Here is a 112,086-nt window from a genome sequence, read left to right as displayed (position 1 = left end):
TCTGGCCTTGCGATTTGGCGAACCTCGCTCATCCAGTCTGATTGCGCGAAAGCTTCTGGACACCGCTGTTGTCACCGTCGCAGCACCCTCGTACCTCGCGCGCCGGGGGCGGCCAGCAGAGCCTCAAGATCTGGGTCGCGGGACGCACCGGTGCCTCGAATTCCGTAACCCGGAAACCGGAAAGCCGTATCCGTGGGAGTTTCATCGCAAGCGCAAAAAGCTGGTTGTCGAAACGAATGGACGGCTTACGGTGAACGATCCGAGCGCACTCTTCAACGCTTGTCTGGCCGGCTCCGGCGTCGCGCAGATGCTTCTGCTCGGAGCGGAACCCCTGATTCGGGAGGGACGGCTCGTCAACCTGTTCCCAGACTGGCCGGATGAGCGCTTCCCTCTCTATGCGTACCATCCATCGCGGCACCACACGCCGGCCAAGACAAGGGTGTTCCTTGACTTCATCGTCGCTTTGACGAGTACGAGTTAGCCGATGGCCGCAGAGGGCCCCGCGCGTGCCGCGTCAAACCCGCCAGGCCGGCCCCTCGGGAAAGTCATACTCATCAAGCGACGCTGCATGCATTTCGATGCTGTAGCCGGCACGCTGCGGCGGCATATAACGGCCGTTTCGAATCACGACAGGATCGACAAAATGCTCATGCAAATGATCCACGTATTCGAGCACCCGGTTGTCCAGCGACGCCGACACGCAGATATAGTCGAACAGCGAAATATGCTGGACGTACTCGCACAAGCCGACGCCACCCGCATGCGGACACACGGGCACACCGAATTTCGCCGCCATCAACAGGACGATGATCACCTCGTTCAGACCGCCAAGGCGGCAGCTATCGACCTGACAGAAGTCGATTGCTTGTGCCTGCAGCAACTGCTTGAACATCACCCGGTTTTGGCAGTGCTCGCCCGTCGCGACACCGATGGGCCGAATCCGCTCGCGGATAGCCGCGTGGCCGAGAATGTCGTCGGGACTCGTGGGTTCCTCGATCCACCAGGGATCGAATTCCGCCAGGCGCCGCATGTTCGCGACCGCTTCGTCGACATCCCACACCTGGTTCGCATCCATCATCAGCTTCAGGTTTTCGCCGATTTCTTCGCGCAGGATGCGGGCCCGGCGCATATCTTCTTCAATATTACCGCCCACCTTCTGCTTGAAGTGCGTCCAGCCCTGCGCGACACCTTCACGTGCGAGCCGGCGAATCTTGTCGTCGTCGTAACCGAGCCAGCCGGCCGACGTCGTGTAGGCCGGATAGCCGTGCGCCAGCATGTCCTTTTCGCGCTTGCCTCGCGTCTTTGCATGACGGTGCAGCATGGCGATGGCTTCCTGCGGCGTGATCGCATCGGTCACATAGCGGAAATCGAGGCATCGCACGAGTTCTTCGGGACTCATGTCGACGAGCAGTTTCCACACCGGCTTGCCTTCCGCTTTGGCCCACAGGTCCCAGGCCGCGTTCACGACAGCCGCCGTCGCCAGATGAATGGCGCCCTTGTCCGGACCGATCCAGCGCAACTGGCTGTCCGACGTCAACGCGCGCCAGAAGGCGCCCATGTTCGCTGCGATATCCTCGAGCGTTTTGCCGACGACCAGCGGGGCAAGCGCCTTCACCGCACTCACGCAGATCTCGTTGCCGCGGCCGATGGTGAAGGTAAGACCGTGACCTGTGAGCCCCGTCGGCGAATCGGTTTCGAGCGTCACGTAGGCAGCGGAGTAATCCGGCGCGGCGTTCATCGCATCGGAGCCGTCGAGTGAACGCGAGGTCGGGAACCGAATGTCCCGGACGGACAGCTTGGTGATCGTGGGCATCTGAACCCCTCCTCTGCGACAGCTATCGTCTTCTGCTTATAGGCAAAGAGGCCGTGCGTGTTCGCCTGGCCTCTTTGCAGCCATCTGCACTCCAGGCGGACGGGAGGCAAGAAAAGAAAAGGGAGCGCAGCGCCCCCTCCTCTCTCTTCGCGTCAGGCGGCCCCGGTCAATCGTAGAGCACAGCGGCGATCTTGGGATCGCTCATATTGCTCTTGTCGTACCAGTAGAAGCCCGTGTCGACTTTCTTGGGCAGCTTCTCGCCCTTCAACGCCTTCACCGCAGAGTCGACGACGCATTTGCCGATGCCGACCGGGTTCTGCGTAATGGCGCCGGCCATCAAGCCCGAATTGATGTCGTCCTTCTGCTCCTTGCCGGAGTCATAGCCGATCAGCACGAGCTTTTTGCCCGATTCCTTGACGCCGATCGCAGCACCTTCCGCCGACCCTTCATTCGCCCCGAAAATGCCCTTGAGATTGGGGTTGGCCTGGATCATCGTCTTGGCGATTTCCGCCGACTTCAGGTGGTCGCCGCCGCCGTACTGGACTGAGACGATCTTGATGTTCGGGTGCTTCGCTTTCATCTCATTCAGGAAGCCATCGCGGCGATCGATGCCGGTGCGGCTGGTCTGGTCATGCACCACCAGACCCACCTCTCCGGCATTGCCGATCGCCTCGGCCATCTTGTCGGCGGCGAGTGCGGCCGCGGCAAGATTGTCGGTCGCGCACGTGGTCAACGGAATGTCGCTGTCGACGCCCGAGTCGAAGGCGATCACGGGTATTTTGGCGGCCTGCGCCCGCTTCAACAGCGGAATGGCTGCCTTGCTATCGAGCGCGGCGATGCCGAGCGCCTGGGGCTTCTTGGCGAGCGCCGCCGAGAGCATGTCGATCTGCTTATCGACCATGGCCTCGGTTTCCGGACCCTCGAAAGTGATCCTGACGTTGTGCTCCTTGGCCGACTGTTCCGCGCCGGATTTAACCGCCTGCCAGAACTGATGCTGGAAGCCCTTCGAGATCAACGGGATGTAGGTGTCTTGCGCGTACGTCACACTCGCCCCGCCAATGAGCGCGCCAACGCCGACCACGACACCGATTAGTCTTCTTTTCAACATGGGGTTTCTCCTCCTAAGTTGGCCATCCACTTTCAGCCGTTCGGGGAGCCTTGGGCGCTCCCTTTTCTTGATCTTGTTTCGCGTAGCGTCAACCTTCGTCAGCTTTTCTTGCGCCGCAAAATATCGGCATAAACCGCGAGAATGATGATGAGGCCGGTCACCACGATCTGCCATTCCTGAGCAACGGACATGATGCGCAGGCCGTTGGTCAGCACGCTCATGATGAACGCACCGATGATCGTGCCCAGAATCGTGCCCGCACCGCCGCTGAGCGAGGTCCCGCCGATGACCACGGCGGCGATCGCTTCGAGTTCGTAACCTTGGCCTAGCGCCGGCTGCGCCGAATTCAGGCGCGAGGCAATCAGCAGCCCGGCGATGCCGCAAATTGCCCCGGCCAGGCCGTAAATGGCGATCTTCCACCGGTCGACATTCACGCCGGAAAGGCGCACCGCTTCTTCGTTGCTGCCAAGCGCAAACGTGTACCGGCCGAGCGCCGTGCGATTGAGCGTGATCGAACTTACCACCGCAAGGAAAAACAGGATCAGGACCGCGTTCGGAACCGGCAGGCTCGGCAGGAAAGAGCCGATCAGCGAATCCTGAGAAATCATGTAGAAGTTTTCGGTGTCGGTGAAATAGATCGGCTTGTCGGCCGAGACGACGAGCGAAAGACCTTTCAGCAGCAGCATCATGCCTAAGGTGGCAATGAACGGCGGTATTTTCATTTTCGCCGTGAGCGTGCCCGAAATGGTCCCGCAGATTGCGCCCGTCCCGATCGCAGCCACGACGCCGGTCCACATCGGCAAATGCCAATAGGTCAGAAACACGCCGCAAATGACCGCCGTGAAAGTCATCAAGGTACCGACGGACAAATCGATACCGCCCGTGATGATGACGAACGTGCAGGCAATCGCCAGCACGCCGTTGACGGCCGTCGCCTGCAGAATCCCGAGCATGTTGTCCATCTGCATGAACGCAGGGGACGCGAAGCTGAAAAAGACCAGCAACAGGATCAGGCTCCCGAAGGCGAGCAGCTTTTGCAGAGCGGTCGGCGTGAAGACGCGGGCTCTGAGGCCGGACAACCGCCCCTCGTTAGCGAGCGTCGAAGTATCCGATGGCTGTGTCATAAACTGGATCTCTCCTCTTCGGGCTCACGCCGCTTTTAAGGTTTCGCGCTGCGTCGCCAGTTGCATGATGCGCTCCTGCGTCGCCTCCGTGGCTGAAAGTTCGCCGGTAATGCGGCCCTCGCACATCACGACGATGCGGTCGCTCATGCGCAAGATCTCCGGCAGTTCCGACGAGATCATGACGATCGCCTTGCCTTGCCCGGCGAGCGAGCGCAGGAGTTTGTAAATTTCGCTCTTGGCGCCGACGTCGATGCCGCGCGTCGGCTCGTCGAAGAAAAGCACGTCGCAGTCGCGCTCGAGCCATTTCGCAACGACGATTTTCTGCTGATTGCCGCCCGAGAGAAGCCGCACCTCCTGCGTCGCGGAGGGCGTACGAATGGCGAGCAGATTGATGAAATGGGTGGCTGTCCGGCGGATCTCAGTGCGGCGCAAGAAAAAGTTGAGCGACAGGAATTTGCGCAGGTTGGACATCACGATGTTCGATTCGACGTTCATGCCGGTCGCAAGACCGAAGCGCTTCCGGTCTTCCGAGAGATAGCCGATGCCGCGCGCCACCGCATCGCTCGGATTCCTGATCGTCGCCTTCACGCCTTTCACGATGATTTCACCCGATTCGATCGGATCGGCGCCGAACACCGCGCGGGCGACCTCGGTGCGACCGGCGCCCATCAAGCCGGCAAAGCCCAATATCTCGCCTTTGCGCAGCGCAAAGCTGACGTCTCTGACAAGCGGGCCGGCATTCAGATTGTTGACTTCGAGCGCGATCTCGCCCGTGCCGGCGACGCTCTCAGAAGGCGCGGCGTCGGTCAAGATTCGACCGACCATCATGCCGATGATCGCGTCGACGCTGGTGTCTTTCGCGGTGACGGTGGCCACATATTCCCCGTCACGCAACACGGTGACGCGGTCAGCAATCTGCTTCAGCTCGTCCATCTTGTGGGAGATATAGACGATGCCCACGCCCCGGCTCTTCAGCTCGCGGATGATGCGGAACAGCTCGGCGATCTCGGCGTCGTTGAGCGCCGAGGTCGGCTCGTCCATGATCAGCACGCGCGAATCGAAGGACAATGCCTTGGCGATCTCGATCATCTGCTGCTTTGCGACGGTGAGCGTGCTGACCACCGCGCGCGGGTCGATATTCACATGCATGCGGGCAAGAATGTCGCGCGCCTGCTCATTGAGCTTGTCTTCGTCGAGGAACAGACCGAGGCGCCCACGCGGCTCGCGGCCGATGAACATATTCTGGGCGACGGTCAGGTGATTCATCAACTGGAGTTCCTGATGAATAATGCCGATACCCATGGCCTGCGCCTCGCGCGGGCTCGAGAACTCGACCGGCTGACCGTCATAGAGAATATCGCCCGTGTCCCGGGTGTAGACGCCGGCGAGGATTTTCATCAACGTCGACTTGCCGGCACCGTTCTCGCCCATCAACGCGTGGACTTCACCGGCCATGAGCTCGAACTGGACTTCGTGAAGCGCCCTCACGCCGGGAAAGCGCTTGTTGAGCCTTTTAACGGAAATGAGCGGGGTCATGGCGCGGATTGAACGACAATTCCGCGATCGCCGCTGGCCTCAATGCGGGGAGCGGGTCGAAAAAGCGCGGGAAGCCGCTGCGCCGGGCGTTGCCGGGTATTGCGGCTGAAATCGTAACGAGAAGCCAGACACATTGCTGGGCCACCCAAACTGATGTGCCACGATTTTACGACGCTGGATGGCAGCGGCTCAAGCGTAGGCATTCCCTAGTGTCGTGCGCACAGGTATCTCGCGCCTGCTTCCCATTATTTGGTTTGTCGCTCATTTCAGGCCGGTTCGGCGGCCGCCACGCCACGCAGACTCCGGTGCACGGGTGACGGCTCATGGCTTACGTGCCGCGCCGTTTCGAACAGTTCCGCGAGCCAGTTGACGAAGGCAAGCACGCGAGGCGGAGCGCGCCGATGACGCAGATACGCGACCGATACCGGCAGCGCCGCGGGCCTGCAATGCGGCAGCACTTCACGCAGCCGCCCGGAGTCGAGATAGGGCTGGGCGAGCGCCCGCGGCGGCTGGATCAGTCCAAGTCCGCGCAGTCCGCATTCGAGATAGGCATGCTCGTCGCTCACCTGCACGAAGCCCTCAATCGCCACGTTGACCGTGTCGCCTTCGACCTGAAAATCGAAATCCGCTGCACGCCCCGTTTGCGCACACATGTAATTCACCGCGATATGACCGCTTAGCTCATCGAACCGTTGCGGCGTGCCGTACCGTGCGAGATAAAGCGGGCTCGCACAGGTCACACGCTCGAGCGCGCCCAGTCGGCGAGCGGCGAGGCCCGCATCCGGCGACTTTCCAGTCAGAATGCAGCAATCGATCGCTTCGCCGGCCCGTTCGACCTGGCGGTTGCTGACGCCGAAGGTGAGCAGGATGTGCTCGTAGCGCGCGTGAAAATCGTCGAGCGCCGGAAACACGATCGCGTTCGCGACGACCGCCGGCATCTCAACGCGCAGCCGCCCGCGCGGCCGGTCGTCGGGATGCCGCAGGCTCGCCTCGATGTCGTCGAGGTCGGCGAGAATCTGCACGCAGCGCTCGTAATAGGCGGCCCCCTCGGCAGTCAGACTGAGCCGGCGCGTGGTGCGCACGAGCAACTGGATGCCGAGCATGGCCTCGAGGTTCTGCACGAGTGTTGTCGCGCTTGCGCGTGGAATCCCAAGCGACTGCGCGGCGCGGGTAAAGCTGTTGGCGTCGACGATGCGTACGAAGGTCTGCATCGCCATGATGCGATCCATCACGGGCGTCTCTCCTATCGATGTCGAGGCGCTATGGAACACAACACCAGCCTCGTCCTTGTAGAGCACACTAATGCCGTGCATCGAACGGTGTGAGTGACAAGTGTGGCGGGATTCAGTGTGCGGGCAATGAACCCGTCTTTCGTCTGCCGGTGAGAAAGCGGACGCGGACCGAAGTGAGTCTTCGGTTGCGGCCCGTTGAATGCAACGGGCCGCCGGCGCGATTGCCGATTGCCGCCCTACGCTTCGGCGAGAATCTGCTGGATGACTTGCTCGAAGGTTTCCACGGGTTGTCCGCCGCTCACCAGATAGCGTCCGTTGAAGATGATCGCCGGCACGGACTGGATGCCCTTCGACTGGAATTCCCGTTCTTCCGCACGGACGTCGTCGGCATAGATTCCGCTGCGCAGTACCTCACTTGCTTGCGCGGCGTCGAGCCCTACAGATTGAGCCGCTTCAACCAGGACTTCGTGATTGCTCGGGTCTTTGCCCTCGGCATGATAGGCCCGCAGCAGCGCCAGTTTGAGCGGCAACTGCTTGCCTTCGATACCGGCCCAATGCAGCAGGCGGTGCGCATCGAAGGTGTTATAGACGTGCGTACGCGGGCCGAAGGCAAAACCGACGCTCGCCCCGCGCTCGCGGATCATGGCCTGGGTTTCCGCGATCTGCTCCGGAGTACGTCCGTATTTCTTGCCGAGATAATCGACAATGGCTTCGCCGTCCGGCCCCATCTCCGGATTCAGCTCAAAGGGATGCACGATGACTTGAGCGTCGACCGTATCGCTCAAGCGCGATAGTGCGAGCTGGAGTGACGACAGGCCAATCGCACACCACGGGCATGCGATATCGGAGACAAAATCGATTGTTAGCTGTTGTTTCATTGCTTTCCTGACTGGAATAACCGTGTGGCACGGCCGCTGCGGTGCGACGCAAAACGGCCCACGCGGTAGCCTAGCCTGAATCGCTAGTTCTTGCAGGACCGCGCTCCGGATATGCGCCGAGGCCGTCATCCGCGGCGTACCCTTCAGTCCGGCATCCCGTTGTGGTCCCCGATTGGCCTGGTAGGCCAGTCCACCCAGCGGTCCGCGCGGGTCCGTTCGTGCGCTTCGTTGAGCGGATAACGAATGCGGTTGTCGTCGCGCGGACGTTCGCCGATCACCATCAGCCTGACTTCGTCCTTCGTATTGTTGATGAAGGTGTGGCAGATGCCGGTGCCTGACGGAAACGCGACGGAATCGCCTTCAGCAATGGGATGAAGCACGCCGTCGATCCAGACATCGGGCTTGCCTTCGAGCACATACACAAACTCCTGCTCGGTACTTTCGGCGTGCGGATATGACGTGCGCCGGCCGGGCAAAAGCCTCACGTGATGAATGCCAATGCGCGTGATGCCGAGTGCGGCGGATAGCGGCGCGTCGAGCGCCATTTTCTCGGTATCGCCGCGATAGGAATGCGCATCCGGTTCTTCCAGCTCGGTCCAGTGTTTGATGAAATCGGGTCGGCTCATCGATTGTTCTCCTTTGGGGACTACGGTCGATGATAGCGGCTAACTCACTCATAATTCGTCGTTAGCCGGCGACGTGAAAATCCGCTGAAACTACCGCCGACCGCTGGCCCGCCCTGCCCGTGCGTCAACGATCAGTACGATCCCATGTAGTCGCGCTTGCCGATTTCAACGCCGTTGTGGCGCAGAATCGCGTAGGCCGTCGTGACGTGGAAGAAAAACTGGGGCAGACCGTAGTTCTGCAAATAGGCGCTGCCGACCAGCTTCTTCTCTTTCGGCGTGCCCGGACGCAGGACGATTTCCTTGTTCTCGCTACCCTCGAACTGGGCGGCGTCGAGCGTGCCGAGGTGAGCCAACGCTTTGGCGATCAGCGCTTGCAGGTCGGCAAACGTCACCTCAGTGTCGGGCCACGACGGCACTTCTACGCCGGCCAGGCGCGAACTGACGCCCTTGCTGAAATCCGCGGCGATCTGCACCTGGCGCACCAGGGGAAACATATCCGGAAACAGGCGTGCCTGCAGCAGCGCGTTCGGCTCGATGTTCCTTTCGGTGGCATGCGCTTCGGCTTTCTTCAGCACGTCGGACAATGCAGTCAGCATTTGCTTGAAGACGGGAACGGATGCGCTGTAGATGGAACTGGTCATGATCACTCTTTCGGTCGATGTTGGATGCCGGCGCGGAAGATGCCACGCCGGCCGGATGAATAAGCGGGGGAAGGTTACCACCGTCCTGCCGGAAGTGCGGATCCACACGCCTTAGGAGCGGAACAGCAATAGCTGTCTCGCGTTGGCCGAGCACAGCCCGATACGCGTTTCTCCTCCAGTGATTCGATGAAAAGAACGTCGGCATTTTGAGGCGCGCTTGCGCTTGTGAAAAATGAATGGTATTTTTTCATGAAATTTACCGCGATTTTTTCACGAGAGCCAACATGTTCGACCAGTCAGCCGAGCACGTCGCGAGCTACTACGCACGCACCTATCCTGCCCCGATCCCCCTGCGGCCGACGCTGGAAGAGCGCCTCGACACGGAAGTGCTCATCGTCGGCGCGGGGTTCAGCGGCCTGCACACGGCGCTGCGTCTGGCCCTCGCGGGCAAGCGTGTCACGGTGCTCGAAGCCAGCCGGGTCGCCTGGGCAGCGTCCGGGCGCAACGGCGGCCAGGCCCTGCTCGGCTGGTCCTGCGACATGCCTCCGCTAGAGGCAGCGCTAGGTCTGGAACGTGCCCGTCAACTGTGGGACAGCATGCGCTGGGCCGCCGGTGAGATACGTGAGCTGCCGGCGCGGCATGGTTTCGATGCGGACTACCGTGCAGGAAGTCTGTGGGCGGCAGTGCTGCCGCGTCGCACCGCGCTCCTCGAGCAGGCTCAACGGGAAGCCGAGGAAAAGTGGGGTTACGACAAGATGCGCTTCATCCCTCGCGAGGAAATGCCTCAATGGATTGCAAGCGACCGCTACCAGGCGGCGCTCTACGATCCCGAGGCAGGCCATCTGAATCCGCTAAAACTCGCCCAAGGCCTGGCGGCGGCAATCGAACGGGCCGGTGGACGCATCTTCGAGCAAAGCCAGGTGTTGGACTACCGCGAGACGCCCGGCGGTTATGTCGCGCGCACCGAGAAAGGCGAGGTGCGTGCGGACGTGCTGGTACTTGCCTGCAACGCCTATATCGACCGCCTCGACCGCAAACTGTCCAGACGCATGTTGCCTGTTGGCACCTACCAGGTGGCCACGTCGCCGCTGCGGCCGGAGGTGGCCCGTTCGCTGCTGCCGCGCAATAGCTGCGTGATCGACAACCAGTTCGTTCCCGACTACTTCCGCTTAAGTCCTGACAACCGCCTGCTGTTCGGCGGCGGCTGCACCTACGCGGGCGGCATTCCAAAGGATATTGCGGCGGCTACCCGGCCTTACCTGGAGCGCGCATTCCCGCAGCTGCGCGGAGTGGAACTCGAGTTTGCGTGGGGCGGGCATATCGACATCAGCATGAAGCGCACGCCGGATATCGGTCGACAAGGTGAGCGCTACTGGTTGCAAGGCTATTCGGGGCACGGCGTGCTGCCTACGCTCGCCGCCGGCCGGGCGGTCGCCGACGCCATCCTCGGCGACGACGAATTGCTGGACCTGTATCAGGCCATCGACAATCCGCCTTTTCCGGGCGGTGCGCTACTGGCCGCGCCGCTGGAGGTCATTGGCAAGACCTGGTATCGTCTGCGCGACAGAGTCTGAGAGAAGAGGCAGAAGATGAACAAGCAGGAAGAAATTGAAGGTCTCGCGATACTGATTCGGGACCTGCGCAAGCATAAGAAGGTGACGTTGGGCGCGTTGGCCGAAAAGATCGGTCGCTCGGTGGGTTTCCTTTCCCAGATCGAGCGCGGCCTCTCGCGTCCGACCGTAGGCGACCTGACCGCCATCGGCGAGGCGCTCGGTGTGCCCACCACCTATTTTTATAGCCTGAGCAAGCCCCGCGCGCTGCCTTGGGTGACCCGGCCGGATGAACGCCGCACGCTTTATTACGCCGAAGGTGTGACCGACGTGCTGGTGTCGCCGAACATGTCAGCGGGTTTTTCGATGCTGGAAAGCCACCTGGCGCCGGGCGCCAGCAGCGGCGACAAACCGTTGAATGACAGCGACGAGCAAGGTGGCTTCGTCCTGGAAGGCGAGTTGACCATCTGGCTGGACGACGAAGCGCAACCGGCGACGCTCGGCCCCAACGACGGCTTCCAGGTGCCGGCGCACGCGCGGTTCCGCTACGCCAATCTCTCCGACGAACCCACGCGGGTACTTTGGGTGTTCACCTAGGATTCAGGCAGTACGGGACGCAGCAGCGAACGCTGCTCTGAATTTCAATTCGGATGACTAATGGACGGCGTTGTGACTATCGCGTTCCGTTATGTCATCGACTTGCCTACCTTTTTCGACGGTAGCTTTTAACTGAACCTCAATCATCGCGTCTTTTGCGTGAGAAGGACAACAACATGACTTCCCCCAGCGTCGACCTGCTCAGCGAAGTACGCGCCTTCCGCGCGGCGTATCCCGAGGTGCGTTACGTCGACCTCATTTGCCTGGATATCCCCGGGCACTTCTACGGCAAGCGTTATCCCGTGGACATGCTCGAGAAAGTCGCTGCCGGCAGTCTCCTGAAACTACCGCAGAACTGCATTTTGCTCGGTGCGCAGGGTGGCGTGTTCCCGATCGGCGACTATTGCTTCAACGACGGCGACCCGGATGCGCAGCGCCGCCTGATCGCCGGCACCCTCAAGCCCGTGCGATGGGAAAGCCAGCCATTGGGACAGATGCTGATCAGCTCGGACGGCACCGAGGCGCCCATTGAGTTCGAGCCCCGCGAGGTATTGGCGCGCGTGCTGAAACGTTTCGAGCGGCGCGGCATCCGCCCGGTTGTCGCCTTCGAACTGGAGTTTTACCTATTCGACGCCAGGCTGGCGGACGGTCTTCCGCAATTCCCCCGCGACCCGTTCTGCGACGATCCGGACGACCAGTCCAATATGCACATCGAGAGATTGTCGCGCTTCTCCAGTGTGCTCAATGAGATGGTCGACGCGACGCGTGAGCAGGGCGTGGACGCTACCGTGATCACCGCCGAGCTCGGGCCCGGACAGTTCGAGATCAACTTTGGCCACAACGACGACAGTCTGCGCGCCGCCGACTGGGCTGCCCTGTTCTGCCGCAGCACGCGCGGTGTGGCGCTGAAACACGGCTACCGCGCGAGCTTCATGAGCAAGCCATACCTGCACGCGCCGGGCAGCGGCATGCACGTGCATGTAAGTCTCTACGACGAAGCGGGTAACAATCTGCTGGCCACCGACGGCCAGCGCCCACTGCGCCATGCGGTGGCCGGGTGCCTCGCCTTGCTGCCGCATTGCATGCCTGTCTTCGCCGCCAATCACAACGCGTTTCGCCGCTATGGCTGGAAGACGAATGCAGCCAGTCGTGCCAGTTGGGGTTTCGAAGACCGCGACGCCTGCATTCGCATTCCCGAATCGGATGACCGCAACCTGCGTATCGAACACCGCCTGGCGGGCGCCGATGCGAACCCTTATCTGGTACTCGCCGCTATTCTTACCGGCATGGAACACGGGCTGGATGCAGGCCGCGAACCCATCGCGCCGCTCAACGAAGACCGCCAAAGCGGCGTCGACTTTCCGCAAGACATGCTCACGGCCGTCGCCGCGATGCAGAGCCATCCGGTCGTAGGCAAAGGCTTGGGCGAAGAGTTCGTGATGGTCTACTGCGAGAACAAACGGCAGGACCATCTGGATTTCATGAACGAAGTGAATGCGCGGGAATACCGCTGGTTCCTTTAAGCGAGCAGCTAGGTATTCGCTACCAGCAGTTCCTCAGCATTCTTTGGCGGCCGCAGACCATCGGTCCTGCCCATGAAGTAGCGCTCGGTAAGATCGGCCGCCGAGACGTGCCGTGCTTCTCTAAAGCCTGCTTCGCGGGCTAGCGCCAGAATCTCCGGCGGGGTGAAGAAGCTGAGGAATGGAGTCCCGCTCGCGCGTGCGCCCTTCTCCGCCATCTCAAGCCCGGGGCGCACCTCGGGGTCCGCCATCTCCAGCGGCAGCAGGAACGTCATGGCGAGCGTCGATCCCGGGGCGAGGGACGCGACTTCGCGCAGCGTGGCGGCGTTCGCATCTTTGGTGAGATACATGCTGACGCCTGTTGAGACCACGATTGCCGGTTTGCTGTCATCGAAGCCGGCTGTCACGAGCCCGTCTCGCCAGCTTCCCCCCGCCTCGAAATCGACCGGCACGAAACGCAACCAGTCCGGAACGCCGAAGCCGAGTTCGATCAGGCGCTGACGCTTCCATGCCTGAGGACCTGCCTGGTCGACCTCGAACACCTTGAGATGGGATGCGATCTCCGGCCGCCGCTGGGCGAAGCTGTCGAGGCCGGCGCCGAGGATGACGTACTGATCAAGCCCGCGCCCGGCCTGTTCCACGACCAGGTCTTCAATGAAGCGAGCACGCGCCACGATTGAAGCGCGAAAGGGTCGCGTGAATTGAGGATCCATATCCCCGCGGCTGCGCCAGCCCTCCTCCGGGGCCAGCAGCTTAAGGCCGATTACGTCTTCCAGCACGTGCGGCGGCGGGTCGGACTGGACATGGAGAGCACGCCACAGGGCGACTCGCGCTGCTGTGCTGTCTGGCGCTGCATCTTGCTTGTCGGTCATGACTTTCGATCCTCCTGTGGGCGAATGTTGTTGACGTTAACCCATTTCATGCCGACGAGGGCAAGAGGACTTTTTTCATCGACGGTGCGGGATGGACCACGTAATTCTGTCGTTTATAGAGACATGCCGCCCGAGACTTCGATGCGCTGGCCATTGACCCAGCGGTTCTCCTCGGACAGCAGCGACGCGATCATCGGGCCGATGTCGTCGGGCAAGCCCGCACGGCCGAGCGCCGTCCCGTCCGCCACCAGCTTGTTGATCTCGGGATTGTCGCGGACCATGCCGCCGCTGAAGTCCGTGGCGACTGCGCCTGGCGCGACGGTGTTGACTGCAATTCGACGCGGACCGAGCTCCTTCGCGAGATAACGAGTCAGAACCTCGACCGCGCCTTTCATGGACGCATAGGACCCACTGCCTGGAAAGGCGACACGAGTCAGTCCCGAGGAGATATTCACGATGCGGCCACCGTCCTTGATCAACGGCAGAAGCTTTTGCGTCAGGAAAAATACGCCCTTGAAATGGACATGGTAAAGACTGTCCAGCTCTTCCTCGGTTGTCTTGTCGAACGGAGTGTGATTCGAAGTGCCGGCGTTGTTGACGAGGTAGTCGAAACGCTCGGCACCCAACTGCGCAAGCGACGCCCGAACCTGCTCCACGAACGCGTCGAACGTACTCACTTTTCCGGTATCGAGTGGCAGTGCAATGGCTCTTTGCCCCTCCTCTGCCACGAGGCGGACAACCTTGTCGGCTTCCGCCTGATTGGCTCGATAGGTGAATAGTGAACTGACGCCGCGCTTCGCAAGGTTAAGGACCGTATTGCGCCCCAGGCCGCGACTCCCGCCTGTCACGATGGCGATCTTCGAGATGATGTCTGCCGATTGTCCTGCTGTCATTTTTGCGCTCCACGTTAGATGTGTAGACGCAGCTTATTCCGGCCGCTAGCGAGGCTGAATGCCCTAACTGTCCTTCTTCTTGCCTAATCCTGCCCGGGCTCTGCAGCTCGACACGCGAGGCAGTAATATGAGCAAAAGCGGGCTCGGAGGAAGTTCATATGTCAAATGCCTTGGTCGAAGGTGTCAAACGCTACACCGACAATCAAGCCGGGAGCGAGGGCCCGTTCATGACCGCCATCGAGGGCTTGATCATCATCCGGTCGGATCATGAAAAACACCCCTCTCATCTGATCATGAAGCCGGCTCTCTGTGTCGTCGTTCAAGGTGCCAAGTGGACGACATTCGGTGACAGGCGGTACGACTACAGGGCAGGACAAGCCCTGATCGTCAACGTCGAGATGCCGGCGTTCAGCAGGATTGTGAAAGCCAGCCCAACAGAGCCATACCTCGCTATTGCCATGGAGTTCGACCTTGCCATCATGCGCGATGTCATGGCATGTCTCGATACGCCGCCTGCGCCGGAAGACGAACTCGGGCACGGCGTCTTTGTCACCGACATTGACGGCCCGCTCGCTGACTGCATGCTGCGCATGGTGCGTCTCCTCGATACGCCTCACGCTATTCCCATTCTCGCACCCATGATCAAGCGAGAAATCTGCTACTGGTTGCTAACGGGACGTCATGGCAACGAGGTCGCGCGGGTCGTGCTGGCCACCAGCCATGTGCATAAAGTTGTCGCTGCCATCCATGCGTTAAGAGGCCAATTCACCGAGACCGTACGCATCGAGGAGCTGGCCGCCGTGGCACAAATGAGTCCGTCCGCATTCCACAGGCAGTTCAAGGCGCTGACATCGATGACGCCGTTGCAATACCAGAAGCAGCTTCGCCTGCTTGAAGCACGTCACCTGATGGTGGCAGGCAATGCCAATGCCGAAGCGGCGGCCTATCAGGTGGGCTACGAAAGCGCATCGCAATTCAGTCGCGAATACTCGCGCATGTTTGGCGCGCCGCCCCGACGTGACATAGAGGCTTTGAAAACGGCAACGACCTAGTGTTTCATGCTGCCGTCTCAATTCGCATCGCGCACCCAGTTGCCTCCATGCGCCGCGGCCTGCGCAGCGGGCGAGGTGGCAAGATAAGCGAGCGCCTGCTCGGTCGAGCCTTCGTGATGCGGCGTATAACGCGGATTGAAATAGCGTAACGCTGCCGCGATCATCTTCCAGAACGACGGCAGGCAACCGCGCCGCGCCCCGGCGCGCCAGGCGAGGATAAAACCCCGGTACGCGCCGGCGTCGGGATCGCGCCGGTGCATGAAGCGCGCGCCGTGCGTGAGAAAGTACAGTAGGAGCATGACCGTCGACAGCATGTGGAAACAGCGTTCGAAGTAGGTCCCGCCCATATGCCGGAAGATGTCGAATGCTACGGTGCGATGCTCCACTTCCTCCGCACCGTGCCAGCGCAGCAGGTCGAGCATGGTTGGGTCGGCATGAGCGGCATCGAGGCCGTTGGCATTGAGCACCCAATTGCCGAGATAACCGAAAAAGTGTTCCAGCGCGGCGATGACGCCCAGTTGCTGGCGCAGCCAGAAGCGCGTTTTGCCGATCTTCAGTCCGAGCGGTTGCTCGCCGAGCAGCTTGCCGAACAGCCAGTCGAGTTTCTTTGTGAAAGGCTGCGTATCGATGCCGTGAGCCTTGTAGTAGTGCGTGAGCACACCGCCGTGCGAGCGCGAATGCACCGCTTCCTGCCTGAGAAACCCCTCGGCGTCGTCGCGCAGCGCCGGGTCGGCGATCAGCGGCAGCGCCTTGTTGTACACGCGGCAGAACCATAGTTCGCCGGCGGGGAACAGCAGGTTCAGCACATTAATGATGTGCGTGCTCGACGGGTCACCGGGAATCCACTGGATCGGTGTTTGACTCCAGTCGAATTTCACATGGCGTGCCCTGATTTTGTATTGAGTGTGCTCTTGGGTCATGACGGTCTCCGGCATCCGGTGGGTGAGATCAACGCGGCACCATGCTGATGCGAGCGATCATGCGGCTGAGCCCAGGCATGTAGCGCGAGATGAAACGCATTGAATGCGCCTCGATGCCGATGGCGACCACTGGCTTGTTGCGCAATACCGCGCGGAGCGCGGCTTTCGCGACCGTCTCGGGTTGCAGGCCGCGCAACTGGTAAAGCTTGGTGGCTTTCTGGCGCATGCGGTCCTGCTCCTGAGCGTTGGCGCCGACATACTGGGTCGAGGCCATGATTCCGGTTTCGGCGAACCCCGGGCAGATTGCGCTGACGCCGATACCGTGCGCGCCGAGTTCTCCGCGCATGCACTCGCTAAGCATCAACACGGCAGCTTTGGTGGTCGCGTAGGCCGGCAGGTCGCGCGAAGGGGCGAACGCCGCGGCTGATGCGGTGTTGATGATGTGACCGCCGTTGCCGCGCTTCACCATCTGTCGGGCGAACAGGCGAGAGCCGTGAATCACGCCCCACAGGTTGACGTGAAGAATGCGTTCCCAGTCTTGTGCCGAAGTGTCGAGCACGCCGCCTGCCATGCCAATGCCGGCATTGCTGACCACAATGTCGGCGCCGCCGAGGTCACTCCCGACCCAATCCGCCAGCGCTTCCATCTGTTCGACGCTGCCGACGTCGGCCTTGCGTGCGTACGCCTGGCAGCCTGACAACCTGGCCAGGGTAGCCGTGCGCTCCGCGCTTGCAGTGTCGATATCGACCGCAACCACTGCGGCGCCCTGCTTCGCGAATTCCAGTGCAATGCATCGCCCGATGCCGCTGCCCGCGCCCGTCACGACCGCGAGCTTGCCGCTGAGCGGTTTGCGTGCGGCGTCCATACGGACGCGTTGCAGCGTGTCCGGTTCGGCGCCGCCTTCAGTGTGATCGACGAGCTCACGCACCATCCGGGCCATCTGTTCAGGGTGCGTGACCGGTAGCCAGTGCCGCGCAGTCAGCTCACGGCGCCAATACTGCGGCACCCATCGCGAAAGATCTTCGGACAAGGCCGGGCTGACGTATTTGTCCAGCGTCGGCACGATCACCTGGACCGGCGCGTGGGCGTAGCGCTTGCGCGGCGTGAACAGGCAGCGGATGAAGTTGGCTCGATACAGCGAGACGCCGCGCACGCCGTCCTGCGTTTGCGTCGGGCGCGGCGCGATCTGCGTCTTTTCCACACGACGCAATACACGCGGCCACGCGCGGCCGAGCCACACGCGCCAGGTCAAGCCTGGCAGCACCGGCAAATGGAACAGCAGCACATACCAGGAGCGCACCAGTTGACCCAATAGCTTGCCGATCGAACGCGGCGTGGGACGCAGCAAGCGTGCTCGGATCCAGTAAGCGACGTGGTCGAGGCAAGGGCCCGAGCACGACGTGTACGACGCAATGCGCCCGCGCAAGCGCTCTTCGGTGACGAACTCCCAGCCCTGGATCGAACCCCAGTCGTGCGCGACCAGATGGACGGCGCGATCGGGGCTCACGGCGTCGATGACGGCGATGAAGTCGTCGGTGAGTTTTCCCAGACGGTAAGCGGCCGTCCCTTTAGGCGCGGTGGACTGCCCTGCACCGCGAACATCGTAGGCAATCACATGGAAATCGTGTGCCAGCAATCCGGCCACAGTGTCCCAGACTTCGCTGTTGTCGGGGTAGCCATGTACTAACACCACGGTCGGCCGGGCGGGGTCACCCCATGCCCTGGCGGCAAGCGTCACGTCGCCCGAGCTCACCGTGAATTCGGTGCGGCGCGTGGCGGGTGGCGCCTCGTACAGCGTAGGCGATATCGGTTCGGTTAGAAGTTGCATGTGCGCCTCCGTCATGCCGCGGCCAACGCCCGCCCGCGCTGCGCCCAACGGCGCACATGCGGCAGGTCGTCGTCGAGCCAGTAGGCGTCGTCATCGGTGATGACCAGCAACTCTTCGAATTTGGCGCCCACACCCTGAAAGCCGAGATGCGGCTCGACGGCCCATAGACCAGGCGTCGGCGCATGATCGGAGCGGCGATCGATCGACCATAACGGCGACCAGCCCTCCTTCCTGCCCGCGCTGACCTGGTCGAGGACGAGGTTGCGCGTGGCGTTCAGGCCGAAACGCGCCACGAAACGCGGCTTGGCGGGCTGGTTCAGCTTCGCGACACGATGCGCGAGCACCTTGAACGGATAGGCCTTGTGGCGCGGCTCGACGCCCTGTTTTCTGCACAACAGGTCGACCGCGCGCGCCACATCGGCAAGCGTCTGCCGTTGCTTCACCATGCTGACGATCAACTCGCGGTGTTCGGCCAGGTCGTCTTTCAGCTGTTCGAGCGTGGGATTCGTGCCGACGCAGGTGGCGTAGCCGACATCGGCGATCACACCGTTCAACACTGGCGCCACGTCGAGAATGACCGGCATGTTTTCTTCCAGCCGACGCGAACTCGGGAAGAATGCCAGGTTAAAACCGGCCATGTGCGACAGCCCGGAAAAACCTTCAAAGGCGGTACGGTCGCCAAACCAGGCGAAGGGTTTGTGCAGCCAGTCGCGCACGCCGTGATCCTGCAGCCATTCGGTCAACAGCCGGGCGGCGTCTTTTTCCGTCATGCCAGGCTGGAGCAATTCGCCGACGCTCTCGACGCAGCGATAGGCCAACTGCTGGACTTCGCGGAACTGCGCCAGTTCTTCCACGTCGACGTGTGGAATGGACTTGTCACCCATACATGCCTCCCGAATATGCTGTCGACGGGGGTGCGGCCGCCCGTCACGATGACATTTATTATTGTTACATTGAATGATGTAACGATTGGATCGTACACCACCCTGGGCGCTCGTCCACTGGTTGTTTTCCCTGGGGGCTGGTTGGGGAATGCGGGATGGGAGGCGTGGAGGCCGTCCGATTAGCCAAAGGTGCGGATGCCTGAACTCAGTCAGGCACCGACTCCGGCATCAGCCGTGTGGCGCGGGGATGCGGTGGCAGACAAGCCGGAGCGCTGTTTGCTCTTTGGCAAACGGCGCATCTGTTCCGGTTGTTGAGCGGCTGCTGATCGGCCGTTGACTTAAGGAACCGGCGGGAAGTGCCGCTTGCCGGCGTGAATTGGCAAACGCCGGAAGCGTTCTTTCTTATGCTCTTCGTCGAAGTGGGCAAGAGACGGCTTGACCAGATCGCTGCGCGACACAATGCCGACCAGTTGCAACGTTTCGGAGTCCGTGACTACAGGCAAGCGTTCGAGACCGTGTACCGCGAGCCGCGTTGCGACGAGCCGGCAGGTTTCGCTCGGCAATGCAAATGCGGGGGAACGGTGGGGCAATACGTCAGCGAGGCGCGACTCGAGCGCATCCACTGGCTCGTCATCGCGAATTTTTTCCAGTAGCGCGCGATCGACGACGCCCACCAGCACGCCATGCCGCACGACCGGATAAGCACGATGTGTCTGCGTCGTGCCGAAGAACATTGCTAGCGCTTCGCCCACGGACATATCGCCATCGATTGTCTCGACAGTACGCGACATCACCTCGTCGACGTGGTGACGCTCAAGCGGATCGACGCCGTATTCCCGGTAAATGTGATAACCGCGCCGGGCAATCTTCTCGGTCATGATGGAGCGCTTCATGACGACCGTTGCAAACCCGTGCGCGATCAGCGTCGCGGCGAGCAGCGGCAGCAATGCGTTGCTGTCGTGCGTGAGGCCGAACGCGAACACGATTGCGGTCAACGGCGCGCCCAGCGTGGCGCCGAGCGTGGCCGCCATGCAGACGAGCGGCCACAGGGCAGGTTCGCCGCCCGGCAACACGTGACCGAGCACGACACCGAGCCCCGCACCCAGCATGAGCAACGGCGCCAGGACGCCGCCTGAGGTGCCCGAGCCCAACGCCACGACCCAGATGATCGCCTTCACGATCAGGATCGCCAGCGCGAGCTGGATTGCAATGTGCTGACGCAACAGGTCGCCGATCACGTCGTAGCCGACGCCCAGCGCGCGAGGTTCGAGAAAGCCGCCGATGCCGACGACGAGACCGCCGAGCGCGGGCCACCACATCCAATGGATGGGCAGCTTGCCGAACAGGTCTTCGGTCTTGTACAACGCGGCTGACAGACCCGACGCGAGCGCACCGGACAGCAGGCCTGCAATGACGCACGAAACCAACGACAGCGCGCCGGGAGGCGCAGTCTCAAGCGGAAACAGCGGCCCCGTGCCGAAGAACACCGCGCGCGCAAAACCCGCGACTGCACACGCAAGGGCGACCGGCAGAAAACTGCGCGGACGCCATTCGAACAGCAGCAGTTCGACCGCCAGCAGCACGGCCGCCACCGGTGTGCCGAAGACCGCCGTCATGCCCGCCGCTGCGCCGGCAACCAGCAGCGTCTTGCGTTCCGCGGACGTGACCTTCACGCACTGCGCGATCAGCGACCCCAACGCGCCGCCTGTCATGATGATTGGGCCTTCCGCACCGAACGGCCCGCCACTGCCGATCACAATGCCGGACGACAGCGGTTTGAGAATCGCCACTTTCGGCGACATGCGGCTCTTGCCGAACAGGATGGCTTCGATCGCTTCGGGAATGCCATGCCCACGGATCTTTTCCGAACCGTAACGGGCCATGAAACCGACGATGAGACCGCCGATCACCGGGATGATCACCACCCAGATACCCAGCGTGTTGAGGGCCGGGGGGCGGTCCGCAAACGAAAATTCCTGAAAGAAAAACAGATTGGTGAACAGATGAATCAGGCTCAGCAGCACGAACGCTGCAAGCGTGCTGAGCGCACCAATTCCCGCGGCGAGCGCGGAAACGCCGGGAAGCCGCGCGTTGGTGGAAAAGTCACGCTTATGGGTATCGAGGCTCATGCTGACTCAAACATCGATCTGGGGAACATTGAACGTGCCTTTGAGCGACTTCAGTTCGGCACGGTGCATCTCGGCGAGACGGGCCAGCACCTGCTCGCCCGCTTTCAACAAATGAACCTCGACCTGGCGACGGTCCGTCTCACTGACCTTTCTGCGAACCAGTTCGAGCGCCTCACAGCGCGACACGAGCGCGACCACGCCGTGATGCTGCGCCTGAAGCCGTTCCGCAAGCTCGCCGACGGTCGCCCAGTCACGCTCCGGATAACCCTTGATATGCAGGAGCAACAGATATTGCAACGGTGTGATGCCTTCACCCTGGGCGGCCTGCTCAGAAAAACGCTCGAAGCGGCGCATCTGGTAGCGAAACTCGGACAGTTGCTCGAAGTTCGCCTTGGTCAAGCCGCGAGTGAGTGTTTTCATCGGAGTGCCGTCGAGAAATAGGTGAAGCGCGAATTATATCATGTCGTGATATTTATGCATGTACTCATGCGCAAGTGCCTGCGATAGTGCTATTGCTATGCCGCGTGCCGCTGCCTGGCGTAAGCCTGGCGATAGAGTCCCGCGATGAGGCCGGCCTGCGTGATCATTCCCGCAAGCCGCTGATTCGAGTCCAGAACCGGGATGTGGTGGTGCCCATAGTTCGCGAACACCGGCACCAGTTCGACGATCGGTGTCGCCGCGTCGACTGTGTGAACGTCAACGTTCATCAACGCACCGACGAGCGGCGCCGGGGTGATGCTGCGCCGGAACCAGCGTTGCATGGGGGACGACAAACCGATCCCTTTGCTGACCGCCCGTTTGTCGACAAGGTCGGCACGGGTCACGATGCCGATTACGTGCTGCCTCTCGTCAGTGACCGGAAGTGCTTTGATATGGCGCTGTTTCAGCAGACTCCATGCGGCCGACGCTCTCGTGTTCGCCGACACGGCGACCAGCGAACGCGACATGATGTCCTCGCAGGTCAGCTCATTGAACGTGCGGGCGTAGGCCTGCAACTGAACGTCGCGCAGGAGGGATTCCAGATCGTCCGTATCGATGTCGAGCAATTCCCCGCGGCGGTTCAGCACCGCCTCGAGGTCCGCGCGCGTGAAACCTTCGTTCGCAGCCGCAGCCGATGCGGCCGCACCTTTGCCGGAACTCTGCGCGACGTGCGGGTATCGATGCCCGGTTGCAGCGTGGTAGACGATAGCCGCGCACAGCAGCATCACCGTCTGGATCGCAATCGGTTCTGCCACAAAGCGGTAGCCCAGCGCATGCACGGCCGGACCACCGAGGACCGCGGTCAAGGCGACCGCGCCCGACGGGGGATGAACACACCGCAACGCAAACATCGCACAGATCGCCAGCGAGACGGCCAAGGCGGCGGCGCCGACCGGATCGGTGATCCAGCTTGCGCAGGCAACGCCGACCGTCGCGGAGACGATATTGCCGCCGATGATGGACCACGGTTGCGCAAGCGGACTGGCGGGCACCGCGAACAGCAGCACGGCCGAAGCGCCCATTGGCGCAACCAGGAGTGGAATGTTTGCTGCCGGTCCGAGAAGAACGTGCATTGTCCCGCCGGTGAACGCAATCCCCAGCAATGCGCCGAGACACGATCTCAGGCGTTCCGGCCACCGGACGGCGATGGGATGGGGAGCGAAGCTGGAAAGCCAGCGGATGAGAGCGTAGCGGGACAAGGTTTAGATGGGAAAGTTGGCGAGTATCACGTGGGACGGAACTGCACCTCAAGGTGCAAATCCTCACGAAATGAAAGAACGTATCGCCAGCATTATATCTTGTTGTGATATAAAAATCCGTTGCGAGTCGCCGCGACCCGATGGAACCGGCCTGGCCACGCGGATGCCGCGCCCCGCTCCGATGCGCGGGATCCGGATTTACCGCGCGGAGCAGGCTTCGCCGCCCGGGGCGCAGAGCGCGTCTGCCTCTGCGGTCGCGTCTGTTACGTCGGCAAGCACCACCTTCGCTCCCTCGGCCACGAACCTTTCCGCTATTGCATATCCGATGCCCCGTTGGGCACCCGTAATCAAGGCGACGCGGTCTTTCAGTCTCATGTCGTTCTCTCGCTTGAACAGGGCGAGCGTCATGGTATCAGCCGAGGTCGCCCTGATTCTCCGAGGCAGTTGAGGCCGTCCCCCACGTAAGCCGAGACGCCCTTCTCGCGCGCGATGCCGATGTGAAACTCCCCCAAATCCGATTGATTGCGAGCAACGTACGAGGCAAAATCATCCTGTTAAATTGGTGACACTATCCGGGTATACGTCTTAACAGATTAAGCATGGCCCAAGTGAACGACGACGAAAGCAGCAACCGGCTCGGCAACTATCTGAAGAACCGGCGGACCAAGCTCGATCCCGCGTCCTTCGGCATTTCCGGTGGCCGGCGGCGCACGGCCGGACTACGCCGCGAAGAGGTGGCGCAGCGCGCCAATATCAGCGCGGCCTGGTACACGTGGCTGGAACAGGGGCGCGGCGGCAATCCGTCAGCGGATGTGCTGGACCGCATTGCGAAGGCACTCATGCTGACCGAAGTCGAGCGCGAACACGTGTTCCTGCTCGGCCTCGGCCATCCGCCCGAAGTCCGTTATCGCGGCGGTGACGCGATAACGCCACGACTGCAGCGCCTGCTCGATGCACTGCCCTACAGTCCGGCAATCGTCAGGACTGCGACGTGGGATGTGGTTGCCTGGAACCGCGCCGCCGCGACCGTGCTCACCGACTACGGCTCCCTGCCCCCCGAACAACGCAACGTCCTGCGCATGATCTTCTGCGATCCCCGCGTCCGTGCCGCTCAGTTCGATTGGACAAGCGTGGCCCGCTTCGTGGTGGGCGCCTTCCGGATCGATGCCGCGCGCGCAGGCGCCGACGCCGAGGTGGCGCCGCTCGTCGACGAACTGTGCCGCTCGAGTCCCGAGTTCGCCGCCATGTGGCGGGACAATGAAGTGCGGACCCACGGCGAGGGGGTCAAGCGCCTGCGCCACCCCGTGCTGGGGCCGATCTCGCTGGAGTACTCATCCTTCGCAGTCGACGGGCGGCCGGATCTTCAGATGATCGTCTATAACCCGGCGACACCGGTCGATCAGGAGCGGATCAGATCCCTGATCGAAGACAAGCAGGCAGTCGCAGCGAAGTGAGCCCGAGGCACCCTCGAAGCACGCGGCATGGAAGTCTTTGCGCCGGCACGGATCTAAACGCGCGTTTCCAACGCGCGCCTCAATATATCGGACTCCATATGATGACAACGCCGCCTTTTGTCTGAACTATTTGCGCAGCACGACGTGTAACGGCGAGGTTACGTTCGATGTGATGGGAACACGTAACACCTGGGACGTAACACGCGCCACACGATGCCGTCACTGCACTCTCCATCTCACCCGATCTGCCCCGTCCAGCAAGACCTTCGTCGCCGCACGCCACTCAATTTCAGCACCGCCCGTGCGCGGAACGTGCCGCGCTCCGTAACCGCAGCATTGGCTCAGAACTTGCGGCGACCAATTGCCCGAGGAAGCCAAATCCGAGCATGGCGCTACCGCACCGGCTCCAGAATTAAACGAAGGCGACGCGCACAAACGCGGTCTCGGGCTAGAAAAGCAACCGTTTCTGCAAGACCGATCAGCGGTTTTCCGGGGGCACTGATTACACCTTCCAATCAGGACGCGATTTCATCGCGAAAGGACTAATCATGGCTCCCTTCAAACACACTCTTGTTGCATCGGCGAGCGCACTCCTATGGTGGTCGCTAGCCACTTCGTGTCAGGCCGGAGACGTCACGACCACACCGCCTCCCTCGTTTGCGCAAGGCAGCGGATGGACGACAACCGGGCAACCAGGATCGGGATTCGCGTGGGCAGGAGGCGGTAACACATCTGGCGCATGGGCCGGCAGCGGTGCGGGTAGTGGCTCGGTTTGGGCCGGCGGCTCGGCCTGGGGCGGCGGTCCGGTTTCCGGCTCGGGCGGCGGGTACGGCGGTGGCTCTGGAGACGGCGGTTATGGCGGCTCGGGAGGCTCCGGCGATTCGGGTGACGGGAACGGCGGTGGCTCTGGAGACGGTGGCCACGGCGGTTCGGGTGGTGGCTACGGTGGAGGTTCCGGCGACGGTGGCCAAGGTGGCTCGGGTGGTGGGAACGGCGGCGGCTCTGGAGACGGTGGCCACGGCGGCTCAGGTGGCGGGTACGGCGGCGGTTCCGGAGACGGCGGCCATGGTGGCTCAGGTGGCGGGTACGGTGGCGGTTCCGGAGACGGCGGCCATGGTGGCTCGGGTGGCGGTTACGGCGGTGGCTCCGGTGGCTCCGGTGGCTCCGGTGGCTCCGGCGGTGGGAACGGCGGCGGCTCTGGAGACGGTGGCCACGGCGGCTCGGGCGGCGGATACGGCGGCGGCTCCGGAAACGGTGGTCACGGCGGCTCCAACACTGGCGTTGGCTCCAGCAGCGGCAGCCAGACCACCGGCGGCCTGCTTGATCCGATCGTGAACCTGGTCGTCAGCGTCGGCGCGATCAGCGTGCCTATCGTGCCGATCACCGTGGGCAACAACAGCGGTAGCGGCAACGGCAACGGCGTGGCCAACGGCACAACCGGCGGTTCACATGGCGTTACAGGCGGATCGAGCGGACATGGCACCGGTGGCCTGCTGGCACCTGTGACGGCGTTGCTCGGCGGACTGTCGGTGGCCTCGGTGAACGGCGGCTCGCAAGGCAGCAGCGGCCCCCTCGCACCGGTTACCACCTTGCTCGGCGGACTAACCGGAGGCCAGGGCGGCGGCACCTCGCACGGATCGTCGACGAACTCGGCGTCCAATCCGGTCGCACCGTTGACCAACCTGGTCGGCACACTGACCGGCGTACTCGGCGGCGCAAGCGGCGGCTCGTCTCCGCTCGCCCCGTTGACGAACCTGCTCGGCGGCCTCACAGGTGGACTCGGCGGCGGCGGCACGCCGTCCACACCCAAGCATTAGCCCGCAATGCGAGGTGCCCCGGGGGCACCTCCCGCGCGACCTCGCGGGTGCAACAGAAAGGACGGCCGGACCTGACTGGCATCACGGCTTCACAACGTCAGGCCCGGCACACGCACACGAGCCTACACGCACGATACGTCACACGCTGCATCTGCCGGCAGCCGGCAGCCGGCAGCCGGCAGCCGGCGGCCGGCTACGCGAGACAATCTCCATGAAGTCGGGCCCGGTCAGCCCCGCACAGCTTCGCGAACGCCACAGCACGTGACCGGCTCGCGCCGAAGCGGTCCCGTGGAATCGTTACAATGCCCGCATGAATCCCCCCTCAACTGAATCGAATGCGAGACATGCTGACCTCCTATTACTGGAGTGACGACGCCATCCGCAGCCGAAGCGTGAGCGACATCGTGTTATCAGGCACGGTCGACGTCCCTATGCCTCCTGCACGTCTGCTTGCGGATTGGGAAAGAGAGATATCGTCGCATATGGTTCTGGAACCTGGAGACGTCGAGCCAATGCCTTTGCCGAGAGCGCGGGCGCGCTGGCCGGATTACACGCGCTGCGTGCAGGCCGTGTCCGATTGGACGCGTACGCTTGGACTGCCTGAGGTGCTTGCCGCCAGTGACGTAGCCCTCATGGCCTGCCGCGGCGCGAGGTACCACCACGACGGTGCGCAATATGGCGATGCGGCTTTTTGCAATCTGTTCATGAGCGAGGACCGAGGTCTGGACTTGCATTTCCCCGCTTTGGGCCGGCGTATTCCGCTGAGCCGGGGAACGGTTGTGATATTCGATACTGGCCAGCCTCATGGCGTCATCCAGCGCGGCAGCAGTGGTTTTGATGCGGCCGATTTCGCGCCGGATCAGGATTGCATCCAGATCTTCCTGACCTGGGAGCTTTCCATCGAAAATGCCCACGTTGGACACGCGCTGAAGGTGGTCTTCGACGTTACGCCTTCGACCTCGTCGCAACCGGATACCGAGCAAGTCCAGCTAAACGGCGAACAGGTGATTGTGTGCCCGGATTCGGGTCGTTGGTCACGGGCTGACTAGCCGTCAGGATCACACCGCGGCGTTGCCCTGACAGGCACGAGGGTTACCGGCTGGCGCCGCCGCCCGCCTGTATGATGGCGGGCTTGCGTCCGACGAAAGCCCGCGCTAGCGGTCCGCGCAGATCGCGCACCGCCCGCTGCCGCCACGTGGCGCTAATGCATCCATTCACGATGACCCAAAGGAAGACCGCCATGACGGCCACAACGCAATTCGATCAGGTTTCCGTTATCAAACGCGCCAACGTCTACTTCGACGGCAAGTGTGTCTCGCACACCGTTCTCTTCGCCGACGGCACGCGCAAGACGCTCGGCGTGATCCTGCCCGGCGCGCTCAACTTCGGCACCGACGCGCCGGAACTCATGGAAGTGCAGGCCGGCCAATGCCGCATCCGCCTCGAAGGGAGCGCGGAGTGGAAGACGTATGGCGCGGGCGAGTCGTTCTCGGTGCCTGGCAAGAGTCGCTTCGATATCGATGTGATCGAAACGCTCGACTACATCTGCAGCTACCTGTAGAGACGGACGGGCGCCGGGTCATTGCCCCGGCACCCTCCCCCCTTTCTTCACCGCCCGCGCACTCCGGCTCACGCGCCGAGCGCTCGCTCGATCGCAACCGGAGGAGACCGACGAATGGCGAATGACGATCGCACCAAGATAATTCCCAGGAGAACGCCGGAATCAGCGGCCATGTCAGAGAACATCAAACGCGCGATGGCGATCACTGCCACGCTCAACCGGTTGACGTTCAACGATGCGGACGAAGTCCGGGCCTTGTTCAGCGATCTTATCAGCAAGAAGGTGGACGACAGCTTTCTATTGATACCACCGTTCTACACAACCGGCGGGGTCGATATCAGTGTCGGGCGCAATGTCTTCATCAATCAGAATTGCACTTTCTACGACCTTGGCGGACTCGACATTGCCGACGATGTGATGATCGGGCCGAACGTCAGCATCATCACGTCTGGCCATCCCATTGAACCTTCTCAGCGGCGCGCCTTCGTAATCGCAAAGCCCATCGTGATTAAGAGAAACGTCTGGATTGCGGCTGGTGCGACCATCATCGGTGGCGTCACGGTAGGCGAGAATTCGGTTGTCGCGGCAGGGTCGGTCGTCACCAGGGACGTTCCCCCGAATACGCTCGTCGGTGGAAATCCGGCGAGGATCATTCGTTCGATTGCTGACTAAGAGAACGTCCGCAAGGATGATTCCGGTGCTAAAAAAGGTTCAGACTGCCACCGGTGGCTACTTGTGGCCACGTGTGACAACATCGCGGTGATCTCTAAATCACGTTGGGCCTCGCGCAGGCCCACACACTTCAGGAGAGTTCATGTTCGACCACGTCAAATTCGGAGTCAGCAACTATGCAGCGAGCAAAGCGTTCTTCCTCGAGGCACTCGCACCGCTCGGCGTAGCTGTTGTCTCGGAGGGGCCGCCGGCGTACGGTGTCGAGCTTAGCCCACAGGGTAAGGCTTCATTGTGCCTGTACCAAACCGAGGAGAAGCCGGCGCATCTTCACCTGGCGTTCACGGCCGAGAATCGCCAGCAAGTCGAAGCTTTCTATCGCGCGGCGCTGGAGGCGGGTGGCAAAGACAATGGTGCGCCTGGTCTGCGCCCGCACTACCACGCGAACTACTATGCAGCTTTTGTCATTGGTCCGGACGGGCACAACATCGAAGTGGTTTGCCACCAACCCGAGGCCTAACCCTTCCATCGAGCGGACTCGCGAGGCCAGGCCGCCTCTCATGTCAAACGTTGAGCGTCCGTTATTCGGCGGTCTGCTGGGCGTGTCGAGCGCCCGCCAGGAGTCGGGACAGACGCTTCGAAGCGGGACGGTCGACTGACATCGAATTTTTCGTTGCGTCATATCTGCCATGACCGGCGTATGCGCTCGCGAATGTCATGCAGACGCGAAACGGATTCGTTGGAGAAAACGAAACGCAGATAGCGGTCGGCGCCGGGTCCCCAGTTCGTCATCGGCGTAGCCGCGACCTTGCCGCGTTCGAGCAGCAGCTTCGACGCCTCGGGTGGCTCCAGACCCAGCTCACGGGTATCGATGAGCATCGACCAGCCGCCATGCGGACGGATCACCGGCAGGTCAGCAAGCGCGCTTATCAGGAAGTCGCGACGGCGCTCCCATTCGGCGACCGCAGCAGCCACGCCGTCGTCGGTTGCCGTCAGCGCGGCAGTGGCGCCGGGCATCGCGATTCCAACCTGACACACCACGTTCGACAGGCTCACGAGACGTACGTCGTTCATGATCGATGCGGGCCCGACGATCCAGCCGACGCGCCATCCGATCATCCGATACTCCTTCGAAACCGCGCCGATGGTGATGGTGCGTTCGCGCATGTCCGGCAAACCGGCGGGATGAATGACGTCGCGCCCGTCGAACAGGATGCGCTCCATCGCCGCGTCATAGACCAGCCAGATGCCATGGCGCGGGCAATGTCCCGCAATCGCAAGCCATTCGTCCCGCGATGCGACGTAGCCGCTTGGCATCGAAGGCGACATGATCAGCAGCGCTTTCGTTCGCGGCCCGATCGCCGCGGCAAGACTGTCGAGATCGAGCCGCCAGCCGTCGGCACCCGGCTGCAGCCGCGCGAACCTCGGCACGCCTGCGGCCAGATGCACGCGGTTGATCAGCCCAGCGTAGGTGGGATCCGTCAGCACGACTTCGTCGCCCGGCTCAAGGATCGACAACAGCACGTTGAGAATCCCCGCAAGACCGCCGGCCGACACGATGCATTCGCTCGCGGCGTCGTAAGCGACGCCCGCGGCGCGGCCGACCCGCTCGGCAGCCGCCTCGCGCAACGCACGCTGGCCGGTAAAAGGCAGGTAGCTATTTGCCGCGTCGTCGTCGATGGCCTCGTGCGTGCGAGCCAGCGCCTGCGCCGGCGGTCGCAGGTCAGTATCGAGATTTTCAAGCCTTAGAATGTCCGCGTCGCGCAGAGAATCCGCGGCGTCGCCGATTCGGTCGACTCCAATGCCAGGAATATTTCTTAGGCGAGATACTGTCACATGGGCCTCCGCTATCGTTTTAATATAGTTGAATTGATGGCGACCGGACCACCGCCGTCGTTGTTTTAAGCACGGTTTCGGGGCCGCCGTCGCTGGTCATCGTCGTGCGTTGGCGTCCGGTTCTGAACACGTAAAACGACCCCCATTGCCCGCTTTGAAGCGGTGCATAAGAAGGGCCAAAAGCAATGGGCATTCGTCGCCGCTGCTCCAGTTGTAGCTTGCTGATTCGCTAGCCCGTCCAAACGGCAAGCGTTCTGGCGACATCAATGTTTAAAAGGAGGACGGCGATGAAGTACATGATTAGCTGGTTCGAACGCACACAAGGTTCGCCTGTCGAGTACGAGAATGCCCAGAAGCGAATCCTTGAAGTGTTTAGTCAGTGGAAGGCGCCAGACAACTTCAAGATCGAGTTTTTCGTGGTGCGTGTGGGAGATTGGGGTGGGCACATGTTGGTTGACTGCGATGATCCGTTGGCGGTTCACAAAGTCTGCTCGACATTCCCTGCATTTGAATTTCGGGCGCACCCCGTAGTTGCCGTCGAGGACGCGGTCCGGGTCGAACTCGAAGCGATCGCCTGGCGAGACGGACTGAAAAGTACGTGACATCCGGGAGGATCATGTCGCCTTCACGGCGAGTGAACCCGCGACACGGTCCTCCTTTTTGAGGTGAACGGTCGCTTTTTGTACTGAGCATCGCAATCTGTACATGTTCGCCAGCTTAGCGGGCTGATATCGTTGTCTGCGAATAACACTGCAAATCGCTGACTAACTTCCCGCTTTGAACAGGCACATCTCATGAAACTGCCGATCTATCAGATTGACGCATTTACGGATAAGGTATTTAAGGGCAACTACGCTGCGGTAGTGCCACTCGAACGCTGGTTACCCGATAGTTTGATGCAGGCAATCGCCGCTGAGAACAACCTGTCCGAAACAGCATTCTTCGTGAAAAATGCCGACGGCGCGTTCGACATCCGCTGGTTCTCTCCACTTACAGAAATCGCTTTTTGTGGGCATGCCACACTGGCAAGCGCATATGTGATCTTCAAGCGATGTGATGATTTGGAAGTCATCGAATTTGTTGCGAAAGCGGTCGGTCGGCTTGCCGTTTGCCATACGCATGACGGTCTGATCGAAATGAGCTTCCCGCAGCGCCGGCCTGAGAAACTGAACGAAATACCCGCAAACCTGATCCAGGGGCTTTCGATACGGCCTCAAGAAGTGCTGATAAACCAGCAAGCCTATGTTGCCATCTACGGAACAGAACACGAGGTACGATCCGTCGTACCCGAACTCGATCTGCTGTCGGCACTTGGTCCGCTCGATGTCGTCGTGACAGCGCGCGGAGATAAGCATGATTTTGTGTCCCGCTACTTTTGGCCTGCCAATGGCGGAGATGAAGATCCGGTGACCGGATCTATTCACGCGGCGCTTGCGCCATTATGGTCTGACCGTTTGGGCAAGGCAGAACTCGTGGCCATGCAGGTGTCACGCCGGAGCGGCCTACTTCATTGTCGCGTACAAGACGACAGGGTGTATATCTCTGGTCAGGCTGTTCAATATCTTGAAGGGACAATCGAAATCCCGGAAGCGTAGGTGCGAGCGTTGTACCTTCGAAGCGGCCGTTGAAGCCCAGATGTCGCGGAAACCATAGGGGCAACAACCAAGTCGTGCGTGATTATTTTGTGGGGGCTGCGTGATCTTCGAACGCGGAGACGATGCCGTCAATCATGGCTGCGATGCGCGCGGTATGCCGAAGGTCTTGATGCGTGACGAGCCAGATTTCGTAGACCGCCCCACGTGCGGGTTCCGGCCATATCTGCACGAGGCCGTCATGTTCAGCCAGATGTATCGGAAGCTCACCGATGCCGATACCGGCCTTTACCGCGGTACGCAGCATGAGGCTGGAATTGAAGGTCGATACGATGCGCCCCGCGTGTACCGGTTCGCCAGAGAGAGTGAGTGATCGACTCCCGGTCCAGCTTCCCTGATAGACGACTAGATCGTGGCCCGCGAACGCGGAGCCAGCGGCGAGCTTGCCGTGCTGCTCGAGATAAGCATTCGATGCAAAGAGCGCCATGGGCCAGCGAGCCAGGCGCCGCGCGACAAGATCGGGATTATCCGGCCTGACTGAGCGGACCGCGATATCCGCTTCACGCTTTGCCAGATTCAGCATGCGCGTCGACGTGTCCAGCAGGACGCGCACTTCGGGATGCGCAGCATGCAGGCGTTCGATGGCGGGAAGCAGGAAGTCGAGCGCGATCGAGTCGGTGCTGGTGACTCTTACGTCCCCCGCAAGCCGTGTATCCGTGCCTTGAGTTCGTCTGACGAGTTCGTGCGCGGAGTGTTCCATTTTCTCCGCCGATCTCAGCGCGGCCTCCCCTGCCGCCGTCAACGCGTAACCCTCCGAGGTGCGCAGGAAGAGCGTTGCCCGCAGGGCGTGCTCCAGCGCCGCAATCCGCCTGCCGACCGTCGCCTGATCGAGATTGAGCGTCCTCGCCGCCCCACGGAGCGTTTTTTCGCGCTCCACCGCGAGAAACACACGCGCGTCGTCCCAGTTCATCGTGCCACCCTCCTGATGCAAATTTGCATCCCACCGCATGAATAATGCTGCGTTTATTCATCAATGTCGATGCCTATACTGAACGCAAGAGTTCCTCGCCAAGTGATCCGACCGGATCAATCGAGCCTCATCAATCGAAGGAGTGGTATCCATGTCTGCTTCAACTTATCGCGTGCCGCCGTCCATGACGGCCATTGAGATCAAACAGCCCGGCGGTCCTGAGGTTCTGGTGCCGACTACGCGCCCTGTACCGACGCCGGCCGCCGATCAGGTTCTGATCCGCATCCACGCGGCCGCGGTGAACGGCCCAGACGTTTTCCAGCGCAAAGGGCTGTATGATCCGCCCCCCGGCGCTTCGGACATTCCGGGGCTGGAAGTGGCAGGTCAAGTGGTTGCCGTCGGTGCGGACGTGTCCCAATTCCGGATCGGCGAACTGGTGTGCGCATTGATTCCCGGCGGTGGCTACGCGGAATATGCCGTCGCGCACGCCTGCAACACGATGCATATCCCCAAAGGCCTGACGTTGGTCGAAGCTGGGGCTATGCCCGAAACGTTTATGACGGTATGGCTGAACCTGTTCCAGCGCGGCAAGCTGGTTGCCGGCGAATCGGTGTTGATCCACGGCGGCGCGTCAGGTATCGGTACCACGGCGACCATGCTGGCGAAGGCATTCGGCGCTGCGAAAATCATCACGACAGTGGGCTCGCAGGCGCATCGGGAGGCCAGCCTGGCGCTAGGCGCAGACCTCGCGATCGATTACCGCGAGGAAGATTTCGTGGCCGAAACGAAGCGGTCTACCGATGGAAAAGGCGTCGACGTGATCCTCGACATCATTGCCGGCGACTACGTGGCTAGAAACTATGAGGCCGCAGCCATGGACGGACGGATCCTCCAGGTGGGCGTGATCAAGGGGCCGGCGAAGGATCTTAACCTCGTGCCGATGCTGACGAAACGTCTGACGCATATGGGTTCAACATTGCGATCGCGCACATCCGCGGACAAGGCGACCATCGTCAATGAACTCGAGCAGCATGTCTGGCCGCACATCGAGAGCGGCAAGATCAAACCGGTTGTCTACAAGACCTTTGCGCTTGCCGACGCTCGCGGCGCTCACGAGCTGATCGATTCCGGCACACACTTTGGGAAGATTGTCCTTACGACCGGTGCCGGTCTCATTGGCTGAAGCCTGGCTTGCCGGCTTCGCGCCGGACGAATGTCGGCTTCCGGCGATCTCAACTGTTCGCAGTGGGCCACATGCTGCCGAAGCAATTTACGAAGTTCAGATTGCGTATGCCGTTTGTGTGGGACGGCGCGCGGCCATTTTGAAACATTCGACGGCATCGTTTAAACCTTCGACAATCATTGCTCTCTGACAGGTATCGATTCAAATGAGCAAAATTGAACTGCTGAAGCCAACGACCGCGTTGCTGCCGAGCTACGTTGCGGCCCTGAAGGCCGGATGGTCGCCTGACAACGTTCGCAAGGAGGTAGCTGCGCGCGAACAATTACACGCTATCGAAATGAACGCGGATGCGTTTGTCGACGGCCTGGATGATCCGACCGCGTCGGGTGGACCGATTCCTTTACCCGATGGCTCGACCGTCGCCCGCCTACCTGGCATCGTTCGATGGATTTGGGACGGCGACATTAGTGGCGCGATCGGATTTCGCTGGCAAGCTGGAACGGCCGAATTGCCGCCATATGTGCTCGGCCATATCGGCTTCTCAATCGTGCCGTGGAAGAGAGGCAACGGCTACGCCAGACAGGCGCTCGATTTAATGCTGGGCGAAGCGAGACGACAAGGCTTGGCCTACGTCGAGCCAACCGTTGATCCTGACAACATAGCCTCGCAGAAGGTCGTCGCAGCTTGCAACGGTGTCCTGGTCGAGCGTTTCAGAAAGACGGCGGCGTATGGATCCGCTGAGACCCTGCGATATCGTATTGAGCTGGAAGGCTGAGGTGCGCGTTGGACCCTGTCCGACCAGTTTCGGTCGTTCGACATCGCATCCCAAATCGTCATCGGCCAGAGTGTCAAAGCCACGTTGCTGGAGTTCACGCCATCATGAGACCCTTTTGCTTCGCAGCGGCCCTCGTCGTGCTGACCGCCGGCTGCGCCTCGACATGGTCGCCCGCGAATAATCAGACCGCCCGGCCAAGTCCGGCCGACACGGATACCTACATTCTGCATACTACCGACGGTGCGACGCCTGGCGGCTCCACGTCAAAGCCACCGAGGCTCAGCGTCGGTGTCAGCTATCCCGATACGCAACTGATTCTGCCTTGGTTCCTCAATGACATCATCAACTTTATTAACTATCGCTAGTCTGACAGCGACTTGCTGCGGTGTGACCGGGAGCGGCTTCTGACGATCTTGTCTGGGGCCGGCAACGCGGATCGGAGAATGTGTCAGTGCGGCTATACGAAGACACGATACCGGGGATTGATGAAGAATACTGTGCAGATCACGACGCTGTTCGCGCTGGGTAACCTGTGGATGGCGCGTAAGGCACTGCGTAAGGCGTGAAACATGCGGGCGTAGTTGCCCTGAGGCGGGACGAACGTCAGTCGCCACGATTCGAATAAAACTGCGATCGAGGTCATGAAAGCGTCCAGCGAATTTCCGCTGCCAAAGTGCGCAAAGGTCCCTTCCCGGCCGAACTGAGCCTGTCAGTGTTCGGCCTAGAACGGTCAACCAGAAAGGCGAAGCGAATTGGCGACAATTTTGATTCGAAGTACTCTTGCGGATTGTCTCTATATCGCCCTGATCCCTGTTATGTTGCCGTCCATCGACGAACTCTTCGCGCTTGACGCGCTGACCTTACGCGAACACACAGAGCAGGCTGGTGATGCCTTCGATGTTGACGAGCACCGAGTACAGTTGCGAAAGTCCCTGGAGGTCAGCGAGGTGTGCTCAGTGCGACGGGAAGGCAAACTCGTTGCGTATGCAATGCTTCGACCGCATTCAGGAGCTTGCTGGTTCGTCGGCGCATTTGGTACGCATCCTTTGTATCGAACGTATGCCGTTATAACTGAGCTACTCGCAAAGATGGCGACGCTGGCGAGCGAACAAGGGATCGGTGAGCTAAGAAGTCATGTCTACAAGACCAACCGATTGTCTATCGCTTTCCATCGCAAGCTTGGATTCCAAGTAACGCGTGAGAACGACAAAGGCTTCGAGTTCTTCATTGCAATATGTGAACTAACCACGAAGCCTGCGGTTCAACGCGCCACTGCCAGAGCAACATGCCGCCCCGAGTCCGGCGCACCAGACGCACCGGCAACCCTCCGAAAAGTGTGACGCCGGTACGTTGATTGTTCGTCGAGTCACAGCGGGAACATTAGGGGTTGATCGGGACTGTTTGCGGATTGACCGCGATGCACTCCGTCATCTTTTGAGCCCCTTGATAATGAAGCGGTGTCCGAGTCAACGCTCAGCGCCATCTCATCCAGGGAGGGCATGAGCGCCTGCATCTGCAGGCTGGGGCGCCGCGCTCAGCGCTCGAGCAGATCCTGCGGCTCGATGCCCGCCTCGCTGCAATACCGCTGATAGTCGGCAAGGCGATCGGCGGTTGTGATGCGGCGTTTGACCTCACCATCGTGACCAAGATACTCGACCGTGCCCATCACCACCACCATCACGACCAGCGGTTCGTCACCGACCGCCTCCCACCAGTCGACGTTGCCGGTAGACTCGTGCACGTAGTCACCGGGTTCGACAGTTTCGCCAGTACAGAGGCGGCGCTGCCCTTCAAGGTTGAAGGCGTGCACTTCGCCGGTATGACGGTGCAGGCCAAGCTTGATACCTGGCGCCAGACGCATCAGTTCCACCCAGCCGCGATCATCTTTCAGGAAACGCAGCGGCCGCGACCACTTACCCGGCCCCTCTGGAATCCACAGCCCGTCTGCGGACAAGGGGTTGGCGCGGGTGACCGTATGTCGTTCATTGATCATGCGATGGCTCCGGATAGATAGCGACGTTGTTGTTCGGTTAGCAACGCACCGAGGTGCGCAACCGAGTCTATCACCCGTGACAGGCACGCATCTCCGCGAATCTCCGTAGATTGTTCCTGGGAAATGACTCACGTTAGGATGCGCGAGTTAGAGCGGTTGTCGCACTGCCATGCCGGTGACGGCTCAGGGTCGACTACCGCCGATTACCTGCTTCAAGAGCAACCCTTCAGATTCAAATAACACCCGGGGTGTGCCCGCAGTATTCCAGGTAACTGGCTGATGAGCTGAGATAGTTCCATGCTCCCGCCAGGCCTCAACCCTTTTTGATACCCTTGATCTCGCCGGCCAGATGCTCCAGCTTCACTACCGCGTCGCGATCTTCATCGTTGAGCGCCTTGCGCTTTTCCTGGTCAGGCATGACAACCATCAAGGCATCGATAACCGTTCCCAACTGGCTGCCGTAGCTTGCAACCTTGGTCAGGATTTCAACCTCGGTTTGCGGGTTGCCCCGCGTCCCGCTGATTACCTGAAAAAGCGAAATATTCCATGGGTTGATGTTCTGGCTCAAACTTGCCGGTGCGAACTGGGAATGAAAGGGAAAGAAGCCCGGCCAACCAAGCATGGCCTGCCAGTGTCCACCCGCCTTTTGCTGCAATCTGGCCAGCTCTGCGAGGTGCTTCCACAGTGCCACGTACTCCTCGGTCCGCTGGATGACCGACTGGATTTCGCCGGTAACCATGCATGCACTCCTAAAAAGGGCTTACGGCGGCAAAAGCGCTACGAGAGTCTATCCGGTTCAAATTAATTTGAGGTGGTGTTGAGCGGCCGAACCTGGCGGCTATGAGAGTCTGTACGGTGTAGACATGCCGAATGCGGTTCGCTGCTGCGGGCCCAGTTTTTTTGGTTCCGGTTCGGAGCGTGTTCGGCCAAAAGCGAACCTCGGTCATGCGCGTCCAGATTGTCGACGACTTAAATAATGGGCGTGGGCTAAAGGCACCCGAGAGTCAAAACTTGCGCGGCGTTGTTGATTTCGATTACGGTAAGCATTCTTTGGTCATCCCCTTAGTTCGCATGGTCACTGTCCGCCTCCTGGATCCCCACGACGCCGAGCGATTCAAAGCATTGCGTCTTCTCGCCGTCGACAATTCCCCCACATCCATATGGCCCACCCGGCAGGAGGAAATGGCGCGCTCGATAGAGGAGATCGCGGCCCGCATTCGTCCAACACCAACACAGGCTGTCTTCGGTGCATTTGACGGCGGGACGCTGGTCGCCATCACGGGCGTCCGTCGAGAACCGCTGTGCCAGGTGAACCACAAGGCCACGATTTGGGGCGTGTTCGTCAGCCCTTCATACCGTGGACGAGGAATCGCACAAACGCTTTTGTCGGCAGCGACAGTTCACGCGTCCAACGAGTGGGAGACAATCCAGTTGTTGCTTTGCGTCAATGCGGAAAACCTGCCAGCAAAGAGGCTTTACGCGTCGCATGGCTTTCAGACGTTCGGCTTGGAGCCACGCGCGATGAAGGTTGGAGATCGTTTTTATGACGAGGAGCATATGTGCAAACAGCTAGTCTAGCGCGGCGCAGCGCGCTAGACCGGGTTCGGCCACGAACGGTCATTCGACATGGTCACCCAGATCGCCGACAATCCCGTTCATCGCCTTCACCGATACCGACAGACTACCCCGCTAAACGTAGCAAAATCCCGACGGAGCCTTCTTCTGTGGCATGTGATCGATGTGCGGACCTTTGCGTTCGCTACGCAATCAGACATCCTCGCGAGCTACGCAAAGCGATACAAATCGCCGCGGAGAACATCGCCGATAAAACACTTGTAGAGGTGCTGCCCGACAGCCCTTGGGTCTCCGTCTCATTTATCGAACTCGCGAAAGGCGCAGCATGGGACGACTACGTCGAGTACCATTTTCGCTGCCTGCATTGCGAGGAGAAGTTCTGGTTACACGCAGAAACGTATCACGGCAGTGGCGGATACTGGGAACCGACAGACCCAAAATCGATACGCGAAAACGTCACCAACTAGCCACATGCTGCCGATCGCGGCCATGCGACGTTCGGCCAATTTGGGACGCTCGACTTCGCGGTCTAAATCGCTAACCACCAGTTGAAATTGCGCGACATTTGCACGCTTTTTTTGATCGCGCGCTTCACCCCCGACGATTGAACTACTAGTCGTGCATCGGCCGGAAGCGTCGCGTGCAGCGTGCGGATCACTCAAGAATTTCCACTGTTTGCCGATATGGAAGTCGAGCCTCCTTTCATTGAAGCCGAAACTCATGACCCTGCGATTCAAATCATGGCTGCTGGCGTTCGCCTTGAGCGCAGCGTGTGCCGGTATCGTGGCGTGCCTGAACCTGGCACTCGACAGTCCGGAATATCCGCAGCCACCTTGGTTGATCTCTTTACATGTGGCTTGCGCATTCGTCGGCTCGCTCGCCATCACTCGTTTCATTCAGGGCATTCCCGCCGCACTGCAGGGGCCGAGTTCACGATCCACCGTCGCACAAGGCGTTGTCGCCCACAACAGGGTGGCCGTCGTGAACATCGTCGTGCCAGGGAAAAGTGCATTCTTCTCGACGGTCCGGTGCGTCATGATTCTCTGCTTTGTGCTGTGCCTCATGGCACAGTTTGTTCAAGTCGGCAAGCTTGCGGATGACACGAGCGGTTCAGCTTTCAGTCGCGGCCCGCAGTTGCGGAAGCTAAGTATATGAGGCCGGGTTGTAAGCGGCGTCACGAGCCATCTGCGACAGCAAAGCCTCCAGAAGAAGTAAATGATGTGCGTCGTCGGTCGGCGCCAGAGATGCTCGTCGTCTCCCTTCTCGCGCTCGGCATCGTGTCGATCTGCTTCGGACTTTACAGCCTGATTCAAGCATTCGACGTTTTCGATCTTCCGACCCCGTTCAAGATCTGGTTCTCGCGCGCCCTCGTCGCGATGGCGGTCGGCGTGATCGCCTTGCATATCGGCGGAAAGCGCGCAGAGGCGCTCTAGGGCGAATGGCACTTACTTAAGCCCGTGGAGCGTGTCCATATTTTCGGACGCACTCGCGTGCGATGTGACGAGGCTCTTTCAGCCATGGGTAAGACTTCGGTCTTCGTTTCCGCATTCGTGGTTCGATGCGACTGGGGCGATTCCCAACGCAAGACTGTGCGATCAGGCTGAACAGGAGACTCTGGTCGTGGGTTGCTGTCAGACCTCGGGCCAGCCATTCAGTCCATAACTGCACGGTGTGTTTGAAACTCAGTGTTCTCGGATCGGTGGCATAGTGGCTCGCGGCCTGCGCCATCAGCAACCGAATCACGTTATAGGCCAGCAGATGGACCCAGATCTCCTTCTCGTTCATGTGGGCTGTCTGGCAATGCAGTACGTCCATACCCATCGTCGTCTTGATGTTACGTAGATCCAGTTCCACGTTCCAGCGCCTGGCGTACAACTGCGAGAGGTCCTGTTTGCTGGTCTTGCGTGCATCAAGCATTGTGGTGACCAGCACCCGGTGATGCAGCCTGGACTCGCGCACCATCAGTTCATCGGGGAAGGCCTGGTACTGCTCACGCGTCATCCAGTCGGGACGCTGCCGGGGTTTGGGCCACGTCACAATGTGATCGCGCATGCCCAGCGACTTGCCTCGCCGGAAGTCCGTGCGGCGCGCCCCATGCTGTTCCATCACGACATCCACTCCGGCGGCGATCATTGAGGCCATCAGAAAGTAGTGGCAGTACAAGGCATCGGCGACGATCACATCACCTTTACAAAACGTATCTTGCAGCATGCGAAACGCCGTCAGCTCCCCGCTGCCTTTGCCCGCGTACGTTCCGACACCTGCCTCCAGCACTGCGCCGCTTGCCAGACAGATCACCGCAACCAGATAGGCTAACGGAAATCCCACTCCTTCGGCCTGAGAACTGGACTGCGGGAAGCGGGCCTGGTTCGACGGCGTATCGGGCATCGAGATTCCTGTGCCGTCAACCAGCTTGACCGGCCGCCCGCGCCACTTCCAGGCCGGCCTGGCCTGCTCATGCAGTTGACGCCCCGTCTCGCGCGCCAACTCCCGCACCATCGTCAGCGGCAGTCTCTGGCGAGCGCGACAGTAGCCTCCCGTACGCACACTCATGGGTCGCAGCCCGTCGGCAGCTCGCTGCGCGGCCCACCCGTTGACCGCCTTCTGACAGGAGGCGTCCTCTTCCAGCGCCTGGCGCATGAACATCGACAGTGTCACCGTCGGCGGATACAGCCGTTCCCGATGTTCTGGCAAATACGCTTCCGTTATGTCCAACAGCTCCGGGCTCGTCAGTATGTTGAAGTAGTCGACGGCCTGTGCCTTGCGCGCCTGGCTTTGAACGCTGCTTCGTGTTTGCCTGGGATGACTTCGTGCATTACGATCCATGGGGGCTGTTCTTTGGAATGAGACGGTGTTTGCCTGGTAACAACCATCGTATCAATCCTCGGATCAGCCCCCTCCCTTTCTCTTCAAGCACTTACCCGCGTCTTCTCCTCCATGCTGGCTTAAGTAAGTGCCATTCGCTCTAGGGCACGGTGGAGGTCTGCTAGATGATTTTCAATCTGGCGATTGAGCATGATGCGAGGTATACGTGATCAGATTCGGCGATGTTTTCGGCATCAAACGGCGGAATTCCGCCATGAATGAAAAGCACTTGGCCCTCTACATGGGGTACGCGTTCAGTCACGGGATCAATGTTCAGCACCTTCTTGCACCGGGCGAGCTAACGGTTCCGTACGTTGCCTACTGGGATAATGGGACGCCCACACCGGTCCCCTATCCCGCAGCGACTCAGCACGAAGCCGTTGCAAATTCGCGATCAGCACGAGAACAGACTGTCGGCGGCTCCGGATGGTCGTCCGGTCGCGAAGGGACGATCACTCAGAACGACGGCACAAAATTGGACATTTTGTTGATCGAGGGTTGGGTACCAGGACTTGATGTGCCACTCGAAATGTTCGTGTATTACAGGACGCAACCGTTCAGGCTGATCCACGGATTCATGTGGAAAGAACATGCGCAAGCGCGAAAAGAAGGTCAATCCTTTATGACCGACTTCAAGCGCGGCATCCTGATGCAGCCATTCGGCCAGCGATGTATGGAAGACATTGAAAACGCGGAGCGCGTCCAGTTCGTGCGGTGATAGTCGCCCGCGACTCGAGCACTTACGCCGGGCACTCGGATCGGAAGCGATCGAATTGGCCAGGCATTGCAGCAGCGTCGATGGCAACAGATGAACGGCCGCTTTGTAGAAGAACAAATGTCCCCTTGGGGTCGAACTGAGCCGGTCAACATCCGGTGCAGTACGGCCACCTTCAGCCATTCGTCCAATGCATTCAACGGACACCCGAACGTCGCCTCGTCCACTGCAGCGGACACTTGGGATCGATCGGGTCGTCGCAAATCAGTACATGGCAAGTTTCCGTCGTAGACGGTTCCCCGCACCGTAGCTATCGACAGTTGCGCAATGTCGTGACCCTGCGTTGGCTTCGCGCGTGCCCCATTGGCAGCGTGCCGATATGGGCACTCGCGAAATCCAACGACTGATTGTCAACCTGATCCGCAAGGTCGCGATCACGAACGTTAGTCACAGCTGCGCACGCGCCTCGGCGTGCACCCGCTGCATCATCCAGCATGCGATGCTCATGCGATCGCGCGTGGCGGGCAGCACCTCGTGTTCAAACTGTGCCGAAAGAAACAACAGCAGCGTTCCTGCGCGCGGAAAGATGTCGTGATGCGACTGATCGGCAAGGTAGAGCCGCAGTGCGCCGCCCTCGGTGTCCCGCCACCCTTCGTTGAGGTAGAACACGGCGGAGATCACGCGACTGTCGTTGTTACGCAGGCAGTCGAGGTGGCGTGCATATCCGGCGCCTGGCCGATATACCGCGTAGTGCGATTCGCTATCAACCAGGCCGAGAAACAGGTCGCGGTTGAGCGCGATCCGTAGCGCTTCGATGCGATCGGCGAACGCCTGCTGCCGCGTGCTCAGCGCCTCAGGTTGGAACCAGCGCGTGCTATCGCCGCGCAAAAGCGTGGCAGCGCGATCGGCCCCTACACGGGCTGGCGTCAACAGCTGCGCGTCGTGCATGTCCATGCATTCGGTCGACAAGGCCTGCGTCTGGGTCCGCGACAAAAAGTTCGGCACGACACACCAGCCATTGCTGGCGAGCGCAGTCGTCGCGATGTCGAATTCGCTGGATCGAGAATTCACCGAGACATTCATCGCCTCTTCCGGAGCGGGGTCGCGGATCAGGCAATCAGCGAGCACCTCTATTTCCGTTTCAGTCAGCGGTCGTTCCAGAAACTCATCCCTTTTCACGTGCTCTCCCGATCGCGCCTCGCTCGGGTCTGCTACAAGCTTGCCAAAACCATCAGGCGTTGGTGGAGGCGCGTCGACCACAGGGATTGACACGCGCCGGAGCCTAAGAGGAAGGATGGAGCTGAGGTAGTCTATCTGTTTGGACATCGGCGCAGTCTACACGAGCCGTCCATACCGACAGCCGATGCTCGAACGGAGGCTTTGGCCATCAGGACAACGTCGGACCTAACGGCGGAAGCGGGTCGCACTGAAACAAATAACCACCGCCCTACGATGCTGGCCACCGACCTCCACCGAACTTCCGTAGCCGACCCGGAGCTGCCGTTCCAAACGGGAACAGAATTACGACGGCTCTCGGAGTACAACGGACGTTCCCTTCATCGTCCATACTGGTCTAACGCATGCAGTAAATGAGCGGCTATCTTAGCGCGTTCCGATGAATGACCGAAACAGGCCTGTGTCTGCCGAACATGGCGGGGCCAGTTCGTCGCGAGCGCGACGAACACATTCGCTGTCGGTGACGATGTACAGGCGGTCGCGCTGTTTTTGCGTGATCGCGCGAGCCGCTCGCCGCATTCGTTGCTCGCGTCCGGCACGCGCGATCTCGAGCACCGCCACGCGCCATTGAGCCTATGTCGCAAGCGGCCGGCCAACTCGCACCGTTCATCGCGTCGGCCATCCCGATGCAATGGGCCCACACGCCTTCGGCGTCGACGAGCCGGCGCAGCTCCTGGTCGAACGGCCCTGCACGCGTCTTGCGACCACCTGCGGACTATAGCGACGGCATCACGCTCGGAAACACCAAGTGACTCTCCACGTGCTTGACGCCGGGCACGCCCTCGGCCGCGATGCGGATCGCGCGCTTTTCCTCCTCGGACTCGATCACGCCCCATAGATGCGCGACGCCGTCCTTGACGAGGACGCCTTGTTTCGGCAACCCCCAGGGCTGCCCGTGCATTTCCAGGACTATCGCGTCGCGCAGGCTCACATCGTCGTGCGAAGCCGAGTCCGCGGCCAGCGCGACGCTCGCGAGTGCGCGGATCAGGTTCGAGCGGCTCACGATTCCGACCAGCTTGCCGTCCTTCAGCACCGGCACGCGTTTGAGATGCCGGCGCTCCATGAGGTCCGCGATCTGCTGGAGCAGCATGTCCTCGGAAATCGAAATCACCTGGTCGCACATTACGTCGCCGACGACATGCCCGTGCTCCTTCACATACCTCGCAGCCTGCTCGCGGGGCGACGACAAAAGGAGTTCGAGCCACCACGCGCGCTTTCCGCGGCAGGTGCCGGTCTCCACGCGATGCAGCAGGTCGCCCTGGCTGACGATGCCGACGACCTGTCCGTTCGCGTCGACGACCGGCATGCCGCTGATACGATTATCGACGAACAGTCTTGCCGCGTCGTGGATCGTCATGTCCGGTGTGGCGGTGACGACGGACGGCGTCATGATGTCGAGTGCGCGCATGGTCGCTCCCTCAGCGTGTCGCGACGGGTCCCCATCTGTTGCACCCGTCGTGCGATTTCGGCAGACGCACCGGCGGCGGGCCGCGCGGTGCTGAGGCGCCTGAATCCAGTGCTCAACAAACGGCCGCTCGCTCCAGTGTCGCGCATGCGGCGATGACTGTACGCTGTCCGGACTCTCGCGGTTCTGATGGAAGTGGCCAATGCTCGCGAGCAGCGCCTGGTCGCAGCCGAGTTCGTCGATTACGTCGTCGAGCGACAGCACGCCGACGATGCCCTGCGTATGTCTGGCTCGCCGTTTGCGCAGGCAGCGATTAAAGGACGGAGGCCACCAACACGGCCGTCTATTCGGGAATGCAAGTCAATATCGTCGGTGACTCGATCGAGGCAACACAGTCGCGACAGCGACCGACGTTGTGATAGTGAATTGCTCCACCAACGATCATTTTCCGACTGGTCTCGGCAGACGCGTGCCGACGAGCCTCACGAAAGCCAGCGCATTGGCGACTTTGTGAGTCAGCCGCGCATTAAGATTGCGTCGCGACAATGATCATAGGCTGCATCTAGAGAAATATCGGACAAAAGCGAGGTGAATTCTGACTCCGGTTCCGTAGAAAACCCAGCCGTTGCTTCATGGAGTGCCCTATTAAGTCGACTTGCGGGCGTCGCCAAGATGGTGGCTGACTGTAAGTCTGAGCCTGCACTTCGAATATTCCCTCGACTGCAGCGCCAGTGCCCGTCGAGTCGATAGCGCCTGTTCGCTTTGCTCGGGAGCGGTCATTGCGAAAGGACTACTTCCGAGAAAGCGTATGGCGAACGATGCGCTGGTGACTGTCGGCGTGCGACGGTCCGCAGTCTCGGCGGAGCCGCCGCTCGAACGTCCGTGTGAAAGCGTGGGCGAACGGCCGCTCCGCCGGACAACGGTCACGCTCGTCTGGTCAACGACCACCGCCGCCGTTTGCACACTCGCATATCACCTTGGTTGCGAACGGCCGCTTTGGAGAAAATCGAATGCTGAGTGCCGGCCCGCTTCGGTGGCTCGTGGCTCTGTGCATGGCAAAAAACAGGAACGTTCGCTTACGCAGACCGTCGGCCGCAATGTTTACGTATGCTTGCCGGACCTCGGGCTGAACTAATCGCCATACATGGGCACGCTTACGCGGGGCCGGACATTATCGGACCCATCAAGCGCTCTTTGGCGGTAGCGCCGACGCAGTCGCTCTTTACGTCGAGCAACGCACCCCTGCGGTTGCTGACCATCCGAGCGAAGTAATTGATCGACATCTTGAACAGGCCGGCCGCTGCGCCCATTGCCGCACGCGGATAAGTCAGGCACGCGCGCACTTGCTCGCTGCGGCTTTCGCCATACAGGCACCACGTACAGAAGTGCTCGCAGTTATTGGTCAGCAGCCTGTATCGATTCTCGCCAAGGCGCGAGCGCGCCCGTTCTACAACTTGCCGGTCGGCGTAACCTGGACGATTGCCCGGCTTTATCCACACTTCGCTTCCGGCAGCGAAGCATGCAATCGTCACCTCCTCGACAGGTCCGCGATGCAACGACCGGGCAAGACCCGCATAGTGCACTACCTTGCCTTCGCCCACATAGATGCCGTGGTGGCGGTACGCGCCGCGAGGTGTCACGAGATGTGCGCCGAGAGCCGGTTCGCTTCCAACTCCGAGATGCCACAGCATCTGTATCGTCGCACTGGTGCGCGACGCGATAGTGGCGTGTCCCATGATTCGACTCCCAACTGCAACCTGCATGAGCCAAGCATAGAACCGAAGATGTATTCACGATAATTAAAGATTTTTTTGAATTCCATAGTCGATTGGTTATGGGTGGCGGCCTTGTTGGCGCAATTCACCGTCCAAGTGAGATAGGGCGATCAGCATGTCCAGATGTCTGCGCGACAGCCGCTTCGCGCGGCGCTCGCTGAGGTTGTACGCGGTCTGGAGGCAGAAAATTCGCACGCGGGCAGGCGGTCAAGACTTTGCTTCTGCTCGCCCGCGGGTGATAACGATGAGACGCGTCCGTTCGCTCTGGCCGATGACTTGTCGACCGACCTGAAGGGATGAATGACCGCTGCACCCACATAGCGACCGTCGAGGCGGTGAGGCGCACGCTCATTCCCGCGTCGCTATCGACTGTAGTTGGCTATCACGGCGCGTACCGCCGGGTCATTCCTGTTTGCGCGTGTCACCGTCACCACGTCGACAAATATCGTTGGCCGAGGCGGATGGCCCTGCAAGGCAGCGACCAGCGTCTCGATCGACTGATAACCCATACGGTAGGAATCCTGCACAACGTCCGCGTATATCATGCCGTGTTCAAGCGCATCCAGAAATTCCGGGCGCCAATCGAACACGACCAGGCGAGGACGAGTGCTGACCGGCATCTCTTCGACGACGTGCAAGGCCCCATAGGCCGTCGTCTCGTTCGGAGCGAAGACCGCGTCGAGGCGCCCTACGTCACCGGACAGGACCTTGCGCACCTGTGCCTCCGTCTCGCGAAACTGATACCCGACATAGGGGGCGATGACCACACGCCACCCCTTTTCACGTGCGACGGTCAAAAACCCCTCCTCGCGCGCAGTCGTCGAACTGATATTCGGCGCGAGTCTCAGTACTGCAATTCTGGCGCCCTGGTGCAGAACGGGTACCAGACTCAGGGCCGCAGTTCTACCTGCCGCGAAATTGTCGGTGCTTACTGTGGAAATCGCGTTGTAATCCCTGCTGCTCCGGTCGACGAGTACCGTGGGAACTGCGATCGAAATCGGCGTCGCTACACCTTGCAGTGACTCGGGCGCCAACACGATACCCGTTACGCCGCTCTTCACCAGGTAGTCGATCATTCTCAACTGGACATTGGGTTGTGGGCCAAGTGACATTCCATCGGAAGGACTGCGCATTACCAGTTCGACATGGAGATCGTCAGCCGCACGGTGCATACCCTTGCTCATCGTCGCCCAGAAATCCAGGGCCGAGCCAGCGAGCACCACACCGATCTGGGTGGCAGGCGCCGCCTGCACTGCCCCCGCCAATGCAGTAACCACTACAAGAAGTGAAAGCGTTCTGCGCATTGAGTGTTGCCGTGGTACCAAATATGCGTTCTGCTGCGTACGCAGCGCGGCCCAAAGGGCCGCAACTGATTTAGCCCGTGTCATCGTGGAATCACCCGGATGACCAGTCCCAAGCATTGGGAAATTAATTGCGCCCGACGGATGTGTCAATGCATTTCGGATATCCATCTCCCCGTCTACAGCTTGCCTCGACGACCTGAAAGACCTGAGGGCATTCCCTCAGCTGCAGTGCGCAAATCATGTCCTGCATTGCGAGGATGAAAGCGTTGGCCATGCCTTGTCAGACAACGCGCGTCCCCCGGGGCCTTGCAGATCTCACCCGACCGCTTTGAGCCGGCCATGCTTGCATGGCGACATCTGCGATCGCCTTCAGCTTTTGCGGGCCGCCTCCGTCTCTTGCCTGGACAGCCATTCCGCGGGTCACGGCGCTGTAGAAGGCAGCAAGTGCGGGCACGTCGGTGTCAGGCGGTAAGTCGCCGTCTTCGACCCCCTTGCGCAACCGCTGCGCCATCATCTCTTCAGCGTTTGCGCGGTGCTCGGCCATCGTCTCACGAATAGAAGCGAGTTCGGGGGGCACGTGAGTGCCGGCCAGAGAGATCATGCAGCCCGATGGGTGGCTGTCTCGAGTGAATTCCGCGACGGTAGCATCGAGAAGCTTCTTGAATGCTTCTCGCGTGTCGGCCGTGCCGAACAGTCTGCCAGCGAACCAGACTTCGGACATGCTCAGGTATGCGTCCGTCGCTTCCTTGTAGAGCTGCTCCTTGCTGCCGAACGAGTTGTAGAAGCTCGAGGGGCTGATCCCCATGGCCTGGATCAACTGGTCGAAGGAGGCTCCTTCGTATCCGTGCTCCCAGAAGAGCTTCATGGCTCGGTTCAGCGCTTCCGTACGATCAAAGGTCGAGGGCCTGCCGCGGCTGCGCCGGGGTTGCGTATCGTTTTTTGTAGTCATGGCTCCAAAATTAATTGACATGCTGTAGAGATGAACCTATTCTGCCATAACGGAGCGATCGCTCCAATAATCAAATCCTTGCAGAAGGAGTCTGCGATGCAGCGAATTATTCACACTAGCCACGGCGAGCCTGCCGAGGTGCTCAGGCTGGAAGCGCTTTCCGATGTCCCTTCTCTTGCGAGCGGAGCGGCGCTTGTGCGTGTGTCCGCCACACCGGTTCATCCGGGCGACTTGCTGGGCGTCTCCGCTTCCCCCGCCTTCGGGGCGGCTCCCCTCATCCCGAGGGGAGGTCGAGTGCCCGGCGTCGAAGGTGTAGGGGTGGTGGAAGCGCTAGCCGCTGACATCGACCCTTCACACCGGATTCAGGTCGGCACACGTGTGGCCTTCTTTCCCGTCAACGGCGCCTGGAGCTCCAGGATCGCCGCGCCTGTCCAGTCGCTGATACCCGTGCCCGATGAAGTGAGCGACGAGGTCGCAGCGCAGATGTTGGTCAACACGTTGACTGCACGCCTTGCGATGCGAGCTGGTCACAACGCGTTGCCCGAAGACAAGCGCGAAGATGTCACCGTTATTCAGACGGCTGCCAATTCCGCCGTCGGAAAGCTGCTCACTCATCTGCTCGTCGAAGTGGGCGTCAATCCGATCCTGCTCGTCGGCTCCGCGGCGAGCGCGCAAGCACTTAAAGCTGCTCGCCCCAACCTTTCTGTCATCGGCACGGAGAACCAGGGCTGGAAGGACGAGCTTCGCGATGCGCTTGCGAACAAGCCCGTCTACGTGGCGTTCGATGGCGTCGGCGGCGCGCTATTGCCCGACGTAGCGAGCTTCCTCGCTCGCGGTGGAACGATCGTTAGCTACGGCTCCCTCGGCGGCGCTGCGGCGGACATTCGTTCCATCGCCCCTCGAGCGCTGACCATTAAGGGGGTGTCGTTGTTCAGTTGGCAATTCGAAGCTGCGGCGGTGCACGATGCAGACGTGGCCAAGGCGCTCGAGCTCGCACGCAACTTCCCGAGCCTTTTTCCCGTAGCGGAACGATATCAGGCGAGCGACTACCAGGGAGCGCTCGAACATACGTACCGCAGGGGAAGGACCGGCATGGTGCTGCTCGCGTTCTAGCGCTACGCGTCCTGAGCAATGTGAAGCACTCCTCGTCATGAGGGGCGGCTTGATAGCGTTCACCCCGGTCTTTGCACGATTTCGAAATGAACCCCGAGTGCCGAAGTATTGCCTCCCGGCTTTCCAGCCAAGCATCTTATGAAAGGACGTAAGCCATGCGTGCTATCCACAACACCGCTTTCGGCGACCCCGTCGAGACTCTGAAACTCGTTGACCTTCCGGAGCCGGCCAACCCCGGCCCGGATGAAGTCCTGATCGAGATGGAGTATGCCCCCATCAACGGCAATGACCTGGCCGTCATCACCAATCGCTTCGCCTACTCGACTCCACTGCCCTCTGTCGTGGGCAACGAAGGCGTCGGGCGAGTTCTGCAGGCAGGCTCGAATGTCTCCAACGTGAAGGTCGGCGACCGCGTGTTACCGCCGCTTTATGCGTTGACCTGGCGCGAGCGCCTGGTGGTCCCCGCCAAGGGGCTGATTGCGCTGCCTGCAAACGTCGATCCACGTCAACTGGCCATGCTGCGCATCAATCCTCCCACGGCCGTACTACTGCTCGGGCGCTTCGTTGACCTCAAGGAAGGCGACTGGATCGTGCAAAACGCGGCCAACTCCGGCATCGGCCGCACGGTGATCGCGTTGGCGAAGAAGCGTGGCCTGCGGACCATCAACTTCGTACGTCGTCCGGAACTGGTCAAGGAACTGGAGGAAGCTGGTGGAGACGTCGTTCTCGTCGATGAGCCGGGCGCCATCGACAAAGCCAAGGCCGCAGTCGGTCCGGGCAACGTCCGTCTGGCCATCGACGGCCTGAGCGGTTCGGCTGCGGTGCGCCTGATCGACGTGCTGTCGCAAAACGGTACGCTGGTGAGCTATGCGTTCACAAGCGGCGAGCTGGTCATGCCGCTTAAGGTCGTGGATCTGCATCTGCGCGGCATCGTCGTGCGCGGCATATACATCGACCTTCCCGAATACCTGCCGCACATCGTGGACGCAATCAACGAGTCTGCCGAACTGATGGCTCGCGGCGAGCTTGACCTGCCTGTGGCCGCCGTCTATCCGCTTGCGGACTACCCAAAGGCCGTCGCTCACGCAATCAGGGGTGGCAAGGTGCTGCTCGACTTGCGTTCATCGAACTGACCAGGCTGTTCTCCCACGTGCCGTGCTCCTGGACGAGCATGGCTTCGCTAACTTACGTTGCCGCTGAGGTGTCGAAATGAAGATTGGTTTTATTGGAGCCGGTGCTGTAGCGCAGTCCATCGCCAGGAGTGCCATTCAAGCAGGACATGAGGTTGTCTTGAGCGCTCGTCGCGGGCCGCAGGCTTTGGGCGATATCGTGGCCGGACTCGGTCCGAACGCGTCGGCAGATACGGTCCAGGAGGTGGCCCGGCTCGAGCTGGTCATGCTCGCCGTTCCATGGCTTCAAGTCCCGTCGGCCCTGGATGGGCTGCCCAATTGGGCAGGTCGCATTCTGGTGGATACCACCAATCCTTTTACGCAACTCGAGCCTGAGCTCGTTCTGGCGGACCTGGGGGGCACGGGCGCCAGCGAGATCGTCGCGGCACACGCGCCAGAGGCTCGCGTCGTCAAGGCGTTCAATGCTATCCGCATGGAGCACTACGACAAGGGCCCGAAGTTTCATGACGGAAAGCGCGTCATCTTCGTCTCCGGTGACGACAAGGACGCAAAGGCGGTGGTGATCGGACTCGTCAACGATTTTGGCTACGCACCGGTGGATCTTGGCGGTCTGGTTTCGGGCGGTCGCATGCAGCAAGCGGGTGGTCCGATTGCCGGCCACGACTGGGTCGTCGCATAGGACCGCAAGGTATGCAAACCAATGAAATGAGTTGCGCAGTTTCCGGCCCGCATTCTGTCGCATCACATTGCAAATGACGGCTTCCGCGCTGACCTTCAGGAGCCACTGCCGAATCCATTTTTCTCAAACACGACCGGAGGCGTTGCCGCTTCGTTGACATGCAAACGGAAGACGTCCGGACGCGAGTAGTGACCCGTGACGTCAAAGTCATATTTCGCCCGGGCAAGGTCGTTGAGGTCAAGATCGGCCACGAGCAATGCATCCTGCTCAAAGATCGGACCGGCAATCAGCTCGCCAAGCGGGCTGACGATGCAGCTTCCGCCGCTCATCAGCACAGTGGACGGATCGTTACCCTGGATTGCCGCATAGTCGGTTGGGCAATCCGATCGGCGCAGGTGCTGGCAGGCTGACAATACAAAGCAACGCCCCTCCAAGGCAACATGCTGCATGGAGGAAGCCCATGTTGGCCGGCTGTCAGCGGTGGGGGCGCAGTAAATCTGGACACCCTTGGCGTACATCGCCATACGCATCAATGGCATGTAGTTTTCCCAGCAAATGACTGCGCCGAGCCTGCCGAACGGCGTGTCGAAAACCGGGAGGGTCGACCCATCGCCATAGCCCCAGATCAGCCTCTCGCCGGCGGTTGGCATCAGCTTGCGATGCTTGCCGAGCATCGTACCGTCCGGGCCAAAAAACAACGCCGTGCAATACAACGTGCCATGGTCCCGCTCGATTACGCCGATCACGATGTATTGTTTGTGGTCGGCAGCAACCTCGCCCAACCGGCGGGTGCCGGGACCTGGCACTTCTATCGCGCTGTCATAGTAACGACGATAGTCGTTGCGGCCGGCAGCGGTCCTTCCACCAATTGTCGAGCCGAAATCGAGCCCCTTTGGATAGGCTGAGACGAATGCTTCAGGAAATACGACAAGTTGAGTTCCTTGTCGCGCGGCGTCTGCGGTAAACGTCGCGACTTTATCGAGGGTTCTGTCCGCATCGAAGACGACGGATCCCGATTGCACTACCGCAGCACGTAATTTCTGTTGCATCAGAATGCTCCACTGAACGTAAGGGTTTGCAATCGGGAACGCTCCGGCTTGCTCGCTCATTGGAAGCTCAGTCGCAACCCATGTGAGCCGGCGGAGTCCGTCAGTCGCAACTAATGTGAGGTGGAAAATTCGTTGATTGCGAGCACGGCCAGGGTGGAATACAAGCCGCTACCAGTATAGGTTCCTAGCAGGCAAGCTTGCTGCCTGGATATAGGCGGCAACGGCAGCCCTCAAACGGCCGGCCGTTTCGAGTCAGGTTATGCCGGTCCCATGAGACTCCACGCGGCCATGAACGACCGATCGACATACGCCCTTGAATTGTTGACAATCGCTATCCCGAGCGAGAGCAGCTACTCGCTAAACTACGGTTTCCAAGCAGTGGTGTGACAGACGCTGAATGACCTAAGCCGCACTAACGCGGCGACCCGGAAGATCCTCTGACCATGAAAGGAAAGGAGAGAACTCATGCCGAGCCTTGAATGGGTGCGACCGGCTACGCTTATCGACTCTGCCTGGCGCATGGTGCTTCGCCTCGGCTTCCGGCTCGCTCGCGCATGGTGGCATCTTCGACGGCCTCGCCATGAGGGCGCGCTAGTAGCAATCTACGTCGGGCGGGCACTGTTGCTTGTGAAGTCATCGTACCGGACCGAGTGGAATTTTCCTGGCGGTAGTCTCCGGCCCGGTGAGACCCCTGATGCAGCGGCGCAGCGCGAAATGGAGGAGGAGATTGGTCTGTCGTCGTACACATTACTCCCCGCGGGCAGCGCCTGTGGCACTTGGGACGGACGAAGAGACCGGGTGCATTTCTTTGAGCTGCACCTCGATTGCATACCCGAGCTGCGGCTTGATAATCGTGAGATTATCGCCACGCATCTGGCATCGCCGGAGGAATTGCACGGCATCGCGCTGACAGGGGCGGTCGCCGCGTATCTCCGCAAAGATCTCTGCTGTTAGTTGGCCCTTTTCCTTTCGGGAAATTTCGACGGGTCCTGGTGCTGGGAAAGCAGCCAGCCGGTCCCGCCCAGCGGCCAGTTCACACCGAGCTTGACTAATACACACATGCGCTCATGACCTTGCCAACCCCGACACTGCATACCGCTCGCCTGCTATTGCGCCCTTTCACGGAAGCCGATACGGACTCCATCTACACACTGCAGAGCAACCCACGCGTGTTGCGTTACTGGGACGCGCCGCCATGGAAGGAGCGCGCGCAAGCAGAGCGCTTTATCGCGGTTTGCAGGCAAATTGAGCAGGAAGGCACCGGCGCGCGGCTGGCCATCGAGCGTGCCGCCGACGGTGTGTTCATCGGCTGGTGCTGTTTGATCAAATGGGATCCAGACTATCGCAGCGCGAGGATGGGCTACTGCTTCGATGAGGCGGCATGGGGCCAAGGCTTCGCCACCGAAGCGGCAGGCGCTTTGTTGCAATGGGCCTTCGACACGCTGGACCTGAACCGTGTTCAGGCCGAGGCCGACACGCGCAACACGGCATCGAGCCGCGTGCTGGAGAAGCTCCGGTTTGTCCGCGAAGGCTCGCTGCGAGAAGATTGCATTGTGGATGGCGAGGTATCTGATACCTGGGTGTATGGGCTTCTCAGGCGGGAATGGATGCCGTTGCAGTCAGGGTCGGCAGCAGAATGAAATGGTGGAACGTTTGATCGCACAGGAACGTCCTCAGTTACTACCTGAGGGCCGGCTTACGGGCCGTACCCCAGCGACCGCCCTGGCCACTGATTTATGCCTTTCGCGTTGGACAGTGACCGGCCAATTCCGGTCGGTCGTCGATGTCGCTCCATAACGGACACTCGCCATTGAGTCCCGGACGCGCACAGCGCTTATCGACACAAACTGGGCTCGGACGGAACGGCGAGCTCGCTAAATGTGGACCCAAATTGCTCTGAGTTTGCAGCCAAGCGCGTCCTCGACCTGGGACTCTTGGGCGACCGATAGACCACGTGTGTTCGGATTCATCGCCTCAAGTACGAATCGTCCGAATGCTGCCGGCCACACATATCCGAGGTCGTTCAAGGAAACACTTGACTGGCAGCATGCGGTCACGACAACGAGGTCAGAGAGGCGGCCAGCAGCGAAATCGTCCATCCTGTTTGCCCACCAAGGTTCGACGTTCGTGCCGCACACGGGGCAAATTACGCCTTCCCAATTCGCACCGGGATGGAAAAATTCGATTTCCTGCTTGAACGAGAATACGACCTCATCCGCATTGGGGACCAGCCGAGAAAACAGCGCAAGTGCAGTTTCAGCGGCCAGCTCGGTTGGCCTGAACTCAGGGTCGAGGGGAACATATTGCAACCAGTTGTCGGACATGATGAACCAGTCGGATCGGGATTGTGTGCGTTGCCAGTCCTGCGCGTTTGCGAGACCCGGCTACATGGTGAACGGCCGCTTTCGACAAATCTGAAGGTCCCCTCAGGGTCGGGTACGGAAGCTCGGCATCGGGCCGAGACACTGGATGTTCGGACTGACCGTGTACTTCCGGGTTCGGCCAACAGACAACCTTCGCGGGCAACGGGGTTCGGACATTCAGACGTCCGTTGCGCCCTGTAGGCGGCCAATTAAATCGCGAGTACAGCCTGAGTGCCTCCGGATGGATGGCTGGCAAGCAATGCAGTGCAGCGCTCCCGCAAGAAAGCATGCAACGCGTTAATCGCCGGCGACAGTTGCGCACGGTGAGCACAAATCAAGTGCAGCGGCGCGAGCTCGCAATACTCCGGGGGAAATAACTCCACCAGCCGACCTGCCTTCAGATCGTCAATGAGGTCCAGCCGCGACTTGTAGACAAGGCCTTCCCCGGCTATCGCCCAGCGACGAACTGCATCGGCATCGTCGCTGATGCGATTGCCTGTGACGGCCACGGTGCGCTCGCCGCCAGGCGGGGTAAAGTGCCAGCGTTCATGTATCTGCTCGCCCCAGACGTACCGAAGGCAGTTGTGTCGCCGCAGATCCTCAACTTTGGCCGGTGCGCCATGCCGTTCGAGGTATGACGGCGCGGCACACAATGCGCGTCGATTGTTGTCGACCAGTTTCATGGCCAGAAGAGACGAATCTGGCAGCGCTCCGTAGCGCACGAGCGCATCCAGCGGCTGGCGGATGAGGTCGGCCGCACGGTCGCTTATTTTCACGTGCAGCGACAAACCAGGGTGCCGGTGCTGAAATTCATCCAGCCACGGTAACAACAGGTTTCGACCAAAGTCAGACGGAGCGGACAGCCGCAGCGGCCCGGACAGCGCCCCCCGGCCGTCGGCCAGGGCATGCTGGCCTTGCTCCAGCGCGCCAATCATGACCCGCGCATGCGGCAGGTATCGCTCCCCGGCGTCCGAAAGTTGCATGCTTCGCGTCGAACGGGTGAACAGGCGCGTGTCCAGCGCCTTTTCGAGTCGCTGCACTGACGCACTCGCATGTGCGGGCGCGATATTCAACTGGCGCGCCGCCTCCGAGAAGCTGCCGTAGTCCACCGTGTGTACGAAGATCTGAACGTCATCGAGTCGGATCATTTTCATCGAAATGCCGAAATTGTTTGGGCTCGGCGGGTATTTATCCGCATATCGACGAAAGATAACATGGTCTCAATCACCCTTGGAGACCATGTGTATGAAAGCAATTGGCTTCTATCAGAACCATCCCATCAGCCACCCGCAGGCGCTGCAGGATATCGAGCTGCCGACGCCGGAGCTGCGCGACCACGATCTGCTGGTGGAAGTGAAAGCGGTATCGGTCAACCCGGTCGATACCAAAATCCGGCGCGGTGGAGATATTCCGGAAGGCGGTGCGCGCATCGCCGGCTGGGACGCGGCGGGAATCGTCCGCGCGACCGGTCCGCTGGCAACCCGCTTCAAGGCAGGCGACCGTGTCTGGTACGCGGGTGACATCAAGCGGCCCGGCAGCAACAGCGAACTGCACGCCGTGGACGAGCGCATCGTCGGACCTATGCCGACCTCACTGGACTTCGCCGCGGCCGCGTCGTTGCCGCTGACGACGATCACTGCGTGGGAGCTGCTGTTCGACCGTCTGCGTGTTCACGCAGCGGACCCGACCGACAACAACGTGCTGCTCGTCATTGGAGCGGCTGGCGGCGTCGGTTCGATTCTGACCCAACTGGCGCGCGAGTTGACTGGCATGACCGTCATCGGCACGGCCTCGCGGCCGGAAACCCGCGAGTGGGTGCTGGCCCATGGCGCACATTACGTCCTCGATCATCATCAGGCCTGGGCACCCCAGTTGGCCGCGCTCGGCATCGAGCACGTTACCCACGTTGCCGGGCTGAACAACAGCGCCGCCTATGTGCCGCAAATCGCCTCCGTGCTGCGCCCGGAAGGCCAGTTCGCACTCATCGACGACCCGGTGGGTCTGGACATCGGGCCGTTCAAGGGGAAATCCATCTCGATTCACTGGGAGCTGATGTTCACCCGCGCGATGTTCACCACCGACACCCTCGCACGGCAATACGCGTTGCTGCGCCGCGCGGCGGAGCTGGTCGATCTGGGCCGCCTCAAGCACACGCTGACCCGACGCATTGACGGCATCAACGCCGCAGGTCTGATCGAGGCGCATGCGCTGGTCGAGGCAGGCAATATGATCGGCAAGGTCGTCGTCGCCAACCGCTGAACTCTTCTGACAATGAGCATCAACATGACATCGCAAATCATCAGCACGACAACGATCAGCCTGGAAGCTGCACAAGCATTGCTGGCAGAAGCGCGCCGCGCGTGCGCCGCGCGCGGATTCGCCGCGACCATCGCAATTACCGATGCAGGAGGCCACCTGCGCGCTTTCGAGCGAGCGGATACCGCCCCGTTCCTTACCGTTGATGTCGCCATCGACAAGGCATGGACCGCCGCGTCGTTCGGCATGGCCACGCACCAATGGAATCAGTACATGGCCGAGCCCACCGTTGCCCCACTGGCGCACCATCCGCGGCTGACGCCGGTCGGCGGTGGCGTACCGATCTTCCACGAAGGGCGTCTGGTGGGTGGCATCGGTGTTTCTGGCGGAACATCGGTTCAAGACCACGAGGCCGCTGAGGAAGCGCTGCGTCACGCAGGGTTTAAGCAGTAAGCCTGGGCCGTTGAACGATCGCCTTGCCGTCAATCGACAAACGTCCACAAAGAGGTGGAACCATTGCTCGTGAGGGACCGGCGCGGACGGCCGGATCACTCCGATAACTGCCATTGAAGCCCTGGCGGCTCGAACGGCGGCTCCGGGTCGATTTCGGCGGTTCGTCGGGAGCCCAGGTTCGCCAGCAGCAGATCGGCTAACTCAGCTATCCGGTGAATGGCATTCCGCGTCCGTCGACATTAGCTGGCCCAACCGATTGATGCCGATCCCCTGTATCCGATATTCTGGCGAAGACGTGCTTATCGCGATCGGCGGTTGTAATGAATCTGGATTTTCGACAGGCCGCACCTGAAGACTCGGAATGGCTATTTGACACGTACCGGCGAACGATGAAAGGTTTCGTTGCCTCAGCGTATGGCTGGGACGACGACTTGCAACAGGCGGGGTTTGCCAAAAGCCTTCGCCAAGGCGCTTGTCAAATAGTTACATGGGAAGGCAACCGATGCGGATTTGTGCACTGGGACGTCGAACCGGATCTCGTATGGCTGAGAATGCTTTGTATCGTGCCGGAGATGCAAAACAAGTCGATCGGCAGTGCAGCGATTGCCAAGGTGATGTCGTTGTCCAGTGACTTACAAAAGCCGGTGTACTTGAATGTCTTCGTATGCAACCGAGCTGCCTACGACTGGTACAGCAGAATCGGTTTTGTCGAAATCGAAAACGACGGCAAGGTCTCCACTTTGGTGCTTGCTCCTACCGTTTGAAAAGCGAATTGCCGCCCCTCGTCGTGGATGGAAAGGTGACCGGGGAGATGGTGTCCAACATCATTGTGGCCCATGCCTGAATTGCGGCGCGCGAGATAACGAACGTCGCCCACCTCCGTCAATCTTTCGAGCGCATCCACCACCGTTCCCAGATACGGTCGTGATAGCTGACGAGCCGCTTTTCTCCTGCGATGTGGATCAGGTGGCGGCCGTTCTGACCGCAGGCTCCTCCGTCAAAACATCATATGTAACGCCCATCACAATCGCCCGCGCGCCCAGTCAACCCAAACTTTGACTTCCCTCCCCCTGCCATACACTAGATTCGAAGCACGCTACTCGTCACGGAGCATAAGGAGAACAACCACGACTCCCTGGGAAATCCAAGGCACCGAACTGATCAACTGCAATTGCTCATACGGTTGCCCGTGCCAATTCAACGCACTGCCGAACAACGGCTTCTGCGAAGCGATGGGCGCCATCTCGATCAGCAACGGTTACTACGGCGACGTGCGACTCGACGGCCTCAACATCGCGGTCGTGTTTCAGTGGCCGGGACCGATCCACGAAGGCAAGGGAAAATGCCAGCCGATCGTCGACGAACGGGCCAGCCCGGAACAACGCGAAGCCATTCTGAAAATCATGACGGGGCAGGACACCGAGCCGTTCGCCACGATGTTCTCCGTATTCGCATCGACGCTCGAGCAAGCATTCGATCCGATCTTTACGAAGATCGATTTCGATGTTGATGTCGATACCAGACGCGGCCGGATTCATGTCGAGGGCGTATTCGACGTTGTCGGCGAACCGGTCCGCAATCCCGTAACGGGCGACGAGCATCGTGTCCGAATCGACTTGCCTCACGGCTTCGAATACGAGCTTGCCGAGATCGGCTCCGGCACCAGCCGCTCGCACGGAAACATCGCACTGGATCTCAAGGGGACTTACGCCCAGTTCGCGCGACTGCACTTGAATAACAAAGGACCGATCCGGCATCGCGCTGCCGCATGAGCAGCGTCGAAAATATCCTCGGACGCGAGCGCGTCATCACCGCGCTCGGCATCGTCGCCGTCGTCGCGTTGTCGTGGGCCTACTTGTGGACGGGCGCCGGAATCGGCATGTCCGCGCTCGAGATGACGGCCGTCGCACTGTTCCCGCATCGACTGGCAGATGGCGGCGGGGGAATGGATCCGTCGCTGCCCACCGTGATCCTCATGTGGTGGGTGATGATGATCGCGATGATGACGCCCAGCGCGGCGCCGCTCGTCCTGTTGTATCGACGCGTATTGCGGCACCACTCCGCGATCGAGGCCAGGTCGGCCATCCCGTCGTTGTTTCTCCTGGCCGGTTACCTGATCGCATGGCTGGCATTCTCGATCTGCGCGGCATCGCTGCAGAAGGTGCTGCAACCGACCGGCCTCATTTCGGAAATGATGTTGTGGTCGAAGAGCGCGCCCCTTTCCGCGATCGTTCTGGCTGCGGCGGGCGTCTATCAGTTCTCGCCGCTCAAGCGCGCCTGCCTGACGCAGTGCCGTTCACCAGTGAATTTCCTCACCGCGCACTGGCGTCCTGGCGTCGCAGGCAGCTTCCTGCTCGGGATGCGTCATGGCATTTACTGCGTGGGCTGCTGTTGGCTGCTGATGGCGTTGTTGTTTGTCGGCGGCATCATGAATCTCGTCTGGATCGCCGCGCTGTCGCTTATCGTTTTCGTGGAAAAAATCCTGCCCGGCGGTGAGCGTGTCGGCCGCGCGCTGGGCGTCGTGCTGATCACCTGGGCCGGCGTCACCCTGTTGGTGTGATTGGATTCTCTCTTCTCACACGGTCATTCAAATGACCGAACAGCTAAATCTGTCAATAGATGTGCGTCCCGTAACACAGGGGCTCATTACACGAGGCTGCGCACCCCGCCGTCGATCTCGAGCTCGGCCTCGCACTCGACCGGCACGTTTAGAGGAAGCGCCACGCCGACTGCCGAGCGAGAATGCGCGCCAATGTCGGGTCCAAACACTTCAAGAATAAGGTCAGAATAGCCGTTCGCGATCTTTGGCATCTGATCGAAGCCAGGCGCGACATTAATCATCGCAAAGACGCGCAGCCATGCCGTAATGCGATCCAGGTCTCCAAGCTCTTTCTTCAGGCTTGCCAACTGAGCGAGCGCCACAAGGCGTGCCGCTGCGTAGCCTTCGTCCACTGAAACTTCAACGCCCACTCTGCCGACCGGTTGCGCAATTGTTCCGTCGAGGTTGAGCGGAACGTGTCCCGAAACAAACGCTCGTGCCCCTCGTACTCGAATCCATGCAAAAGGCAAGGACATGCGTACGTTTTGCGGCATCTGTAGCGGCTGAGGCAACGTCAAGCCTAATTCCGCCAACTTCGCTTCGATTCGCGCCATGATTGCCTCCTCAGCGTTTTTGAAAGCCGGCATTCTTCCGGTCCTGCGGGCGCAGGATGATCTATGCTGAATGACTGATCGTCAGCGCCTGGCTCCGGGCGTCTCGATCAAGGAACCGCGAACTCGACCGCTCTCTGATCGAAGTGCACCGATACGTGCGAAATATGATGAGCCGGGCACGTGAACGAATGCGCGATGACCCGTCGGAGTTGCCACGTCATCTCCTTGAAGCGATGCTGGTCATGCGCGACGCGCCGGAGTCCGATGTAACCGACGACCAGGTCGCTGCAAATGTTCTCACGCTACTGCTTGCAGGCGAAGACACGACGGCGAATTCGATAGCGTGGACGCTGCTATACGTTGCTGCCGATTCCGCCTTGCAACAGCGACTCTTTGACTCGTCACGCGGTGTGCTCGGCTCAGCTCCCGTTTGCCCGGACTTTACGTCGTTGAAGCAACTGGATCTGCTCGAGGCGGTTTGTACGGAAACCGGAAGGCTGCGTCCTGTCGTTGCGATCAATTCGTTTGAGCCGTTGGAAGACGTGTGTCTTGCCGACATCATGCTACCGGCTGGCACGAAAATGTTTTTCCTGAATCGGCCGGCCACACTCGACGCGCGCAATTTCCCTAATCCTTTGCGGTTCGACCCTGATCGCTGGCTGCATGACGGGAGCCGCGCGCGCACCGCACACGACTCACGTGCGTACCTGCAATTCGGCGCCGGGCCACGTGTGTGTCCGGGACGTTACCTGGCCGCTGTGGAAATGCGCCTGGTATTGTCAATGCTGATGGCCAATTTCTCGATCCGAATGGCTGTCAATCCACGTACGATTCGAGAGGTCACTGCCTTCACTATGATCCCGAGTGCCATGCCGGTGCATCTGTCGGCACGGGCCACGTGAATTTCCTCGGTTCGCGCGCGCACTCGAAACACCAATGCGTATTGGCCTGAACCAGAATCCTTTGTGAACCTCAGGGATGAAACTTGCTCGCTCTCGATCCTCGTACGGGCGAATGGTTCGTCTACACCAGGAGCGCAGACCAGACGCAGAACCAAATGGGCGTTTTCACACGGCCTCGGCCAGTTACCGACATTCGCTTGCTGGCAACGAATGTCCGCGGTTCTACCGCAATTCGGACGTTCTCCATCGGCAAAAGGACACCCGCTCGGCGGCCGTTGCGGCCCTACAAGCCGCGAGCAGGCGATCCAGCTTTGAACGCCGTCCTCCACCGATCAGATGCCACGCCATGCGTGCGAGCGTATCCAGTAGGGGGCGATGAGCGCTCCCTCTCCACACCTTCCGACCAACTACATCCCATGTATCAGGCCGTGCGCCAACACGCGCAGCTCCTGGAACTGGGTCGCCAACTCGAAACTAAGCACGAACGCGGCGCCACAAAACAAGCCGGGATAGCGCTGCGCGAACGCCAGCATCGGTGCTGCGATGCGCGTGCGTATCGCCCTGGCGCTCATCACGTATGTGATGCCGATGCCGAGCGCTGCACCGGCCAGCACGTCCGTCGGGTAGTGCACGCCGAGATAGATACGCGGCAGGCCGATCAGCACCACCGCGTGCAACAGCGCGTAGATCCCCACGGGCCGCGAGGCCAAGAAAATACCCATAGCGACCGCGCACCAGAGCATGGCGTGATCGCTCGGAAACGAACTCCACGTGCGAAGCACCGGCTCGTCCACGTTGGCCTCAGGAAAGAACGCGCGCAATGCCGGTTCATACATCGGCCGCAGGCGAAACGGCAGGTAGTGCGCAAGCAGGCGGCCGGCCGCCAGCGCGATGAGGCCGCTCACGATGGCGATCACGACGAGTTCGCGCTGGCGTCGCCGGACGGCCTCGCCGTCAGCTCCTTCCGCACGTTCGCGCCTGAACCAGACCCACCACAGCAGTGCAACCAACACGACGCCCTTCGGCAAGTACGCGTTCACGACTGCTTCGACTACATGGGTGAAGCCTTGAGAATGAATGGCCAGTTTATTTATGGACGCGATGGCCCACGTATCGATGACGTTCATTTGTCTTTGCTCCCCTACGTGCGGCAATCGACATAACTTCATTCGGCCGCAGCCGCTATCACGCCGCCGCATCGCAAGCATCGCTAGTGCCCGGCTACGCGGCGAAGCGCTCGACGGCCGGTAACGACAATCATCGTATTGACATGAAGATGTGGTATGTGCGCTGGCGCGTGTAGTGTCCCAGCTAATTGCCGGATCCCTCGCTCAAGCCTCTTCCAGTGCCAACAACCGCTGTTATGACCCCGCCACAGCCACCAGCACCGTCGTTTCCCGCCTCCGGTGTAACGTTAATGGGCATTCAAATACCGGGTTGACTCACTGGTGCAGCCATCGACCGTCGACGGCCAGCGCACCGGCTGCTGGCCGCAATGGTCGACGAACAGCAGTTGAAGCGATGTGGGTAGATGATCCATATCGACCCGATTGCAGTCCGTCGCCAATCGCGTCCGGGTGTCTCAAACGGGTCGCCTGCTGCCGGTCGAGGCCTCGCGAGGTTGAAGATGTGCGACCGGGGAACTGGCTCCAGCGAATAAACGTTCGCATCCGAAAGTCATATACTGGCTTGGTCTGCCTGCTGTCTATCGCGTAGCTGTGGTATGCGTTCGCATAACTATTCGAACGGTTTTGGTGCGCTCGGTGCGGGAGACTAACGGCGTTGTGCCCGCCTCGGATCGAACGCCAGGGCTGAGCCGTCTGCTTGCGCATGTTCTTTTGGCCAGGCAGGCGACGTGAAACCAAGTGGACCGAGCTTCACCTCAATTGCCTGTTTGGACGAAGCCATGCTGACAATCGACGACATCCGGGCGATTCCACTGTTCTCAACACTCCCCGACAACGAACTGGAGCATCTCGCGCACACGTGCGCAGACCTGCATCTGTGCGCGGGTGAGTTCGCGGTCCATGAAGGTGGAGAGCGCGCACTGTACGCCGTTGTGTCCGGCAAGATGGAAGTCATCAAGACGTTCGACGGTATCGAACGCACGCTGGGCTGGCGTCTGCCCGGAACCATCTTTGGCGAAGTGCCGCTCGCGCTGAGTTCGCCGTTTCCTGGTGCCTATCGGGCCGCGGAGCCGTCGCGTGTCATGCGCGTGGACGCCCAGCGTTACTACACACTCGCTGCCGCGTCGCCGGAAATTGCGGTCAAGATGGGCGCCCTTGCGCGCGAGCGCATTGGTGGACTGCAGGGCCTCTCCGCCGAGCCGCCCAAGATCCGCGTGACCATGATTGGAAGTCGCTGGGACACCGCTTGTACCGCATTGCGCCAGTTCCTCGCCCGCAACCAGATCAGCTACGACTGGATGACACCGGATGCGCCCGAAGTGACCACGCGCTGGCCTGGAACCTGTCCGCCAGAGCAGGATTGCCCGGCATTGCGACTGGTCGACGGGACGGTGCTGAGCCGACCTACGACACGAGAGCTTGCGGAGTTGCTGGGTCTGCAGACACAGCCTCGCCTCGCCGAATACGACACGATGATCATTGGTGGCGGGCCGGCCGGTCTCGCTGCGGCAGTGTACGGTGCGTCGGAAGGCTTGCGTACTGTGGTGCTGGAGCGCGAAGCGCCAGGTGGGCAGGCCGGGACCTCCTCGCGTATTGAGAATTACCTCGGCTTCCCCAACGGCGTGTCGGGCGACGAACTGGCGAGCCGTGCACTGCAGCAGGCAAGGCGGCTCGGTGCAGAGATTCTGGTGACACGGTCGGTCGCTCGAATCGATGTCGCCGGCCGTAGCGTTCACCTCGACGGAGGCGACGTCATCCGGGCGCGAACGATCATTCTCGCGACTGGCGTCACGTGGCGCCGCCTCGTGATTGACGGCTTCGACCGGTTTATCGGTAAAGGTATTTACTACGGCGCGTCACGCAGCGAAGCGAACGCTACTCACGGCCTCGACGTCTATCTGATCGGTGGTGGAAACTCGGCCGGCCAGGCAGCGTTGTACTTTGCCAATCATGCGCGCATGGTAACGCTTGTCCTGCGAGGCGATTCGCTGGAGAAGAGCATGTCTCGCTACCTCGTCGAGCAGCTTCGAGGGAAATCAAACGTAGGGGTGCAACTGCGATCGGAAGTAGTCGGTGCACACGGCGATACCCATCTGACAGCGATTGACGTACGCGATGGGTTGAGCGCAGAGGTGCGTCGACACGACTGTGGCGCATTGTTCGTTTTCATTGGCGCCGATGCTGAGACGGAGTGGTTGCCGGAAGAAATCGCACGCGATGTGCGCGGATACGTTCTCACTGGCGACGACGTCGTCAAGGCGGGACGCTGGTCCTATAGCCGGGATCCCTACCTCCTCGAATCGAGTGTTCCTGGCGTGTTTGCCTGTGGGGATGTGAGATTGAGCCCGGTCAAGCGCGTCGCTTCAGCGGTCGGCGAAGGCAGCATGGCGATCGCGTTCGCCCACAAATATTTGCAGCACGACGGGAGTTAGCATTGGGTGCGGCAGTGAAACGTATGTGGTATTGACTTGGACAGGCGCGGAGTTTCATGCCGCCCAGCAACGAAGTCGATCCGTTGCGCCAGGGAGCCGGCCTTCAACGGATTCGGGTACCAAGCGCGCGATTGCGGGCTGTCACGGCTCAACGATCACGCCCTCTGACGTAAGGCAGTAAGGCATTAGCGAGCAGATTGAGGGGCAGGACCCATTAGAGGCAATTCCAAAAATCGAAATTCATCCTTGCGAGTAATGCGCTTAATTATCAGCGGCCGCTTTCCTAAACTTCGTACCACCTGCTATGGCCCTGAGCGGCGATCTGTGGTTCGCGTCACGTGCGCCACTGCGAACGGTCGCGCGAGTTTGTTTGATCGCCACGAGCCAGGCGTGCAACGACCGCTATGGAAAAATACGAATGGATCGTTTGCGTCGGAATTCCAGCCAAAACAAGGAGGAACCGGTCATGAAGAAGACAACCAGCACATTAATCGCGGCCGTCGCCGCACTCACGCTGTCGGGAGGCGCTTATGCACAGGCCAACAACACGCTGGCAACCCCGAGTGTAGTGTCGCCGGCCGCCGCGTCGCCAGCCAATACAACGAGCGGCTACGGCACGCCTGGCGCCACCAATTCGGACAGCGGCATGAGCGCCGCGTCGCCGAACTCGGGCATGCCGAATAGCACGAGCAATAGCTCGACGTCCCTCACCAACCTTCCTGGGAGTCACAACACGCTGGCGACTCCGAGCGTAGTGTCGCCGGCCGGCCAATAGTTCGAGTCCCTCGTTCGCCACCCATCGTAAGAAAGACCGCTGCCCTCACGGACAGCGGTCTTTTGTTTTTCTCCCTGCCCTCTTCCAGGCAGCGGCTTGCGGCACACCGACGGGTTGCATGCCCCAGGTGGCCTCGATGCGTCAAATAAGAGCGTTACTGGCGGCGGCCGCACGGCCATGCAGCCAGTTAATACTCGCGAAGAGCAGCACGGCAAACACGATCAGCATCGTCGCCACGGCGAGAATCGACGGGTCGATCGAGTCGCGAATCCCGCTCCACATCTGCCGAGGCACGGTTGTTTGATCCGGGCCACCGATGAACAGAATGACGATGACTTCGTCGAACGAGGTCGCGAAAGCGAAGACGCTGCCGGTCGCGACCGCCGGTGTGATGAGCGGCAAGGTTACTCGTCTGAATGTGATCCAAGGCGTCGCGCCGAGCCCGGAAGCGGCGCGCAACAGACTCTGATCGAACGAAAGCAGTGACGCCGTCACGGTGATCACGACGAATGGCGTGCCGAGCGCCGCATGCGCCAGCACCACGCCGGGATACGAGTTCACCAGGCCGAGCGGCGCGAAGATCAGATAGAAGCCAGCCGCGACGACGACAATCGGCACGATCATCGGCGAGATGATGATCGGCATGATCAGCGAGCGCAGCGGAAACTGCGCGCGCGAAATGCCCAGCGCGGCGAGCGTGCCGAGACACGTGGCGATCAGCGTCGACGCCGCGCCGATGCCGATGCTGTTCAGGAGCGATCGTTGCCAGGCCGCGCTCGTGAGCGCCTGCTCATACCAGCGCAGCGAAAAGCCCTGCAACGGGTAGGAGAAGTACGAGCCCGAGTTGAACGAAAGCGGGATGATCGCGAGAATCGGCGCAATCAGGAAGAACAGCACAAGCGCTGTATGCAGCCGCACCCAGCGCCCGGCGACGCGTTCCGTCAGCACCGTGTTGCGTTTATCTGGCATATCGTTCCCTCGTCGTATCCGCGTGTGTCAACCGAGTCTCAACCAAAGCGCAAACGGTCGATGCCGACAATGCGGTTGAACAGGAAATAGAAGACCGCCGTAAAGATCACGAGATAGGCCGAGAGCGCACCGGCAAGGCCCCAGTTGAGTTGCGTGTTGGTCTGGATCGCGATGAGCTGACTGATCATCTCGTCGCCTGCGCCGCCGAGCAGCGCGGGCGTGATGTAGTAGCCAAGCGCGAGCACGAACACGAGGAAGCAGCCCGCCCCCACGCCCGGCAGCGTCTGCGGCATGTAGATTCGCACAAACGCGACGAACGGGTGCGCCCCTAGCGATTGAGCGGCCCGCACATACACGGGCGATACGCTCTTCATCACCGAGTAGATCGCGAGAATCATGTAGGGCAAAAGCACATGCGTCATACCGATGAGCACACCCGCGCGGTTGAAGATGAGCGGCAGTGGATGGGTGGTGAGACCGAGCCCCATCAGCAGGCTGTTGATGACACCACCCGGTTGCAGCAAAACGTACCAGGCGGTTGTGCGAACGAGCACCGAGGTCCAGAACGGTACGATCACAAAGAGCATCAGGCGGTTGCTGCTTTTCGCGGGCAAATTCGCGAGCAGCCATGCGACCGGATAGCCGAGCACGAGGCACAGCAGCGTGACCGTGGCGCTGATCGAGATCGTGCGCATGAACGCTTGTCGATAGATCGAAGCGTTGTCCGGCACGAACGCAACTGAACCTTGCGGCGTCACTTGCGCATCGACGGCCGCGAGCAGATAGTCCGGCGTCGGCGACGTGGCGGCGCGCTTCAGCAAGCGCCAGATCTCCGGCGAATTCCAGCGTGCGTCGAGTTCGACGAGCGCCGGTTTCCACGCCGGCGGCGCATCAGGGGGCAACTGGCGCGCGGTGCGCATCAACAGGTTACGGAACTCGGCCTGATCGAAGTTCAGCCGCCGCGCGACAGTGCCGAGCTGTCCGCTTTGCTGCGCCTCCCTGAGCCCCGCAGCGAGCAGCGCGAACGTGCGCTCGTCCGGCACGCCCTGCCCGTCCCATGCATCGAGCGCGCGCGTGAGCGCGGGCATGCTGTCGGGCACTTCGTGGTTCTCCACGCTGCGCGCGAGCAGGAGCGCGATCGGCGCGATGAACGTCGAAAGCAGAAACACGATCAGCGGGAGCGCGAGCAAAAGCGCCTGCACCGACGCACGGCGGCGCGCCTTTTGAAACGACGCGCGGCCGTCGGCTCTCGTCGGAGAGCCCGGGGCCGTGGCTCGGGCCGAAGCGGGCATGTGGGTAGTCACGTTGGGCTCTCGTTGGACGATCGTGTTACTGCGTCAGCCACACCTGGAAGCGCTTATTGATCTGGTCCGCGTTGTCGGCCCAGAAGTTCGCGTTGATCTGCAAGGCGCGCTTGAAGTTCTCGGGTGCGGTCGGCAGATCGGCAAGGCGTTGCTTGTCGACAAGCGCGATTGCATCCTTGCGCGGCGGCGCATACGCGATGTACTTCGACAGATCCGCATACGCCTTCGGCTGCGAAGCGGAGACGATGAATTTCGCGGCGGCGTCGGCGTGCTTCGCACCCGTCGGAACGGCCCACCAGTCGAAGTCGTAAACTTGTGCGTCCCAGACGGTCTTGAATGGCTTGTTGTCCTTCTTCGCGGCGTCGGAAATGCGGCCGTTGTAGGCCTGCGTCATCACGACCGCGCCGTCTGCGAGCAACTGCGGCGCCTGGGCACCCGATTCCCACCACACGATGTTCTGCTTGATCGTGTCGAGCTTTTTGAAGGCGCGATCCACGCCGGCGGGCGTAGCGAGCACCTTGTAGACATCCTTCGGATCGACGCCGTCCGCAATCAGCGCCCATTCCATCGTTACCTTCGGCGACTTGCGCAGGCCGCGCTTACCGGGGAATTTCTGCAGATCGAAAAAGTCGTTGACGGTGGTCGGCGCGGTCTTCAGCTTGCTCGTGTCGTACGCATAGACCGTGGACCAGACCATGCTCGCAACCGCGCAATCGCTGATCGTGCCGGGGATGAAGTCGCTCGTCTTGCCGAGCGTCTTCTTGTCGAACTTCTGCAGCAGTCCTTCGTCGCAGGCGGTGATCGCATCGTTCGTTTCGAGGTCGATCAGGTCCCACGTGGTGTTCTTCGCCTGCTCCATCGCGGAGAGCTTCGCGAGGCCGCCGTCATACGATTCGGTCGAGAAGCCAATGCCGGTGGCTTGCGTGAACGGTTCGAAATAGGCCTTCTTGGCCGCCGCTTCGTACGCGCCGCCGAAGGTCACGACGGAAAGCGTCTCCGCCGCCTGGACGGTCATTGTAGCGAATGCGAGTACGGCGAGTGCGGCGCTTTGTGCTTTGATGAGAGTGCGCATGTCAGTTGGCTCCTGCTGGTGCGGTCGTGATGATGGAAGGTGAGAGCGGGGTGGATGCGGGGATCACGGGCGCGCTGCGTGGCACGCTCATCGCGAGAATCTTGCAGTCGTCGTGGCGCCATGCGATCTCGATCGTGCTGCCGGGCGAAGGCAGCGCATGGCGCTGCGTATTGGGCACTTTCACGACAAACGAATCGCGCGAACCGAGCGCGAGGTGCACGCGATGATGATCGCCGCAATACACCAGTTCCTCGACGCGTGCGCGCACCACGTTGCTGTGTTCATCGACGTGCACGCCTTCGGCGCTCGGGATATGTGCGCGCTCGGGGCGCAGCGCGAGCATCGCTTCGTCGCCCGTGCTCAGACCGGGTTCGCAACGGCCACGAATGACGCTGCCGTCCGAGAGCGCGAGCGTCGCCCACTCCTCGTTCGCATTGACGACGCGCCCGGTCAGCCCGTTGTTTTCGCCGACGAAATTGGCGACGAAGGCGTTCTGCGCGTTCTCGTAGAGTTCGCTAGGCGTGGCGGCTTGCTGAATACGGCCATCGGAGAACACGGCGACGCGATCCGACATGGTCAGCGCTTCGGCCTGATCGTGCGTCACGTAGACGATCGTGAGCGACAGCTCGCGATGCAGGCGCATGATTTCGTACTGCATGGTTTCGCGCAGGCGCTTGTCGAGCGCACCGAGCGGCTCATCCATCAGCACGACGCTCGGCTCGAACACGAGCGCGCGCGCGAGCGCCACGCGCTGCTGCTGTCCGCCGGAGAGCTGCGCGGGACGCCGGTTCGCCAGATGCGGCAGTTCGACCATCTCGAGCGCGCGCTTCACGCGCGTCTTCTGCTCGGCGCGGCTTACGCGCCGCACGGAAAGCGGAAACGCGACATTCTCCGCAATCGTCAGATGGGGAAAGAGCGCGTAGTTCTGAAACACCATGCCGATGTCGCGCTGATGCGGAGGCTTGTCGTCGAGCCGCCGTCCGTCGAGGCGTATCTCGCCGCGCGTGGGCGATTCGAATCCCGCAAGCATCATGAGCGTCGTCGTCTTGCCCGAACCGGACGGCCCCAGCAGCGACAGGAATTCTCCCTTGCTCACGTCGAGGTTCAAGTCATCGACGACGTATTGCGCGCCGTCATACGACTTGCTCACGCCCGAGAACGAAATGAAGGAAGGGTTTGACATCGTAATCGCGTCCTGTCGATGGTGCGTCTTGATCAATGCGTGCCGATTTGCGTCGCGACGATTTTGCTAGCGACGTAGCGTGCGAAGTCGTAGTTGGGACGTTCGAGATAGCTCAAGTGGCCGGGTTTCGCGAGCGGCGCGTGTACGCCGCGAAAGACGGCTTCCACGCCGCGTTTATCTTCCGCGTTCACGTCGTCAAGCAGCTTCTTCAACGTCGTCATGTGCGCGTTGGCCTCGGTATCCGCGACGAACTCCGGCGCAAGCCCGCCGCCGAAGCGGATATGCACGCGGTCCACCCCTTGAGGCTGCAGCACGAGATACCAGAAGTAACCCGGCGTGAGCGTGACGAGATGCGTCGGGTAGATCGCGAGCAGCGCTGTGGTCTTGCGCCAATGTCCCGTGAGGCGCGTATTGTCCGGATGCGCGTTACCGATGGGCAAGGACGCTTCCTTCGTGATCCAATGATAGTTGAAGGCTGGATAGCCCGGCGGGCATTCCATTTCATCGAGCCGCGAATGCGGTCCTACCGTTGCGCGATGCAGCATGGGCAGGTGATAGCTTTCCATGAAGTTTTCCGCGAGGATCTTCCAGTTCGTGTCCCACACGTGCTCTTCATAGAAAGTTTCGATGTAGTCCGACATGCCGTACGCACCGATGAGCTCGTTCAGTTTGGCGAGCTGCGCGTGAACGGGCGGCGCGTTTTCGTCGAGTGTCACGTAGATCCAGCCTTGCCATTCTTCGCAGCGCACGGCGGGCAGTTTGTAGCTTTCCTTGCAGAAGCCCTCTTGCCGATCCATGAGCGGCGCGCCTTGCAGCGCGCCGTCCAGCGAATAGTTCCAGGCGTGATAGGGGCAGACGATGCGGCGCAAGTTGCCGCGTCCTTCGAGCAGCACCGACATGCGATGCAGGCACACGTTCGACATCGCCTTGAGCTGCATCTGCTCGTCGCGCAATACGACAATCGGTTGGGCTCCAAGTCGAGTCGTCATGTAATCGCCGGGCACTTTGAGCGCACTGGCGCGGCCGACGCATTGCCATTCGCGCTCGAAGATAGCGCGCTCTTCCAGCGTGAGGAATTCGGGCGACGTATAGACACCGGGCGGCATCGCATGCGCATCGCTGAATGGCCGTTCGCAACCCGTCTGAAGTTCGTCGACCAGCGCTTGCACTGCGATCGTCCTTGCCGGGTTGGCCATGGTGTCCCCCTTGATTCGTCACGGTGAGAGCGCGGTAACGCGAGGCTTTGCGGCGTAGCGCTCAACATGGACACCAATCTATCAAGCCAAATTGCAAGGCAAAATATTGTTTTTAGATACAAAGCAAAGCTTTTGCCTATGCAACGCGCGCAGGCTTAAAGCAGACGATCGCGCTTTCCTGATCATGCGTCGATATGCAGGCGCCGTATATAGGTTTCGCAGAATGACGTGAAGCGATGGACGACCTGGCGCGGCTTCATTGTGCGCGATTGCGCGATGCCGAGCATCGTTGCGTTGACGTTGTCTTTGAAACGCTTAATGACGAACTCTTCGCCATCCACGGTGCGAGTCGATTTGAGCGGAAAGTTCAGGAGGCTATAGCCGAGACCGTTGGCCACCATGCCGCGCACGACTTCCGGCTGCGACGAGCGGAACGCAGGCACGGGGCGGCTGCCCACCGCATCGAAGAGCGCGGCGAAATACTCGCGGCTGTGCGGCAAGTCGAGCATCACGTAGGGCTCGGGCAAGAGGTCCGCGAGCGATACCTTGCGCGCGCGTGCCAGACGATGCGTCCTCGGCAGGATTGCATAGGGCGGCAGCGAGAGCAGCGGCGTAAAAGCGATCTCCTCTGTCAAATCGAGGCTGTAGGTGAGCGCAATGTCGAGCGAGCCGTCGTGCAGGCCGCGCAAGAGGCCATCCTGATGCGCCTCGACAGTGCGAAACGAGATACCTGCGTGCTCGTCGACGAATCGGCTGATCAGCCGCGGCATGAGCGGCGGCGCAAGCGAGACGAGGCAACCGAGCGTGATGACACCCGTCATGCCGCCGTCCATTTCCTTCGCGGTCGTCTGCAATTCTTCCGCAATCTTCAGCAGATTGCGCGCTTGTCCGAGCAGATCGCGACCGGCTTGCGTGAGCGAGAGGCCGCTCGCGTGATGCCGTATGAAGAGTTGTACACCGAACGACACTTCGAGGTCCGCGAGCGCCGTCGAGATCGACGGCTGCGAGATGTGCAGACGCTTCGCGGCGGCAGTGAAAGACAGTGCTTCCGCGGTGACCACGAAATAGCGCAACTGGCGCAACGAGTAGCGCAACGGCTGACTCTCCATCGACAACGCTCCGTTTTCAAAGTCCTCAATTGGCGGCATTGTGAAGCTGTCAAAAAGGCTTGCATAGGCAAATCCGATGCTATGCATTTTTTAAATATATTTTTCAGATTCTGAACGGACGCGTAGATTTTCAGGAAAGACGAACGGACTGGGCGGTAACGCGCTGTCGGGAAACACTACCGGGTCCGCCACGATCGCGAGCGCTCGAAGGCCGCGATGCCGTGACGCCGCGATCGAATCGAAACATTCCGCCTTTTCGGAAGGACACAGCTATGACAGTGGAAACAACGTCAATCGACACGCTCGTAGTCGGCGCCGGTCAGGCCGGCGTCGCCATGAGCGAACATTTGAGCAAGCTTGGCGTGCCGCATCTCGTGCTGGAACGCGCTCGTATCGCCGAGCGCTGGCGCACGGGACGCTGGGATTCGCTGGTTGCCAATGGCCCCGCATGGCACGATCGTTTCCCCAATCTCGAGTTCGCCGACTTTGACCCCAACGCCTTCGCGTCGAAGGAACAGGTCGCGGACTATTTCGTCGCCTATGCGGAGAAGTTTGAAGCGCCGATCCGCACCGGTGTGGAAGTGAAGAAGGTTGTGCGCAATGCGGGGCGTCAGGGTTTCACCATCGAAACCTCTGAGGGCACGATCGAGGCGAATCGCGTGGTAGTCGCCACGGGGCCCTTTCAGCGCCCCGTCATTCCGCCAATCGCGCCGCAAGATTCGAGCCTTACGCAGATTCATTCCGCTGACTATCGCAATCCCGCCCAATTGCCCGAAGGGGGTGTATTGGTGGTGGGGGCCGGATCGTCAGGCGTGCAAATCGCGGACGAGTTGCAACGTGCGGGCAAGCGCGTCTATCTCTCGGTCGGGGCGCACGATCGTCCACCACGCGCCTATCGCGGCCGCGACTTCTGCTGGTGGCTCGGCGTGCTCGGCGAATGGGATGCGGAGGTCATGAAGCCCGGCAGGGAGCACGTCACCATTGCAGTAAGCGGTTCGCGTGGCGGCCATACGGTGGACTTCCGGCGTCTCGCGAATCAGGGCATCACGCTCGTGGGCCTCACGAAATCGTTCAATGACGGCGTGGTGACCTTCGAAGCAGATCTCGCGGAGAACATCGCGCGTGGCGACGAAAACTATCTGTCGCTGCTGGACGCGGCCGACGCGTACGCCGAGCGTAACGGCCTCGATCTTCCCGAAGAGCCTGAGGCCCGCGTCATTCCCGCTGATCCGGAATGCGTGACGCACCCGTTGCACGATCTCGATCTGGCGAAAGCCGGCGTGACGTCGATTGTCTGGGCGACCGGATATGCAGTCGACTTCAGTTGGTTGAACGTGAACGCCTTCGATGAAAAGGGCAAGCCGAAACATCAACGCGGCGTATCGAAGGAGCCTGGCATCTATTTCCTCGGTCTGCCCTGGCTATCGCGCCGAGGGTCCGCATTCATCTGGGGCGTGTGGCACGACGCCAAGCACATTGCCGATCACATCGTCACGCAGCGTAAATACCTGGCCTACTACGATGACTCGCAAGGCCAGGCACCGAGCCGCCGCGAGGAAAGCGTTGAAGGCGTTGAAAACACCTCAGCCAATTCGCGCATCCACAAAGTCAGCGAGATGGGCGTGAATTGATGCGTACGCCTCTTTAATCCGCAATCCATTTCTTCCTACATTAAGGTGCATTGATGAGCCAACCTACGCATACCCGTATCCGCATGTTCAGCACGAAGGATACGTATCCGAACCAGACGCTCGACAACGATCTCTGTCAGGCCGTGCGCGCCGGCAACACGGTCTATGTACGCGGCCAGGTGGGCACGGACTTCGAAGGCCGCCTGATCGGCATCGGCGATCCGCGCGCCCAGGCCGAGCAAGCGATGAAGAACGTCAAGCAGTTGCTCGAAGAAGCGGGCAGCGACCTGTCTCACATCGTCAAGACCACGACGTTCCTGACCGACATCCGCTACCGCGAGCCGGTCTACCAGGAAGTCGGCAAGTGGTTGAAGGGCGTGTTTCCTATTTCGACCGGCCTGGTGGTGGTTGCGTTGGGTCAGCCGCAGTGGTTGATGGAAATCGACGTTATCGCGGTCATTCCGGATGGATGGACGCCGCCGAAAGCCTAAGGAGCGGGACATGACATTCTCTATCGTCGGACGCTGTCCGGCATCCGGGCAGCTTGGCATCGCGATCAGTTCGTCCAGCATCGCGGTGGGCGCTCGATGCCCATGGTTGCGCGCAGGCGTGGGCGCGGTGGCGACGCAGAACGTCACCCTGCCCGCGCTCGGCCCACAGATTCTCGATCTGCTGGAGAACGGGCAACTCGACCCCACCGCCGCATTGGACCGTGTGCTCGGCACGAGCGAGTGGAGCGAGTACCGCCAGGTGACGGTGATCGATGGCCAGGGGCGCACGGCGTTCTTCAGCGGCAAGGAAGCGTTGGGCACGTATCACGCTGTCGCCGGCAAGCAGTGTGTGGCCGCAGGCAACATGCTCGCCGGCATCGAAGTGATCGAGGCAATGCTTCCGGCGTTCGAGCAGGCATCCGGCACGCTTGCCGATCGCCTGCTCGCGGCCATGCATGCTGCAATAGCTGCCGGCGGTGAAGCAGGCCCCGTGCATTCGGCGGCGCTCAAGATCGTGGGTGACGTGAGCTGGCCGATCGTCGATTTGCGCGTCGATTGGATTGATGACGACCCCATCGGCCAGCTCGATACTCTATGGCAGGCGTATCGGCCGCAAATGCAGGACTACTTGACCCGGGCCTTGAATCCGACGGCCGCGCCCAGCTACGGAGTGCCCGGCAATGAATGACAGATCCAGCCGTGCGCTGCTCGAACGGCTGATCGACTTCGCCACGGTCAGCCGGGACTCCAATCTGGACATGATCGAATTCATTCGGTTCTACCTGGAGGAACTCGGTGTCGAAAGCGAGCTGTTCCACAACGCCGAGCGCACCAAGGCGAATCTGTTCGCGACCATCGGTCCACGTGAGCACGGCGGCATCGTGCTGTCCGGCCACACCGACGTGGTGCCTGTCGATGGTCAGGCGTGGACCGTCGATCCATTCCGTCTCACCGAACGCAACGGGCGGCTGTATGGCCGCGGCACGGCCGACATGAAGGGCTTCATCGCCTCGGTGCTGGCGGCGGTGCCCGGGTTTCTCCAGCGCGAGCTGAAGCAGCCAGTTCACCTGGCTTTTTCGTACGACGAGGAAGTCGGCTGCCTCGGCGTGCGGCCGATGCTGGCAGAACTGGAGCGGCGTGCGCACAAGCCGGCCCTGTGCCTGATCGGCGAGCCGACCGAACTTAAGCCGGTGCTGGGCCACAAGGGCAAGCTGGCGATGCGCTGTCAGGTGAAAGGCGCGCCTTGCCATTCGGCCTACGCGCCGTATGGCGTCAACGCCATTCAATACGCGGCGCGGATGATCGGCCGTCTTGAAGAGATCGGCGAGCAGTTGGCGCAGCCCGAGCATCACGACGAGCGATTCGATCCGCCCTTCTCTACCGTGCAGACGGGCGTGATCAAAGGCGGCCGTGCGCTCAACATCGTGCCGGCCGAATGCGAATTCGACTTCGAAGTGCGCGCGCTGCCAGGCTTCGACGCAAACCAGGTAGCCGACGAGTTGCTGACCTACGCCGAGGCTGAACTGCTGCCGAAGATGCGCGCAGTGCAGTCCGACACCGACATCCGCCTTCAGCCGCTCTCCGCCTATCCGGGATTGGCCACCCCGCCCGACAGCGAAGCGGCGCGTCTTTTGGCGCTGCTTAGCGGTTCCATTGAGTTCGGCACGGTTGCATTCGGCACCGAGGGCGGGCTTTTCGATCAGGCGGGCATTCCAACGGTGGTTTGCGGACCCGGCAGCATGGACCAGGGGCATAAGCCGGACGAATTCGTCACCGTCGAGCAATTGCACAAGTGCGATGCGATGCTGGCTCGTTTGGGAGATTACATTTCGGCCGCGTCGTGAGACGTTTATAGCGAGGCCACTGTCTCGCAAGGAAGCAGGGCTGCCTGAGGCCGCCTGATCGGGCGTCGCCACGGATGGCTAGATGTCGGCGTGGCCAGTTGTCTTCGGCCTCGCCGTACTCCGTGCTTGACTACAGCAGTTTACATGCCGCCAAACGGCTTCTTCACCGTCAGCTTGTTGGTCACCGACGTCACTCCAGGAACGCCCCTGGCGATCGCCTCGGCCTTGCCGATCTGGGCAGCTTCCGTGACCGTGCCATTCAGTGTCACCGCGCCATCTTTCGCGATGACACTGATGTCTCCGGCGCTAATTTCCTTGTCCTTCCCGATGGCAGCATAAATCCTACGGCGCAGGGCACGGTTCGCTTTCCTGCCCGCAGGAGCCACAGCGCCCGATGCCGCCATCACGGACGCACCTTGCGCACTGGCCGGCGCACTGGCTGCGTCACCGGTCTGGGACCACGCCGTCGTGGACGCTGCAACGAACCATGCAGCGACCAACAACTCGAGTGCCTTGATTGTTTTCATGGATTACTCCGGTTCATAAAGGTGACGAAATCAGAAACTATGGCGAATGCCGACCATGGCCGCAGTGGTGGAGACACCCGGCGCAACTGGAGCCCCATAGATGATCGTCTGGTTCATCGTCCCCTTGTTGTCGACATAGCCGACTTGCGCGTACGCCTTGGTCCTTGGGGACAGGTTGTATTCGGCACCCACTGCGATTTCGCTCGAGTGATTCGCTGAATGATTCCGGTCCTTCAGGTAGTAGTAGCCGGACGTGATCTTGAAGCGCGGATTGAATTGGTAGCCGAGGCCACCCGACACCATTTCGAAGTCAACGGTGCTGCTCTTCGCCGGGTTCTTGCCGATGCCGTACGAGGCGGACATAGAAAACCCGCTGATCGTATACATCGCGCCGAAATAGTAGAAGCGGTTATTGCTCTGGCCTGTCGCAGGCGCAGCCGGCGCCGCCGGATAGGTCAGCGGGAACGGATTGGTGTCATGTCCGTTGTAGTACACAGCGGACAGGTTCAGACCGTAATTCGAATACTTGAGCACAGCCGACTCACGCGTGCCGCCCTGGAACTGCCCCGCGACGCCACCCGGCGCATACTCTAGCGCAAGCGACGCGCCATAGAATTTTGGCGAACTGTAGACCAGCGCATTGCTGTCATAGAGGGCGCCGATCGGAGCATTCGTGCTGGTGCCGGGCCAGCCGGCCGCCTGATTGATGCCGAGCCACGCAGTCAGGATACTGCCGAAATACTGCGCGCCGCGTACGTCGGTTTCCGCCATCGCGTAGATCATCGGGATGATCTGCCGGCCGGCGTCGAACGTGCCAAACGGCCCGGATGCCCCGATCGTTGCATACTGGTTGAAGATTGCGGTCGTGCCCGGCGTATCGGACAGCCCGAACTTGCCGTTCGTGGTGTTGAACGTGCCTTGCAGCTTGAAGTTGATCTTGTAGCCGCCGCCAATATCTTCGCTTCCCTTCAGGCCCCAGTAGCTGGCATAGATGCCGCCGTCCTTGAGTTGATAGACATGCCCCTGGTTATGCGCAGTCGGCAGGAACGTTGCGGTCGAGGTGCTCTGATACAGGAATCCATTGTCGAGTACGCCGTAGAGCGTAACCGACGACTGGGCATGGGCTGATGCTGAAAAAACTATCAGCACTGCCAGGCTGCCTGACTTCAATTTCATTGTGTCTCCTCCTGGTTTTGGGTGCGCCGGGTGGACCCGGCAGCTTATCGCTTGTTGCTCGAATGAAACTGTGTTGCTGCCACGTCGGTGTCTCAGGCCGACAGGTAGTAATCGCCGAACTGATTCCGTAACTGGTTCTTGAGCACCTTGCCCGTTGCACCGAGCGGCACCGAGTCGACGAACACCACGGCGTCCGGCTTCCACCACTTCGCAACCCGGGCGTCAAAGAACGTGAGCAGTTCGTCCGCGGCGAGCACGCTACCGGGTTTCTTCACGATCAGGAGCAGCGGCCGCTCATCCCACTTCGGATGCCGCGCGGCGATGCATACCGCCGTCGTGACTTCGGGGTGCAGGTACGCGACGTTTTCGATATCGGTCGAACTGATCCATTCGCCGCCGGACTTGATGACGTCCTTGCTGCGATCCGTAATCTGCATGAAGCCGTCGGGATCGATCCTGGCCACATCGCCGGTCGGGAACCAGCCGTCGCGCAGCGGCGGTGTGTCGTCACTGCCGAAATACTCCCGCGCGACCCAATGACCGCGCACGAGAAGGTCGCCAGTTGCAGTACTGTCCCACGGCAGCGCCTTGCCTTCCAGGTCGACGATTTTCATGTCGATGCCAAACACCGGGCGCCCCTGCTTCGCCTGAAGGGCGTAGCGCTCTTCCACGTCCAGAGAAACCTGATGTGCCTTGAAACTGCAGACGGTGCCAACCGGGCTCAATTCCGTCATGCCCCATGCATGCACGACCTCGACGCGATGGCGCTCCTGGAACGCCGTCGTCATCGCTGTCGGGCAGGGAGCGCCGCCGATAATCGTGCGCTTCATCGACGAAAACGAACCCGTGGTCGCGTCGACATGCGCAAGCAGTCCCTGCCAGACTGTCGGTACGCCGGCCGACAGCGTGACCTGTTCGCCCTCGATCAGTTCATGGAGCGACTTGCCGTCCAGCGCCGGCCCCGGAAACACCAGCTTTGCACCCACCATGCAGGCGATATACGGCAGTCCCCACGCGTTCACATGGAACATCGGCACGACCGGGAGGATCACATCGCGCGCCGAACAGTTCAGCGAATCCGGCAGCGCCGCCGCGTAAGTGTGCAACAGGGTCGAGCGGTGGCTGTATAGCACTCCCTTCGGATTGCCGGTCGTCCCGGACGTGTAGCACAGCGATGACGCGCTGTTTTCGTCCAGCAGCGGCCAGTCGAAAGCGTCGCTTTGACCGTCGACGAGATCTTCGTAGCACAGCGGCATCGCCGACAGGCCATGGTCTCGCGGCATGTGCGCGCGATCGGTCATTGCAACGAAGACCTTCGGGCTCTTGACCCGTGGCGCGACGCTCTCGATCAGCGGTAGAAACGTGAGATCAAAGAACACAACGCGATCTTCCGCATGTTCGATGATGTACGCGAGCTGGTCGACGTGGAGCCGCGGATTGAGCGTATGCAACACGGACCCGGCCCCCGATACCGCGAAGTACAGCTCCATGTGCCGGTAGCCATTCCACGCCAGCGTCCCTACCCGCTCTCCCGGCTTGATGCCGAGGCCTGCCAGGGCGTTTGCCATGCGGCGCGCGCGTTGCGCAAGATCCCGGTACCGATACCGGTGAATGTCACCTTCGACCCGTCGCGACACGATTTCCTGTTCGCCATGATGGCGTTCAGCATGCGTGAGCAGCGAAGCGACCAGTAGCGGCTGTTGCATCATCAAACCTTGCATCCTTGTTCCCCTGAATGGCTGTATGTTCCCGCGCGGCCCGGATCACGGTGCCGAATTGCACACCGGTGCCTGCACGGAACTGGTGACCGGATCCTCAAGACTCACGACCAGCTTCCCGTCGACGACCCGAACCGGGAAAGTCGTCAGGCTCAACCCGCCTGCGCCCGGCATGCAGCCGGTTCGCAGGTCGAAACGCAGACCGTGCGCCGGGCAGCGCAGCACGCACCCTTCAAGCTGACCGCTTGCGACCGAGGCCCCGTTGTGGGGACACGCGTTGTCGATTGCGTGGATCGTGCCATCAATGTTGAACAGAACAATGCTGCGGCCATCGACGAAAGCCAGCTTGCGCTGACCTGGCGCGAGTTCATCGACCACCCCAACCGGTATCTGACGTGACATTGCCTGCTCCTTTATCTTCGGACTGCCAACAGCATAGCTCTGACAATCACCTCGGCGAGAGTGGCTTCTGATCATTCAAGTTCATGGATCAGCGCCTCCGCCATCGGCCATTCACCAAACCCTGCCGCTGGATTCAGGTGACCGACTTCGCCGAGGTCGACGAACCGACTGCCCCAGTCTTTCGCCATCGCCGCGGTACGCTCGAACTGCGCGAGCGGATCGTTGCGGCTCGCACCGACAATGCTCGGAAACGGGAGCGGCTCTCGTGGAATCGGTTGCCAACCATTCTGAGCGAGCGCATCGAAGGCCGGATAGCCTGGCGGCAGCGGCGTCTCGAGGTCGGCCGGAGCGGCGAGCAGTGCACCGTGAATCTTGCGGCTGTGCTGCTGGGCCCAATGCACCGTGATCATCACGCCCGCGCTATGCGCGACCAGGATCACCGGGCCATCGATTTTCTCGAGGGCAGCATCGAGCGCCGCGACGCGTGCCGCGCAACTGAGTTTGTCGTGCTCGAGCGGCGGCACCGAGACCGTCTTGGGCAACTTTTGCTCCAGCAGCGTTTGCCAATGCTCTGCGACGTGGTCGCGCAAGCCCGGCACCATCAGGATGGTTGGTGTCATATCGAGAGTCATGAAACGGTTTCCATCCTGATCAGTACGGCTTGTCACCAATAATTCCGGCGCGCTCCATCTTGCGGTGACACGGCGGGTAGTCCATCACTGCATAGTGCTGCGTGCTGCGGTTGTCCCAGATCGCGATGCTGTTGGGTTTCCAACGCCAGCGGACCTGGTACTCCGGAATGTAGGCCTGACTGATGAGATAGCGCAGCAGGTCACCCGCACCCGGATTGGCGTCCTGCCCGAAGCGCACGCGCGCCGGCGTGTGGTAATTGGTGAAATGGGTGGTAAAGGCGCTCACGAACAACACCTTCTCACCGGTCTCCGGGTGCGTACGCACGACCGGATGCTCCGCGTCCGGGAATTGCGCCTTAAGAGCGAGCCGTTTTTCGATCGGCATCGCAGCACCGAAGCTCGCCTCGATGCTGTGGCGGGCGCGCAGGTCTGCGATCTGGGTCTTGATGTGGTCTGGCAGGTTCGCGTAGGCGAGGACCATGTTTGCCCACATCGTGTCGCCGCCGACCGGCGGGCACTCCACGCAGCGCAGGACAGCGCCGAACTGCGGCGCCTCGCGCCAGGTGGCATCCGCGTGCCACGCGTTTTCATACCGGTCGTTGGGCTGATCCGGGTTCTTGTAGATGCGCACGAGGCCCGGATGTTCGGGATCGCTGCCGGCGACGGGATGGTCTTCGAGCGCGCCGAAACGGCGAGCGAATGCGACGTGCTCGGCGCGCGAGATATTCTGATCGCGCAGGAACAGCACCCTGTGCTCAAGCAGCGCCGCCCGGATTCCGGCAAACAGGCTGTCATCGTGGATGGCATCGGCGAGATTCACGCCGACCAGTTCGGCACCGATGGCACACGTCAATTGTTCGACTCGCATGGCCCACTCCTCAGATGACGAAGACCGATGAGCCGGTCGTCTTGCGCGTTTCGAGGTCGCGGTGGGCCTGCGCCGCGTCCTCGAGCGCGTAACGCTGGTTGAGTTCGATCTTGATGCGGCCCGCGGCGACATGCCCGAAGAGTTCGCCGGCGAGTTCGTCCTTCTCGGCGGGGTCGGCGATATAGTCCGCCAGCGCGGGGCGCGTCAGGTAGAGCGAGCCCTTCATGGCCAGAATCTGTGGATTGAACGGCGGGATCGGCCCGGACGCCGTGCCGACGCAGACCATCAGCCCACGGCGCCTGAGCGAATCGAGCGACGCCTCGAAGGTATCCTTGCCGACGCTGTCGAACACGACGTCCACGCCCACGCCGTTGGTCAGTTCGCGCACGCGCTTCGCGACGTCCTCCCGGCTGTAGTAGACGATGTGATCGCAGCCATGTGCACGGGCCACCTCGCCCTTGACCTCGTTCGATACCGTGCCGATCACGGTGAGACCCAGCAGCTTCGCCCATTGCGACACAATCAGGCCGACACCGCCGGCCGCGGCATGCAGCAGGATGGTGTCGCCCGCCCTGAAGTCATGAATGCGGCGCATCAGGTACGACGAGGTCAGGCCTCGCATCGTCATGCCGGCAGCCGTTTCGCAGGAGATCGCATCCGGCAGCTTGATGAGCGGCGCCGCCGGGACCAGGCGTTCAGTGCTGTAGGCGCCGAGTGTGTTGAGAAAGCCCGTGTAGGTCACGCGATCGCCGACTGCGACGTTGGTCACGTCGGAACCGATTGCCTCGACCACACCTGCAGCCTCGACACCCATGCCCGCAGGCAGCGGCACGGGGTACAGGCCAGTGCGGAAGTAGGTGTCGGCGAAATTCAGGCCCACTGCCTCATGGCGCAAGCGAACCTGTCCGGGGCCGGGGTCGCCCACTTCAACGTTTTCGTAGCGCAAAACTTCGGGACCGCCGGTTTCATGGAAACGCACTGCCTTCGCCATGTCAAATCTCCTATTCATTACTCGAACTGCAAATTTATTTGGCCTGTGAAGGGGTGGCCCGTTCTGCTCTCAGGCGCACTTGCCAGGTCTAAAGCTCGCGGGTGACCGTCGGGTCAGCCCCCGGCCTGTTCACGAAGGGCACTCAAACGATCGAGGTCGACGCCATAGTTCCGCTTGCCGATGAAGAAGGCGATTGCCGCGGCGAGAGGTGCAAACGGTACGAGTTGCAACGCGCCGAGCAGCCCGATCCGGTCGGCCACGATGCCCGTCAGGACGGCAGCGGGTGCCAGCCCCAGCAGATTGTTCGCCAGCGTCAGGGTGGCAAACGCCGACGCATGGATCGACGGCGGCGTGAGGTTCGCCACCATCGCACCCGAGGGGCCGGTCGCGCCTGCGCTGAAGAACATGCCGGCGCCAATCACGACGAGCTGTGCCGGACCCGCCGGCATCCGGAAACCGATCGTAAGCAACACGAAGCAGATCAGGCAGAAGGCGACGGCGGTGCTCCACTTTCTTTCCCGCTCATGCTTGCTGAGCCGGTCGGTCAGCACTCCGCACACCACCATGCCGAACGCGGTCGCCAGCACGAACACTGCCGCGCTCATTGCCGCTTTGCCTGTGGACATGCCGTAGTAGCGGTTCAGGAAGCTGGGCATCCATGCCCATACGGCTGCTGGGACCAGCAGATGGATACCGCTGCCGACGTAGGCGCACACGACTGACTTCGTCGAAAAGAGCCCTTTCATCAGCGTGCGAAAGCTCATGCGCACACCGTGGCCCTGCGCTTGCCTGCTCACACTTGCAGGCTGAAGCCGCGCCAGCTGTTTTTCGGTGACGGCAAACCGGTAGAGAATCAGCAGCACGATCCCCAAGGCCGCCATTGCGCCGAACGCCGCGCGCCAGCCCAGGTGAGCCGCGACCGTACCCCCGAGCGCCATGCCCAGCACTGAACCGAACGCCCCTCCCGCCATGAACGCGGCGGTGAGCGTGGAGCGCAGCCGCGCCGGAAAGATGCTGAGCACAACCGCGATGCCGACACTGCCATAGGCGGCTTCACCAATACCGACGAAGGCGCGCGCGAGCAGCATTTCGTTATAGTTCGTCGAGAGCGCACACCCGAGCGTCGCGAGACTCCACATCGCCGCCATCAGGACAATGCTCTTCACGCGACCCCAGCGGTCGGCGAGCACCGACAGCGGAAAGGTGAGCACGCCGACCATCAGCGCGACCACACTGCTCAGCGAACCCAGCCGGGTGTCGGAAAGGTTCCATGCGGCCTTGAGCATCGGGAACACCGCATTCAACACCTGCCGCGACATGTAGTCGGAGAGCAGCAACCCCACCGTCAGGGCAAATACCACCCACGCATACGCGCGCACGTCTTTTTGCGTCGTCGAAACATCGGCCGTCGTGGGCTCAGCATGCGTGAACATGAGTCGTCTCCTTCGTGTCCAGCTCGTTGGCGGCCGCCTTTGCCTTGCAGGGCAAAGCGGCCTTTATGGATAGCGTGCAACCCTCTCCTGCATACCGGAGAGCCCTACCTTTGAAACCCGACCTCCGCGAAGCGTCAGCCGCGCTCCAATCCCTTAGGCCGCGCGCAGCGGCAGGTTCTTAACGCCTGCCTTCCGGTTCGGTGCCATGCCGTTGGCCGCGAGTGTCTCGTCGACCGTCTCGTACTGCACGCCGATCTTGTAGATCTCGCGCGCTTCCTTGCCGCTTGCGATCTCGCGGCCCAGTTCGCGGGCCACGCGCACGCACTGCTCGATCTGCTGCACCGAGGTCATGCGGTTGCCGTGCTGGTCGATGATCGTGTCTTCGATGCCGCAGCGCGGGTGCAGGCCCATGGCCATCGCCATCATGTTGAACGGCAGGACGTTCTTCAGCAACGACTCGGCCGTGACCGTGCCACCGTCCGGCGCACGGTGGACGAAGTTGAAGAAGTTGTGCGGGTTCGGACCGTCAAAGCCGCCGCCGATGCCGATCCACGTCAGGTTCAGCGGCCCCTTGTAGACGCCCTTGCGCACCAGGCGGTCGAGCGTTTCGAGCGCATGGATACCGGTGAGCTGGAAGTGCGGCTGGATGCCCGATGCCTGCAGGCGTCGCAGGTGTTCCTCAACCCAGCCCGGACCCGCGGGCACCGTCATTTCACTGTAGGCAGCCATGAGCGCGGGATTGGCCAGCGACGTGCCTTCCAGGTATTCCGGATAGAGCAACTCCATGATGTTCATCTGCGTGGTGTTGATCGCGACCGTCACCTGATCGGGCTTCGGGTCGAGATCGGCCAGCATGTGACGCGTGTCGTCGGACAGCCACTTCGCGGCCTGGCCGTCGTCTTCCGGTGCAAACGAGATCGAGCCGCCCACCTGGATGATCATGTCCGGCACGGCCGCGCGCACACCCGCGATGAGTTCGTTGAATTTCGACAGGCGCTTGGAGCCCTTGCCATCCAGTTCACGCACGTGCAGGTGCAGGACGGTCGCGCCGGCGTTGTAGCAATCGACGGCCTTCTGGATCTGCTCCTCCATCGTCACCGGAATGTCTTCCGGGAAGTCCTCGGGCATCCATTCCGGGCCATACGGAGCGGTCGTGATGACAACCTTGTCCTGGTTCTCGGGGTGCAGCGAATCGTCGAGGAATTGCATCGTGTTCTCCAATAGGGGGACGGTATTCCGACGCTCGCGACACGGCTGGCCGCATCAAAACTGGTCGGAACATGATGAACCGTTGAGATCGCACGATACGGCAATCCTGCATTACACTTTTGTGATTGGGCGCCATCCTTTTAGGATTTCATGCCACTGCGCGTTAACACCAGTATGTGCGCGCGGGAGGCATTTGCATTACCGGACGGTAAGGCGCTGCCCGTAAGATGCGTGCGGAGGCATAACGATGGAATCGATGCTGAGCTCGGTAGCCATGAACGGCTACTTCGATGTGACGCGGCGGGTCGGACTGAACCCGGTCGAGCTTGCGCAGCAGGTCGGGATCGATACCTCGGCGCTTGCGAATCCGGACGATCGCATTCAGGCAGCCGCCGCGTGCCGGCTGCTGGAACTTACGGCCGAAAAAGCGTCATGCCCAACTTTCGCGCTGCAAATGGCCGAGACCCGGCAGAAGTTCGGTACCGGTGTGGTCAATGTCCTGCTCGCGCACAAACGCACGCTGCGCGAGGTGTTGCTGGCCACTGCCGAATACCGGCATCTGCTAAACGAAGCCCTGGCGGTGTACGTCGAGGACGCGGGCGAAACGGTCACAATCCGGGAAGAACTGGTCGTCGAACCGGGCACCCCAACGAATCAGGCGATCGAACTCGCGGTCGGTGTCCTCTGGCGCCACTCCAGCGCCCTGCTTGGTGATCACTGGAAACCACGCTCCGTCCATTTTGTGCATCAGGGACCGAAAGACCTGACGTTTCATCGACGGTTCTTCGGCTGTCCGTTGGAGTTCGGCAGCGATTTCAACGGCTTCGTGTGCGCAGCCGCCGATCTCGACTACCCGAATCCCGCCGCTGACCCGGAACTGGTGCGATATGCCGAGAGCCTCGCGGATTCACTCAACGTGACGGGTGTCGATTCGACCGCGCTGGAAGTGCGCAAGGCGATCTACTTGTTGCTGCCCCTCGAGCAGGCCACCGTCGAGCGGGTTGCCCGCCATTTATGTCTGAGCGTTCGCACCATGCAGCGCCAACTTGAACTGGCGCATACCAGCTTCTCGCGTCTGGTCGAGGAAGTCAGGGGCGAACTTGCCGTGCGCTATATGAGCAACCCACGCTATCCCATCGGGCGGGTCTCCGCACTGCTAGGCTATTCACAGCAGGGTTCCTTCACGAACTGGTTTAACGCACGCTTTGGCGTGACGCCGCGTGACTGGCGCAACAGCCATTTGAAATGATCGCGCTGCGCCTTGGGCTTTCGAAGGTTTCGGTCGCAAGCCAGCCGTCAAATCACCGAAAGCTCGCCACCACAAATCGCCTGGACACCGGCGCAGACATTCGCCGCTCAATAGTCGACTCGTCCGGCGCAGATAGTGCGACGAGGCCTGTCGACCCAGACAGTCGTGTTCATCACCCACGAGCGTCTGGTGCGCGAGCCAAGACGGATAAACCTTCACTGGTCGCGAACGGCTAATAACTCGTCTCGAGTCCATGCAGCAGTTCGAACGTTGCGTTGAGATCGGCGAGATCGATCGGCGCGATCCGATAGCCAATGTACTGGCGATGCGTGACCAATCCTTCGGAGACGAGCACCTTCAGCGCCTCCCGCAAAGGCGTTTTCGATACGTCGAAGGTGATGCACAGTTCCTTTTCGTCGATCCTGGCACCCGACGGCAACTCGCCTTCATCGATCATCACGCGCAGGCGCGCGCCGATCTCGGCAGCCATGCCGCGAGTGCGCACAAACATTGCAACCCGCGCCAATCGAGGACTCATCTGCGACGTCGTCGGAACCGGAATTGGGAGATGGGTCCAGCGAGTCGACCGCTCAAACCCGAGCGATCGTTTAACCCGCTATCGAGCAAAGGCAAGTCATCGCAATTTTGCATTGTCATTAATTTGACTCGCTCTTTAATAAGTTGAAAAAAGGCACTCCATAGACTAGAGTGGTCCGTAACTTCTATCTGCATACCTATTCTAATCTCCAACACGGGAAGCGGATAACAGGCTATCTCGTCATTGATCACGGCGACCCATGGTGGATCAGCTCTAACGTCTTGGTTGTGCCGATCAGCAATCCGAACTAACCATGGCCGCTTTCCGATGCAAGCCAGCGCAATTTATCCTGATACAGATGCGCGAACGGCATATATAGCAGATTTTTATTTGCAAAAGACTCGACTTTATTTCGATCTGCGCCTATATCGAGACGCAAGGTGTGCCCCGTTGTGCCGCATATGAATCTATCGCGATCCAGGTTTTATTCCAGGAAAGGGGATCACTATGCAATCCGCATGCAAGGTGATTGGCAATGTGCGCTATGTTCGCCGCGCCCTGATTGTTTTCACTCTGATCGCGGTCGCTGCATTCCAGCCTGCCGCAGGCCAAAGTTTCATCATCAGGGATCTCGGCGCGCTCCCCGGTGGCTTTAACTACAGCAACGCTCTCGGGATCAACGAGCGCGGCCAGGTGGTCGGCTATTCGATCACCGCGGGCGGGAACACGCACGCTTGTCTGTTTGAAAAAGGGGGGGTGACAGACCTGGGCACGTTCCCCGGTGGCAGCGATAGCACAGCTTTCGCGGTCAACAATCGAGGCCAGGTGGTCGGTTCCTCCAGCACCGCACGCGGGAACTCGCACGCCTTTCTGTTCGAACACGGGGTGATGACCGACCTGGGTACGCTCCCCGGCGGCGACGTCAGCGGAGCTGCCGGGATCAACGAGCGCGGCCAGGCGGTTGGTTTAGCGTCCAACCTACGCGGGTACGTTCACGCTGCTCTGTTTGAAAACGGCGTGGTGACCGACTTGGGCACGCTCCCCGGTGGCAGCGATAGCGGAGCTTTGGGGATCAACAATCGCGGCCAGGTGGTCGGCTATTCGTCCATCGCAGGTGGGTACGCGCACGCCTTTCTGTATGAACACGGGGTGATGACTGACCTGGGCACGCTCCAGGGTAGTAACGGCAGCAGCCATGCTCAGGCGATCAACAATCGCGGCCAGGTGATCGGCATATCGTCTACCGCAAGCGGGGATGTGCACGGCTTTCTGTTTGAAAACGGGGTGATGACTGACCTGGGCACGCTCCCCGGTCGCAACGACAGTAACGCTTTTGGGATCAACAATCGCGGCCAGGTGGTCGGCGAATCGGATGCCGGAACCAACCCGTACTTGCCGCACGCGTTTCTGTTTGAACACGGGGCGATGACCGACCTGGGCACGCTCCCCGGGGACAACTTCAGCGAAGGTGTCGGGATCACCGAGAGCGGCCAGATCGCGGGTAACTCCACGTCGCACGCTATCCTTTGGACACGAGAAAAATGACTGCCGGTCTCTAGTGGTTCACAAATCATGTTGAAATTGCGGGACGAGCATAGCGCGTGGTCTCGCAGCGCTTGCGCCCTGACGTGCTGTGTGTGGAGCGGTCAGTGGCCGCCACTTACTTTTCGCATCCAGGCGGCATGCTTTGGCTGACGACGCGGCAGTTGCCGTGGAAGTGCGACGGTCCGTTTTCCGGGCGAAGCTGCCGTTCGAATGTCCGCGCGGAAGTTGGTGCCAGCGATCGTAGTTGGCCGGACAGCGACCGATACCATCCGGCCTGACCGTAGCCCAAACCTCGGACTGGCTGGCGAGGGCACAGATTTCCGCACTCCGGCCGGCTGCACCCTCACCTTCGATCACTTCTATCTGACGTTGCAGGCTGCCAACGACGGCATAGGCATCGCGATGGGACCGACTGCGCTTGTATCAGACGACCTTGCTGCTGGCCGACTCGGGGCGCCGGAGGCCAGGCGGCACAGATCATCGCGCAGTGCCTGCACTTTTCATAGGAATGCCGCTCGGGTGCGGATTCGCGTCACTCGTGTCCTCGGGGAGCAAGTTACCGTCAGCAAGACTTTCGTCGGCATGCGCGGTGGCCGGGTAACGCTCCGGATAGAAATGACGCTCGGCAACCTGCGCATCGAACGTATGCGACCACTTTGCAATCACGACCGTAGCAAGGCTGTTACCGATCGTGTTGCAGGTGGCAATCGCCATTGACATGAAACGGTAGACACCGAAAATCACCGCGACCCCTTCGACAGGCAGAATGCCGGTCGACGCCACCGTCGCAGCAAACACCACAAACGATCCGCCCGACACCGTGGCGGCACCCTTGGAGGTCAACAGCATCAACAGAAGTAGACCCACCTGATGCTGCAGCGTAATTGGCACGCCATACGCGTGAGCAATGAACAGCACGCCCATCGACATGAACAGGGACGTCCCGTCAAGGTTGAATGCATAACCCGTCGGCAGCACGAGCCCGACAGTCTGCTTCGCGCAGCCAAGCCGCTCGAGTTTGATCAGAAGACGCGGCAGCGCGCTCTCGGACGACGCAGTGCCCAGCACGATGAAGATCTCGTCCTTGATATAGCGCAGGAAGCGCCACAGACTAAAACCTGCCAGCTTCGCGATGATTCCCATGACCACGGCGATGAACAGGATCACGACCGCATAGAAACTGAAAACGAGCTGGGCAAGCGCAATCAGCACAGCAGTACCGTTGCTACCCACCGAATAAGCGACGGCGCCGAAGGTGCCGAGCGGCGCCAGCTTCATCACCAGGTTGATGAACGAGAACAGGACTTCGGAAACAAGATCGAGTCCCTCGTTGATCCTGACTCGGCGGCGTTCGGGAATCGCGAGTATCCCGATACCGACCATCACGGCCAGCACCACCACCTGCAGCAATTCTCCCTTCACGAAGGCGCCGATAAAGTTGTCCGGCACGATGTGCATGACAAACGCGACGAAGCCTTGTGACTCCATCTTTGCAACCACCGGCGGTGCCGCTCCGACGGCGACGGCCGTCATGCCTTTTCCGGTTTGCAGCAGGTTGCCCGCCAGCAGGCCGACTATCAAGGCAATGGTCGACACCACTTCGAAATAGACGATCGAGCGCCATCCCACGCGGCCCGCGCTCTTGACGTCACCAGCCGACGCGATGCCGTGCACGATGGTGAGAAACACCAGCGGCGCAACACCGGCCTTGATAAGCGACAGGAAGATGTCGCCCAGTACCTTAAGCTGCCCACCCACCTTCGGGAAAATCAGACCGACGGCAATCCCGAGAATCAGCCCGACCAGAACCTGCATGCCCAGCTTGCGGTACCACGGAAGTCTTCTGAGTGGCGGAACGTCCGGCGTTTCGTTTGATGCGATATCGTTGTTCATGATGTGTGCTCCTCCACGCCTTTCACTCAGATGCCGCTGGACAATTCGACGGCGCGATCAACCATGTGCGGCGCGAGGCCGAGATAGTTGGCTGGATCGGTCATGCGATCGATCGCCCGGCGGTCGAAATGCGTGGTGACTTCGGGCAGGGCCGCTAGCGCTTCGGCGAGCGTGCCGCCTTTCTCGTTCACGGTACGGCAAGCGTCGTAGACGATATCGTGAGCCTGTTGGCGGCCGGTGAACGGCGCCATTCCCATCATGACCGCCTCCGCGACGATCAATCCTCTGGTGATGCCAAGGTTGTGTTTCATGCGCTCGGTGTCGACGATCAATCCCCCGAGCGCGAACTTCGCCTGATGCAGCGCACCAGCCGAAAGGATGAAGCTCTCGGGAATCGCAATCCATTCCGCGTGCCACGGGCCCGTGGCGCGCTCGAAATCCTGGATCATCGCGTCGACCATAAGACCCGCGTGCTGACGCACCGCTTTCGCCGCGGCAAGCATTAGTTCGCTGGAAATCGGATTGCGCTTTTGCGGCATGGTGCTGCTCGCTCCGCGCCCCTTGACGAATGGCTCGTACACTTCAGCGAACTCCGTCGACGCCATGATCATGATGTCGAGCGCGATCTTGCCGAGTGAGCCGGTTACGAGTGCGAGCAGGTTGACCGCTTCGGCGAAACCATCGCGCGCCACGTGCCACGTGGTTGCGGGTACGCCGAGCTTCAGTTCATCGGCGAGCGCCTTCTGAACCTCGAAACCCTTGTCGCTGAGCGAGGCCAGCGTGCCCGCGGCCCCTGCGAATTCGACGACAGCCACCCTCGGACGCAGCTCGGCGAGGCGTTGCTGATGCCGGTCGAACATCGCCAGCCAGATCGCGACCTTGTAGCCAAACGTGACGGGCAACGCCTGCTGCAAGTGTGTGCGGCCAGCCATCGGCGTATCGCGGTGTTTCTTTGCAAGATCGACCAGAATCGCGCGCAGTTCGCGTATGTCGCTGTCGATCACATCGAGCGCATCGCGCACCTGCAGCGAGACCGCCGTATCCATGATGTCCTGTGTCGTCGCGCCCCAATGGACGTAGCGGCCCGCTTCGCCGCACATGCCCACGAGCTGGTGAACGAGCGGCAGAATCGGATAACCCACGATGTCTGTCTCCTCGCGCATGTGATCGAAATCGATCCGGTCGATCGTCGATTGACGGGCGATCACTTCCGCCGCGTCGGCCGGAATCACGCCGACGCGCGCTTCAGCCTTGGCCAACGCCACTTCCACGTCGATATAGCGCTGCACGAGCGCGTAATCGGAGAACAGCGCACGCATCTTCGCCGTGCCGAAGGCGTCACGAAACAGAATTGAATCGACCACGGTGCTGGCCATAGGGATAGTGCGACTCGTCATGACGACCTCTTGGAAGTGCAGGAAACCGGTTTAAAAGGGCCGGGGCAATCGCAAAAATCACCGATATGTCCGGACATAAACAAATTAATATGTCCGGACATGTTGAACAAGCTATGATTTACCCTGGCCTCTGATAAATCGACTGCATCGCCACCGAAAAATGAACAGACCGCACTTCGCCGATATCGCCCGCGACCTGACTCAGGGCATTGCGTCCGGCCGCTATCCGGTGGGCTCGTATCTGCCCACCGAACTTGAACTGCGCGACCACTATCAGACGAGCCGGCATACGGTTCGCGCAGCACTGCATGAATTGCAGCAGTTGGGGTTCGTGTCGCGGCGCAAGAACGCGGGAACGCGCGTCGAATCGGCGCAGCCGAAAAACGAGTTTCGGCCGTCGCTCGCATCGGTGGACGATCTCGTGCAGTTCGGCTCAGAGCACTTGCGTCTCGTGCAATCGACGGAGGAGATCAGCGCAAGCGGCAAGCTCGCCAGGACGCTGAAATGTGCCGACGGTGCGCGATGGCTGCGCGTGTCGAGCCTGCGCATCGACGGCGACATAGAGAGTCCGCCAGTCGGTTGGACCGACGTATATATCGACCCGGCTTATACGGAAGTCGCAGAGGCTGCACGAGCTCAACCGGATACGCTGATCAGTTCGTTAATCGAAGCGCGCTATGGTCGCTGCATCGCGGAGATCCAGCAGGACGTGCACGCCGCTCTGATTTCGCAGGAGATGGCGGAAAGACTGAAAGTCAAGAAGGGGACTGCGGCGCTTGAGATTGTGCGGCGCTATCTCGACTCCGCGGGGGAAACCTTCGAGGTGTCGATTAGCGTCCATCCGGCCGAACGCTTCTCGGTTTCGATGCGACTGAAGCGCTCCGACGCTTAGCTTATCGCGTCGACTGAAAACGCTATGTCCTTCTGTGCTTCGAGCACCCTCAGACGCTCAGCCAACGCAGCCCTGATCGAGTCGTAGGCACCGCCGCCAAGCGTCAGGCGTAACGGCGGATGTGCCAGGTCCGCCGCGACGATCATTGCGGTGACCGTCTTGCCGGCATCGCCCCGAATTGCAAAGCTGTTGGACGCGATTGCCCGCCTGACGTCGCCCGCCGGAGTATCGTCGTACTCGGGCATCGGCACCGCGTGATCGAGACCGGCACCGAACTGCGTGCTCGTCGGCCCCGGCTCCACGATCACGAAGTCGATGCCGAATGGCCCCACCTCCTTCGCTACTGACTCGACGAAACCTTCGATGCCCCATTTCGTAGCGTGATAGAGGCTGAAATTCGGATAAGCGATCTGTCCACCTTCGGACGAGACCTGAACGATCCGGCCGCCGCCCTGGCGGCGCAGGTGAGGCAGCGCCGCGCGGATGACCTGAATCGATCCTGTGAGATTGGTGGCAATCTGCCGCTCAATCTGTTCATCGGTCACTTCCTCGGCCGCGCCGAATAGCCCGTAGCCCGCGTTGTTCACGACCACATCGATGCGGCCCATCGCTTCGAATGCGGCGGAGATATTCGTGTGCACCTCGCGGATGTCGGTGACATCGAGTGTCAGCACATGCAACCGGTCGTCGTACTGTTGTTTCAGCTCATCGAGCGCCCCTTCGTGCCGCAGCGTCGCGACGACCCGATCGCCGCGTTGCAGCAGGCGCTCCGCGAGTAGCCGGCCGAGGCCTGACGACGTGCCGGTGATAAACCAGGTCTTCATCATGATGTGTCTCTTCACAGGGTGGATGGAATGGCATTGCCTGATCACCAGTCTAGGTACCCGTCATTGGTCAGAGAAGTCTCTATAGTACGTATGACCCCGTGAAAATTCGCCACCAATGACCAAGCCGACACTTGCCGATCTCACCGCGTTTTCCGCTGTCGCAACGCATCGGAGTTTCCGCCGTGCCGCCGATGCACTCGGCGTTTCGCGCTCCTCGCTAAGTCACGCCATGCTCGCCTTGGAGCGCGAATTGGGCGTACGCCTGCTCAACCGCACGACGCGCAGCGTGTCGCCGACAGAAGCCGGCGAAGCATTGCTCGCTCGGCTTGCACCCGTGCTCCGCGATCTCGACGAAGCACTGGATGCCGTCGCCGATGCGCGCGGCAATCCGAGCGGCACGCTCAGGATCAATGCCAATGAGAGTGCGGCGCGACTGTTATTGAAAACGGTGGTGCCGCGTTTCCTGAAGCGCTTTCCCGGCATGGCGCTCGATCTGGTTGCAGAGGGACGGCTCGTCGATATCGTCGAGCAAGGTTTCGATGCCGGAGTACGGCTTGGCGAGTCGATTCCGCGCGACATGGTGGCGGTGCGCATCAGCGGTGATCTTCGCTTCGTAGTCGTTGCAGCGCCTTCGTATCTCGCAGGTCGAACACCACTCATCACGCCCGACGACCTTGGTAGCCACGACTGCATTCGCCAACGTCTGCCGAGCGGCAAACGCTACCGCTGGGAGTTCCGCAAGCACGGGCAGGAGGTGGCAATCGATGTTCCCGGCGTGCTCACGCTGGATCACAACGGTCTGATGGTCGAGGCCGCGTCCGATGGTTTGGGCCTCGCGTATGTACCGGAGTCCACGGCCCGCGACTGGCTGGACGACGGCCGGTTGGTTACCGTGCTGGAAGATTGGTGCCCGTTCATCCCGGGGCTCTGCCTGTACTATCCCGGGCATCGCCACGTGCCTGCTGGTCTGCGGGCGTTCATAGACGTGCTAAGAGAGGTCAATCACTAGCGCGTGTGAATGTTCATCCGAAGAATTTATTGAGATGCCGCACGGTTTCTTCCGGTTGCTCATCTGGAATCCAGTGCCCGGTATTGGGTAGCTTTAACACTGTCGCGTCAGGGGCAGCCGTGCCAAGGAAAGCGGCGAGGAAGTCGTAGCTGATATCGTTGACTTCGGCGTAAGCGTTCGTGAAACCTGGCAGCGTCGCGACAAGGTCGGCGTCGTCGATCGGACCGAGTGATGAAGGAGGCATGTGATTTCCTAGAACATTGTGTTGGCGTTCCTGGAAGAGGTGGGTACCGGCTGCAATACGTCCCAATGCTCCAATATCTTGCCATCGGCATCGAAGCGGAAAATGTCGACACCCGCAGTTTCCTGACCGGCCCATTCCAGGTAGCGCACGTGCACAAAAGCAAGATCGCCATCTATCGCAATGCGTTTAACCTCGCATGGAATGCGCCCGGCCTGCTTGATGTAGCCCAAGATGCCATCGAGCCCATCTGGAAAAAGCGGATTGTGTTGAATATATGGCCCGCTCACGAAATCCGGATACAGGTTCGCCTGGCCCTTGTTGAAGATCTTCTCGTAGATAGTGTCAAGCACTTGTAGGACGTGATCCCTGTTCATGATTTCGCCTCCGTGTTTCGTAGCCCTCATTGGAAGCGTTCTTTGGAAGATGATCCATACCTATATGGTGCTAAAACATAGCAATTCGTCTCATTCTGCTAGGATACGGACATGAATGCGTTGAACGGTTGGTTGAAAGCAGTCCGTGCCGACGGCTTGGTGCTGGTGCGCACACGCGTGGCAGGCCCATGGGGGTTCGAGGTGCAACCTCGCAACGCCGTGGTGTTCCACTTCGTGGCGGAAGGGCGTGCTTTCGTGCGCCAACCCGAGACGAAAACGATGGAATTGCAGGCTGGTGAACTAGTCTTGTTCCCGCGTGGCAGTGCGCATGAAGTGGCGCATTCTGGGCGAGGCAAAGCCATGCCGCTGGAAACGTTCCTGGCTATGCGTGATGGTGTCGTCGACCGCGACCCAAAGGCCACCACGCTGATTTGCGGCCAGTTCGACATAGATCAGCACTTGGCGCTTCCCGCGTTGCGGGCGCTACCACAAGCCGTGTCGCTCCGCGCTGGAATGGAACCTGGATGTTCACCGCTATGCGACACGTTGCGGATGCTTCGTAACGAAGTGGAGACGCCGAACTTCGGGAATCAGATCGTGGTTCGTAACCTGCTCTCGTCCTTGTTCGTCTACTTCATGCGCGATTGGGCCGACGCTGCATCTCCGGCAACAAACGACTGGTTTTCGGCGCTGCGTTCGCCGCACATCACACGGGTTCTCGCGCGCATACACGAAGCACCCGAACGTGCGTGGACACTGGAGGATCTCGCCAAAGAAGCTGGTTTGTCGCGCGCTGCGTTCGCCCGCAACTTCAGCAATTCAGTAGGTGAACCACCGCACAGCTATCTAACGCGCTGGCGCATGGGGATTGCCGCTCAACTGCTCGAGCAGACCGATCTGCGACTTCGCGATATCGCCGCGCGCGTTGGATACGAGTCAGAATTTTCCTTCAGCCGCGCCTTCAAATCGACTCGTGGCGTCGCGCCGATTCAGTATCGGCGCGCGAGACTCGATTGTCGCTGAGGGAAGTCCTTGCAAACAGAATCGGCCGATTCCGGTCCGACGCCGAACCCGCATATTCGCGGCGAGGAGGTCGACTACATGATCATCATTCAACTTCGCAGGGATCGATGTGCGGTGGAAATGCGTGTCCACGACACAATTCAAGCGAAGTATCAGCGCGGGCCGTGGCGAAGCCCGATGATGGCGTTGAGCCTGGAGCTGACCTTCATCAGGCGATCGGTGACTGGCTAGCGACGAAAACCGCCAATTGAGCTGCGAAAGCACGTTTGTAGGCGGGCCGCGCTTCGCCGCGGGCGACATAGGCGGAGAGGTTCGGATATTCGTCCAGCAGCCCCGATGCTTTCAACCTCAGTAGCACCGACACCATAATCAGGTCGCCCGCGCTGAACGCACCATCGAGCCAGTCGGCGTTGCCAAGGCGATCGGACAGCTCGCCGAGCCGGTCACGGATGCGATCCTCGACGATAAGCAGGCGCTCGTCGTACCAGGTCTTGTCCCGCTCCATGAATTTGGTGGTCTGGAGATCGAGGATCGGCGGCTCAACCGTGTTGAGCGCGGCAAACATCCATGCGATCGCGCGTGCCCGGGCATTCGCATCGTCAGGTAGCAGGCCTGCGTGGCGCTCTGCGATATAGAACACGATCGCCCCCGACTCGAACAGGACAAGCGTGCCTTCTTCATAGGTCGGAATCTGCCCAAAAGGATGAAGCGCTCGATGCACGGGTTCCTTCATTGCACCGAACGAAACAAGACGAACCTCGTAAGCTTGGCCGACTTCTTCAAGCGCCCAGCGAACACGCATGTCACGCGCCAGTCCTTTGCCGCGATCGGGCGACCGTTCAAAGACGGTGATAACGGGGGTCAGTGGAGGGGGCACGGTGATTTCTCCTTTGCTGGATGTCTCGTTGAGTGCCGGATACGCAACTCCAGCGCTCACCTACTCGACGTTCGAGATCGGGCTAAATCGACATCGCTGAACTAATTTTATTAGACGCCCCAATTGCCGACCTTCGTGGCCGGAGGGTCAGGGTCGCCTTGTGCCTGATACATGCCGACCTGCGGGACTGCCTCATCCATTCAGCATCGGACCGTGGCCGGCCACCAGGCGACATTCAATCAATCGCTCCAAAGCGGACATAGGGATGATTTGCAGACCATTCTCCGATATGCTGCTTTATGCATTTCAGCGAGAGGAGAATCATGAGTAAAGTATTCGTCAACATTGGACTTAGCCTCGATGGCTACATGGCACCGGAAGGAATGACCATGGAGAATTGGGACACGCCTGAGTACAAGAACTGGGGCGCCAAGTGGGGTGCGCTGATGGCCTGGATCTTCAATCAACAGTACTTCCGCCAGAACCTCAAGCTCGGACCTGGGGGAGAGACCGGCCCGGTCAATGACCTGCTTCGCAGCACCACGGAGCGCATCGGCGCCAACATTATGGGCAAGCGAATGTTCGAGCAAGGCGAGCGCGCATGGCCGGAGGAGGCTCCGTTTCACACACCGGTATACGTTCTTACGCACGAGAAACGCGAACCCTGGGTGCGCCCGGGTGGGACGATCTTCCACTTCATCAATGACGGGCCGGAGCGTGCCCTTGAGCTGGCTCGGGAATCCGCAGGCAGTCGTGATATTCGTATCGCGGGTGGAGCCGATGTGATCCAGCAATACCTGACCATGGGTGTCGTTGACGAGCTGGAAATCGCCTTGTCACCCGTGTTGTTCGGCGGTGGGCGGCGTCTCTTCGAGAACCTGGGCGAGCCAGGGCCGCAGTTTCGCATTGACAGGGTTCTTGATGGTCCAGCCGCCACACACTTGCGCTATGTGCGTCAGTGAGGGCTGCCTGACAATCGGTTGCGCGGACGGTCCGATTTTCCTCAAACGCGCCAGACCTCGTAGGGCACCGGCTTTCCACGTCTGGAAAGCCGGCGGGTCCAGCCCGCAGTGCCGCATTCCCCACAAACGAAGGGTCAGCATCATTCCGTCAAGCTCACGCGCCTTGTCAGTGATGCAGTAGGCGTGCCGCCTGGGTCGCTCCTGATAGACCCGACGATCGATGAGCCCGTTGTCCTCCATTGTTTTGAGGCGCTGGGTAAGCAGGTTGGGCGACATTCCGGTCTGTGCCTGAATGCCGTCGAAGCGGTCATTCCCCATTCTCAACTCGCGCAGGATCAGGAATTCGCTGTCTTGCCTTAGCTGCGATCAAGACTGCTCAGAGCACCAAAGAATCCTCGCAGGATCGATGTTCGTTGGCGGTTCTTGTCGGGACCTTTGGCCGCGACGAAACGCAATATCAGCGAAGGTAATTCCAGTATCGCGGTCTATCTCATCTGCTGCTTGTAGATTGCCGCGATGACGGGATCATAGATCTCTTACCTTTTATTTGTAGAGCCAAGGCTTATAGGCAATCTCGATGTTGTATCCGTCCGGATCGCCGATGTTCGCCGCGAAGTAGTCGGCACGCCATTCGGGCCGAAGGCTCGGTTCCTTCTTTGAAGTAGCTCCCGCGTCTATCGCCGCCTTGTAGCTGGCCCTGACAGCGTCCGCGCTCCTGGCGGTGAATGCGACGTAAAGGTCTTTGGCGACTTCGCCATTCTTCAGCCAGAAACCCGGATTGCTATTGATCGCGAAACCGTGCAGTTGATCGAATTTGTAGGGCATGTCGATGCCAAGCGGCTCAAGCAGCTTCTTGTAAAATTCGCTCGACCGTTCCAGGTCAGAGACGGGGAGATAAATATGGTCAATCATGGCTTTCCTCTTCTAGTGAAGACAATGTATGCGGACACGATCGTTCTCCTACTTTGTTAATCGATTACCGAAATTCCAATGAAGACCCTTGGGCCGTAGCCCGCGTTATTAACCAAGAAGGCGTTTTACTTGTTGCCGCCGTTCGCGAAGATGATTTCTCCCGTGAGCCAGCCCGCATCATCCGAGGCAAGAAATACGGCCACACGTGCGATGTCCTCGGGTTGGCCGACGCGGCCCAGCGGAGTACTGGCGATTATCTGCTTCTTAAACTCCGCTCCCATGACGCCTGCCGCTTGCGCACCCTCCGTTTCGGTTCCACCGGGACTGAGAGCGTTAACGCGGATTTTCTTGGGGCCGAACTCTTTTGAGAGCACGCGCGTCAAGCCATCGACAGCGCTCTTTGACGCCACGTAGATCGAAAGGGTCGGGTCGGCAGCGACACTCTCCGTCGATCCGATGTTGATAATGCTGCCGCCTTCCGCACCGAAGGCCGGCAAAGCGGCTTCGATCATGAGGAACGTGCCAAGCACATTCGTGTTGAACTGACGGTGAAACTCCTGCTCGCTGAACTGCTCGAAGGGTGCAAACGAGAAGACGCCCGCGTTGTTCACGAGCACATCCAGACGGCCGAAGGTATTTTTCGCCTCCGCGACGAGGCGTTGCGCGTCGGACCTCTGCGCCACGTCGCCTTGCACGGCGATAGCTCGCCCGCCTTTGCCGGTGATCTCACGCACCACCCGTTCCGCGCCCGCTTGATCGCGCACGTAATTCACGATCACCACCGCGCCTTCCGCGCCGAAGGCTTTTGCAATGCCCGCTCCGATTCCTTTTGAAGCGCCTGTCACTATCGCAACCTTATTGTCGAGCCGTTTCATGATGCATCACCTCGTTTGAACACCTCGTTTGTCGGTGATGCAAATCTATCAATTCCACCAGGCGCGGACTAGACGTTAATTTTGGATAGCATCGATCCCATTGAGGAATGGATCAGTCGTCCATTTCGGCGAGCAGCTCAGCCAGAAAGTCAACAAACACGGCGACTTTGCTGGGCAGACTGCGGGACGCGGGTCGCACGGCACTGATCGGAATTCTGGCCGGCTCACAATCGCGCAGGATTCGCCGCACGGTTCCGGCGCGTATGTCGGCCGCAAAAAGCCAGTATGGCGCCTGGGTGATACCGAGGCCGGCAAGGACCGCGGCGCGTTGCTCTTCGCCATCACTGGTGCGAAACGATGCCGCCGCCTGATGGGATACCACCCCAGCGCGGCTGGCGAAGGTCCAGGGTCGCGGTCCATCCCGTGAGACAAAAAACACGCCGTCGTGGCGGTCGAGATCGCTCGGTCGCTTCGGCACTCCTCTGCGTTCCAGATAGTCCGCAGACGCTACGGCGACGAGGGCGAACTCGCCGATCTTGCGTGCGATAAGGCTCGAGTCCGCAAGGGCGCCATTGCGAATGGCGAGGTCGACGCCCTCGTCAACGAGATTGATCGTCCGCTCGGAGACGAGCGACTCGACAACGACCTTGGGATAGCGAACGCGGAACGCAGGGAGTTGCGGCACGACATAGAGTCGAGAGAAGGCGGGCGCGGCGCTGACACGCACCACGCCGGACGGCGAGACCTGTCCCGAACCGATGCGGGATTCCGCTGCCTCGAGATCGCTGATGAGTCGTACGGCAGATTCGTAGAAGTCGCGCCCGGCCTCGGTCAGGCTCAGGCTGCGGGAGGTGCGCATAAGAAGCTGCGCACCGAGATGTTCTTCGAGCGCGGCAACCTGTTTGCTGATCGCCGGCTGCCCTGTCCCAAGCTCACGCGCAACCGCTGAAAAGCTCCCGCTTTCTACGACGCGCACGAATATCTTGATGCCTTCGAGCCGATCCATCCGATCCTCCTACGGGGAATGGGCTATCTTACTAGAGGGTGTTAGGCACCTGGACAGCCGGCGCGACATGTACAAGCATGAGCATGGCGAAGACAACAAAGTGCAGGCCTGCTAACGTTTCGGGCAGACGTTCGTAGTCTCGCGCCAGTCGCCGGAACCGGTTGAGCCAGCCGAAACTACGCTCGACAACCCATCGGCGCGGCAGCAGCACGAAGCCCTTCTTTGCCTCTGGCAGTTTGATAATCTGCAGTTCGATGCCTTCGTCATGCGCAGCCTGTCGAGCCGTATCACCGGTATAGCCTTGGTCAGCGAATGCAAGCTTTACCGTCTGACCGGTTGCTTGCTGAACCTGACGGGCAAGCTCGGCTACCTGTGCGCGCTCCTGCTCGTTGGCCGGCGTGATGTGCACCGCCAGCAACAAACCTAACGTGTCGACAGCCATATGGACTTTGCTGCCTCGCTTGCGCTTATGACCGTCGTAACCCGCGCGCGGTCCGCTCTCGCAGGTGGACTGCAGAGTGCGCCCATCCAGAATCACCGCACTGGGCTGGCCCTGACGCTCCTGCGCGACCCGAATTACGGATCGCAGATCACTGACCATTGCCTCGAAGCAGCCCGCGTTCAACCAGCGTTGCGTTTGCTGGTAGACCAACTCCCATGGCGGAAAATTGGTCGGCAGCATACGCCACGACGCACCCGCCCGCGCCATCCAGCGCAACGCATTGAACATCTCGCGCAGTTCATACCGCCGCTGTGGAGCATCTTCATTCATCAACGTTAGATAGGGAGCGGCAAAGCTCCACTCTTCATCCGAGACATCTGTCGGGTATGGCTTGCGTTCTGTCATTCCGCCAGGGTACCAGGTCTGGCGAAAAGTGCCTAACACCCTCTAAGGAATAGATCATGCATGATCATGGGCAAATCTATTCCGGAATTGAGGGGGCCTCTCCGGGCCGTTTTGCGGCTCTTGTGACGAAGCATGAGGTAGTTACCTTGGGAAAGCTCGGCGTGTGAGATAGTCAAACCTCACTGAGTGGAGCCTATGGCCACAAAAAATCCATCACACCTGGCGCATTGCCAATGTGGCGCGGTCGAGATCAGCGCCTGGGGTCAGCCCATTATGGTCAATGCGTGCTACTGCGACGACTGCCAGACGGCAGCCCAACGTCTCGCCGCATCCGCCAATTCAGGGCGAGCGTCCAGCGTCGACGGCGGCACGGAGTTCATGGTGTTCCGCCGCGATCGCATTGCCTGCACGCGGGGCGCAGACCGACTCCAGGCGATGAGGCTGACCGCCCCCTCGAAGACCAGACGGATGATCGCGAGTTGCTGCGCAACACCGATGTACATGGCCTTTGACGACAAGCGGCCCTGGGTGTCAGCGTTCCGCACCCCTTTCGGAGCGGATGCGCCGCCGGTGGAAATGCGGATCTGCACCCGATTCAAACGCTCGGAAGTGGAGGCCGAAGACGGCTTGCCCAGCCATCCCGGATACCCTCCCGCAATGATGGTCCGGATCCTGGCCGTCTGGCCGTTCATGCTGTTCAGCAGGCCGGTCGGCGCTTTGCCGTAGCGCGATTGTTCGATGCCATTGGACTCATTCCCCCGGCACCCTCACCCACCCCTCCATCAACACTCGCGCACTACGACTCATAATTGCTTTGGTGACCGTCCACTCCCCGCCTTCCTCCCGAGCCTCGGCCCCCACTCGCAGCGTCCCCGACGGATGTCCGAACCGCACCGCATCCCGCGCGCCACCTCCCGCGGCAAGATTCACCAGCGTCCCTGAAATCGCCGCCGCCGTACCAATCGCAACTGCTGCCGTCCCCATCATCGCGTGATGCAGCTTACCCATCGACATCGCCCGCACCAGCAGATCGACGTCACTCGCGGCAACGCGCTTGCCGCTAGAAGCCACGTAGTCGGCAGGCTTGGCGACAAACGCAACCTTCGGCGTATGCTGCCGCGTCGCGATCTCATCGATGTTCTTGATCAGGCCCATACGCACCGCACCATGCGCGCGAATGGTCTCGAACATCGCGAGCGCCTTCTCGTCGCTATTGATAGCGTCCTGTAGTTCGGTGCCCTTATAACCGATCGCTTCCGCATCCACGAATATGGTCGGGATACCGGCATTGATCATCGTCGCCTTCAGCGTGCCGACACCCGGCACCTCGAGGTCATCGACCAGATTCCCCGTCGGGAACATCGCGCCGCCCGCGCCCTTCTCTTCGGCAGCCGGGTCCATGAACTCAAGCTGAACTTCAGCCGCCGGAAACGTCACGCCATCGAGTTCAAAGTCGCCGGTTTCCTGCACAGCGCCATCGGTAATAGGCACATGCCCGATGATCGTCTTGCCGATATTCGCCTGCCAGATGCGCACAACAGCCACACCGTTCTGCGGAATCCGGCTCGCATCGACGAGACCCGCGCTAATCGCAAACGGCCCCACCGCGGCAGAGAGATTCCCGCAATTGCCGCTCCAATCGACGAAAGCCTTGTCGATGGAAACCTGCCCGAACAGATAGTCCACGTCATGATCCGGCTTGCTGCTCTTCGCGATAATGACCGTCTTGCTCGTGCTGGAAGTCGCGCCGCCCATACCGTCGATCTGCTTGCCATACGGGTCCGGGCTGCCGATCACACGCATCAGCAGCGCATCGCGCGCCGCGCCTGGCACCTGGGCGGCCTCCGGCAAATCCTGCAGCCGAAAGAACACACCCTTGCTAGTGCCGCCGCGCATGTACGTCGCCGGAATCTTGATCTGAGGTTTGTGAGCCATGAAAGTAGTGTCCTGATGAGAGAGGCTCAAAAGCCTTAAGCCGCAGCCTTCGTCGATTCAAGAAAGTCCTGCGCGAAGCGTTGCAACACGCCGCCGGCTTCGTAGATCGACACCTCTTCCGCCGTATCCAGGCGGCACGTCACCGGCACCTCGACGCGCTCACCACTCTTGCGATGAATCACGAGCGTGAGGTCGGCGCGCGGTTTGCGTTCGCCGATCACGTCGAAGGTTTCGGTGCCGTCGATTGCGAGCGTAAGACGATTCACGCCAGGCTTGAATTCCAGCGGCAACACGCCCATGCCCACCAGATTCGTGCGGTGAATCCGCTCGAACCCTTCCGCAACAATCGCTTCCGCGCCAGCAAGACGCACACCCTTCGCTGCCCAGTCGCGCGACGAACCCTGGCCGTAGTCAGCACCGGCAATCACGATCAGCGGCTGCTTGCGCTCCATGTAGGTTTCGATTGCTTCCCACATGCGCGTCACCTTGCCCTCAGGCTCGATGCGCGCCAACGAACCCGCCTTCACCTTGCCGTCTTCCAGCACCATCTCGTTCTTCAGCGTCGGATTCGCGAAGGTGGCGCGCTGCGCGGTCAGGTGATCGCCACGGTGCGTTGCGTACGAATTGAAGTCCTCTTCCGGCAAGCCCATCTTGGCGAGGTACTCGCCCGACGCACTGTCCGCCAGAATCGCGTTCGACGGCGACAGGTGGTCGGTCGTGATGTTGTCGCCCAGCACAGCCAGCGGACGCATGCCCGTAAGCGTGCGCTCACCGGCAAGCGCGCCTTCCCAATACGGCGGACGGCGGATATACGTGCTCATCGGACGCCAGTCGTACAGCGGATCAGCCTTCTCACCCGTATCGACGGAGACCGCGAACATCGGCTCATACACTTTGCGGAACTGCTCCGGCTTCACGCTCGAAGCGACGATCGCGTCGATCTCTTCATCCGACGGCCAGATGTCCTTCAGCTTGATCTCGTTGCCGTCAGCGTCGACGCCCAGCACATCCTTCTCGATGTCGAAGCGGATCGTCCCGGCAATCGCGTAAGCCACCACCAGCGGCGGCGAAGCGAGGAAGGCCTGCTTCGCGTACGGATGAATACGGCCGTCGAAGTTCCGGTTGCCGGACAGCACGGCCGTCGCATACAGATCGCGATCGACGATTTCCTTCTGGATCACCGGATCCAACGCACCCGACATGCCGTTGCACGACGTGCACGCATATGCGACCACGCCGAAGCCCAATTGCTCCAGTTCCGGCAAGAGGCCCGCCTCTTCCAGATACAGCGTGACCGCCTTCGAGCCCGGCGCGAGCGACGTCTTCGCCCACGGCTTGCGGGTCAGTCCGCGTTGATTGGCGTTACGCGCCAGCAAACCGGCGGCGATCATGTTGCGCGGGTTGTTGGTGTTCGTGCAGCTCGTGATCGCAGCGATGATCACCGCGCCGTCTGGCATGAGACCCGGCTCGTTCTCTACCTTGCCGCTGATCCCACGCGCGGCCAGTTCGGAAACCGGCAAACGGCGATGCGGGTTTGACGGACCCGCCAGCGTGCGCACCACGGTAGACAGATCGAACGTCAGCACGCGTTCATACTCGGCGTGCTTCAGCGTATCGCCCCACAGGCCGGTTTCCTTCGCGTAGGTCTCGACCAGCTTGACGAGTTCGTCGTCGCGGCCGGTGAGCTTGAGGTACTTGATGGTCTGCTCGTCGATGTAGAACATCGCCGCTGTCGCGCCGAATTCGGGCGCCATGTTGGCGATGGTCGCGCGATCGCCGAGCGTCAGGTTGGCCGTGCCTGCACCGTAGAACTCGAGGTACGCGCCGACCACTTTCTCTTTGCGCAAAAATTCGGTGAGCGAGAGCACGACGTCAGTCGCCGTGATGCCCTCAGCCGGCTTGCCCGTGAGTTCCACACCGACGATATCCGGCAGCCGCATATAAGACGCGCGGCCCAGCATCACGCTTTCCGCTTCAAGACCGCCCACGCCGATTGCGATCACACCGAGCGCATCCACCATCGGCGTATGCGAGTCGGTGCCGACCAGCGTATCGGGGAAGGCCACACCATCTTTCACCTGCACCACCGGGCTCATGCGCTCGAGGTTGATCTGGTGCAGGATGCCGTTGCCAGGCGGAATCACGTCGACGTTCTTGAACGCGCGCTTGGTCCAGTTGATGAAGTCGAAGCGGTCTTCATTACGGCGATCTTCAATGGCGCGGTTCTTCGCGAACGCATCCGGATCGAAACCACCGCACTCGACGGCGAGCGAGTGATCCACTACGAGCTGCGTCGGCACGACCGGGTTGACCATCGCGGGATCGCCGCCTTGTAATGCAATCGCATCGCGCAGACCAGCGAGGTCGACCAGCGCGGTCTGGCCGAGAATGTCATGACACACCACGCGCGCCGGGAACCACGGAAAATCCAGCTCGCGCTTGCGTTCGATAATCTGCTTGAGCGAAGCCGTCAGCGTCACCGGATCGCAGCGGCGCACGAGGTTTTCGGCCAGCACGCGCGAGGTGTACGGCAGCTTGTCATAGGCGCCGGGCTGGATTGCATCGACGGCGGCACGCGTGTCGAAGAAGTCCAGTTGGGTGCCGGGAAGGCGTTTGCGGTTGGCAGTATTCATGGCGTAGGGGACAAAACAATAATGATCCGGGGACGATGGCGGCAGCCGTGCTTCACAATCCGCTGCCCCTCTTTCAGACGGCGCAACGCTCGCGTATCAATCGGACAGTCTGTGTAGTTTAGCTCGCGGTGGCGCGCCGGCTTGCTGCGTGTTTCGTTGATGCGCCGCACAACGTACCGCACGCCGCCCCGCAAAAAAACAGCCTTGGCTCGGGGGTTCCAGCGAGCCAAGGCCAAACTTCATTACGCCGCTCTCGTGAGACGCAATGGAGGAGAAACGCTTGCGGTTTTGCGCTTACAGGCTTAGACGCGTTTGGCCAGCGGCACGAAGGGCAGATCGTCGGGACCGGTGTAATTTGCGCTTGGACGAATGATCTTGTTATCGATCCGCTGCTCGATGATGTGCGCGCTCCAGCCTGCGGTGCGGGAGATCACGAACAGCGGCGTGAACATCGCCGTGGGCACGCCCATCATGTGATACGAGACCGCGCTGAACCAGTCGAGATTCGGGAACATCTTCTTCACATCTGCCATCACTGTTTCAAGTCGCTCGGCGATATTGAACAGCTTCAGGTTGCCCGCTTCCTTCGAGAGCTTCTTCGCGACTTCCTTGATGACCTTGTTGCGGGGGTCGGAAATCGTGTACACCGGGTGACCGAAGCCGATCACCACTTCCTTGTTTTCGACGCGCTTGCGGATATCGGCTTCGGCCTCATCCGGCGTCTGATAGCGCGACTGGATCTCGAACGCGGCTTCGTTCGCGCCGCCGTGTTTCGGGCCGCGCAGCGCACCGATTGCGCCGGTAATCGCCGAGTAGATGTCCGAACCCGTACCGGCGATCACACGGCCGGTGAACGTCGACGCGTTGAATTCATGCTCGGCGTACAGGTTCAGCGACACATGCATCGCATCGACCCATGCCTTCGACGGTTCCACACCGTGCAGCAGGTGCAGGAAGTGACCGCCGATCGAATCGTCATCGGTTTCGACTTCGATGCGCTTGCCGTTGTGCGAGTAGTGGTACCAGTACAGCAGCATCGAACCGAGCGATGCCATCAGCTTGTCGGCGATGTCGCGTGCGCCCGACAGGTTGTGGTCGTCCTTCTCGGGCAGCACCGTGCCGAGCACCGACACGCCGGTGCGCATCACATCCATCGGGTGAGCAGCGGCCGGAATCCATTCCAGCGCGGCTTTGACGTTCGCGGGCAATCCGCGCAGCGCCTTGAGCTTGGTCTTGTACGCGGTCAGTTCAGCCTGCGTCGGCAGCTTTTCGTGGACCAGCAGATACGCGATTTCTTCGAATTCGCATGCACCGGCGATGTCGAGAATGTCGTAGCCGCGGTAGTGCAGATCGTTGCCGGTCTTGCCGACCGTGCAAAGGGCAGTGTTGCCAGCCGTCACGCCAGACAGGGCGACGGATTTCTTCGGTTTGAAGGCGCCTGCGTTCGGCGTGCTGTTATCGGCTTCACTCATCATTTCGTCTCCAACTGCGGGGTTGCGTTCGTGCGGCAATCAGCGCGCCGAGCTTGTCTTTCAGGGTTTCGATGCGGTAACCGGTGAAAACGGAGGCTATAACGCAAAGAATGGGCCATGCGGAACGCACGCCGCTAAGTGCCTGATTTAACAAAAAATCATGTCCTGGCCACCTCGCCGCCTGATTTCATAAGTGAAATCGAAGATTTCAAATTCGAAAACGACAGGTGCATAATAGGCGAACCTCTCGTCCTTCCCGCCTCTCTCTCCAGACAACGAGCCCCCGCCGTGAGCACGCCCCCCTTCGACCCCGCGCAGCGCCCTCGCATCTGGGCCGTCAGCATCAGCCGTCTGCGTGATCTGTTCTTCGACATTGCCGGCGAGTACGTCGAACGCGCCGATCTGCGCATCGTCTCGCATGGCTTCGAAGACGCCGTGCATGAGATCGACGCGGTCGGTGCCGGGCGTCCGGATGTCGTGATTGCCGGCGGCTCCAACGGCGCGTATCTGAAAACGCGTGTCAGCGTACCGGTCGTGCTGATCGGCCCAACCGGCTTCGACGTGATGCACGCGCTTGCGCGAGCGCGGCGCGACGGCGCCAGGGTCGCACTCGTCACGCACGGCGACACGCCAGACGAAGTGCGGCGCTTCATCGCCGCGTACGGCATCGATGTGACATTTGCGTCGTATCAGTCGGCGCAGGATGCGGAGAGTGTCGTTCTCGATCTGCGCGATCGCGGCATCCAGGCCGTGGTCGGCCCGGGGCTCATTGCCGACCTCGCGGCGAACGCCGGCATGGGCGCGGTGTTTCTGTACTCACGCGCCTCGGTACGCGCCGCGTTCGATACCGCACTCGAAGTCGCACAGGCCACTCGCCGCGAAACAGTTCGGCGTCAACGGCTCGACAATCTGCTGCAGCATCTGCGCGACGGCGTCGTCGCGCTCGATGCGCAAGGGCGCGTCGAAGCGATGAACCAGCGCCTTGCCAGCGTGCTCGGCATCGATGCGGCACAGGCAGTGGGCCGGGCGCTGCTCGAGCTCGCGCCGGATCTCGCCGGCAGCTTGCCGGACTCAGACGGCGACACGTTCTGCACGGTACGTGGCGCGAGCTACGTCGTACATCGCGGGCCGCTCGCGAGCAGCAGCTCGGCGGCAGGCACCGTGCTGACGTTTCAGGAATCGCGCGCGGTCGAACGGCTCGACCGCACGTTGCGCTCGCGCCAGCGCGTGCAGCAGTTCAGCGCGCGTTATCAGCTTGGCGATATCGTCGGCGTATCCGATTCGATCGAACGGGTCCGCACGCTCGTGCAGCGCTACGCGAAATCGGACGCCACCGTGCTGATTCTCGGCGAAAGCGGCACCGGCAAGGAGATGGTCGCGCAGAGCATGCATCAGTTGAGCGCGCGGCGCGACTTCGCCTTCGTCGCCATCAATTGCGGCGCGTTTCCTGAGGCGTTGCTCGAGAGCGAGTTGTTCGGTTATGAGGAAGGCGCGTTCACCGGTGCACGCAAAGGCGGCAAGGCGGGGCTGATCGAGGTGGCGCACCGCGGGACGCTGTTTCTCGATGAAATCGCCGAGATGCCGCTGTCGTTGCAGAGTCGGTTATTGCGTGTGCTGCAGGAACGTGAAGTCGTGCGGCTGGGTTCGACTGAGCCGACGCGAGTGGACATCCGGGTCGTCGCGGCAACGCATCGCGCGTTGACTGAAGGGATCGAGGCGGGCAGTTTTCGCGCGGACCTTTACTACCGGCTCAACATTCTGAGCATCGCGCTGCCGCCGCTGCGCGAGCGGCCAACCGATCTGCTGCCGCTCGCGGTCGAATTGTTGCTGCAGGCGGCGTCGCGTGAGCCGAGACTGGCGGCTCGCCTGCCCCATGCGGATGCGGCGAGACGCGTCCTCGCTAGTCTCAGTGAGCCGTTAAAGCGCTACACCTGGCCGGGCAACGTGCGTGAACTACAGAACGTGATTGAACGGATTGCGGTTGAACTGGCAGATGCGGACGTGGGCACGGGCACTGACTCAAACGGCGCAGCAGAAACCCTCTTCACGCGCGAGGTACTGCGCACCGTCGCGCCTGAAATCTTCGAGCTGCCCCAAGCGCGCACGAAGAAAGCAGCGCTAACGTTACGCGAGCGCAGCCGTCACGTGGAAGCAGACGAAATCCGCGCCGCCCTCGCCGCCTGCGATGGCGATCGCGATGCGGTTTGCCAGGCACTCGGCATCAGCAAGACGACGTTATGGCGGAAGCTGAACGCGGCGCAGTAGTCTGAACGACGCCGCCGTGTTTTGCCGCGTTCGCACCGGCGCGCGCGATGAACATGCTGGGCGTCATCCCGCAGCATCGTTTGAAATGCCGGCCAAAGTGGCTTTGATCGAAGAATCCCACCTCCGTGGCAACGACCGATCCCGGCACACCTTCGAGCAACAGAGTCTGCGCCCGCTGAATCCGCAGCCCGCACAGATAGCGATACGGTGACGAACCATACTGCTGACGAAACACCGTCGCGAAGCGCGACACGCTGAGCGCGGACAGCGCGGCGAGTTGCGCGAGCGTCACCGGTTCGTCGAAATGGGCTTCGATAAACGCCCGGGCGGCATTGAGGCTGATGGACTGTTTCATGACGTCGCGATAGTCGAGCGGGGCGCGGCTTGCTTCGCGAACCGGGTGACGGAAAACACGTCGAGGGGAATGTCCGTACGACCTGTATCGACGAGCTCGGCCAGCGTCTCGCCAACACCCGGACCGATCTGAAAACCCGAGCCGCAGAAACCGAACGCGTAGTAAAGACCGTCGACCTTGCTGCTCGTGCCGATCACCGGTTCGCCGTCGGGCAGATAACTTTCCACGCCGCTCCACACGCGAATCACATGCAGCGGCGCCATCGCGGGCACGAGCCGCCGCAACTGTGCGACTTGCCGAACGGTGTTGCGCGGCAGGACCGATGCGCGGCACGTCACGGCATCCGCCGGCCCAGCGGGACCGCCGCCGAGAATGATATTGCCGCGCGGAATCTGGCGGAAATAGATGCTCTCTTCCTTGATCGATGTGAACACCCCCATCGACGACTTGAACACATACGGCACCGGCTCGGTCACCGCCATCTGCGGTCCACTCGCGACGAGCGGAACGGGTTCGCCGAACTGTTCGGTGAGGCGGCTCGCCCAGGCGCCCGCGCAGATCACGAGTTGCGCGGCCCAATACACGTCACCGCCTGCGCTCTCCACGCGAAACCGCTCACCGTCTTTTTCGACGCGCACGATCTCAGTGTTCTCGATCACCTGGGCACCGAGCCGCGCGGCCGCACGACCAAACGCAGGCGCGGCGAGACGCGGATTGGCGTGGCCATCGAGTGGCGAAATCGATGCCGCCAGCACCTCGCGTCCGAGAAACGGAAAGCGTTGGAACATGGCGTCGCCGTGCAGCACGTTGAGGTCGAGACCATACGCGCGGGCGTCGATCGCATATTGATCGAAATTCTCCACGTCTTTCTGGTGGTAGCACACGCGTGTGTGGCCCGACGCCAGAAACTCGATGTCCTCGCCAAGCAGTTCCGTGGAGCGTTGCCATGTGCGCAGCGCACGATTCGCCATTGCCAGTTGCGGTAGCGCGCGCCCCTGCCGACGAATGCCGCCGAAGTTCACGCCGCTCGCCTGCTGTCCCGTGAGTCCACGTTCGAGCAGGATCACCGAACGCTTGCGCTGACGCAGGAAGAAGGCGGTTGTCGTCCCCATGATGCCGCCGCCGATCACGATCACATCGGCTTCGTTTGTAGTCGTCGCGCTCATTCGCTCACCTCTTCGGCAAGCGCCACAGGCAGCGGTTTGACCGGCGC

At 60.9% G+C, this 112,086-nt stretch carries 112 protein-coding genes and 3 pseudogenes (2 of these 115 cut by a window edge); 49 read left to right on the top strand and 66 right to left on the bottom strand.

Translation table 11 applies throughout. From position 1 onward, the window contains the following. On the top strand, positions 1-481 hold the 3' portion of the coding sequence (locus M0D67_RS09965) for a LysR family transcriptional regulator (RefSeq protein WP_154560182.1). It extends 434 nt beyond the left edge of the window; the window shows 481 of its 915 coding nt (coding positions 435-915); its start codon lies beyond the left edge, outside the window; it ends in the stop codon at positions 479-481. A gap of 33 nt (positions 482-514) precedes the next feature. Here the strand turns inward: M0D67_RS09965 and M0D67_RS09960 are convergent, their stop codons facing one another. The 8 genes from M0D67_RS09960 to M0D67_RS09925 form a co-directional block, all read right to left on the bottom strand. Then, the gene (locus M0D67_RS09960; protein ID WP_154560181.1) at positions 515-1,813 is read right to left on the bottom strand and encodes an L-fuconate dehydratase; all 1,299 of its coding nucleotides are present in this window, start codon (positions 1,811-1,813) and stop codon (positions 515-517) included. Positions 1,814-1,979: 166 nt separating this feature from the next. Continuing rightward, the gene (locus M0D67_RS09955) at positions 1,980-2,921 is read right to left on the bottom strand and encodes an ABC transporter substrate-binding protein (protein WP_171927973.1); all 942 of its coding nucleotides are present in this window, start codon (positions 2,919-2,921) and stop codon (positions 1,980-1,982) included. Between the two features lie 98 nt (positions 2,922-3,019). Beyond that, the gene (locus tag M0D67_RS09950) at positions 3,020-4,045 is read right to left on the bottom strand and encodes an ABC transporter permease (RefSeq protein ID WP_171927951.1); all 1,026 of its coding nucleotides are present in this window, start codon (positions 4,043-4,045) and stop codon (positions 3,020-3,022) included. A gap of 24 nt (positions 4,046-4,069) precedes the next feature. Continuing rightward, positions 4,070-5,581 (bottom strand): sugar ABC transporter ATP-binding protein, encoded by a 1,512-nt coding sequence (locus tag M0D67_RS09945; RefSeq protein ID WP_266238716.1) that lies wholly within the window; start codon positions 5,579-5,581, stop codon positions 4,070-4,072. Between the two features lie 266 nt (positions 5,582-5,847). Beyond that, positions 5,848-6,813: a LysR family transcriptional regulator gene (locus M0D67_RS09940; protein WP_266238715.1), complete on the bottom strand. Its 966-nt coding sequence runs from the start codon at positions 6,811-6,813 to the stop codon at positions 5,848-5,850. Between the two features lie 236 nt (positions 6,814-7,049). Further along, positions 7,050-7,691 (bottom strand): DsbA family oxidoreductase, encoded by a 642-nt coding sequence (locus M0D67_RS09935; protein WP_266238714.1) that lies wholly within the window; start codon positions 7,689-7,691, stop codon positions 7,050-7,052. 143 nt (positions 7,692-7,834) lie between these two features. Continuing rightward, a complete protein-coding gene (locus tag M0D67_RS09930) occupies positions 7,835-8,317 on the bottom strand; it encodes a cupin domain-containing protein (protein WP_154560175.1) in 483 nt (160 codons plus the stop codon). A gap of 131 nt (positions 8,318-8,448) precedes the next feature. Then, positions 8,449-8,958: a DUF1993 family protein gene (locus M0D67_RS09925; RefSeq protein ID WP_154560174.1), complete on the bottom strand. Its 510-nt coding sequence runs from the start codon at positions 8,956-8,958 to the stop codon at positions 8,449-8,451. Between the two features lie 284 nt (positions 8,959-9,242). Between M0D67_RS09925 and M0D67_RS09920 the strand changes: the two genes are divergently transcribed. From M0D67_RS09920 to M0D67_RS09910, 3 genes are all read left to right on the top strand, one after another. Continuing rightward, on the top strand, positions 9,243-10,532 hold the full coding sequence (locus M0D67_RS09920) for an FAD-binding oxidoreductase (RefSeq protein WP_171927950.1): 1,290 nt from the start codon (positions 9,243-9,245) through the stop codon (positions 10,530-10,532). Positions 10,533-10,547: 15 nt separating this feature from the next. After that, positions 10,548-11,105: a helix-turn-helix domain-containing protein gene (locus M0D67_RS09915; RefSeq protein ID WP_097394205.1), complete on the top strand. Its 558-nt coding sequence runs from the start codon at positions 10,548-10,550 to the stop codon at positions 11,103-11,105. A gap of 176 nt (positions 11,106-11,281) precedes the next feature. Continuing rightward, positions 11,282-12,628 (top strand): glutamine synthetase family protein, encoded by a 1,347-nt coding sequence (locus M0D67_RS09910; RefSeq protein ID WP_266238713.1) that lies wholly within the window; start codon positions 11,282-11,284, stop codon positions 12,626-12,628. Positions 12,629-12,636: 8 nt separating this feature from the next. Here M0D67_RS09910 and M0D67_RS09905 read toward each other — a convergent pair whose 3' ends face one another. Next, positions 12,637-13,497, bottom strand: coding sequence for a class I SAM-dependent methyltransferase (locus M0D67_RS09905; RefSeq protein WP_266238712.1), 861 nt, complete (start codon positions 13,495-13,497; stop codon positions 12,637-12,639). 113 nt (positions 13,498-13,610) lie between these two features. Further along, positions 13,611-14,390, bottom strand: coding sequence for an SDR family NAD(P)-dependent oxidoreductase (locus M0D67_RS09900; protein ID WP_266238711.1), 780 nt, complete (start codon positions 14,388-14,390; stop codon positions 13,611-13,613). Positions 14,391-14,548: 158 nt separating this feature from the next. On the opposite strand from M0D67_RS09900, the gene M0D67_RS09895 reads away from it, so the two are divergent. Continuing rightward, positions 14,549-15,442, top strand: coding sequence for an AraC family transcriptional regulator (locus M0D67_RS09895; protein WP_266238710.1), 894 nt, complete (start codon positions 14,549-14,551; stop codon positions 15,440-15,442). Between the two features lie 17 nt (positions 15,443-15,459). Here the strand turns inward: M0D67_RS09895 and M0D67_RS09890 are convergent, their stop codons facing one another. The 7 genes from M0D67_RS09890 to M0D67_RS09860 form a co-directional block, all read right to left on the bottom strand. Continuing rightward, complete coding sequence (locus M0D67_RS09890) at positions 15,460-16,362, bottom strand: metal-dependent hydrolase (protein WP_266238709.1); 903 nt, start codon at positions 16,360-16,362, stop codon at positions 15,460-15,462. Positions 16,363-16,390: 28 nt separating this feature from the next. Continuing rightward, positions 16,391-18,190 carry an SDR family oxidoreductase gene (locus M0D67_RS09885; RefSeq protein ID WP_266238708.1) on the bottom strand — a complete coding sequence of 600 codons (1,800 nt, stop codon included), beginning with the start codon at positions 18,188-18,190 and terminating at the stop codon, positions 16,391-16,393. An 11-nt stretch (positions 18,191-18,201) separates the two neighbouring features. Further along, positions 18,202-19,074 carry a M24 family metallopeptidase gene (locus tag M0D67_RS09880; RefSeq protein ID WP_266238707.1) on the bottom strand — a complete coding sequence of 291 codons (873 nt, stop codon included), beginning with the start codon at positions 19,072-19,074 and terminating at the stop codon, positions 18,202-18,204. Between the two features lie 338 nt (positions 19,075-19,412). Continuing rightward, a complete protein-coding gene (locus M0D67_RS09875) occupies positions 19,413-21,203 on the bottom strand; it encodes a chloride channel protein (RefSeq protein WP_266238706.1) in 1,791 nt (596 codons plus the stop codon). Positions 21,204-21,209: 6 nt separating this feature from the next. After that, entirely contained in the window at positions 21,210-21,623 is a 414-nt protein-coding gene (locus tag M0D67_RS09870; protein WP_154560163.1) for a MarR family winged helix-turn-helix transcriptional regulator, read from the bottom strand. A 95-nt stretch (positions 21,624-21,718) separates the two neighbouring features. Further along, the gene (locus M0D67_RS09865) at positions 21,719-22,882 is read right to left on the bottom strand and encodes an HPP family protein (protein ID WP_266238705.1); all 1,164 of its coding nucleotides are present in this window, start codon (positions 22,880-22,882) and stop codon (positions 21,719-21,721) included. Positions 22,883-23,080: 198 nt separating this feature from the next. Further along, positions 23,081-23,290: an SDR family NAD(P)-dependent oxidoreductase gene (locus M0D67_RS09860; RefSeq protein ID WP_302272789.1), complete on the bottom strand. Its 210-nt coding sequence runs from the start codon at positions 23,288-23,290 to the stop codon at positions 23,081-23,083. 191 nt (positions 23,291-23,481) lie between these two features. Here M0D67_RS09860 and M0D67_RS09855 point away from each other — a divergent pair, with 191 nt between their 5' ends. From M0D67_RS09855 to M0D67_RS09830, 6 genes are all read left to right on the top strand, one after another. Further along, on the top strand, positions 23,482-24,336 hold the full coding sequence (locus M0D67_RS09855) for a helix-turn-helix transcriptional regulator (RefSeq protein WP_266238704.1): 855 nt from the start codon (positions 23,482-23,484) through the stop codon (positions 24,334-24,336). 548 nt (positions 24,337-24,884) lie between these two features. Then, positions 24,885-26,153 carry a hypothetical protein gene (locus M0D67_RS09850; RefSeq protein ID WP_266238703.1) on the top strand — a complete coding sequence of 423 codons (1,269 nt, stop codon included), beginning with the start codon at positions 24,885-24,887 and terminating at the stop codon, positions 26,151-26,153. Positions 26,154-26,488: 335 nt separating this feature from the next. After that, positions 26,489-27,202, top strand: a complete 714-nt coding sequence (locus tag M0D67_RS09845; protein ID WP_154567344.1) for a hypothetical protein — start codon at positions 26,489-26,491, stop codon at positions 27,200-27,202. Positions 27,203-27,393: 191 nt separating this feature from the next. Further along, positions 27,394-27,714, top strand: coding sequence for a pyrimidine/purine nucleoside phosphorylase (locus M0D67_RS09840; protein ID WP_154567343.1), 321 nt, complete (start codon positions 27,394-27,396; stop codon positions 27,712-27,714). 114 nt (positions 27,715-27,828) lie between these two features. After that, on the top strand, positions 27,829-28,386 hold the full coding sequence (locus tag M0D67_RS09835) for a sugar O-acetyltransferase (RefSeq protein WP_154567342.1): 558 nt from the start codon (positions 27,829-27,831) through the stop codon (positions 28,384-28,386). Positions 28,387-28,528: 142 nt separating this feature from the next. Then, positions 28,529-28,903 carry a VOC family protein gene (locus M0D67_RS09830; RefSeq protein WP_154567341.1) on the top strand — a complete coding sequence of 125 codons (375 nt, stop codon included), beginning with the start codon at positions 28,529-28,531 and terminating at the stop codon, positions 28,901-28,903. A gap of 158 nt (positions 28,904-29,061) precedes the next feature. On the opposite strand, the gene M0D67_RS09825 is transcribed toward M0D67_RS09830, so the two are convergent. Next, positions 29,062-30,219: a pyridoxal phosphate-dependent aminotransferase gene (locus M0D67_RS09825; protein WP_266238702.1), complete on the bottom strand. Its 1,158-nt coding sequence runs from the start codon at positions 30,217-30,219 to the stop codon at positions 29,062-29,064. 287 nt (positions 30,220-30,506) lie between these two features. Between M0D67_RS09825 and M0D67_RS09820 the strand changes: the two genes are divergently transcribed. Together M0D67_RS09820 and M0D67_RS09815 are read left to right on the top strand one after the other, a co-directional pair. Continuing rightward, a complete protein-coding gene (locus M0D67_RS09820; protein ID WP_154567340.1) occupies positions 30,507-30,821 on the top strand; it encodes a DUF3303 domain-containing protein in 315 nt (104 codons plus the stop codon). 192 nt (positions 30,822-31,013) lie between these two features. Beyond that, positions 31,014-31,814 (top strand): PhzF family phenazine biosynthesis protein, encoded by an 801-nt coding sequence (locus tag M0D67_RS09815; protein ID WP_154567339.1) that lies wholly within the window; start codon positions 31,014-31,016, stop codon positions 31,812-31,814. Positions 31,815-31,896: 82 nt separating this feature from the next. On the opposite strand, the gene M0D67_RS09810 is transcribed toward M0D67_RS09815, so the two are convergent. Further along, positions 31,897-32,781: a LysR family transcriptional regulator gene (locus M0D67_RS09810; RefSeq protein WP_266238701.1), complete on the bottom strand. Its 885-nt coding sequence runs from the start codon at positions 32,779-32,781 to the stop codon at positions 31,897-31,899. 151 nt (positions 32,782-32,932) lie between these two features. On the opposite strand from M0D67_RS09810, the gene M0D67_RS09805 reads away from it, so the two are divergent. The 5 genes and pseudogenes from M0D67_RS09805 (at position 32,933) to M0D67_RS09785 (ending at position 36,079) form a co-directional block, all read left to right on the top strand. Beyond that, positions 32,933-33,964, top strand: coding sequence for an NAD(P)H-quinone oxidoreductase (locus M0D67_RS09805; protein ID WP_266238700.1), 1,032 nt, complete (start codon positions 32,933-32,935; stop codon positions 33,962-33,964). 205 nt (positions 33,965-34,169) lie between these two features. Further along, positions 34,170-34,739 (top strand): GNAT family N-acetyltransferase, encoded by a 570-nt coding sequence (locus M0D67_RS09800; RefSeq protein ID WP_266238699.1) that lies wholly within the window; start codon positions 34,170-34,172, stop codon positions 34,737-34,739. Between the two features lie 104 nt (positions 34,740-34,843). Then, positions 34,844-35,104: a hypothetical protein gene (locus tag M0D67_RS09795; protein ID WP_154567336.1), complete on the top strand. Its 261-nt coding sequence runs from the start codon at positions 34,844-34,846 to the stop codon at positions 35,102-35,104. 84 nt (positions 35,105-35,188) lie between these two features. Then, positions 35,189-35,305, top strand: a pseudogene (locus M0D67_RS09790) (IS5/IS1182 family transposase); the annotation flags it as partial. Between the two features lie 186 nt (positions 35,306-35,491). Next, entirely contained in the window at positions 35,492-36,079 is a 588-nt protein-coding gene (locus M0D67_RS09785; RefSeq protein WP_266238698.1) for a GNAT family N-acetyltransferase, read from the top strand. A gap of 194 nt (positions 36,080-36,273) precedes the next feature. Here the strand turns inward: M0D67_RS09785 and M0D67_RS09780 are convergent, their stop codons facing one another. Both M0D67_RS09780 and M0D67_RS09775 read right to left on the bottom strand, forming a co-directional pair. Further along, positions 36,274-36,732 carry a cupin domain-containing protein gene (locus M0D67_RS09780; RefSeq protein ID WP_266238697.1) on the bottom strand — a complete coding sequence of 153 codons (459 nt, stop codon included), beginning with the start codon at positions 36,730-36,732 and terminating at the stop codon, positions 36,274-36,276. A 313-nt stretch (positions 36,733-37,045) separates the two neighbouring features. Continuing rightward, on the bottom strand, positions 37,046-37,471 hold the full coding sequence (locus M0D67_RS09775; RefSeq protein WP_266238696.1) for a hypothetical protein: 426 nt from the start codon (positions 37,469-37,471) through the stop codon (positions 37,046-37,048). Positions 37,472-37,803: 332 nt separating this feature from the next. Between M0D67_RS09775 and M0D67_RS09770 the strand changes: the two genes are divergently transcribed. Then, positions 37,804-38,310: a GNAT family N-acetyltransferase gene (locus M0D67_RS09770; protein ID WP_266238804.1), complete on the top strand. Its 507-nt coding sequence runs from the start codon at positions 37,804-37,806 to the stop codon at positions 38,308-38,310. A 380-nt stretch (positions 38,311-38,690) separates the two neighbouring features. Here the strand turns inward: M0D67_RS09770 and M0D67_RS09765 are convergent, their stop codons facing one another. Further along, complete coding sequence (locus tag M0D67_RS09765; RefSeq protein WP_266238695.1) at positions 38,691-39,029, bottom strand: hypothetical protein; 339 nt, start codon at positions 39,027-39,029, stop codon at positions 38,691-38,693. Here M0D67_RS09765 and M0D67_RS09760 point away from each other — a divergent pair. Both M0D67_RS09760 and M0D67_RS09755 read left to right on the top strand, forming a co-directional pair. Beyond that, a complete protein-coding gene (locus M0D67_RS09760; RefSeq protein ID WP_154567332.1) occupies positions 39,028-39,462 on the top strand; it encodes a hypothetical protein in 435 nt (144 codons plus the stop codon). The two genes, M0D67_RS09765 and M0D67_RS09760, sit on opposite strands and share 2 nt — an antisense overlap. 89 nt (positions 39,463-39,551) lie before the next feature. After that, positions 39,552-39,740, top strand: coding sequence for a hypothetical protein (locus M0D67_RS09755; protein ID WP_154567331.1), 189 nt, complete (start codon positions 39,552-39,554; stop codon positions 39,738-39,740). Between the two features lie 16 nt (positions 39,741-39,756). On the opposite strand, the gene M0D67_RS09750 is transcribed toward M0D67_RS09755, so the two are convergent. Further along, positions 39,757-41,133 carry an IS4 family transposase gene (locus tag M0D67_RS09750; RefSeq protein ID WP_154563069.1) on the bottom strand — a complete coding sequence of 459 codons (1,377 nt, stop codon included), beginning with the start codon at positions 41,131-41,133 and terminating at the stop codon, positions 39,757-39,759. A gap of 253 nt (positions 41,134-41,386) precedes the next feature. Here M0D67_RS09750 and M0D67_RS09745 point away from each other — a divergent pair, with 253 nt between their 5' ends. Further along, on the top strand, positions 41,387-41,890 hold the full coding sequence (locus M0D67_RS09745) for a hypothetical protein (RefSeq protein WP_266238694.1): 504 nt from the start codon (positions 41,387-41,389) through the stop codon (positions 41,888-41,890). A 444-nt stretch (positions 41,891-42,334) separates the two neighbouring features. On the opposite strand, the gene M0D67_RS09740 is transcribed toward M0D67_RS09745, so the two are convergent. From M0D67_RS09740 to M0D67_RS09720, 5 genes are all read right to left on the bottom strand, one after another. Next, complete coding sequence (locus tag M0D67_RS09740; protein ID WP_266238693.1) at positions 42,335-43,213, bottom strand: 2OG-Fe(II) oxygenase; 879 nt, start codon at positions 43,211-43,213, stop codon at positions 42,335-42,337. A gap of 625 nt (positions 43,214-43,838) precedes the next feature. Continuing rightward, complete coding sequence (locus M0D67_RS09735; protein ID WP_154567324.1) at positions 43,839-44,531, bottom strand: CBS domain-containing protein; 693 nt, start codon at positions 44,529-44,531, stop codon at positions 43,839-43,841. Between the two features lie 1,151 nt (positions 44,532-45,682). After that, positions 45,683-46,219, bottom strand: coding sequence for a lecithin retinol acyltransferase family protein (locus M0D67_RS09730; protein ID WP_233465310.1), 537 nt, complete (start codon positions 46,217-46,219; stop codon positions 45,683-45,685). Between the two features lie 446 nt (positions 46,220-46,665). Further along, positions 46,666-47,607 (bottom strand): substrate-binding domain-containing protein, encoded by a 942-nt coding sequence (locus tag M0D67_RS09725; RefSeq protein WP_266238692.1) that lies wholly within the window; start codon positions 47,605-47,607, stop codon positions 46,666-46,668. A 280-nt stretch (positions 47,608-47,887) separates the two neighbouring features. Further along, positions 47,888-48,556 carry a TetR/AcrR family transcriptional regulator gene (locus tag M0D67_RS09720; RefSeq protein WP_266238691.1) on the bottom strand — a complete coding sequence of 223 codons (669 nt, stop codon included), beginning with the start codon at positions 48,554-48,556 and terminating at the stop codon, positions 47,888-47,890. Positions 48,557-48,652: 96 nt separating this feature from the next. Between M0D67_RS09720 and M0D67_RS09715 the strand changes: the two genes are divergently transcribed. From M0D67_RS09715 to M0D67_RS09705, 3 genes are all read left to right on the top strand, one after another. Further along, positions 48,653-49,669: a zinc-binding dehydrogenase gene (locus M0D67_RS09715; protein ID WP_266238690.1), complete on the top strand. Its 1,017-nt coding sequence runs from the start codon at positions 48,653-48,655 to the stop codon at positions 49,667-49,669. Positions 49,670-49,824: 155 nt separating this feature from the next. Then, positions 49,825-50,802 (top strand): zinc-dependent alcohol dehydrogenase family protein, encoded by a 978-nt coding sequence (locus tag M0D67_RS09710; protein WP_266238689.1) that lies wholly within the window; start codon positions 49,825-49,827, stop codon positions 50,800-50,802. Between the two features lie 76 nt (positions 50,803-50,878). Continuing rightward, positions 50,879-51,478 carry an NADPH-dependent F420 reductase gene (locus tag M0D67_RS09705; RefSeq protein WP_266238688.1) on the top strand — a complete coding sequence of 200 codons (600 nt, stop codon included), beginning with the start codon at positions 50,879-50,881 and terminating at the stop codon, positions 51,476-51,478. A gap of 95 nt (positions 51,479-51,573) precedes the next feature. Here M0D67_RS09705 and M0D67_RS09700 read toward each other — a convergent pair whose 3' ends face one another. After that, a complete protein-coding gene (locus M0D67_RS09700; protein ID WP_266238803.1) occupies positions 51,574-52,527 on the bottom strand; it encodes a carbon-nitrogen hydrolase family protein in 954 nt (317 codons plus the stop codon). Between the two features lie 465 nt (positions 52,528-52,992). Between M0D67_RS09700 and M0D67_RS09695 the strand changes: the two genes are divergently transcribed. Together M0D67_RS09695 and M0D67_RS09690 are read left to right on the top strand one after the other, a co-directional pair. Continuing rightward, positions 52,993-53,481, top strand: a complete 489-nt coding sequence (locus tag M0D67_RS09695) for an NUDIX domain-containing protein (RefSeq protein WP_266238687.1) — start codon at positions 52,993-52,995, stop codon at positions 53,479-53,481. Positions 53,482-53,594: 113 nt separating this feature from the next. Then, the gene (locus tag M0D67_RS09690; RefSeq protein WP_266238686.1) at positions 53,595-54,167 is read left to right on the top strand and encodes a GNAT family N-acetyltransferase; all 573 of its coding nucleotides are present in this window, start codon (positions 53,595-53,597) and stop codon (positions 54,165-54,167) included. A gap of 234 nt (positions 54,168-54,401) precedes the next feature. On the opposite strand, the gene M0D67_RS09685 is transcribed toward M0D67_RS09690, so the two are convergent. Beyond that, positions 54,402-54,851 carry a hypothetical protein gene (locus M0D67_RS09685; protein ID WP_166618371.1) on the bottom strand — a complete coding sequence of 150 codons (450 nt, stop codon included), beginning with the start codon at positions 54,849-54,851 and terminating at the stop codon, positions 54,402-54,404. 248 nt (positions 54,852-55,099) lie between these two features. After that, positions 55,100-56,038: a LysR family transcriptional regulator gene (locus tag M0D67_RS09680; protein WP_266238802.1), complete on the bottom strand. Its 939-nt coding sequence runs from the start codon at positions 56,036-56,038 to the stop codon at positions 55,100-55,102. Between the two features lie 97 nt (positions 56,039-56,135). Between M0D67_RS09680 and M0D67_RS09675 the strand changes: the two genes are divergently transcribed. From M0D67_RS09675 to M0D67_RS09655, 5 genes are all read left to right on the top strand, one after another. After that, a complete protein-coding gene (locus tag M0D67_RS09675; protein ID WP_154567962.1) occupies positions 56,136-57,149 on the top strand; it encodes a zinc-binding alcohol dehydrogenase family protein in 1,014 nt (337 codons plus the stop codon). Between the two features lie 24 nt (positions 57,150-57,173). After that, a complete protein-coding gene (locus tag M0D67_RS09670) occupies positions 57,174-57,599 on the top strand; it encodes a heme-binding protein (protein ID WP_115109045.1) in 426 nt (141 codons plus the stop codon). A 320-nt stretch (positions 57,600-57,919) separates the two neighbouring features. After that, a complete protein-coding gene (locus M0D67_RS09665; RefSeq protein ID WP_266238685.1) occupies positions 57,920-58,363 on the top strand; it encodes a GNAT family N-acetyltransferase in 444 nt (147 codons plus the stop codon). Between the two features lie 348 nt (positions 58,364-58,711). After that, a complete protein-coding gene (locus tag M0D67_RS09660; protein ID WP_266238801.1) occupies positions 58,712-59,371 on the top strand; it encodes a DUF1326 domain-containing protein in 660 nt (219 codons plus the stop codon). Further along, positions 59,368-60,159, top strand: a complete 792-nt coding sequence (locus M0D67_RS09655; protein WP_266238684.1) for a DUF2182 domain-containing protein — start codon at positions 59,368-59,370, stop codon at positions 60,157-60,159. The genes M0D67_RS09660 and M0D67_RS09655 overlap by 4 nt, the downstream gene beginning before the upstream one ends. 86 nt (positions 60,160-60,245) lie before the next feature. On the opposite strand, the gene M0D67_RS09650 is transcribed toward M0D67_RS09655, so the two are convergent. Continuing rightward, positions 60,246-60,752, bottom strand: a complete 507-nt coding sequence (locus M0D67_RS09650) for a RidA family protein (protein ID WP_154566739.1) — start codon at positions 60,750-60,752, stop codon at positions 60,246-60,248. A gap of 74 nt (positions 60,753-60,826) precedes the next feature. Between M0D67_RS09650 and M0D67_RS09645 the strand changes: the two genes are divergently transcribed. Beyond that, the gene (locus M0D67_RS09645; protein ID WP_308112570.1) at positions 60,827-61,654 is read left to right on the top strand and encodes a cytochrome P450; all 828 of its coding nucleotides are present in this window, start codon (positions 60,827-60,829) and stop codon (positions 61,652-61,654) included. Positions 61,655-62,061: 407 nt separating this feature from the next. On the opposite strand, the gene M0D67_RS09640 is transcribed toward M0D67_RS09645, so the two are convergent. Further along, entirely contained in the window at positions 62,062-62,781 is a 720-nt protein-coding gene (locus tag M0D67_RS09640) for a phosphatase PAP2 family protein (protein ID WP_266238683.1), read from the bottom strand. A gap of 779 nt (positions 62,782-63,560) precedes the next feature. Between M0D67_RS09640 and M0D67_RS09635 the strand changes: the two genes are divergently transcribed. Together M0D67_RS09635 and M0D67_RS09630 are read left to right on the top strand one after the other, a co-directional pair. Next, on the top strand, positions 63,561-65,213 hold the full coding sequence (locus tag M0D67_RS09635; protein WP_266238682.1) for a cyclic nucleotide-binding domain-containing thioredoxin-disulfide reductase: 1,653 nt from the start codon (positions 63,561-63,563) through the stop codon (positions 65,211-65,213). Between the two features lie 466 nt (positions 65,214-65,679). Next, positions 65,680-65,988, top strand: coding sequence for a hypothetical protein (locus M0D67_RS09630; RefSeq protein ID WP_154566735.1), 309 nt, complete (start codon positions 65,680-65,682; stop codon positions 65,986-65,988). A gap of 141 nt (positions 65,989-66,129) precedes the next feature. On the opposite strand, the gene M0D67_RS09625 is transcribed toward M0D67_RS09630, so the two are convergent. From M0D67_RS09625 to M0D67_RS09600, 6 genes are all read right to left on the bottom strand, one after another. Beyond that, positions 66,130-66,957, bottom strand: a complete 828-nt coding sequence (locus M0D67_RS09625; protein WP_266238681.1) for an ABC transporter permease — start codon at positions 66,955-66,957, stop codon at positions 66,130-66,132. 38 nt (positions 66,958-66,995) lie between these two features. Beyond that, entirely contained in the window at positions 66,996-68,249 is a 1,254-nt protein-coding gene (locus M0D67_RS09620; RefSeq protein WP_266238799.1) for an ABC transporter permease, read from the bottom strand. Between the two features lie 37 nt (positions 68,250-68,286). Beyond that, positions 68,287-69,333 carry an ABC transporter substrate-binding protein gene (locus tag M0D67_RS09615; RefSeq protein WP_266238680.1) on the bottom strand — a complete coding sequence of 349 codons (1,047 nt, stop codon included), beginning with the start codon at positions 69,331-69,333 and terminating at the stop codon, positions 68,287-68,289. 1 nt (position 69,334) lies between these two features. Then, entirely contained in the window at positions 69,335-70,516 is a 1,182-nt protein-coding gene (locus tag M0D67_RS09610) for an ABC transporter ATP-binding protein (RefSeq protein WP_266238679.1), read from the bottom strand. Positions 70,517-70,548: 32 nt separating this feature from the next. Then, on the bottom strand, positions 70,549-71,712 hold the full coding sequence (locus M0D67_RS09605; RefSeq protein ID WP_266238678.1) for an SRPBCC family protein: 1,164 nt from the start codon (positions 71,710-71,712) through the stop codon (positions 70,549-70,551). Positions 71,713-71,894: 182 nt separating this feature from the next. Continuing rightward, on the bottom strand, positions 71,895-72,821 hold the full coding sequence (locus M0D67_RS09600) for a LysR family transcriptional regulator (RefSeq protein ID WP_097394262.1): 927 nt from the start codon (positions 72,819-72,821) through the stop codon (positions 71,895-71,897). A gap of 272 nt (positions 72,822-73,093) precedes the next feature. Here M0D67_RS09600 and M0D67_RS09595 point away from each other — a divergent pair, with 272 nt between their 5' ends. The 4 genes from M0D67_RS09595 to argE are packed head-to-tail and all read left to right on the top strand — an operon-like array spanning position 73,094 to position 76,787. Further along, entirely contained in the window at positions 73,094-74,452 is a 1,359-nt protein-coding gene (locus M0D67_RS09595) for an NAD(P)/FAD-dependent oxidoreductase (protein WP_154566731.1), read from the top strand. A gap of 53 nt (positions 74,453-74,505) precedes the next feature. Beyond that, positions 74,506-74,943 (top strand): RidA family protein, encoded by a 438-nt coding sequence (locus M0D67_RS09590; RefSeq protein WP_154566730.1) that lies wholly within the window; start codon positions 74,506-74,508, stop codon positions 74,941-74,943. A gap of 10 nt (positions 74,944-74,953) precedes the next feature. After that, complete coding sequence (locus M0D67_RS09585; RefSeq protein WP_154566729.1) at positions 74,954-75,631, top strand: DUF1028 domain-containing protein; 678 nt, start codon at positions 74,954-74,956, stop codon at positions 75,629-75,631. Then, on the top strand, positions 75,624-76,787 hold the full coding sequence (argE, locus tag M0D67_RS09580) for an acetylornithine deacetylase (RefSeq protein WP_154566728.1): 1,164 nt from the start codon (positions 75,624-75,626) through the stop codon (positions 76,785-76,787). Before M0D67_RS09585 ends, argE begins: the two co-directional genes overlap by 8 nt. A gap of 140 nt (positions 76,788-76,927) precedes the next feature. On the opposite strand, the gene M0D67_RS09575 is transcribed toward argE, so the two are convergent. The 9 genes from M0D67_RS09575 to M0D67_RS09535 all read right to left on the bottom strand — a co-directional run bounded on the left by M0D67_RS09575 (position 76,928) and on the right by M0D67_RS09535 (position 85,743). Then, positions 76,928-77,314 carry a BON domain-containing protein gene (locus tag M0D67_RS09575; protein WP_154566727.1) on the bottom strand — a complete coding sequence of 129 codons (387 nt, stop codon included), beginning with the start codon at positions 77,312-77,314 and terminating at the stop codon, positions 76,928-76,930. 30 nt (positions 77,315-77,344) lie between these two features. Continuing rightward, positions 77,345-78,490 carry a porin gene (locus M0D67_RS09570; protein WP_266238677.1) on the bottom strand — a complete coding sequence of 382 codons (1,146 nt, stop codon included), beginning with the start codon at positions 78,488-78,490 and terminating at the stop codon, positions 77,345-77,347. Positions 78,491-78,582: 92 nt separating this feature from the next. Next, positions 78,583-80,211: a 3-(methylthio)propionyl-CoA ligase gene (locus M0D67_RS09565; protein ID WP_266238676.1), complete on the bottom strand. Its 1,629-nt coding sequence runs from the start codon at positions 80,209-80,211 to the stop codon at positions 78,583-78,585. Positions 80,212-80,253: 42 nt separating this feature from the next. Further along, positions 80,254-80,610, bottom strand: coding sequence for a Rieske 2Fe-2S domain-containing protein (locus M0D67_RS09560; protein WP_154566724.1), 357 nt, complete (start codon positions 80,608-80,610; stop codon positions 80,254-80,256). Between the two features lie 71 nt (positions 80,611-80,681). After that, the gene (locus tag M0D67_RS09555; protein WP_266238675.1) at positions 80,682-81,242 is read right to left on the bottom strand and encodes an alpha/beta hydrolase; all 561 of its coding nucleotides are present in this window, start codon (positions 81,240-81,242) and stop codon (positions 80,682-80,684) included. A gap of 19 nt (positions 81,243-81,261) precedes the next feature. Beyond that, complete coding sequence (locus tag M0D67_RS09550; RefSeq protein WP_154566722.1) at positions 81,262-82,110, bottom strand: TauD/TfdA family dioxygenase; 849 nt, start codon at positions 82,108-82,110, stop codon at positions 81,262-81,264. A 10-nt stretch (positions 82,111-82,120) separates the two neighbouring features. Continuing rightward, positions 82,121-83,101 (bottom strand): quinone oxidoreductase, encoded by a 981-nt coding sequence (locus M0D67_RS09545; protein WP_266238674.1) that lies wholly within the window; start codon positions 83,099-83,101, stop codon positions 82,121-82,123. Positions 83,102-83,214: 113 nt separating this feature from the next. Next, entirely contained in the window at positions 83,215-84,534 is a 1,320-nt protein-coding gene (locus M0D67_RS09540) for an MFS transporter (protein WP_171926705.1), read from the bottom strand. A gap of 153 nt (positions 84,535-84,687) precedes the next feature. After that, complete coding sequence (locus tag M0D67_RS09535; RefSeq protein ID WP_266238673.1) at positions 84,688-85,743, bottom strand: 3-keto-5-aminohexanoate cleavage protein; 1,056 nt, start codon at positions 85,741-85,743, stop codon at positions 84,688-84,690. Between the two features lie 247 nt (positions 85,744-85,990). Between M0D67_RS09535 and M0D67_RS09530 the strand changes: the two genes are divergently transcribed. Then, positions 85,991-86,992 (top strand): AraC family transcriptional regulator, encoded by a 1,002-nt coding sequence (locus M0D67_RS09530; RefSeq protein WP_154567147.1) that lies wholly within the window; start codon positions 85,991-85,993, stop codon positions 86,990-86,992. 232 nt (positions 86,993-87,224) lie between these two features. Here M0D67_RS09530 and M0D67_RS09525 read toward each other — a convergent pair whose 3' ends face one another. Further along, positions 87,225-87,503, bottom strand: coding sequence for a GntR family transcriptional regulator (locus tag M0D67_RS09525; RefSeq protein ID WP_308112565.1), 279 nt, complete (start codon positions 87,501-87,503; stop codon positions 87,225-87,227). Between the two features lie 534 nt (positions 87,504-88,037). Here M0D67_RS09525 and M0D67_RS09520 point away from each other — a divergent pair. Together M0D67_RS09520 and M0D67_RS09515 are read left to right on the top strand one after the other, a co-directional pair. After that, positions 88,038-89,075 (top strand): HAF repeat-containing protein, encoded by a 1,038-nt coding sequence (locus M0D67_RS09520; RefSeq protein ID WP_166618366.1) that lies wholly within the window; start codon positions 88,038-88,040, stop codon positions 89,073-89,075. 295 nt (positions 89,076-89,370) lie between these two features. Beyond that, positions 89,371-89,534 (top strand): annotated as a pseudogene (locus M0D67_RS09515) (transcriptional regulator); the annotation flags it as partial. A gap of 18 nt (positions 89,535-89,552) precedes the next feature. Here M0D67_RS09515 and M0D67_RS09510 read toward each other — a convergent pair. Further along, the gene (locus tag M0D67_RS09510) at positions 89,553-90,968 is read right to left on the bottom strand and encodes a cation:dicarboxylase symporter family transporter (protein ID WP_171926704.1); all 1,416 of its coding nucleotides are present in this window, start codon (positions 90,966-90,968) and stop codon (positions 89,553-89,555) included. A gap of 26 nt (positions 90,969-90,994) precedes the next feature. After that, positions 90,995-92,365 (bottom strand): adenylosuccinate lyase family protein, encoded by a 1,371-nt coding sequence (locus tag M0D67_RS09505; protein ID WP_266238672.1) that lies wholly within the window; start codon positions 92,363-92,365, stop codon positions 90,995-90,997. A 160-nt stretch (positions 92,366-92,525) separates the two neighbouring features. On the opposite strand from M0D67_RS09505, the gene M0D67_RS09500 reads away from it, so the two are divergent. Continuing rightward, complete coding sequence (locus M0D67_RS09500; protein WP_266238671.1) at positions 92,526-93,257, top strand: GntR family transcriptional regulator; 732 nt, start codon at positions 92,526-92,528, stop codon at positions 93,255-93,257. Here the strand turns inward: M0D67_RS09500 and M0D67_RS09495 are convergent. After that, positions 93,254-94,084, bottom strand: coding sequence for an SDR family oxidoreductase (locus tag M0D67_RS09495; protein ID WP_266238670.1), 831 nt, complete (start codon positions 94,082-94,084; stop codon positions 93,254-93,256). The two genes, M0D67_RS09500 and M0D67_RS09495, sit on opposite strands and share 4 nt — an antisense overlap. Before the next feature lie 115 nt (positions 94,085-94,199). On the opposite strand from M0D67_RS09495, the gene M0D67_RS09490 reads away from it, so the two are divergent. Then, entirely contained in the window at positions 94,200-95,093 is an 894-nt protein-coding gene (locus tag M0D67_RS09490; protein ID WP_266238669.1) for a LysR family transcriptional regulator, read from the top strand. 13 nt (positions 95,094-95,106) lie between these two features. Here M0D67_RS09490 and M0D67_RS09485 read toward each other — a convergent pair whose 3' ends face one another. Next, on the bottom strand, positions 95,107-95,337 hold the full coding sequence (locus M0D67_RS09485; RefSeq protein ID WP_266238668.1) for an alpha/beta fold hydrolase: 231 nt from the start codon (positions 95,335-95,337) through the stop codon (positions 95,107-95,109). A gap of 8 nt (positions 95,338-95,345) precedes the next feature. Then, entirely contained in the window at positions 95,346-95,711 is a 366-nt protein-coding gene (locus M0D67_RS09480) for a nuclear transport factor 2 family protein (protein ID WP_266238667.1), read from the bottom strand. 111 nt (positions 95,712-95,822) lie between these two features. Between M0D67_RS09480 and M0D67_RS09475 the strand changes: the two genes are divergently transcribed. Both M0D67_RS09475 and M0D67_RS09470 read left to right on the top strand, forming a co-directional pair. Further along, the gene (locus tag M0D67_RS09475; protein ID WP_266238666.1) at positions 95,823-96,734 is read left to right on the top strand and encodes an AraC family transcriptional regulator; all 912 of its coding nucleotides are present in this window, start codon (positions 95,823-95,825) and stop codon (positions 96,732-96,734) included. A gap of 9 nt (positions 96,735-96,743) precedes the next feature. Further along, positions 96,744-96,965: a hypothetical protein gene (locus tag M0D67_RS09470; RefSeq protein WP_266238665.1), complete on the top strand. Its 222-nt coding sequence runs from the start codon at positions 96,744-96,746 to the stop codon at positions 96,963-96,965. Here M0D67_RS09470 and M0D67_RS09465 read toward each other — a convergent pair. Continuing rightward, positions 96,943-97,599 carry a glutathione S-transferase family protein gene (locus M0D67_RS09465; RefSeq protein ID WP_266238798.1) on the bottom strand — a complete coding sequence of 219 codons (657 nt, stop codon included), beginning with the start codon at positions 97,597-97,599 and terminating at the stop codon, positions 96,943-96,945. The two genes, M0D67_RS09470 and M0D67_RS09465, sit on opposite strands and share 23 nt — an antisense overlap. 335 nt (positions 97,600-97,934) lie before the next feature. Here M0D67_RS09465 and M0D67_RS09460 point away from each other — a divergent pair, with 335 nt between their 5' ends. Continuing rightward, positions 97,935-98,573, top strand: a complete 639-nt coding sequence (locus M0D67_RS09460) for a dihydrofolate reductase family protein (RefSeq protein WP_154567156.1) — start codon at positions 97,935-97,937, stop codon at positions 98,571-98,573. A gap of 117 nt (positions 98,574-98,690) precedes the next feature. Here M0D67_RS09460 and M0D67_RS42095 read toward each other — a convergent pair. The 5 genes and pseudogenes from M0D67_RS42095 to M0D67_RS09440 all read right to left on the bottom strand — a co-directional run. Continuing rightward, a pseudogene (locus M0D67_RS42095) lies at positions 98,691-98,906 on the bottom strand (winged helix-turn-helix transcriptional regulator); the annotation flags it as partial. 210 nt (positions 98,907-99,116) lie between these two features. After that, the gene (locus M0D67_RS09455) at positions 99,117-99,485 is read right to left on the bottom strand and encodes a VOC family protein (RefSeq protein WP_154567158.1); all 369 of its coding nucleotides are present in this window, start codon (positions 99,483-99,485) and stop codon (positions 99,117-99,119) included. A 125-nt stretch (positions 99,486-99,610) separates the two neighbouring features. After that, complete coding sequence (locus M0D67_RS09450) at positions 99,611-100,360, bottom strand: SDR family NAD(P)-dependent oxidoreductase (RefSeq protein WP_154567159.1); 750 nt, start codon at positions 100,358-100,360, stop codon at positions 99,611-99,613. 112 nt (positions 100,361-100,472) lie between these two features. Continuing rightward, positions 100,473-101,366, bottom strand: a complete 894-nt coding sequence (locus M0D67_RS09445) for a LysR family transcriptional regulator (RefSeq protein WP_266238664.1) — start codon at positions 101,364-101,366, stop codon at positions 100,473-100,475. Positions 101,367-101,397: 31 nt separating this feature from the next. After that, positions 101,398-102,213 carry an IS5 family transposase gene (locus M0D67_RS09440; RefSeq protein WP_063495601.1) on the bottom strand — a complete coding sequence of 272 codons (816 nt, stop codon included), beginning with the start codon at positions 102,211-102,213 and terminating at the stop codon, positions 101,398-101,400. Between the two features lie 195 nt (positions 102,214-102,408). Between M0D67_RS09440 and M0D67_RS09435 the strand changes: the two genes are divergently transcribed. Continuing rightward, positions 102,409-102,939, top strand: a complete 531-nt coding sequence (locus M0D67_RS09435; protein ID WP_266238663.1) for a GFA family protein — start codon at positions 102,409-102,411, stop codon at positions 102,937-102,939. A 24-nt stretch (positions 102,940-102,963) separates the two neighbouring features. Here the strand turns inward: M0D67_RS09435 and prpF are convergent, their stop codons facing one another. The 3 genes from prpF to prpC form a co-directional block, all read right to left on the bottom strand. After that, positions 102,964-104,148: a 2-methylaconitate cis-trans isomerase PrpF gene (gene prpF, locus M0D67_RS09430; RefSeq protein WP_266238662.1), complete on the bottom strand. Its 1,185-nt coding sequence runs from the start codon at positions 104,146-104,148 to the stop codon at positions 102,964-102,966. 35 nt (positions 104,149-104,183) lie between these two features. Continuing rightward, on the bottom strand, positions 104,184-106,781 hold the full coding sequence (gene acnD, locus M0D67_RS09425; RefSeq protein WP_266238661.1) for a Fe/S-dependent 2-methylisocitrate dehydratase AcnD: 2,598 nt from the start codon (positions 106,779-106,781) through the stop codon (positions 104,184-104,186). 302 nt (positions 106,782-107,083) lie between these two features. Next, positions 107,084-108,253 carry a 2-methylcitrate synthase gene (gene prpC, locus M0D67_RS09420; protein ID WP_266238660.1) on the bottom strand — a complete coding sequence of 390 codons (1,170 nt, stop codon included), beginning with the start codon at positions 108,251-108,253 and terminating at the stop codon, positions 107,084-107,086. A gap of 288 nt (positions 108,254-108,541) precedes the next feature. Here prpC and prpR point away from each other — a divergent pair, with 288 nt between their 5' ends. Continuing rightward, entirely contained in the window at positions 108,542-110,518 is a 1,977-nt protein-coding gene (prpR, locus tag M0D67_RS09415; RefSeq protein ID WP_168435783.1) for a propionate catabolism operon regulatory protein PrpR, read from the top strand. On the opposite strand, the gene M0D67_RS09410 is transcribed toward prpR, so the two are convergent. The 3 genes in view from M0D67_RS09410 to M0D67_RS09400 are tightly spaced (each overlapping or abutting the next) and all read right to left on the bottom strand, a layout consistent with a single transcriptional unit that may run on beyond the window. Beyond that, positions 110,475-110,873 (bottom strand): AraC family transcriptional regulator, encoded by a 399-nt coding sequence (locus tag M0D67_RS09410; RefSeq protein WP_154562419.1) that lies wholly within the window; start codon positions 110,871-110,873, stop codon positions 110,475-110,477. The genes prpR and M0D67_RS09410 overlap by 44 nt on opposite strands. Then, on the bottom strand, positions 110,870-112,039 hold the full coding sequence (locus M0D67_RS09405; RefSeq protein WP_266238659.1) for an FAD-binding oxidoreductase: 1,170 nt from the start codon (positions 112,037-112,039) through the stop codon (positions 110,870-110,872). The genes M0D67_RS09410 and M0D67_RS09405 overlap by 4 nt, the downstream gene beginning before the upstream one ends. Next, a protein-coding gene (locus M0D67_RS09400; RefSeq protein ID WP_266238658.1) for an NAD(P)/FAD-dependent oxidoreductase crosses the window boundary here: on the bottom strand, positions 112,036-112,086 show its final stretch. The gene runs 1,320 nt beyond the window's last position; only the last 51 of its 1,371 coding nucleotides appear in the window; its start codon lies beyond the right edge, outside the window; the stop codon is at positions 112,036-112,038. The genes M0D67_RS09405 and M0D67_RS09400 overlap by 4 nt, the downstream gene beginning before the upstream one ends.

It is taken from the genome of Paraburkholderia sp. SECH4 (assembly GCF_030511745.1).
In the GTDB taxonomy this organism is placed as follows: domain Bacteria; phylum Pseudomonadota; class Gammaproteobacteria; order Burkholderiales; family Burkholderiaceae; genus Paraburkholderia; species Paraburkholderia madseniana.
The sequence above is the reverse complement of the archived record's forward strand: the minus strand, read 5'-3'. Positions and strand labels throughout refer to the sequence as shown.

What these genes read in the sequence shown, in the direction of transcription:
- M0D67_RS09530 (WP_154567147.1), top strand. Translation starts at nt 85,991, where the DNA reads ATGGAATCGATGCTGAGCTCGGTAGCCATGAACGGCTACTTCGATGTG.
- M0D67_RS09620 (WP_266238799.1), bottom strand. Translation starts at nt 68,249, where the DNA reads ATGCCCGCTTCGGCCCGAGCCACGGCCCCGGGCTCTCCGACGAGAGCC.
- M0D67_RS09650 (WP_154566739.1), bottom strand. Translation starts at nt 60,752, where the DNA reads ATGGCGCGAATCGAAGCGAAGTTGGCGGAATTAGGCTTGACGTTGCCT.
- M0D67_RS09725 (WP_266238692.1), bottom strand. Translation starts at nt 47,607, where the DNA reads ATGCGCAGAACGCTTTCACTTCTTGTAGTGGTTACTGCATTGGCGGGG.
- M0D67_RS09635 (WP_266238682.1), top strand. Translation starts at nt 63,561, where the DNA reads ATGCTGACAATCGACGACATCCGGGCGATTCCACTGTTCTCAACACTC.
- M0D67_RS09575 (WP_154566727.1), bottom strand. Translation starts at nt 77,314, where the DNA reads ATGAAAACAATCAAGGCACTCGAGTTGTTGGTCGCTGCATGGTTCGTT.
- M0D67_RS09605 (WP_266238678.1), bottom strand. Translation starts at nt 71,712, where the DNA reads ATGGCCAACCCGGCAAGGACGATCGCAGTGCAAGCGCTGGTCGACGAA.
- M0D67_RS09800 (WP_266238699.1), top strand. Translation starts at nt 34,170, where the DNA reads ATGAGCAAAATTGAACTGCTGAAGCCAACGACCGCGTTGCTGCCGAGC.
- M0D67_RS09450 (WP_154567159.1), bottom strand. Translation starts at nt 100,360, where the DNA reads ATGAAACGGCTCGACAATAAGGTTGCGATAGTGACAGGCGCTTCAAAA.
- M0D67_RS09480 (WP_266238667.1), bottom strand. Translation starts at nt 95,711, where the DNA reads ATGAACAGGGATCACGTCCTACAAGTGCTTGACACTATCTACGAGAAG.
- M0D67_RS09745 (WP_266238694.1), top strand. Translation starts at nt 41,387, where the DNA reads ATGAATGAAAAGCACTTGGCCCTCTACATGGGGTACGCGTTCAGTCAC.
- M0D67_RS09555 (WP_266238675.1), bottom strand. Translation starts at nt 81,242, where the DNA reads ATGACTCTCGATATGACACCAACCATCCTGATGGTGCCGGGCTTGCGC.
- M0D67_RS09795 (WP_154567336.1), top strand. Translation starts at nt 34,844, where the DNA reads ATGAGACCCTTTTGCTTCGCAGCGGCCCTCGTCGTGCTGACCGCCGGC.
- M0D67_RS09500 (WP_266238671.1), top strand. Translation starts at nt 92,526, where the DNA reads ATGAACAGACCGCACTTCGCCGATATCGCCCGCGACCTGACTCAGGGC.
- acnD (WP_266238661.1), bottom strand. Translation starts at nt 106,781, where the DNA reads ATGAATACTGCCAACCGCAAACGCCTTCCCGGCACCCAACTGGACTTC.
- M0D67_RS09525 (WP_308112565.1), bottom strand. Translation starts at nt 87,503, where the DNA reads ATGTTTGTGCGCACTCGCGGCATGGCTGCCGAGATCGGCGCGCGCCTG.
- M0D67_RS09715 (WP_266238690.1), top strand. Translation starts at nt 48,653, where the DNA reads ATGCAGCGAATTATTCACACTAGCCACGGCGAGCCTGCCGAGGTGCTC.
- M0D67_RS09905 (WP_266238712.1), bottom strand. Translation starts at nt 13,497, where the DNA reads ATGACCGACAAGCAAGATGCAGCGCCAGACAGCACAGCAGCGCGAGTC.
- M0D67_RS09870 (WP_154560163.1), bottom strand. Translation starts at nt 21,623, where the DNA reads ATGAAAACACTCACTCGCGGCTTGACCAAGGCGAACTTCGAGCAACTG.
- M0D67_RS09840 (WP_154567343.1), top strand. Translation starts at nt 27,394, where the DNA reads ATGACGGCCACAACGCAATTCGATCAGGTTTCCGTTATCAAACGCGCC.
- M0D67_RS09815 (WP_154567339.1), top strand. Translation starts at nt 31,014, where the DNA reads ATGAAACTGCCGATCTATCAGATTGACGCATTTACGGATAAGGTATTT.
- M0D67_RS09760 (WP_154567332.1), top strand. Translation starts at nt 39,028, where the DNA reads ATGACCCTGCGATTCAAATCATGGCTGCTGGCGTTCGCCTTGAGCGCA.
- M0D67_RS09520 (WP_166618366.1), top strand. Translation starts at nt 88,038, where the DNA reads ATGCAATCCGCATGCAAGGTGATTGGCAATGTGCGCTATGTTCGCCGC.
- prpC (WP_266238660.1), bottom strand. Translation starts at nt 108,253, where the DNA reads ATGAGTGAAGCCGATAACAGCACGCCGAACGCAGGCGCCTTCAAACCG.
- M0D67_RS09535 (WP_266238673.1), bottom strand. Translation starts at nt 85,743, where the DNA reads ATGCAATTCCTCGACGATTCGCTGCACCCCGAGAACCAGGACAAGGTT.
- M0D67_RS09485 (WP_266238668.1), bottom strand. Translation starts at nt 95,337, where the DNA reads ATGCCTCCTTCATCACTCGGTCCGATCGACGACGCCGACCTTGTCGCG.
- M0D67_RS09740 (WP_266238693.1), bottom strand. Translation starts at nt 43,213, where the DNA reads ATGTCCAAACAGATAGACTACCTCAGCTCCATCCTTCCTCTTAGGCTC.
- M0D67_RS09730 (WP_233465310.1), bottom strand. Translation starts at nt 46,219, where the DNA reads ATGCTGTGGCATCTCGGAGTTGGAAGCGAACCGGCTCTCGGCGCACAT.
- M0D67_RS09655 (WP_266238684.1), top strand. Translation starts at nt 59,368, where the DNA reads ATGAGCAGCGTCGAAAATATCCTCGGACGCGAGCGCGTCATCACCGCG.
- M0D67_RS09850 (WP_266238703.1), top strand. Translation starts at nt 24,885, where the DNA reads ATGGCTCCCTTCAAACACACTCTTGTTGCATCGGCGAGCGCACTCCTA.
- M0D67_RS09720 (WP_266238691.1), bottom strand. Translation starts at nt 48,556, where the DNA reads ATGACTACAAAAAACGATACGCAACCCCGGCGCAGCCGCGGCAGGCCC.
- M0D67_RS09640 (WP_266238683.1), bottom strand. Translation starts at nt 62,781, where the DNA reads ATGAACGTCATCGATACGTGGGCCATCGCGTCCATAAATAAACTGGCC.
- M0D67_RS09690 (WP_266238686.1), top strand. Translation starts at nt 53,595, where the DNA reads ATGACCTTGCCAACCCCGACACTGCATACCGCTCGCCTGCTATTGCGC.
- M0D67_RS09755 (WP_154567331.1), top strand. Translation starts at nt 39,552, where the DNA reads ATGCTCGTCGTCTCCCTTCTCGCGCTCGGCATCGTGTCGATCTGCTTC.
- M0D67_RS09550 (WP_154566722.1), bottom strand. Translation starts at nt 82,110, where the DNA reads ATGCGAGTCGAACAATTGACGTGTGCCATCGGTGCCGAACTGGTCGGC.
- M0D67_RS09435 (WP_266238663.1), top strand. Translation starts at nt 102,409, where the DNA reads ATGGCCACAAAAAATCCATCACACCTGGCGCATTGCCAATGTGGCGCG.
- M0D67_RS09570 (WP_266238677.1), bottom strand. Translation starts at nt 78,490, where the DNA reads ATGAAATTGAAGTCAGGCAGCCTGGCAGTGCTGATAGTTTTTTCAGCA.
- M0D67_RS09835 (WP_154567342.1), top strand. Translation starts at nt 27,829, where the DNA reads ATGGCGAATGACGATCGCACCAAGATAATTCCCAGGAGAACGCCGGAA.
- M0D67_RS09900 (WP_266238711.1), bottom strand. Translation starts at nt 14,390, where the DNA reads ATGACAGCAGGACAATCGGCAGACATCATCTCGAAGATCGCCATCGTG.
- M0D67_RS09880 (WP_266238707.1), bottom strand. Translation starts at nt 19,074, where the DNA reads ATGGGTGACAAGTCCATTCCACACGTCGACGTGGAAGAACTGGCGCAG.
- M0D67_RS09935 (WP_266238714.1), bottom strand. Translation starts at nt 7,691, where the DNA reads ATGAAACAACAGCTAACAATCGATTTTGTCTCCGATATCGCATGCCCG.
- M0D67_RS09410 (WP_154562419.1), bottom strand. Translation starts at nt 110,873, where the DNA reads ATGAAACAGTCCATCAGCCTCAATGCCGCCCGGGCGTTTATCGAAGCC.
- M0D67_RS09920 (WP_171927950.1), top strand. Translation starts at nt 9,243, where the DNA reads ATGTTCGACCAGTCAGCCGAGCACGTCGCGAGCTACTACGCACGCACC.
- M0D67_RS09665 (WP_266238685.1), top strand. Translation starts at nt 57,920, where the DNA reads ATGAATCTGGATTTTCGACAGGCCGCACCTGAAGACTCGGAATGGCTA.
- M0D67_RS09780 (WP_266238697.1), bottom strand. Translation starts at nt 36,732, where the DNA reads ATGATCAATGAACGACATACGGTCACCCGCGCCAACCCCTTGTCCGCA.
- M0D67_RS09885 (WP_266238708.1), bottom strand. Translation starts at nt 18,190, where the DNA reads ATGCAACTTCTAACCGAACCGATATCGCCTACGCTGTACGAGGCGCCA.
- M0D67_RS09735 (WP_154567324.1), bottom strand. Translation starts at nt 44,531, where the DNA reads ATGCGCGCACTCGACATCATGACGCCGTCCGTCGTCACCGCCACACCG.
- M0D67_RS09440 (WP_063495601.1), bottom strand. Translation starts at nt 102,213, where the DNA reads ATGACAGAACGCAAGCCATACCCGACAGATGTCTCGGATGAAGAGTGG.
- M0D67_RS09845 (WP_154567344.1), top strand. Translation starts at nt 26,489, where the DNA reads ATGCGAGACATGCTGACCTCCTATTACTGGAGTGACGACGCCATCCGC.
- prpF (WP_266238662.1), bottom strand. Translation starts at nt 104,148, where the DNA reads ATGGCTCACAAACCTCAGATCAAGATTCCGGCGACGTACATGCGCGGC.
- M0D67_RS09565 (WP_266238676.1), bottom strand. Translation starts at nt 80,211, where the DNA reads ATGCAAGGTTTGATGATGCAACAGCCGCTACTGGTCGCTTCGCTGCTC.
- M0D67_RS09590 (WP_154566730.1), top strand. Translation starts at nt 74,506, where the DNA reads ATGAGCCAACCTACGCATACCCGTATCCGCATGTTCAGCACGAAGGAT.
- M0D67_RS09710 (WP_266238689.1), top strand. Translation starts at nt 49,825, where the DNA reads ATGCGTGCTATCCACAACACCGCTTTCGGCGACCCCGTCGAGACTCTG.
- M0D67_RS09695 (WP_266238687.1), top strand. Translation starts at nt 52,993, where the DNA reads ATGCCGAGCCTTGAATGGGTGCGACCGGCTACGCTTATCGACTCTGCC.
- M0D67_RS09685 (WP_166618371.1), bottom strand. Translation starts at nt 54,851, where the DNA reads ATGTCCGACAACTGGTTGCAATATGTTCCCCTCGACCCTGAGTTCAGG.
- M0D67_RS09700 (WP_266238803.1), bottom strand. Translation starts at nt 52,527, where the DNA reads ATGCAACAGAAATTACGTGCTGCGGTAGTGCAATCGGGATCCGTCGTC.
- M0D67_RS09810 (WP_266238701.1), bottom strand. Translation starts at nt 32,781, where the DNA reads ATGAACTGGGACGACGCGCGTGTGTTTCTCGCGGTGGAGCGCGAAAAA.
- M0D67_RS09830 (WP_154567341.1), top strand. Translation starts at nt 28,529, where the DNA reads ATGTTCGACCACGTCAAATTCGGAGTCAGCAACTATGCAGCGAGCAAA.
- M0D67_RS09750 (WP_154563069.1), bottom strand. Translation starts at nt 41,133, where the DNA reads ATGGATCGTAATGCACGAAGTCATCCCAGGCAAACACGAAGCAGCGTT.
- M0D67_RS09625 (WP_266238681.1), bottom strand. Translation starts at nt 66,957, where the DNA reads ATGCCAGATAAACGCAACACGGTGCTGACGGAACGCGTCGCCGGGCGC.
- M0D67_RS09910 (WP_266238713.1), top strand. Translation starts at nt 11,282, where the DNA reads ATGACTTCCCCCAGCGTCGACCTGCTCAGCGAAGTACGCGCCTTCCGC.
- M0D67_RS09540 (WP_171926705.1), bottom strand. Translation starts at nt 84,534, where the DNA reads ATGTTCACGCATGCTGAGCCCACGACGGCCGATGTTTCGACGACGCAA.
- M0D67_RS09680 (WP_266238802.1), bottom strand. Translation starts at nt 56,038, where the DNA reads ATGATCCGACTCGATGACGTTCAGATCTTCGTACACACGGTGGACTAC.
- M0D67_RS09930 (WP_154560175.1), bottom strand. Translation starts at nt 8,317, where the DNA reads ATGAGCCGACCCGATTTCATCAAACACTGGACCGAGCTGGAAGAACCG.
- M0D67_RS09855 (WP_266238704.1), top strand. Translation starts at nt 23,482, where the DNA reads ATGGCCCAAGTGAACGACGACGAAAGCAGCAACCGGCTCGGCAACTAT.
- M0D67_RS09490 (WP_266238669.1), top strand. Translation starts at nt 94,200, where the DNA reads ATGACCAAGCCGACACTTGCCGATCTCACCGCGTTTTCCGCTGTCGCA.
- M0D67_RS09945 (WP_266238716.1), bottom strand. Translation starts at nt 5,581, where the DNA reads ATGACCCCGCTCATTTCCGTTAAAAGGCTCAACAAGCGCTTTCCCGGC.
- M0D67_RS09495 (WP_266238670.1), bottom strand. Translation starts at nt 94,084, where the DNA reads ATGATGAAGACCTGGTTTATCACCGGCACGTCGTCAGGCCTCGGCCGG.
- M0D67_RS09875 (WP_266238706.1), bottom strand. Translation starts at nt 21,203, where the DNA reads ATGAGCCTCGATACCCATAAGCGTGACTTTTCCACCAACGCGCGGCTT.
- M0D67_RS09445 (WP_266238664.1), bottom strand. Translation starts at nt 101,366, where the DNA reads ATGGATCGGCTCGAAGGCATCAAGATATTCGTGCGCGTCGTAGAAAGC.
- M0D67_RS09545 (WP_266238674.1), bottom strand. Translation starts at nt 83,101, where the DNA reads ATGGCGAAGGCAGTGCGTTTCCATGAAACCGGCGGTCCCGAAGTTTTG.
- M0D67_RS09860 (WP_302272789.1), bottom strand. Translation starts at nt 23,290, where the DNA reads ATGACGCTCGCCCTGTTCAAGCGAGAGAACGACATGAGACTGAAAGAC.
- M0D67_RS09405 (WP_266238659.1), bottom strand. Translation starts at nt 112,039, where the DNA reads ATGAGCGCGACGACTACAAACGAAGCCGATGTGATCGTGATCGGCGGC.
- M0D67_RS09955 (WP_171927973.1), bottom strand. Translation starts at nt 2,921, where the DNA reads ATGTTGAAAAGAAGACTAATCGGTGTCGTGGTCGGCGTTGGCGCGCTC.
- M0D67_RS09705 (WP_266238688.1), top strand. Translation starts at nt 50,879, where the DNA reads ATGAAGATTGGTTTTATTGGAGCCGGTGCTGTAGCGCAGTCCATCGCC.
- M0D67_RS09600 (WP_097394262.1), bottom strand. Translation starts at nt 72,821, where the DNA reads ATGGAGAGTCAGCCGTTGCGCTACTCGTTGCGCCAGTTGCGCTATTTC.
- M0D67_RS09770 (WP_266238804.1), top strand. Translation starts at nt 37,804, where the DNA reads ATGGTCACTGTCCGCCTCCTGGATCCCCACGACGCCGAGCGATTCAAA.
- M0D67_RS09890 (WP_266238709.1), bottom strand. Translation starts at nt 16,362, where the DNA reads ATGACCCAAGAGCACACTCAATACAAAATCAGGGCACGCCATGTGAAA.
- M0D67_RS09460 (WP_154567156.1), top strand. Translation starts at nt 97,935, where the DNA reads ATGAGTAAAGTATTCGTCAACATTGGACTTAGCCTCGATGGCTACATG.
- M0D67_RS09765 (WP_266238695.1), bottom strand. Translation starts at nt 39,029, where the DNA reads ATGAGTTTCGGCTTCAATGAAAGGAGGCTCGACTTCCATATCGGCAAA.
- M0D67_RS09615 (WP_266238680.1), bottom strand. Translation starts at nt 69,333, where the DNA reads ATGCGCACTCTCATCAAAGCACAAAGCGCCGCACTCGCCGTACTCGCA.
- M0D67_RS09610 (WP_266238679.1), bottom strand. Translation starts at nt 70,516, where the DNA reads ATGTCAAACCCTTCCTTCATTTCGTTCTCGGGCGTGAGCAAGTCGTAT.
- argE (WP_154566728.1), top strand. Translation starts at nt 75,624, where the DNA reads ATGAATGACAGATCCAGCCGTGCGCTGCTCGAACGGCTGATCGACTTC.
- M0D67_RS09475 (WP_266238666.1), top strand. Translation starts at nt 95,823, where the DNA reads ATGAATGCGTTGAACGGTTGGTTGAAAGCAGTCCGTGCCGACGGCTTG.
- M0D67_RS09455 (WP_154567158.1), bottom strand. Translation starts at nt 99,485, where the DNA reads ATGATTGACCATATTTATCTCCCCGTCTCTGACCTGGAACGGTCGAGC.
- M0D67_RS09510 (WP_171926704.1), bottom strand. Translation starts at nt 90,968, where the DNA reads ATGAACAACGATATCGCATCAAACGAAACGCCGGACGTTCCGCCACTC.
- M0D67_RS09505 (WP_266238672.1), bottom strand. Translation starts at nt 92,365, where the DNA reads ATGACGAGTCGCACTATCCCTATGGCCAGCACCGTGGTCGATTCAATT.
- M0D67_RS09820 (WP_154567340.1), top strand. Translation starts at nt 30,507, where the DNA reads ATGAAGTACATGATTAGCTGGTTCGAACGCACACAAGGTTCGCCTGTC.
- M0D67_RS09630 (WP_154566735.1), top strand. Translation starts at nt 65,680, where the DNA reads ATGAAGAAGACAACCAGCACATTAATCGCGGCCGTCGCCGCACTCACG.
- M0D67_RS09895 (WP_266238710.1), top strand. Translation starts at nt 14,549, where the DNA reads ATGTCAAATGCCTTGGTCGAAGGTGTCAAACGCTACACCGACAATCAA.
- M0D67_RS09915 (WP_097394205.1), top strand. Translation starts at nt 10,548, where the DNA reads ATGAACAAGCAGGAAGAAATTGAAGGTCTCGCGATACTGATTCGGGAC.
- M0D67_RS09805 (WP_266238700.1), top strand. Translation starts at nt 32,933, where the DNA reads ATGTCTGCTTCAACTTATCGCGTGCCGCCGTCCATGACGGCCATTGAG.
- M0D67_RS09675 (WP_154567962.1), top strand. Translation starts at nt 56,136, where the DNA reads ATGAAAGCAATTGGCTTCTATCAGAACCATCCCATCAGCCACCCGCAG.
- M0D67_RS09960 (WP_154560181.1), bottom strand. Translation starts at nt 1,813, where the DNA reads ATGCCCACGATCACCAAGCTGTCCGTCCGGGACATTCGGTTCCCGACC.
- M0D67_RS09775 (WP_266238696.1), bottom strand. Translation starts at nt 37,471, where the DNA reads ATGGTTACCGGCGAAATCCAGTCGGTCATCCAGCGGACCGAGGAGTAC.
- M0D67_RS09670 (WP_115109045.1), top strand. Translation starts at nt 57,174, where the DNA reads ATGACATCGCAAATCATCAGCACGACAACGATCAGCCTGGAAGCTGCA.
- M0D67_RS09560 (WP_154566724.1), bottom strand. Translation starts at nt 80,610, where the DNA reads ATGTCACGTCAGATACCGGTTGGGGTGGTCGATGAACTCGCGCCAGGT.
- M0D67_RS09925 (WP_154560174.1), bottom strand. Translation starts at nt 8,958, where the DNA reads ATGACCAGTTCCATCTACAGCGCATCCGTTCCCGTCTTCAAGCAAATG.
- M0D67_RS09595 (WP_154566731.1), top strand. Translation starts at nt 73,094, where the DNA reads ATGACAGTGGAAACAACGTCAATCGACACGCTCGTAGTCGGCGCCGGT.
- M0D67_RS09585 (WP_154566729.1), top strand. Translation starts at nt 74,954, where the DNA reads ATGACATTCTCTATCGTCGGACGCTGTCCGGCATCCGGGCAGCTTGGC.
- M0D67_RS09950 (WP_171927951.1), bottom strand. Translation starts at nt 4,045, where the DNA reads ATGACACAGCCATCGGATACTTCGACGCTCGCTAACGAGGGGCGGTTG.